At 71.7% G+C, this 104,148-nt stretch carries 68 protein-coding genes and 1 pseudogene; 32 read left to right on the top strand and 37 right to left on the bottom strand.

What is annotated here, in order from left to right:
* Window positions 1–124: 124 nt before the first annotated feature.
* Window positions 125–1,462, bottom strand: a complete 1,338-nt coding sequence (locus tag ABZT47_RS36650; protein ID WP_354852548.1) for a sugar ABC transporter substrate-binding protein — start codon at window positions 1,460–1,462, stop codon at window positions 125–127.
* Between the two features lie 213 nt (window positions 1,463–1,675).
* Here ABZT47_RS36650 and ABZT47_RS36645 point away from each other — a divergent pair, with 213 nt between their 5' ends.
* From ABZT47_RS36645 to ABZT47_RS36630, 4 genes are all read left to right on the top strand, one after another.
* On the top strand, window positions 1,676–2,686 hold the full coding sequence (locus tag ABZT47_RS36645) for a LacI family DNA-binding transcriptional regulator (protein WP_354852546.1): 1,011 nt from the start codon (window positions 1,676–1,678) through the stop codon (window positions 2,684–2,686).
* Window positions 2,687–2,892: 206 nt separating this feature from the next.
* Window positions 2,893–4,422, top strand: coding sequence for an alpha-L-arabinofuranosidase C-terminal domain-containing protein (locus ABZT47_RS36640; protein WP_354852544.1), 1,530 nt, complete (start codon window positions 2,893–2,895; stop codon window positions 4,420–4,422).
* A 147-nt stretch (window positions 4,423–4,569) separates the two neighbouring features.
* A complete protein-coding gene (locus ABZT47_RS36635) occupies window positions 4,570–5,676 on the top strand; it encodes a LacI family DNA-binding transcriptional regulator (RefSeq protein ID WP_354852540.1) in 1,107 nt (368 codons plus the stop codon).
* 233 nt (window positions 5,677–5,909) lie between these two features.
* Window positions 5,910–7,385, top strand: a complete 1,476-nt coding sequence (locus ABZT47_RS36630; protein ID WP_354852538.1) for a cellulose binding domain-containing protein — start codon at window positions 5,910–5,912, stop codon at window positions 7,383–7,385.
* 39 nt (window positions 7,386–7,424) lie between these two features.
* On the opposite strand, the gene ABZT47_RS36625 is transcribed toward ABZT47_RS36630, so the two are convergent.
* From ABZT47_RS36625 to ABZT47_RS36555, 15 genes are all read right to left on the bottom strand, one after another.
* Window positions 7,425–8,450, bottom strand: coding sequence for a hypothetical protein (locus ABZT47_RS36625; protein ID WP_354852536.1), 1,026 nt, complete (start codon window positions 8,448–8,450; stop codon window positions 7,425–7,427).
* A gap of 190 nt (window positions 8,451–8,640) precedes the next feature.
* On the bottom strand, window positions 8,641–9,543 hold the full coding sequence (locus ABZT47_RS36620) for an NAD(P)H-binding protein (protein WP_354852534.1): 903 nt from the start codon (window positions 9,541–9,543) through the stop codon (window positions 8,641–8,643).
* Window positions 9,544–10,138: 595 nt separating this feature from the next.
* Entirely contained in the window at window positions 10,139–11,878 is a 1,740-nt protein-coding gene (locus ABZT47_RS36615; RefSeq protein WP_354852533.1) for an ABC transporter ATP-binding protein, read from the bottom strand.
* Window positions 11,875–12,675, bottom strand: a complete 801-nt coding sequence (locus ABZT47_RS36610) for an ABC transporter permease (protein WP_354852532.1) — start codon at window positions 12,673–12,675, stop codon at window positions 11,875–11,877. Before ABZT47_RS36610 ends, ABZT47_RS36615 begins: the two co-directional genes overlap by 4 nt.
* Window positions 12,672–13,592, bottom strand: coding sequence for an ABC transporter permease (locus ABZT47_RS36605; protein ID WP_354852530.1), 921 nt, complete (start codon window positions 13,590–13,592; stop codon window positions 12,672–12,674). The genes ABZT47_RS36610 and ABZT47_RS36605 overlap by 4 nt, the downstream gene beginning before the upstream one ends.
* Entirely contained in the window at window positions 13,589–15,253 is a 1,665-nt protein-coding gene (locus ABZT47_RS36600) for an ABC transporter substrate-binding protein (RefSeq protein WP_354852528.1), read from the bottom strand. The genes ABZT47_RS36605 and ABZT47_RS36600 overlap by 4 nt, the downstream gene beginning before the upstream one ends.
* A gap of 97 nt (window positions 15,254–15,350) precedes the next feature.
* Window positions 15,351–15,737: a nuclear transport factor 2 family protein gene (locus ABZT47_RS36595; protein WP_354852526.1), complete on the bottom strand. Its 387-nt coding sequence runs from the start codon at window positions 15,735–15,737 to the stop codon at window positions 15,351–15,353.
* 16 nt (window positions 15,738–15,753) lie between these two features.
* Complete coding sequence (locus ABZT47_RS36590; RefSeq protein WP_354852524.1) at window positions 15,754–16,215, bottom strand: ester cyclase; 462 nt, start codon at window positions 16,213–16,215, stop codon at window positions 15,754–15,756.
* 8 nt (window positions 16,216–16,223) lie between these two features.
* Window positions 16,224–16,997 carry an SDR family oxidoreductase gene (locus ABZT47_RS36585; RefSeq protein WP_354852522.1) on the bottom strand — a complete coding sequence of 258 codons (774 nt, stop codon included), beginning with the start codon at window positions 16,995–16,997 and terminating at the stop codon, window positions 16,224–16,226.
* The gene (locus ABZT47_RS36580) at window positions 16,994–22,987 is read right to left on the bottom strand and encodes a type I polyketide synthase (RefSeq protein ID WP_354852520.1); all 5,994 of its coding nucleotides are present in this window, start codon (window positions 22,985–22,987) and stop codon (window positions 16,994–16,996) included. Before ABZT47_RS36580 ends, ABZT47_RS36585 begins: the two co-directional genes overlap by 4 nt.
* A gap of 12 nt (window positions 22,988–22,999) precedes the next feature.
* On the bottom strand, window positions 23,000–31,225 hold the full coding sequence (locus tag ABZT47_RS36575; protein WP_354852518.1) for a type I polyketide synthase: 8,226 nt from the start codon (window positions 31,223–31,225) through the stop codon (window positions 23,000–23,002).
* A gap of 18 nt (window positions 31,226–31,243) precedes the next feature.
* Window positions 31,244–35,923, bottom strand: coding sequence for a type I polyketide synthase (locus tag ABZT47_RS36570; protein WP_354852516.1), 4,680 nt, complete (start codon window positions 35,921–35,923; stop codon window positions 31,244–31,246).
* A gap of 14 nt (window positions 35,924–35,937) precedes the next feature.
* The gene (locus tag ABZT47_RS36565; protein ID WP_354852514.1) at window positions 35,938–42,378 is read right to left on the bottom strand and encodes a beta-ketoacyl synthase N-terminal-like domain-containing protein; all 6,441 of its coding nucleotides are present in this window, start codon (window positions 42,376–42,378) and stop codon (window positions 35,938–35,940) included.
* 90 nt (window positions 42,379–42,468) lie between these two features.
* Window positions 42,469–43,902: a LuxR C-terminal-related transcriptional regulator gene (locus tag ABZT47_RS36560; RefSeq protein WP_354852512.1), complete on the bottom strand. Its 1,434-nt coding sequence runs from the start codon at window positions 43,900–43,902 to the stop codon at window positions 42,469–42,471.
* A 384-nt stretch (window positions 43,903–44,286) separates the two neighbouring features.
* Window positions 44,287–45,741 carry a family 43 glycosylhydrolase gene (locus tag ABZT47_RS36555; RefSeq protein WP_354852510.1) on the bottom strand — a complete coding sequence of 485 codons (1,455 nt, stop codon included), beginning with the start codon at window positions 45,739–45,741 and terminating at the stop codon, window positions 44,287–44,289.
* Between the two features lie 726 nt (window positions 45,742–46,467).
* Here ABZT47_RS36555 and ABZT47_RS36550 point away from each other — a divergent pair.
* On the top strand, window positions 46,468–47,850 hold the full coding sequence (locus ABZT47_RS36550) for a ricin-type beta-trefoil lectin domain protein (RefSeq protein ID WP_354852508.1): 1,383 nt from the start codon (window positions 46,468–46,470) through the stop codon (window positions 47,848–47,850).
* A 147-nt stretch (window positions 47,851–47,997) separates the two neighbouring features.
* Here the strand turns inward: ABZT47_RS36550 and ABZT47_RS36545 are convergent, their stop codons facing one another.
* The 4 genes from ABZT47_RS36545 to ABZT47_RS36530 all read right to left on the bottom strand — a co-directional run bounded on the left by ABZT47_RS36545 (window position 47,998) and on the right by ABZT47_RS36530 (window position 52,156).
* The gene (locus tag ABZT47_RS36545; RefSeq protein ID WP_354852506.1) at window positions 47,998–48,828 is read right to left on the bottom strand and encodes a ChbG/HpnK family deacetylase; all 831 of its coding nucleotides are present in this window, start codon (window positions 48,826–48,828) and stop codon (window positions 47,998–48,000) included.
* Window positions 48,825–50,195, bottom strand: a complete 1,371-nt coding sequence (locus ABZT47_RS36540) for an MFS transporter (RefSeq protein WP_354852505.1) — start codon at window positions 50,193–50,195, stop codon at window positions 48,825–48,827. Before ABZT47_RS36540 ends, ABZT47_RS36545 begins: the two co-directional genes overlap by 4 nt.
* Window positions 50,196–50,435: 240 nt before the next feature.
* Window positions 50,436–51,173: a GNAT family N-acetyltransferase gene (locus tag ABZT47_RS36535; protein WP_354852503.1), complete on the bottom strand. Its 738-nt coding sequence runs from the start codon at window positions 51,171–51,173 to the stop codon at window positions 50,436–50,438.
* Window positions 51,174–51,853: 680 nt separating this feature from the next.
* Window positions 51,854–52,156 carry a hypothetical protein gene (locus ABZT47_RS36530; RefSeq protein ID WP_354852501.1) on the bottom strand — a complete coding sequence of 101 codons (303 nt, stop codon included), beginning with the start codon at window positions 52,154–52,156 and terminating at the stop codon, window positions 51,854–51,856.
* A 307-nt stretch (window positions 52,157–52,463) separates the two neighbouring features.
* Here ABZT47_RS36530 and ABZT47_RS36525 point away from each other — a divergent pair, with 307 nt between their 5' ends.
* The 16 genes from ABZT47_RS36525 (at window position 52,464) to ABZT47_RS36450 (ending at window position 71,495) form a co-directional block, all read left to right on the top strand.
* Window positions 52,464–53,426 carry a membrane dipeptidase gene (locus ABZT47_RS36525; protein ID WP_354852499.1) on the top strand — a complete coding sequence of 321 codons (963 nt, stop codon included), beginning with the start codon at window positions 52,464–52,466 and terminating at the stop codon, window positions 53,424–53,426.
* Window positions 53,427–53,514: 88 nt separating this feature from the next.
* Window positions 53,515–54,894, top strand: coding sequence for a serine hydrolase domain-containing protein (locus ABZT47_RS36520; RefSeq protein WP_354852497.1), 1,380 nt, complete (start codon window positions 53,515–53,517; stop codon window positions 54,892–54,894).
* A gap of 62 nt (window positions 54,895–54,956) precedes the next feature.
* The gene (locus tag ABZT47_RS36515; RefSeq protein WP_354852496.1) at window positions 54,957–56,555 is read left to right on the top strand and encodes an ABC transporter substrate-binding protein; all 1,599 of its coding nucleotides are present in this window, start codon (window positions 54,957–54,959) and stop codon (window positions 56,553–56,555) included.
* A 2-nt stretch (window positions 56,556–56,557) separates the two neighbouring features.
* Window positions 56,558–57,574 (top strand): ABC transporter permease, encoded by a 1,017-nt coding sequence (locus tag ABZT47_RS36510; RefSeq protein ID WP_354852494.1) that lies wholly within the window; start codon window positions 56,558–56,560, stop codon window positions 57,572–57,574.
* A gap of 1 nt (window position 57,575) precedes the next feature.
* Window positions 57,576–59,480: a dipeptide/oligopeptide/nickel ABC transporter permease/ATP-binding protein gene (locus tag ABZT47_RS36505; RefSeq protein ID WP_354852492.1), complete on the top strand. Its 1,905-nt coding sequence runs from the start codon at window positions 57,576–57,578 to the stop codon at window positions 59,478–59,480.
* The gene (locus tag ABZT47_RS36500; protein ID WP_354852490.1) at window positions 59,477–60,265 is read left to right on the top strand and encodes an ABC transporter ATP-binding protein; all 789 of its coding nucleotides are present in this window, start codon (window positions 59,477–59,479) and stop codon (window positions 60,263–60,265) included. The genes ABZT47_RS36505 and ABZT47_RS36500 overlap by 4 nt, the downstream gene beginning before the upstream one ends.
* Complete coding sequence (locus ABZT47_RS36495; protein WP_354852488.1) at window positions 60,262–61,653, top strand: serine hydrolase domain-containing protein; 1,392 nt, start codon at window positions 60,262–60,264, stop codon at window positions 61,651–61,653. The genes ABZT47_RS36500 and ABZT47_RS36495 overlap by 4 nt, the downstream gene beginning before the upstream one ends.
* A gap of 2 nt (window positions 61,654–61,655) precedes the next feature.
* Window positions 61,656–62,780 (top strand): M20 family metallopeptidase, encoded by a 1,125-nt coding sequence (locus ABZT47_RS36490; protein WP_354852486.1) that lies wholly within the window; start codon window positions 61,656–61,658, stop codon window positions 62,778–62,780.
* A complete protein-coding gene (locus tag ABZT47_RS36485) occupies window positions 62,777–63,568 on the top strand; it encodes a GNAT family N-acetyltransferase (protein WP_354852484.1) in 792 nt (263 codons plus the stop codon). Before ABZT47_RS36490 ends, ABZT47_RS36485 begins: the two co-directional genes overlap by 4 nt.
* A gap of 26 nt (window positions 63,569–63,594) precedes the next feature.
* Window positions 63,595–64,719, top strand: a complete 1,125-nt coding sequence (gene menC / locus ABZT47_RS36480; protein WP_354852482.1) for an o-succinylbenzoate synthase — start codon at window positions 63,595–63,597, stop codon at window positions 64,717–64,719.
* A gap of 160 nt (window positions 64,720–64,879) precedes the next feature.
* On the top strand, window positions 64,880–66,514 hold the full coding sequence (locus ABZT47_RS36475) for a helix-turn-helix domain-containing protein (RefSeq protein WP_354852481.1): 1,635 nt from the start codon (window positions 64,880–64,882) through the stop codon (window positions 66,512–66,514).
* Window positions 66,515–66,754: 240 nt separating this feature from the next.
* The gene (locus ABZT47_RS36470; RefSeq protein WP_354852479.1) at window positions 66,755–67,201 is read left to right on the top strand and encodes a hypothetical protein; all 447 of its coding nucleotides are present in this window, start codon (window positions 66,755–66,757) and stop codon (window positions 67,199–67,201) included.
* Window positions 67,202–67,213: 12 nt separating this feature from the next.
* Complete coding sequence (locus tag ABZT47_RS36465; RefSeq protein WP_354852478.1) at window positions 67,214–68,464, top strand: hypothetical protein; 1,251 nt, start codon at window positions 67,214–67,216, stop codon at window positions 68,462–68,464.
* Window positions 68,465–68,543: 79 nt separating this feature from the next.
* Window positions 68,544–69,086 (top strand): hypothetical protein, encoded by a 543-nt coding sequence (locus ABZT47_RS36460; RefSeq protein WP_354852476.1) that lies wholly within the window; start codon window positions 68,544–68,546, stop codon window positions 69,084–69,086.
* Between the two features lie 196 nt (window positions 69,087–69,282).
* Window positions 69,283–70,656 carry a PepSY domain-containing protein gene (locus ABZT47_RS36455; RefSeq protein WP_354852474.1) on the top strand — a complete coding sequence of 458 codons (1,374 nt, stop codon included), beginning with the start codon at window positions 69,283–69,285 and terminating at the stop codon, window positions 70,654–70,656.
* Window positions 70,657–71,018: 362 nt separating this feature from the next.
* Complete coding sequence (locus ABZT47_RS36450; protein ID WP_354852472.1) at window positions 71,019–71,495, top strand: GNAT family N-acetyltransferase; 477 nt, start codon at window positions 71,019–71,021, stop codon at window positions 71,493–71,495.
* A gap of 78 nt (window positions 71,496–71,573) precedes the next feature.
* Here ABZT47_RS36450 and ABZT47_RS36445 read toward each other — a convergent pair whose 3' ends face one another.
* Window positions 71,574–71,900 carry a hypothetical protein gene (locus ABZT47_RS36445; protein ID WP_354852470.1) on the bottom strand — a complete coding sequence of 109 codons (327 nt, stop codon included), beginning with the start codon at window positions 71,898–71,900 and terminating at the stop codon, window positions 71,574–71,576.
* A gap of 187 nt (window positions 71,901–72,087) precedes the next feature.
* Here ABZT47_RS36445 and ABZT47_RS36440 point away from each other — a divergent pair, with 187 nt between their 5' ends.
* Complete coding sequence (locus ABZT47_RS36440) at window positions 72,088–72,270, top strand: hypothetical protein (RefSeq protein ID WP_354852468.1); 183 nt, start codon at window positions 72,088–72,090, stop codon at window positions 72,268–72,270.
* A 54-nt stretch (window positions 72,271–72,324) separates the two neighbouring features.
* On the opposite strand, the gene ABZT47_RS36435 is transcribed toward ABZT47_RS36440, so the two are convergent.
* Window positions 72,325–72,855 carry a helix-turn-helix domain-containing protein gene (locus tag ABZT47_RS36435; protein ID WP_354852466.1) on the bottom strand — a complete coding sequence of 177 codons (531 nt, stop codon included), beginning with the start codon at window positions 72,853–72,855 and terminating at the stop codon, window positions 72,325–72,327.
* A gap of 103 nt (window positions 72,856–72,958) precedes the next feature.
* On the opposite strand from ABZT47_RS36435, the gene ABZT47_RS36430 reads away from it, so the two are divergent.
* Complete coding sequence (locus ABZT47_RS36430; RefSeq protein WP_354852464.1) at window positions 72,959–73,654, top strand: SDR family NAD(P)-dependent oxidoreductase; 696 nt, start codon at window positions 72,959–72,961, stop codon at window positions 73,652–73,654.
* Window positions 73,655–73,908: 254 nt separating this feature from the next.
* Here ABZT47_RS36430 and ABZT47_RS36425 read toward each other — a convergent pair whose 3' ends face one another.
* The gene (locus ABZT47_RS36425; RefSeq protein ID WP_354852462.1) at window positions 73,909–74,304 is read right to left on the bottom strand and encodes a hypothetical protein; all 396 of its coding nucleotides are present in this window, start codon (window positions 74,302–74,304) and stop codon (window positions 73,909–73,911) included.
* A gap of 437 nt (window positions 74,305–74,741) precedes the next feature.
* Here ABZT47_RS36425 and ABZT47_RS36420 point away from each other — a divergent pair, with 437 nt between their 5' ends.
* From ABZT47_RS36420 to ABZT47_RS36410, 3 genes are all read left to right on the top strand, one after another.
* Window positions 74,742–75,344 carry a redoxin domain-containing protein gene (locus tag ABZT47_RS36420; RefSeq protein WP_354852460.1) on the top strand — a complete coding sequence of 201 codons (603 nt, stop codon included), beginning with the start codon at window positions 74,742–74,744 and terminating at the stop codon, window positions 75,342–75,344.
* Window positions 75,345–75,387: 43 nt separating this feature from the next.
* Complete coding sequence (locus ABZT47_RS36415; protein ID WP_354852459.1) at window positions 75,388–76,245, top strand: cytochrome c biogenesis protein CcdA; 858 nt, start codon at window positions 75,388–75,390, stop codon at window positions 76,243–76,245.
* A gap of 70 nt (window positions 76,246–76,315) precedes the next feature.
* Window positions 76,316–77,008 (top strand): haloacid dehalogenase type II, encoded by a 693-nt coding sequence (locus ABZT47_RS36410; protein WP_354852457.1) that lies wholly within the window; start codon window positions 76,316–76,318, stop codon window positions 77,006–77,008.
* A 10-nt stretch (window positions 77,009–77,018) separates the two neighbouring features.
* Here ABZT47_RS36410 and ABZT47_RS36405 read toward each other — a convergent pair whose 3' ends face one another.
* From ABZT47_RS36405 to ABZT47_RS36395, 3 genes are all read right to left on the bottom strand, one after another.
* Window positions 77,019–79,316: a SpoIIE family protein phosphatase gene (locus ABZT47_RS36405; protein WP_354852455.1), complete on the bottom strand. Its 2,298-nt coding sequence runs from the start codon at window positions 79,314–79,316 to the stop codon at window positions 77,019–77,021.
* 1,126 nt (window positions 79,317–80,442) lie between these two features.
* Window positions 80,443–82,482: an alpha-L-fucosidase gene (locus ABZT47_RS36400; protein ID WP_354852453.1), complete on the bottom strand. Its 2,040-nt coding sequence runs from the start codon at window positions 82,480–82,482 to the stop codon at window positions 80,443–80,445.
* A 383-nt stretch (window positions 82,483–82,865) separates the two neighbouring features.
* Window positions 82,866–83,933, bottom strand: a complete 1,068-nt coding sequence (locus tag ABZT47_RS36395; protein WP_354852451.1) for a LacI family DNA-binding transcriptional regulator — start codon at window positions 83,931–83,933, stop codon at window positions 82,866–82,868.
* Window positions 83,934–84,415: 482 nt separating this feature from the next.
* On the opposite strand from ABZT47_RS36395, the pseudogene ABZT47_RS36390 reads away from it, so the two are divergent.
* The 5 genes and pseudogenes from ABZT47_RS36390 to ABZT47_RS36370 all read left to right on the top strand — a co-directional run.
* Window positions 84,416–84,772: pseudogene (locus tag ABZT47_RS36390) on the top strand (cellulose binding domain-containing protein); the annotation flags it as partial.
* A 234-nt stretch (window positions 84,773–85,006) separates the two neighbouring features.
* A complete protein-coding gene (locus tag ABZT47_RS36385; RefSeq protein WP_354852552.1) occupies window positions 85,007–86,587 on the top strand; it encodes a cellulase family glycosylhydrolase in 1,581 nt (526 codons plus the stop codon).
* Between the two features lie 266 nt (window positions 86,588–86,853).
* The gene (locus ABZT47_RS36380; protein ID WP_354852449.1) at window positions 86,854–88,794 is read left to right on the top strand and encodes an alpha-L-fucosidase; all 1,941 of its coding nucleotides are present in this window, start codon (window positions 86,854–86,856) and stop codon (window positions 88,792–88,794) included.
* Window positions 88,763–88,960, top strand: coding sequence for an RICIN domain-containing protein (locus tag ABZT47_RS36375; protein WP_354852447.1), 198 nt, complete (start codon window positions 88,763–88,765; stop codon window positions 88,958–88,960). The genes ABZT47_RS36380 and ABZT47_RS36375 overlap by 32 nt, the downstream gene beginning before the upstream one ends.
* 465 nt (window positions 88,961–89,425) lie before the next feature.
* On the top strand, window positions 89,426–90,880 hold the full coding sequence (locus tag ABZT47_RS36370) for an endo-1,4-beta-xylanase (protein ID WP_354852445.1): 1,455 nt from the start codon (window positions 89,426–89,428) through the stop codon (window positions 90,878–90,880).
* A gap of 286 nt (window positions 90,881–91,166) precedes the next feature.
* Here ABZT47_RS36370 and ABZT47_RS36365 read toward each other — a convergent pair whose 3' ends face one another.
* Window positions 91,167–91,478, bottom strand: a complete 312-nt coding sequence (locus ABZT47_RS36365; protein ID WP_354852443.1) for a hypothetical protein — start codon at window positions 91,476–91,478, stop codon at window positions 91,167–91,169.
* Entirely contained in the window at window positions 91,475–92,290 is an 816-nt protein-coding gene (locus ABZT47_RS36360) for a phytanoyl-CoA dioxygenase family protein (RefSeq protein ID WP_354852441.1), read from the bottom strand. The genes ABZT47_RS36365 and ABZT47_RS36360 overlap by 4 nt, the downstream gene beginning before the upstream one ends.
* A gap of 60 nt (window positions 92,291–92,350) precedes the next feature.
* Between ABZT47_RS36360 and ABZT47_RS36355 the strand changes: the two genes are divergently transcribed.
* Window positions 92,351–93,196, top strand: coding sequence for a helix-turn-helix transcriptional regulator (locus ABZT47_RS36355; protein WP_354852439.1), 846 nt, complete (start codon window positions 92,351–92,353; stop codon window positions 93,194–93,196).
* 55 nt (window positions 93,197–93,251) lie between these two features.
* Here the strand turns inward: ABZT47_RS36355 and ABZT47_RS36350 are convergent, their stop codons facing one another.
* The 9 genes from ABZT47_RS36350 to ABZT47_RS36310 all read right to left on the bottom strand — a co-directional run.
* Entirely contained in the window at window positions 93,252–94,295 is a 1,044-nt protein-coding gene (locus ABZT47_RS36350) for a LacI family DNA-binding transcriptional regulator (protein ID WP_354852437.1), read from the bottom strand.
* A 388-nt stretch (window positions 94,296–94,683) separates the two neighbouring features.
* Window positions 94,684–95,496 carry a family 43 glycosylhydrolase gene (locus tag ABZT47_RS36345; protein WP_354852550.1) on the bottom strand — a complete coding sequence of 271 codons (813 nt, stop codon included), beginning with the start codon at window positions 95,494–95,496 and terminating at the stop codon, window positions 94,684–94,686.
* Complete coding sequence (locus tag ABZT47_RS36340; protein WP_354852435.1) at window positions 95,493–96,152, bottom strand: glycoside hydrolase family 43 protein; 660 nt, start codon at window positions 96,150–96,152, stop codon at window positions 95,493–95,495. The genes ABZT47_RS36345 and ABZT47_RS36340 overlap by 4 nt, the downstream gene beginning before the upstream one ends.
* A 56-nt stretch (window positions 96,153–96,208) precedes the next feature.
* Window positions 96,209–98,218: a beta-galactosidase gene (locus ABZT47_RS36335; protein WP_354852433.1), complete on the bottom strand. Its 2,010-nt coding sequence runs from the start codon at window positions 98,216–98,218 to the stop codon at window positions 96,209–96,211.
* 113 nt (window positions 98,219–98,331) lie between these two features.
* Window positions 98,332–99,363, bottom strand: a complete 1,032-nt coding sequence (locus ABZT47_RS36330) for a LacI family DNA-binding transcriptional regulator (protein ID WP_354852431.1) — start codon at window positions 99,361–99,363, stop codon at window positions 98,332–98,334.
* Between the two features lie 8 nt (window positions 99,364–99,371).
* Window positions 99,372–100,334, bottom strand: a complete 963-nt coding sequence (locus ABZT47_RS36325) for a carbohydrate ABC transporter permease (protein ID WP_354852429.1) — start codon at window positions 100,332–100,334, stop codon at window positions 99,372–99,374.
* On the bottom strand, window positions 100,331–101,191 hold the full coding sequence (locus ABZT47_RS36320) for an ABC transporter permease subunit (protein ID WP_354852428.1): 861 nt from the start codon (window positions 101,189–101,191) through the stop codon (window positions 100,331–100,333). The genes ABZT47_RS36325 and ABZT47_RS36320 overlap by 4 nt, the downstream gene beginning before the upstream one ends.
* A gap of 71 nt (window positions 101,192–101,262) precedes the next feature.
* Entirely contained in the window at window positions 101,263–102,870 is a 1,608-nt protein-coding gene (locus tag ABZT47_RS36315) for a hypothetical protein (RefSeq protein ID WP_354852426.1), read from the bottom strand.
* An 896-nt stretch (window positions 102,871–103,766) separates the two neighbouring features.
* Window positions 103,767–104,148: ricin-type beta-trefoil lectin domain protein (locus ABZT47_RS36310; protein ID WP_354852424.1), on the bottom strand; the 382-nt coding region annotated here is incomplete at its 5' end.

The raw sequence follows: 104,148 nt of genomic DNA, 5'->3' as shown, positions 1-104,148 counted from the left end.
GTGCGTGTGGCACAGTCGAGAACCGACAGGCGGGAGCCGGCGATGAACGAGGGCAGCGAGCCGACGACGGGCACAGGGGGGCCGCCGCCGCACACCGGGCCCCCGTCCGTGCGGTGAGGATCCGCTAGTCCACCTGGAAGCCCTGCTCGTTGCCGTACTGGACGCAGCGCTGCTTCCACTGCTGGAGGATCTCGACGAGCGAGCCCTTGCCGGTGGTGTAGTAGGGCGATGCGATGTCGCCGTAGATCGAGCGCGCCCACTCGAAGAACGGCGGGTACTGCCAGCCGGTCCCGACGATCTCCGACGCCTCCGACAGCACGGCGCCGACCTTCTGGTCGCCGAAGTACTTGTTGGCCTTGCCCTTGAACGCGTCGCTGTTCAGCACCGAGGTGTTGGGCACGAAGGCGCCCGCGTCGACGCGGGTGGACAGACCGCCGCCGTGGGTGAAGTACTCCAGGAACTTGAAGGCCGCTTCCTTGTGCTCGGCCGCCGCCGGGATGCCGAAGGAGCTTCCGCCGTTCTCCGCTCCGGCCTTGTCCCCCTGCTTCCACTGCGGCATCAGCGCGACCCTGAAGTCACCGGCGCTCTTCGGCGCGCGCTCGGGCAGCGTCGAGGTGAGCCAGCCGCCCATGGTCTGGGTGGCGAGGGTGCCCTCGTTGAGCGCCCGGTTCCAGTCGTCGGACCACCCGGTGATCTTCTTGTTGAGCAGCCCCTCGTCGAGCATCTTCTGCCAGAAGGAGACGGCCCTGGTCGTGCCCGGGTCGGTGAAGTCGATGTGCACCTTCTCGCCGTTCACCGTGAACGGGTGGCCGCCGGCCTGCCAGATCAGCGAGAGCAGGAAGAACAGGTCTCCGGTGTCCTGGGCGATGTAGTAGTCGCGGCCGAGCGCGCGGACCTTCTTGGCATCCTCGTAGTACTCGTCCCACGTGGCCGGGGGCTCGTCGATGCCGGCCTTCTTGAGCGTGGCCATGTTGTAGAACATCGCCGACGGGCCGTAGTCGGACGGCAGGGCGTAGACCTTGCCGTTGACCGTCACGTCGTTCCACGCGGCCTGGACGTAGTCCTTCTGGAAGTTCGCGACGCCGAACTCGGCGAGGTCGGCCAGCTTGCCGGGGATGGCGAAGTAGGGCACCGCGAAGTACTCGAACATCGCGAGGTCGGGTACGCCGGAATTGGCCTGGATGGCGTTGTCGAGCGCCTTGTACTCGTCCGTGGACGAGCCCGCGTTGACGACCTTGACCTTGATGTTCGGGTTCGCGGCCTGGAAGCCGGGAACAGCCTGCTCGACCGTGCCGTCCCAGCTCCAGACCGTGAGGTTCACCTGTTCGCCGCCGGCGGCGCCGCCACCGTCCGCGCCGCCGCCCGTGCCACCCGTGCCACCCGCGCCGCCTGAGCACGCGGCCAGCGCGACCATCGGCACGAGGACCGCGGAGAGCAGCCCGACCTTCTGGGAGAGCCGCATCGGCCTCTCCTCTCGTTCTGGAGACGTTCCGAAAAGATTTCGCAACATGTTCGGTGTTGGTAGGACAGTAGGTTGGCGCCTAACGCCTGTCAACGGTCAAAGGTGAGAAAACACGTGGCAGGTACCGCGAGCCGATTCATGGTAGATTCGAAATAGTTTCGTAGACCGAAGGGAGCCGCGATGCCACGGCGAGGCCGTTCCGAGCGAGCCACCTTGGCGGATGTCGCCCGATTGGCCGGCGTCTCGCCGGGGACCGCCTCGAAGGTCCTCAACGGCCGCACCGACGTGGGGGCGAAAACGCGCGAGCTCGTCCTCGGCGTCATGGCCGAGATCGGTTACATGCCGACGGCGGCGCGGCACGAGCGGACACGGGACCGGGCCCTGGTCACCATGCTGGACATCGTGGAGTCCCGCTACGCCGGGACGGTGCTCCAGGGGATCCTTCTGGCGGCGACCTCCGCCCAGGCCGAACTCCTGCTCCGCTTACCGGCCCACAAGCCGATCAGCACGAGCCGTGCGGCGGCCCGCACCTGGATGGCGGAGCAGAAGGCGTCCGGCGTCGCCGGCATCATCGCGCTCGCCATCGCCGTGCCCGGCTCGGTGCTCGTCGCCGCGGAGGACCTGGAGATGCCCGTCGTCGCGATCGACCCGATCGACACCACGGAATCCCGGGTCGTCAGCATCGGCTCCACCAACTGGGCGGGCGGCCGCTCGGCGACCGAGCACGTCATCAGGCTCGGCCACCGCAGGATCGCCTGGATCGGCGGCCCGCCCGGCTCCGCCCCCTCGGTGGAACGCTTCCACGGGTACCAGGCCGCGCTCGACTCGGCCGGCATCACGCCGGACCGCGCGCTGATCCGCCACGAGGCGTTCTCCGTCGAGGCGGGATTCCGGCACGGCCGCGAGGTCCTCTCGCTCGGCGAGCGGCCGACCGCGGTCGTCGCGGGCAACGACGAGATCGCCGTCGGGATCCTCGCCGCCGCCAAGGAGCTGCGCATCACCGTCCCGGGCGAACTCTCGGTCACCGGGTTCGACGACACGCCGCAGACCCAGTGGATCACGCCCCGGCTCACCTCCGTCCGGCAGCCGCTCGTCGGCATGGGACGGATGGCCGTCGAGACCGTCCTGGCCATGGCCGACGGCGTCCAGCCCGCCTCCCGGCACCTCCAGCTGGCGACCACTCTCAGCGTCCGCGACTCGACGGGCCCCGCCCCGTCGTCCTAATCCGGGCGCCGGCCGCCTCTGCCGGGACCGCGCCGGCCGGGGTCTTGACACCGCGAGACGGCTCGATACTGTTGCCTCACTTTACCGATCCATGGATCGGTAAAGTGAGGTACGCCTCACCCCCTCTCCCATCGGCCGCGCCGAGCGGGAACCGTCCCATCCCGCGGCCTCCACCCGACCTCCCCCAAGCGCAAGGGTGCCCATCGATGACCGACCAGGTCGTGACCGCCATCATCAACCTCGACGTCCCCGGCCCGGTGATCAACCGGCACCTGTACGGGCACTTCGCCGAGCACCTGGGCCGCTGCATCTACGGCGGCTTCTACGTGGGCGAACAGAGCGACATTCCCCACGCGGGCGGGATCCGCCTGGACGTGGTGGAGGCGCTGCGCGCCCTGAGCATCCCGAACCTGCGCTGGCCGGGCGGCTGCTTCGCCGACGAGTACCACTGGATGGACGGCGTCGGCCCCAAGGACCGGCGTCCGGCGATGGTCAACACCCACTGGGGCAACGTCGAGGAGAACAACCACTTCGGGACGCACGAGTTCATGGCCCTGTGCGAACTGCTGGGCGCCGAGCCGTACATCAGCGGCAACGTCGGCTCGGGCACGGTCAGGGAGATGAGCGACTGGGTGGAGTACATCACCCGCGAAGGCGACTCGCCGATGGTGCGCCTCCGCAAGGCCAACGGCCGTGAGGAGCCCTGGCGGGTGCGCTTCTGGGGGCTCGGCAACGAGGCATGGGGCTGCGGCGGGCACATGTCGGCCGAGCAGTACGCGGCAGAGGCCCGCCGGTTCGGCACCTACTGCCGCGACCACGGCGACAACAAGCTGTACCGCATCGCCGCGGGCGCGAACTCCGACGACTACACCTGGACCGAGACGCTGATGAAGCAGCTCGGCGACCTGGGCTGCGCCTACCGCCCCGCCGCCTTCATGCAGGCGCTGTCGCTGCACTACTACACGATCCCCGGCACCTGGGAGGACAAGGGCGACGCCACGGTGTTCGACGCCGACGACCACTACCGCACCATGGTCAAGGCGGCGCACGTCGAGGAGCTCATCGCCCGCCACTCCTCCATCATGGACTGCTACGACCCCGGCAAGAACGTGGGCCTGGCGCTGGACGAGTGGGGCACCTGGTGGAACGTCGAGCCGGGCACCAACCCCGGCTTCCTGTACCAGCAGAACACCCTCCGCGACGCGCTGGTCGCGAGCGTGCACTTCGACATCTTCCACCGGCACGCCGACCGCCTGGTGATGGCCAACATCGCCCAGACCGTGAACGTGCTCCAGGCCATGGTCCTCACCGACCCCGACTCCGGCGCGCTCGTCCTGACGCCCACCTACCACGTGTTCGAGATGAACAAGGGCCACCAGGACGCCGCCTCGCTGCGGGTCGACCTGCCGGGCGGAGTCCCCGTCCGCGAGGTCGACTCGGCGCCGCTCGCGACCGTCTCGATGTCGGCCAGCCGTAAGGACGGCCGGGTGCTCATCTCGCTGTCCAACCTTGACATGGCCGAGACGGCCGACGTCGAACTCGACCTGCGCGGCGCCGCGCTGACCGAGGTCCGCTCCCGCATCCTGACCTCCGGCAGGCCGCAGGACCACAACACCCCCGAGGCGCCGGGCACCATCGCACCGCGCGTCCACGAGCAGGTCACCGCCACGGCCTCCGGGCTGCGCGTGCACCTGCCGGCCCATTCCTTCGTCACGGTGGAGGGACGGACGGCGTGACCTGCCGCGGGCGCGCCGCCGCCGGCCCTCCCCCGCCCTCACGGCGCCCGGAGCCGAAGGACGATCCGCGATAAACTGAGGCGACGACGGCCTCGACCGAGCACGGCAGCCGGAGTCCACCCTCACCGGCAGAACGCGGGGCACGGCATGGTGACCATGGAAGACGTCGCCCGGCTGGCCGGGGTGTCGAAGATGACCGTCTCCAACGTGGTCAACAACCGTGACGGAGTCAGCGATCCGGTCCGTGAGCGGGTGCTGGAGGCCATCCACCGGTCGGGCTACCGCGTCAACGTCTCCGCCCGCACCCTCCGGTCCGGGCGGACCGGCGTCATCGGCCTGGCCGTCCCCGAGATCGGGCTCCCCTACTTCGGCCACCTGGCCGCCCACGTGATCGGCGCGGCCAGGCGGCGGGGGTTCCACGTGTCGATCGAACAGACCGGCGCGGCGGCGGCCGGCGAGGCCGACGCGATAGCCCATTCCCGCACCCTGCACTTCGACGGCCTGATCCTCAGCGCGGTCGCGCTCGGCCGCGTGGACCAGCAACTGGCCGACGCCGGCTACCCCCTGGTCATGCTCGGCGAGCAGGACTTCGGCGGCCGCTTCGACCACGTCGCCATGCCCAACGAGGAAGGCACGAAGGCCGCGACCGCCCACCTGGCCGACCAGGGATGCCGCCGCATCGCCCTCGTCACCGGCAGCGTCCTGGACGACCTGAACGGCCGGAACGACCTGAACGCCGTGGACGCCGTGGACGCCGTAGACGAGGTGAACGGCCAGAACGACCTGAACGCCGGGAACGCCGGGAACGGTGGGAACGCCGTGAACATGGCGACGCGCCGCTACCGCGGCTATCGCGCCGCGCTCGCCGAACGGGGCCTGGACGTCCACCCGCCCCTGGTCTTCCCGTTGGACGACGCGAGCATGGAAGCCGGCCGCGACGCGGCCCATCGCCTGGCCGGCTCCGGCCGGGCGATCGACGGGGTGGTGGCGGTGACCGACACCGTCGCCCTCGGCGTCCTGCGCGGCCTGGCCGACCGCGGTCTGCGGGTCCCCGGCGACGTGCGCCTCATCGGGTTCGACGACATCCCCGAATCCCGGTTCGCCGTGCCGTCGCTGTCCACCGTGGCACCCGACCACCGGTGGATGGCCGAGCGGGCCGTCGAGCTGCTGGCTCAGCGCATCCGCTCCCCCCTCCGCCCGACCGGCCAGTACGTCGCCCCCTTCGAGCTGGTGATCCGCGAGTCGACACGCTGAACGCCCGCCCCGGCCGTCCCCCCGGCCGTCCGCCGCCGGGCGGCCCCGACGGCGTGACGCGCGGGCCGGGCGCGGCGAGCCGGGACGAAGGAGCCTCGTGAAGCTTTCATCCCGGCCCCCGCGGGCCGGGCGCTCTACCTCCGCGTTCCGCGTCCGCGCGGGCGGGCGGCGTTGACAGGCCACGGCGAGGTTCCGATGCTGCGACGGCAGGACCATCCCCGTCAGGAGCCGTGATGCCCACCTCGCGCGAGCGCTTCATCCGTCCGGTGACGATCCTCCTCACCGTCGCGGCGGTCCTGTCTGCTCTGTTCGGGGGCGCGCCCACGGCGTCGGCGGCCACCGGATGCCGCGTCGCGTACGCGGTGTCCGACCAGTGGTCGGGCGGCTTCGGCGCCTCGGTCACCGTCACCAACCTGGGTGACCCGATCAGCGGGTGGACGCTCACCTGGGCCTTCACCGCCGGGCAGACGGTCACCCAGTCGTGGAACACCACGCTCACCCAGTCCGGCGCCCAGGTCAGGGCGGCCGACGCCGGATACAACGCGGCGCTGGCCACCGGCGCGAGCGTCGCGTTCGGCTTCAACGGCTCGTGGAACAACACGGCCAACCCGGTCCCGCAGTCCTTCGCCCTGAACGGCGTGACCTGCACCGGCGCCCCGGCGACCCCGACGCCGACCCCCACCCCTTCCGCGACCCCGACCCCTCCGGCGACCCCGACCCCGACCCCGTCGCCCAGCCCGTCCCCCAGCCCGTCGCCCAGCCCGTCGCCCACGCCCTCAGGAGTGGTCACCGGTGACGGCCAGCCGGGCGACCCCAACATCACCTACGTCGGCCGCTGGGACTCGGCCCACGTCCCCCAGTGGGCCGGCGCCTACATCCGGACGTCCTTCACCGGCACCACCGTCAAGATCAAGCAGCGGTCCGCGGTCAACATCTACGTGAGCATCGACGGCGGCGCCGATGTCTTCTACGCGGGCGTCTCCGGCACCGTCAACCTGACCCCGACGCCCCTGCGGGCGGGCACGCACACCCTCTGGGTGTCCTACCGCTCCGGCGACGTCGTCTTCCAGGGACTCGTCCTGGACAGCGGCGCCTCCACCGTGAACACCCCGGCACCGCCGGGCAAGCTGGTGGAGTTCGTCGGCGACTCCATCACCGCGGGCTACCTGTCCTCCAAGCTCGCCGTCAGCGCCTACGGCTGGGTCCTGGGCGAACGCCTCGGCGTCCGGCACACCCAGATCGCCCGCTCCGGCTACTGCCTGGTCGCCCAGGAGGGCTGCGTCGGGCTCGCCTCCCAGTTCTTCGACCTCGGCAGCACCGGCACGACCGCGTGGGACTTCAGCCGGTACCAGGCCAGCGCCGTCGTGATCAACCTGGGCACCAACGACATCGGGCACCACGTCACCAACGCCGCCTTCCAGGCCGCGTACACGACCTTCCTGCGGAACATCCGCGCCAAGTACCCCGCCGCCGCGCTGTTCGCCATGGAGACCTTCAAGAAGCGGTACGTCACCGAGACCAAGGCCGCCGTGGCCGCGCTCAACAACTCCGGCGACGCCAACGTCTACTACATCCCCACAGAGGGCTGGCTGACGACCGGCACCGACTACGCCGACGGCGACGGCCACCCCAACGACGCCGGCCACCTCAAGGTCGCCGCCCGCCTCGCCCCCATCATCGCCCCCAAGATCGGCGTAGCCACCCCCTGACGCTCTGGCGACCGACGAGCGCATCGGTTCCCTCCTTGCTCATCCGGCCGTCACCAGGGGCTCGGCCGCGACGGTGCTCACTCTCACGCGGCGGACGGTCGTCCACTGCCGCAGGAGCACCAGGCCGAGGCCCGCGGCGAACCAGAGTGCGAGGACGGCGAGCGCGGACCCCGCGTGCGATCCGCCGAAGTAGCCGAAGTCGTTGATGGCGCGCACGGCCGCGCCGGGGGGCAGCTTCGCGGAGACCGCCTGGGCCCATCCGGGCAGCAGGTCGAACCCGATGGTCGCTCCGCTGGTCGCGTTGCCGATCGTCGTGAGGGTGAGGACGGCCAGGCCGATTCCGGCCGGGCCCAGCCATGCCCCGAGCGCCTTGGTCGCGAACGCGCTCGCGGCCGACAGCAGGATGAGAGAAGCGGCCAGGAGCGGGAACGACGGCGTCAGCGAGCCGCAGATGGGGCCCGCGATCGTGGCCGCCACGACACCGATCGCCACCGCGAAGCCGGCCATCGCGGAGAGCCTGTGACGGAGGCGAACGGTCGCGACGGCACCGGTGAGGCCCTGCGCCAGGACGAACGACGAGAGCGTCACGCCGAAGACCACGTAGAAAGCGGACAGCCCGCGCGAGTCGTAGGCGGCCAGAGGGACGATGTCGGCCTCCTGAACGGTGAGCCCGGCCCCGCGGGCGAGACCGGCGACGACCTGCCGGGCCGCCCCGCTCTCACTGAGCCCGCTCGCGCCGGCGTACTCCAACCGCAGTGTGGTCGGGGAGGTCGCGCCCACCACGGCGACCGCGTCGCCGTTTCGCACCAGGGCGGCGCCCTCGTCGATGCTGGAAACCTGCGTGACCTTCAGCGAGTCACCCAGCTTGGCCTGTGCCGCGCTCACCAGCCGCCCGCCGACCGCGGCCACGGGAAGCCCGTGGGGCGTGGGTGATCGCTGGAGGCCGACATAGACCGCGATGAACGCGGCGCCGATGATGAGCCCGGTGACGACGAGGGGGATCCAGGTGCGGTGCTGGGTGACCACGGGCCCGGCCTTGCCCGGCCGTGGAACGGATGATGACATGACGATCTCCTCAGCTTCTGCAGTTCGAGCATCGAACTGGACGAACACCATGCGCGGCATGGCTTGGGAACCGACGAAAACGCGAGCATCCGACTGCGACGACGTCGGAGTGACGCCGGCCGGCGCCGGGGGCCGGGAGGATCTGCGAGGGACGGCCGGCGACGGCCAGCGACGGATCGGCGGAGATGAACTACTGGAACATCGTGCGGTTGTTCTCGGCGAAGTCCCGGACGTCGAGGGGCGGCCTGCCGAGGATGGTCTCGATATCGGTGGAGACCCGGTCGTAGCGGTTCTCGCGATGCAGCCTCGTCATGGTCGCGATGTGCTCGAAGAGATGTTCCGGAAGCCTCGCCGCCGCCAGACCTTCGGCCCACTCGCCGAAAGGCGTGTCGACGTAGGTGACGGGCCGGCCCACCACCTTGGCGAACTCCTCCGCGACACCGTCCATGGTCCTGGAGACCGGTCCGGTGAGTTCGTACACCCGGCCCAGGTGAGGGCCGGGCTCGGCGAGAACGGCGGACACCACGTCGGCGACGTCGTCCGTGGCGACCGGCGATGTGCGCCCGGAGCCGAACGGCAACCGGACGGCGATCCCGTCCGCCGCGGAGTGGACCGCGAACCGGAACAGCGGATTCTCCATGAAGATGGTGGGCCTGACCTGGACGACGGGTAGGCCCGACCACGAGAGGATCAGCTCGCTCAGCAGGTGGAGGCGCTGCTGGCGTGACTCAGAACCACTCGTGATCGTCATCTGCGAGACGGTCATCTGCGAGATGTTGACGAAGGCCTCCAGGGCCCCGTGCTCGCGTGCGGCGGCGGCGACCGCCGTCGTGGCTTCCAGGTAGGAACTCGACACGCTCATCCCGAAGTAGAGCCGGTGGCACCCCTCAAGGGCACGGGCGACGTCCGCCGGCCGGGTGAGGTCGCCGACGACCACTTCGGCTCCGGTCGCGCGGAGGGTCTCGGCGCGTTCGTCGTCCTGCCTGACCAGCGCACGGGTCGGCAGTCCGCGGCCTCGCAGGCGCTCGACGACCTTCCTCCCCACCGATCCGGCGTTTCCCGCCCCGGTCACCAGGATCGTCTTCTCCGGCATTCCACTTCCTCCTCATTGGTCGCATTGGTCGCACCGATGTGTCGCCGCCTGTCAGCCGTGGCGGGGGGCGTCCGCGATCAGGTCGGTGACGTCTCCGGGCCCGGCGACCATGGACAGGCGGGCATCGCCGCGACGATGCGCGAGCGGTGATCACGGTCCGAACGGTTTGATTTCCAGACCGTGGCGTCACGCTATCGCTCGACGGTTTGAATAGCAAACCGTGGCTTGGTAGCCTTGATCATGGCCGAGTCCCCGGTGGCGCCAGGAAGACCCTGTTCGATGGCGGCCACGCTTCAGGTGGCCGGCGACCGCTGGTCGTTACCGGCCATGCGAGAGATCCTTTTCGGGAACCCGCGGTTCAGCCAGATCGCCGGCAACACCGGGGCGCATCCGGCCGGCCATGGTGTGCCGCACCTGCGGGCAGGCGATCAGCGATGACGACCTGCACCTGGTGTCCCACGCGCCCGGCTGGACGATCAGCGGCCCCGACGCCCGGAAGGACGGCGTCCAGCCGTCCTGACGCGCCGGTACCTCCCGGGGGGCGGTCGCGGTCATCGAGTCGTTCGCAGGCCGGGCGCGATCCTGGGGACGGCGGTCACCGCGGGGTCGGCTCCGAGGTGAGGGCGGGGACGGCGGCGAGCAGGTCCTTGGTGTAGGAGTCCTTGGGCGAGCCGAACACCTCGGCCACCGGGCCGCTCTCGACGATCCGGCCGTCCTTCATGACCGCGATCCGGTCGCTGACGTGGTGGATGACCCCGAGGTCGTGCGAGATGAACAGCATGGCCACCGCCAGGTCCCGCTGCAGGGTGGCGAGCAGGTCGAGGATCTGCGCCTGGATCGACACGTCCAGCGCCGACACGGGCTCGTCGCAGACCAGGATGTCGGGGCCGGTGGCCAGCGCGCGCGCGATGGCGACCCGCTGCCGCTGTCCTCCCGACATCTGCGACGGCCGTCGCCGCAGCAGGGTGGCCGGCAGGCCGACCATGTCGAGCAGTTCGAGCACCCTCGTCGCGCGCCGGTTCCTGGGCAGGCCGGTGATCGCGACGGCCTCGCCGACGATGCGTCCGACGGAGTGCCGGGGGTCGAAGGAGCCGAGCGGGTCCTGGTAGACGGCCTGGATGCGGCGGCGTCCGGGCCTGCGCTCCTTCTCCCGCACGCCGCTCCAGGGGCGGCCGCCGAGCATCACCGTCCCCTCGTCGGGGGCGAGCAGGCCGAGGGCGATGCGGGCCACGGTCGTCTTGCCGGAGCCGGACTCGCCCACCAGGCCGAGGGTCTCCCCCGCTCGCAGTTCGAAGGAGACCTCGTCGACCGCCGTCCGGCCCCTGAACCGTTTGACGAGGCCTTCGGCCGACAGCAGGACGGGGCCCGGGTCCCGGTCGCCACCGAGGCCGACCGGGGGGAGGTCCGGGAGCCGGGTGAACGGGCGGTGGCAGCGGGCCCGGCGGGCGGGGGCGACATCGGCGTCGGGTGGGTCTTCCTCGCGGCAGCGGTCCTCGGCCAGGGCGCACCGGGCGGCGTAGGCGCAGGCGCCCGAGGGCCCCTCGTGCAGGACCGACAGCAGGGCGCCCTTGGCGTGGGCGGCGGGGACCGCCGCCATCAGAGCCCTGGTGTACGGGTGCGCGGGCTCGGCCAGCACGTCGGCGGCAGGCCCCTCCTCGACGATGCGCCCGGCGTACATGACCGCGACGCGGTCGGCGAGGCGCGAGACCACGGCCAGGTCGTGGCTGATCAACAGGAGCGCGGAGCCGGCGTCCTTGAGACGGCCCAGCAGGTCGAGGATCTGCACCTGCACGGTCGCGTCGAGCGCGGTGGTGGGTTCGTCGGCGACCAGCAGCGAGGGACCGGCCGCCACCACCGACGCGATCAGGGCTCGCTGACGCAGGCCCCCGGAGAGTTCGTGCGGGTGCTGGCCGGCGCGGTGCTCAGGGTCGGGGATGCCGGCCTCGGCCAGCAGGCGGAGCACGTGCTCGCGCCGCGTCCTGGCCGGCACCACGTCATGGGTGCGCAGCGTCTCGGCCACCTCGGCGCCGACCGTGCGAAGCGGGTCGAGGGAGACCAGCGCGTCCTGGAGGATCAGCCCGATGCGCCGCCCCCGCACCCCGCGCCACCCGGCCTCCGACAGCCGCGACAGGTCCTGCCCGTCGAAGGTGAAGCCGCGCGAGGAGACCTTCGCCCGGTCACCCGCCAGCCCGACCAGGGCGCGGGCGGTCACGCTCTTGCCCGAGCCGGACTCGCCCACGATCGCCAGGCACTCGCCCGGCGTGACCTGGAACGACACGTCCCGCACGACCGGCGGCCCGTCGAACGACACGGTCAGCCCGTCGACGTCGATCATGATGTCCTCCGGGTGTAGCGGCGCTGGGCCGCGCGGCCGAGCACGTTGACGCCGATCACCGTGAGGGTGATGGCGGCGCCGGGGAACAGTCCGAGCCACCAGGCGTCGGCCAGGAAGTCGCGGCCTTCGGCGAGCATCGACCCCCATTCGGGGTCGGGCGGCTTCACGCCGAACCCGAGGAAGCTCAGCCCCGACCCGGCGATCAGCGCGGTGCCGAACCCGACCGTGGCCAGCACCAGCACCGGCCCGACCGCGTTGGGCAGCACGTGCCGGGCCACCAGGACCACCGGCCGCAGGCCGAGGCCGTGCGCGGCCTCCACGTAGCCCGACCGCCGCACGACCAGCGCCTCGGTCCTGACCATCCGGGCGTACCCGGGGGTGAAGGCCAGCGCGATGGCCGCCACGACGTTGGCCAGGCCGCCGCCGAGCACGGTGATCACCAGCAGGGCGAGCAGGAGCTGCGGCAGCGACAGCAGCACGTCGAGCAGCCGCATGGTCGCCTGGTCGACGGCCCGGCCGCCGAGCGCCGCCACGACGCCGACCAGCGCCCCGGCGGCGACCGCGAGCACGGTCGCGCCGAGCCCGAGCAGCAGGGATGGACGGGTGCCGTACACCACCCGGGTGAACAGGTCACGCCCGAGCTGGTCGGTGCCGAACCAGTGGCCGGCGCCGGGCGGCAGCAGCGCGTGCACCGGGTCGATGGTGATCGGCGAGACGGAGGTCAGCAGACCGGGCACGGCGGCGGCGGCCAGCAGCGGTGCGAGCGCCAGCCCCGCGATGATCGTCGATCTTCTCATGCGGGACGCAGCCTCGGGTCGATGACCGCGTGCAGCAGGTCGAGGACTGCGGAGATGACCACGAAGACCAGGGCCGACAGCAGCACCACCCCCATCACGACCGGCATGTCCTTGTCGCCGACCGCCTGGAGGGTGAGGGCCCCGATGCCCGACCGGCCGAACACCGTCTCGACCAGGACGGCCCCGCCGAGCAGGGTGCCCACCAGCCACCCGGTGAGGGTGGCCAGCGACGCCGCGGCGTGGCGCAGGGCGTGGCGGAGCCTTACGGCGAGTTGGGAGAGCCCGCGCGCCCGCGCGGTGACCGCGAACGGCTCGGCCAGCGCGGCCTCCAGCCCCTCGCGCAGCACCTGGGCGAGCAGGCCCGCGATCGGCAGCGCCAGGGTCAGCGCGGGCAGCACCAGCGCGGCGAGGTCCTGGGTGCCGATCACCGGGAAGATCCGAAGCTGGAAGGAGAACGCGGTCAGCAGCAGGATTCCCAGCCAGTACGACGGCAGCGACACCGCCGCCAGCTCCCACGCCCCGGCCACCGCGCGAACCCGGCGGTCCCGGCCCGCCGTCGCGACGGCGCTGATGAGAGCGATCACCACGGCCACGACCACCGCGGCGACGGCCAGTTGCGCGGTCGGCCCGAGCTGGTCGGTGATCAGACCCCAGACCGGGCGCTGGAGCTGGTAAGACGAGCCGAGGTCGCCGGTCACCAGCTTCCTCAGGTAGGCGAAGTACTGCACCAGGACGGGCCGGTCGAAGCCGTAGTCGGCGCGGATCCGGTCGCGGACCTCGGCCGAGGCCATGGTGGCCGGGCCGAGGAGGGTGGCCACCGGGTCGCCCGGCAGGAGCATGAGGGCGGCGAAGGCGAGGGTCGCGGCGCCCCAGAGCACCGCGATCCCCGCTCCCGCCCTTTTCAGGGCCGTCCTCATCGGGACGGCTTGCCGAGCCAGGCGTCGTAGAACAGCGGCCAGGCGTTGGCGTCCAGGCTGAGGCCCTGGACCTGCCTGCCGAGGCCGAGCACCTGCGACTGGGTGTAGACCGGGATGACGATGGCCAGGTCGATCGCGCGCCGCTGGGTCCGGCCGTACACGTCCTTGCGCACGGTCTCGTCCAGAGTGGCCCTGCCCTGGTCGGTCCACTTGGTCAGGTCGGGGTCGTTGAGGAAGGTGGCGTTCTGGCCGCCTTTCTGCGGCCGGCTGGCGCCGTTGAGCAGCAGCCACAGCACGTCGGGTTCGGCGCGCGACCAGCTGTAGTCGGCCATGTCGGCCTTCCCGCCGTAGACGCGCTCCAGGTAGGTGCCGATGTCGGCCTGCGGGCGGATCACCTGGACGCCGATCTTCTTCAGGTCGGCCTGGAAGGCCTGGCCGAGGATGTCCCGCTGGTCGCGGACGTACTGGGCGGGCAGCAGCGGCCAGTCGACGACCAGGCGCTCGCCGTTCTTGGTGCGGTAGCCCTCGGCGTCCTTGGCGGTCCAGCCCGCGTCGTCGAGCAGCTTGTTCGCCAGCGCCGGGTCGTACGGCCAGGAGTTCTCCAGGGAGGCGTCGTAGCCCGGCGTGGTCGGCGCGAGCGGGCTCCAGGCGCGCTTGAACTGGCCGAAGTAGAGCGCCTTGATGTCGGTGTCGATGTCGATGCCACGCTGGATCGCCTTGCGGACCTTCTCGTCGTCGAGCGGTCGCTTGGAGGTGTTGAGGTAGATGCTGTAGTTGCCGCCCGGGTAGTCGGCGCTCAGCATCGTCAGGGCGGCGTTGCCCTTGAGCCTGGCGCTCTGGGCGGGCGGAACGGCCGCGGCGACGTCGATCTGCCCGCTCGACAGCGACCCGACGCGCACCGAGGCCTCGGGCAGGAAGCGCACGGTCAGCTTGTCGAGGTAGGCGGGTCCGGTGTGCGCGGCCGTCTCGGGCGCCCACTTGTAGGCGTCGTTGCGGGTGAAGACGGCCTGCCGGCCCTTGGCGTACTGGCTGAACACGAACGGCCCGGTGCCGGCCTCGACCGTCCCGCCGGAGGCGAGCGCCGCGGAGTTGGCCGCGATCGTCTTGGGCGAGTAGAAGCCCAGGTAGGCGGTGCTGGCGGCCTGCAGGAACGGCGCGAACGGCTGGGAGAACTCCACGGTCACCGTGTGGGAGTCGACGACCTTCGTGCCGGTGTAGGGCCCGAGCAGGCTCGCCGCGAGCTGTGACTTGGTGGCCGGGTCGTGGATCCGGTCGAAGTTGATCTTCACGGCTTCGGCGTCGAAGGGAGTGCCGTCGTGGAAGACGACGTCCTTGCGCAGCTTGAAGGTGTAGCTCTTCAGGTCGGGCGCGGCCTTCCACGACTCGGCCAGCCACGGATGGAATTTGCCGGAGGCGTCCAGGGAGATGAGCGAGTCGAAGACATTGCGCATGATCGCGCCGGTGATGTCCTGGGAGCTCTGGTGGACGTCGAAGGAGACCGGTTCGGTGTCGGCCGCGAACGTCAGCGAGCCGCCCTTGACCGGCGCGGCCGGCGCCGCCGGGGCACCGGTGGAGGAGGCCGGGGAGCCGCCGCAGGCGGCCAGGAACAGCGCCAGCGCCGCGACGGCTCCGCACCATCGGGTTTTTAGGAGAATGTGCATTTTCACCGATCCGGCAAGCGTGAATAATTAGCCGATATTTCAGTCCGAAGGCTAATTCGCGGCCCACCTTCCCGGTACCCCTAATACCCCCTAAGGGCTATTCCCGGGGAAATCGCGGAATGGAAACTCGGCGGCTGATCCGCCAGCCGTCCGGAGTGCGTTCCAGCAGATCGAGGTACTCCCCGTTGTGCACGCTCCCGTCCTGAAGGATCGCCAGGTAACGGCTGCGCGCCCGCACCGCTCCCGCCTCGTCCACGAACACGTGGCTGTCGAGAGTCTGGTGGTCAGGCCCGTCAGGGCCGAGCACGAGCGAGAATTCGGCGATGGCGGGCAGGCCCTGGACGACCCGCCCGGCGCCCCGGGTCATCTCGATCGCCGCGTCCTCGGTGAACACGCGGTGGAGTTCGCCGACCTCCTGGTTGTCGAAGACGTGAGAGAACAGGGCGAGTGTGCCCCGGATGTCCGAAACGTCCTCTAATGACAATTCATCCATTTGCGCCTCAGGAAATCTGCTGGAGAATACCCAGCCGGTCGGGCAGGACGGTGTATCGCACGATCTTCCCGTCCCGGAAGGTGATGGTGCTGATGCTGTGGCCGGTGAAATGACGGCCACTCGCGGGGGCGCCGAAGAGCGGCGCCCGCTGGACGCCCTCGATGCGCCAGAACACCACAACCCGGTCGCCCTCGGCGACCAGGTCGGTGACGGTCGCTTTGACGCCCTCGACCGTCGCCCAGACCGAATCGACGTGCCGGCGGAAGTCCTCCCGGCCGCCGCCGGACCTGATGGTCTCGTCGACGGCGTCCTCGGCGATCAGCTCCTCCAGCAGCCCGGGCCGGTGCAGCGTGATCAGCTCCTCGTAGAGCCGCCGCGCCGTCTCCTTGTTCCTCTCGACGTTCCGATCGACGTTCCCGTCGACGTTCCTCTCGGTGCCGTTGCCGGAGGTGCCGTTCTCGGTGCTCATAGACGCTCCTATCGGGGTGAGTCGCCCGGGCGGGCGGGGGGCAGCAGGATGCCGTTGTTGGCGCTCAGGCCACCGTCGACGGGAAGGGTGACGCCCGTGATGTACGAGGCGGCGGGCGAGGTCAGGAACCAGATGGCCTCGGCCTGCTCTCGGGCCAGCGACCAGCGGTGCTGCGGAATCCGCGCGAGGATGGCCGGGCCGAGCACGGGATGGGCGGCGGCGCCGGCGTTGAGCCCCACCGACACCCCGCCGGGCGCGATGGCGTTGATCCGGACGTTCTCGACCGCGTAGTCGACGGCCAGCCCGCGCACGAGGTTGACCAGCGCCGCCTTCGTCGCGTTGTACGCCCAGGTACCCGGATCGCCACCGAGACCGGAGATCGAGGAGGTGACCACGATCGAACCGCCTCCCGAGACCCGCAGCGCGGGCAGCGCCGCCTTCACGCCGAGCACGACGCCGCGCACGTTGATCGCCCAGATGCGGTCGAACCGCTCGATCGCACCAGGTGACTCCAGCGGCCCGGCGCCGCCGACGCCCGCGTTCAGGACGACCGCGTCGAGCCGGCCGAACCGGCTCAGAGCCAGCTCGGCGAAAGCGTCGTTGGTCTCCTCGGCGGAGACGTCCCCGGCCAGGGTGGCGATGCCGTCACCGGCCAGTTCGTCCAGGCCGCGCTTGTCGGCGTCGACGGCGACCACGCGGGCGCCCCGCTCCGCGAACAGCCCCACGATGGCTCGGCCGATCCCACCGGCGGCACCGGTGACGGCCACGACCTGTGTGCTCATACGCTCCTCTTCTCGATGGTCTCGATCCAGTCCCGCACGGCGGCCACCGTGGTGCCGGAGTGCTCCTCCAGCACGGTGAAGTGGTCGCCGGGCACGTCGGTGGTCTCGTGCGGCAGCGGCCAGGAGGGCCGCCAGTCCAGCCGGCCCGTCGGGTCGACGATGGTGCCGCGCAGCGGCTCGGCGGCGCGGACCATGAGGGTGGGGGCCGAGATCGGCTTGGGCCGCCAGCCGGCCAGCACGACGCCGTAGCCGCCCATGGTGGTGAGGCTCGCGTCGCTCCACACCATGCGATAGCGCTCGATGCGTTCGAGCATCCCGGTGAGCATCGCCTTCAGCCACCACTCGCTCAGGCCCTCCTGGGTGGGGCTGTCGATCGGGTAGGAGTCGATCAGCACCAGCCCGGACGCCGGCAGCCCCCGGTTCTCCAGTTCCTCCGCGACCGAGTGGGCCACGCAGCCGCCCATCGACCGGCCGACGATGACGTAGGGCCTCCCGCCGACCAGCTTCGCCACCGTGTCGGCGTGCATCCGGACGTAGGTCTCCTCGGTGTCGGGGAGCAGGTCCCGCGGGTCGTAACCGGGCGACGGGAGCACGTGCACGTCCCGCAGGCCGTTCAGCGCCTGGCCGAAGCGGGCGTACTCGTGCGGGCCGGAGATGGCGCTGACGGCGGGGAAACAGATGACGGCGACCGGCGCCGGGCCCTCGGCGAGGCGGATCGGGGGCAGCACGTGGCCGGGGGTCTGCTCGGCGGTGAAGGCGCCGCGCAGCCGGGAGGCGACGCCGATCAGCTCGGCCGCCGCCGCGTACTGCCCCTTGGCGTACAGGGCGCGGTACAGCTCCGACAGCGGGCCCTGGCGGACCGGCTCCGGGTCCGGTTCAGGCCCGGCCGTATCGAGCCTGGTCAGCAGATAACCGGTGAGGGCCTCGGCGGTGCCGTGGTCGAAGGTGACCGTGGCGGGCAGCCGCAGCCCGGCCAGGGCGTCGAGGCGGTTGCGCAGTTCCACGGCGGTCAGGGAGTCCAGGCCGAGTTCGCTGAACGGGCGGCCGGGGGCGATCGAGGCCGCGTTCGCGCCGAGCACGGCGGCGACCTCGGCGGTGACCGCCTCCAGCGCGGCCTCCTCGCGCCGCTCTCCGGGCAGCCGGGCGAGACGGTGGGCGAGCGCCGGCCCGGCCGCCGCGCGCGGCGCGGCGGTGCGCCGGCCCGGGCGGACCAGGCCCCGCAGCAGGGCGGGCGGCTGCTCGTCCCGGGGCCGCAGATCGAAGCGGGCCGGGACCAGGAGCGGCTGGTCCCGTTCGAGGGCCGCGTCGAACAGCGCCAGCCCCTCCTGTGTGGTCAGCGCGCGGAGCCCGGCGCGCGCCGCCCTGGCCCGGTCGGCGCCGGTGAGGTGGGCGGTCGTCCCGGTCGGGCGCTCCCACAGGCCCCAAGCCAGCGAGAGGCCCGGCAGGCCGAGGGCACGGCGGTGCGCGGCCAGCGCGTCCAGGAAACCGTTGGCGGCGGCGTAGGAGGCCTGCCCCGGGCCGCCGAGCAGCCCGGCCACCGACGAGTACAGCACGAAGGCGGCCAGGTCGTGGCCGCGCGTGAGTTCGTGCAGCACCCACGCGCCGCCGGCCTTGGCGCGCAGCACCCGCTCCACCCGTTCGCCGGTGAGCGACTCCACCAGGCCGTCGTCGACGACGGCCGCCGCGTGCACCACCGCGGTCAGCGGCCGGTCCGGAGGGATCGCGGACAGCACCGCCGCGACCGCCGTGCGGTCGGCCACATCGGCGGCGGCGACGGTCACGTGCGCGCCGAGCCCGGTGAGCTCCTCCTCCAGGCCGGGTTCCAGGCGCCCGCCACGGCCCAGCAGGACCAGGTGGCGGGTGCGCCCGGTCCGCACCAGGTGCCGGGCGAGTTCCCCCGCGAGCGCCCCCGTACCGCCGGTGATCAGCACCGTGCCGTCCTTGTCCCACTCCCGCGCCGCCGCGCCGTCGTGCGCGGACGCGCGCGCCAGCCTCGGCGCCAGGAGCCTGTCCTGCCGCACCGCCAGCTGCGGCTCTCCCGAACCGAGCACGGCGGCGACCGCCCGGCGCGCCGCCACCGGCGCGCCGTCGTCGGCGTCCACCAGGAAGACCCGCCCGGGATGTTCCGCCTGTACGGATCTGACCAGCCCCCAGACCGGCGCGACGACCGGGTCCGGGTTCTCCTGCGGGGTGACGGCGACGGCATGCCGGGTGAGGACGACCAGCGGCTTCTCGCTCTCCTCCGCGAGCCACCGCCGCACCTGGCCGAGCACCCGGTTCACGTGCCCGTGGACGGCGTCCGGCGTGTCCAGGTCGCCGAACTCGGCGCCGGTGACCTGGACGACCCGGGGCTCCGCGCCGGGTTCCGCGACGCCGGGCTCCTCGCCGGAGGGCCGCGGGGTCACCTCGGTCCAGGTGAGCGTGTACAGGGAGTCGTGGCCCGCCGGGCGCAGCCGGTCGGCCGAGACCAAGCGGGCCCGCAGCGAGGCGACCGACACGACCGGCGCGCCGGTGTCGTCGGCGGCGTGCAGGGACAGCTCGTCGGGACCGTGCAGGACCAGCCGGACCCGCAGCCCGGCGGCGCCGGAGGCGTGCAGCCGGACCCCGCCGTAGGCGAAGGGCAGGCGGTTCCGCCCCTGCGGCACGTCCTTGAGCCCGTGGTGCGCGGCGATGTGCAGGGCGGCGTCGAGCAGCGCCGGGTGCACGCCGAACCGGTCCGCCTCGCCCCGTTCGGCCTCCGGCAGCGCGATCTCGGCGAACAGCTCCTCGCCGTCCCGCCAGGCGGCGCGCAGCCCTTGGAAGGCGGGCCCGTAGGTGAGGCCCGCGTCGGCGAGCTCCTGGTAGAGGTGCTCGATGTCGACGGGTACGGCGCCCGGCGGGGGCCACCGGTCGATGCTCTCCGGGGCCGGGCCCGATTCGGCGAGGGTTCCCGCCGCGTTCCGGGTCCAGCCCTCGCCGCTGCTGGAGTGGATGGTGACGGGACGGCGGCCCTCGTCGTCGAGCGCGCCGACGTGGACCTGGACGTCGACCGCACCGTCGGCCGGGACGACGAGCGGGGCCTCGACGACGAGCTCGTCGAGGGCGGGCAGGCCGACCTCGTCCCCGGCTCTCACGGCCAGCTCGACCAGGGCGGTGCCGGGGACGATGACGGTGCCCATGACGGTGTGCCCGGCCAGCCAGGGATGGGTGCGCAGCGACAGCCTCCCCGACAGCAGCACGCCGCCGGCGTCGGCGAGCACGGCCGTCGCGCCCAGCAGCGGATGCCCGGCCGCGGTGAGGCCGAGCGCCGCCGGGTCGCCGGAGCCCAGCGTGGGGGGTTCGAGCCAGTAGCGGTCGTGCTGGAAGGCGTAGGTCGGCAGGTCGACCCGGCGCGCCTGCGGGAGCACGGCCTCCCAGTCGACCGGCCGGCCGTGGATGTGCGCCCGGCCCAGGGCGAGCAGCGCGGTGTGCTCCTCGGACCGGTCGCGGCGCAGCACCGGGACCAGGGACCGGTCGGCGGGCAGCGATTCCCTGGCCATGCCGGACAGGACGGCGTCCGGGCCCAGTTCCAGGAACGTCGTGACCCCCGCCGCGTCGAGGGTCACGATGGCGTCGGCGAACCTGACGGGTTCGCGCACCTGACGAACCCAGTAGTCCGGTGTGCCGACCTCTCCGACCTGACCGGTCAGCGTGGACACCAGCGGAACGCGCGGCTGGTGGAACGCCACCGATTCGAGCACCTCGCGGAACCCGTCCAGCATCGGTTCGAGCCGCGCGGAGTGGAAGGCGTGACTCACCTCCAGCCGCCGGGTGCGGCGGCCACGCGCGGCGAACCCGGCCACCACCGACTCGACCGCGTCCAGGTCACCGGTCACCACCACCGACGACGGGCCGTTGATCGCGGCGATCTCCACGGTGCCCGGGATCTCCTGCTCGGTGGCCTCGACGGCCGCCATCGCGCCACCCGCCGGCAGCGCCTGCATCAACCGCCCCCGGGCCGCGACCACCCGCGCCGCGTCCGCCAGCGACCACACCCCGGCCACATGCGCCGCCGCGAGCTCCCCGATCGAATGCCCGGCCACATGATCGGGCCGCACACCCCACGACTCCAGCAACCGGAACAATCCCACCTGCAACGCGAACAGCCCGGTCTGCGTGTAGACGGTCTGATCGAGGAGGCCGTCGGACCCGAAGACCACATCCCTGACCGAAGCCCCGTCAAGGTGCCGGTCCACCTCGGCCACGGCCGCGTCGAACGCCTCGGCGAACGCCGGGAACCGGTCGTACAGCTCCCTGCCCATCCCCTCCCGCTGACTCCCCTGCCCGGTGAACAGATAGGCCAGGTGCCCGCCCGCCCGGCCGGTGACCACCGAGGCCGACGGCTCGCCCGCCGCCAGCGCCCGCAGCGCCTCCGCCAGCTCGGCCGGGGTCGCCCCCACGACCACGGCCCGTTCGTCGAGCCGCGCCCGGGTGCGGGCCAGCGACCACGCCACGTCCGCCGGGTCCTGACCCGAGGCCGCGAAGTCGGCCAGCCGGGCCGCCTGGGCGCGCAGCGCGCCGGGCGTGCGGGCGGAGACCGCCCAGGGCACCCGGCCCGTCCTGGCGGGCCTGCCCGGCTCGGTGGCGGCCGTGGCCGGGGCCTCCTCGATGATCACGTGGGCGTTGGTGCCGCTCACGCCGAACGCCGACACCCCGGCCCTGCGCGGCCCCTCCGACGGCCAGTCGCGGGCCTCGGTGAGCAGCTCCACCTCGCCCGACGACCAGTTCACATACGGAGAGGGCTCATCGACGTGCAGGGTCCGCGGCAGCAGCCCGTGCCGGATCGCCTGCACCACCTTGATCACCCCGCCGAGGCCGGCCGCCGCCTGGGAGTGCCCGATGTTGGACTTCAGCGAGCCCAGCCACAGCGGACGGCCCGGCGCGCGGCCCTGGCCGTAGGTGGCCAGGATGGCCGCGGCCTCGATCGGGTCACCCAGGCTGGTGCCGGTGCCATGGGCCTCCACGAGGTCGATGTCGGCCGCCGACAGGCGGGCCGCGGCCAGGGCGGCCTGGATGACGCGCTGCTGCGACGGGCCGCTCGGCGCGGTCAGGCCGTTGGAAGTGCCGTCCTGGTTCACCGCCGAACCGCGCACCACCGCCAGGATCGGGTGGCCGAGCCGCTGCGCGTCCGACAGCCGCTCGACCAGCAGGAACCCGGCCCCCTCCGCCCAGCCGGTGCCGTCGGCGGAGGCGGCGAACGCCTTGCAGCGGCCGTCGGCCGACAGGCCGCGCTGGCGGGAGAACTCGACGAAACCCTGTGGGGTCGCCATCACCGACACGCCTCCGGCCAGGGCCAGGTCCGACTCTCCCGACCGCAGCGACAGCGCCGCCAGGTGCAGCGCGACCAGCGACGACGAGCAGGCCGTGTCGACCGTCACGGCCGGGCCCTCGAAGTCGAAGGCGTAGGCGATGCGACCGGAGGCGACGCTGCGCAGCGTCCCGATTCCGATCTGCCCCTCCAGCTCCACGGGATGACCGGCCCCGACGCCGTAGTCGCCGCCGGCCAGCCCCGCGAACACGGCGGTACGACTGCCGCGCAGCGTCCCGGGGTCGATCCCGGCCTGTTCGAACGCCTCCCACGCCGTCTCCAGCAGCAGCCGGTGCTGCGGGTCGATGGCGAGGGCCTCGCGGGGGGAGATGCCGAAGAACCCGGCGTCGAACCCGGCCACGTCGTCGATGAACCCGCCGTGGCGGGTGGTGGAGGTGCCCTGGTGGTCGGGGTCGGGGTCGTACAGCGAGCCGAGGTCCCAGCCGCGGTCGGCGGGGAACTCGCTCACCGCGTCGCGCCCGGAGGCGACCAGCTCCCACAGGTCCTGCGGCGAGCTGACCCCGCCGGGGAACCGGCAGGCCATGCCCACGATCGCGACCGGTTCCCGCCGCGCCGACTCCACCTCGTGGAGCCGGGACCGCAAGGTATGGACGTCGGCGATGGCGCGCTTCAGATAGTCGCGAAGCTGTGCGTCGTCAGCCATGGGAGAACGCTCCTAAAGCGGGTCGTGGTCGAGGAGGCGGAACAGCTCCTCATCGGTGGCGGAGTCGAGGTCGACCGTCGTGCCGGGGCCGGTGTCCCATTGGTCGAGCAGCCGCCGCATCCGGCCGAGCAGCTCGGGTTCGGCGCCGGCGGACAGCGCCGTCTCCAGGTAGTCCAGGGAGGCCGCCGCGTTGGGGAACCGGACGGCCGTGCCGGACAGCTCGTCGCGCAGGTAGGCCGCGATGGCCGCCGGGGTCGGGTGGTCGAAGACCAGCGTGGGCGGCAGTTCCAACCCGGTCGCCGTGCTCAGCCGGTTGCGCAGGTCGACGGCGGTCAGCGAGTCGAGCCCGACGTCGCGGTAGGGCCGTCCGAGTTCCACCGCCCCGGCGTCGTCGTGGCCGAGCACGATCGCCGACTCGGTCCGCACCACCGCCAGCACGGCGGCTTCGAGGTCGGCGCCGGTGAGCGTGGCCAGTGACGGCGCCTGCGCCGGTTCCGCGGTGACGACGTCGGCGGCGCGCGGCCCGGCGGGGGCGTGGTCGAGCCAGTAGCGGCGGCGGTGGAAGGCGTAGGTGGGCAACGGCACCCGGCGGGCGCCGGGGAAGACCGGCAGCCAGTCCACCGCGACACCGCGCACATGCACCTCGGCCAGCGAGGTGAGCAGGCGCTCGCGTCCGCCCTGGTCGCGGCGCAGGGTGCCCGCCACCACGACCGGCCGGCCCGCCAGCGTCTCCTGGACGCCCGAGGTCAGCACCGGATGCGGGCTGACCTCGATGAACACGCCGTAGTCCTGGTCGGCGAGGCCGCGCACGGCCTCCTCGAACCGGACCCGCTCCCGCAGGTTCGCATACCAGTAGCCGGCGTCCGCCGGGGTGTCGCCGAGCCAGTCACCGGTGACCGTGGAGAACAGCGGCACCCGGCCCCGTCGCGGTCTGGTCGGCGCGAGGGTGTCGCGGACGGCGGTCTCGACGCGCTCGATGTGGTGGGAGTGCGAGGCGTAGTCGACGGCGATCTCCCGGGCCCGCGCGCCCTCCGCCTTCACCGCCTCGACCAGCGCCGCCACCGCCTCCGGATCGCCGGACACGACGACCTGCGCGGGGCTGTTGACCACCGCGATCGACACGCCCGGTCCGAGCCGGGGTTCGACCTGGTCAGGCGGCAGTGCGATGGAGGCCATGGCCCCGGTGCCGGCCAGCGCGACGATCGCCCTGCTGCGCAGCGCCACGACGCGGGCGGCGTCCTCGATGGTGAGCAGGCCCGCCACGGCGGCGGCCGCGATCTCGCCCTGGCTGTGCCCGACGACGGCGTCGGGCCGGACGCCGTGGTGCTCCCACACGGCGGCCAGCGACACCATGACGGCCCAGAGCAGGGGCTGGACGACCTCCACACGGTCGGAGCCGTCTCGCAGGGCGCGTTCGGGGCTCCAGTCGATGTACGGCGAAAGGGCCCGCGCGCACTCGGCGAACCTGGCGGCGAAGACGGGCGAGCCTTCGAGCAGTTCGACCGCCATGCCGGCCCACTGCGACCCCTGCCCGGGGAAGACGAACACGACCTTGCCCTCGGCGTCGGCGGTGCCGCGGAGGAGTTGCCTCGCGGAGGTCCCGGCGGCCAGCGCACGGGCTCCCTCGGCGAAGCCCTCCCGGTCGCCGGCCACGATGACGGCGCGCTGCTCGAACGCGGCCCGGGTGGTGACCAGGGAGAAGCCGACGTCGACCGGATCGGCGGCGACCTCGGCGAGCCGGGCCGCCTGGCCCGCCAGCGCCTCGGACGTCCGGGCGGAGATCGGCCAGACCGTAAGCGGATCCGGCCGCCGCGCCGTTTCGGGGCCTGTTTCAGTGGCCGTTCGGGGGGCCGTCTGAGGGGCCGTTCCGGGGGCCGGCGCCTGTGCCGGTTCCGCCGCCGGGGCGTCGGACGGCTGCTCGATGATGACGTGGGCGTTGGTGCCGCTGACGCCGAAGGAGGAGATCCCCGCCCGGCGGGGCCGCTCCGCGGTCCATTCGCGGGGTTCGGTGAGCAGCCGGACCGCGCCCTGCGACCAGTCGACGTGCGGAGTCGGCTCGTCGACGTGCAGGGTCCTCGGCAGCACGCCGTGCCGCATCGCCTGGATCATCTTGATCACCCCAGCCGCGCCGGCGGCGGCCTGGGTGTGGCCGATGTTCGACTTCAGCGAGCCGAGCCAGAGCGGGTCGCCGGGCCGGTCCTGCCCGTAGACGGCTATCAGGGCCTGGGCCTCGATCGGGTCGCCGAGCGTCGTCCCGGTCCCATGACCCTCGACCACGTCCACCTCGTCCGGGGCGAGCCCGGCGGTGGCCAGGGCCTGCCGGATCACCCGCTGCTGGGACGGCCCGTTGGGGGCGGTCAGCCCGTTGGAGGCGCCGTCCTGGTTGACGGCGGTGCCGCGGACCACGGCGAGCACGGGATGGCCCAGCCGGCGGGCGTCGGACAGCCGCTCGACCAGCAGCAGAGACACCCCTTCGGCCCAGCCCGTGCCGTCGGCCGCCGCCGCGTACGCCTTGCACCGGCCGTCGGCGGCCAGGCCGCGCTGCCGGGAGAACTCGACGAACACCGACGGCGTGGCCATCACCGCGACTCCGCCCGCCAGCGCCAGATCCGACTCTCCGGTGCGCAGTGACTGCACGGCCAGGTGCAGCGCCACCAGCGACGACGAGCAGGCCGTGTCGACGGTGACCGCGGGCCCCTCGAACCCGAAGGAGTAGGCGATCCGGCCGGAGGCGACGCTGCCCGCGTTGCCGTTGGCCAGGAAGCCTTCCAGGGCGACCGGCGCGGTCCCCGCGGGGGGCGCGTAGTCGTGGTACATGACCCCGGCGAACACCCCGGTACGGCTGCCGCGTAGCGTCTCCGGGTCGATCCCGGCCTGCTCGAAGGCCTCCCACGCCGTCTCCAGCAGCAGGCGGTGCTGCGGGTCGGTGGCCAGCGCCTCGCGGGGCGAGATGCCGAAGAACGCCGCGTCGAACTCGGCGGCGTCGTGCAGGAACCCGCCGTGCCGGGTGTAGGAGGTGCCGGGACGGCCGGGGTCGGGGTCGGGGTCGTACAGCGTGTCGAGGTCCCAGCCCCGGTTCTGCGGGAACCCGGAGATCGCGTCGCCGCCCGACTCGACCAGCCGCCACAGGTCGTCGGGGCCGGCCACGCCGCCGGGCAGTCGGCAGGCCATGCCGACGATGACGATCGGGTCCTCACCGGTCCGGGCGCGCCTGGTCACGGCGGCGGGGGCGGGGGCGGCGGGGGCCTCCGGTTCGAGCAGGGTCTCGATGAAGGCGGCGACGGCGGTGGGCGTGGGGTGGTCGAAGGTCAGCGTGGCGGGCAGCCGCAGCCCGGTGGCGGCGGTGAGCCGGTTGCGCAGCTCGACCGACATCAGCGAGTCGAGCCCGAGGTCACCGAAGGGCCGCTTGGCGCCGACCGCGCTCGTGCCCAGTACCGCTCCGGTCTCCGCGCGGACCAGGGCGAGCACGGCCTCGCCGCGGGCCTCCCCGGCCAGACCGGCGAGCGCGCGGGCCGGCAGGTCGTCCTGGGGGGCGGACACGCGTACCGGCCTCGCGACGCCGCGCAGCAGCGGCACGGCGGCCGGATCGAGCGCGGCCGGGATCACGACGGGGGCCCGCACGCCGAGCGCGGCGTCGAACAGCTCCAGGCCGGTGGCGGTCGCCAGCGGCCGGACCCCGCTCCTGGCCACCCTGGTCAGGTCGGCCTCGCTGAGGTGGCCGCTGATCCCCGTGCTCTCCGCCCACAGGCCCCAGGCCAGAGACACGGCGGGCAGGCCGAGCGCGCGGCGGTGCGCGGCCAGGCCGTCGAGGTAGGCGTTGGCGGCGGCGTAGGAGGCCTGACCGGCGCTGCCGAGCGTGGCCGCGATCGACGAGTACAGCACGAACCACGCCGGCGGCCGGTCCATGGTCAGCTCGTGCAGATGGCGGGCGGCGTCGGCCTTGGGCCGCAGCACGGCCGACACCCGCTCGGGGGTGAGCGAGCCGAGCACTCCGTCGTCGACGACTCCGGCCGCGTGCACCACGGCGGTCAACGGGTGCTCCCGCGGCACGGTGGCCAGCACGCCTTCCAGGAAGGTCCGGTCGGCCACGTCACCGGCGAGGATGTCGACCCGGGCGCCGAGCGCGGCCAGTTCCTCCCGCAACTCGATCGCTCCCGGCGCGCCCGCGCCGCGGCGGCTGGTCAGGATGAGCCGCCGGGCGCCGTGGCGGGTGACCAGATGCCGGGCCAGCAGAGCCCCGAGGCCGCCGGTGCCGCCGGTGACCAGCACGGTCCCCGCGGGGGCGAGCGGCGCGCCCGCCTCTCCCGTGGTCCTGGTGAGGCGGGGCACGAGAACTCGCCCGTCCCGCACCGCGAACTGCGGCTCTCCAGCGGGGATCGACGACGGAACGTTCCCGTCGATCAGGACGATGCGGCCCGGGTGCTCGGTCTGGGCCGACCGCACCAGCCCCCAGACGGCGGCGGCCGTGGGGTCGACGGTCTCGCCCGGCAGGGCCGCCACCGCGCCGGACGTGCGCACCACGATCGTGCCGGGCTCGTCGAGCCGGTCGCGCAACTCGGCGAGCAGGCCGTTCACCACGTCATGGAGACCGGGCCCGTCCTGCGCCGCCTCGGTGGCGGCGGCCACCCCGCCGGTCGCGGCCAGGTCTGTCGTGGCCACGTCGATCGTGGTGGCGGTCCGCGCGGGCGGCCCGGCCGGGGCGTCGATCCATTCGACCGCGTAGAGGGCGGCCGGCCGGAGGGCGCCGGGGTCGATCGGGCGGGAGCGCAGGCCCTCGACCGACACGATCGGGGCGCCCGCGGCGTCGGCCAGCTCCACCGTCCACTCGTCGGTGCCGGCCGGGACCAGCCGGACGCGGGCGCCGGCGGCTCCCGGGCGGTGGACGCGGACTCCCCGCCAGGCGAACGGGACCAGCAGGCGGCCCGGGTCGGCGGCCAGGTGGAGGGCCGCGTCCAGCAGGGCCGGGTGCACGGTGAACCGCCCGGCGTCCTCGCCGTCCTGGAGGGACACCTCGCCGTAGATCGTCTCACCGTCACGCCAGGCCGCGGTCACGCCCTGGAAGGCGGGGCCGTAGTCGAGCCCGGCCAGAGCGAGCGTCTCGTACAGGTCCTCGACGCCGAGCGGCTCGGCGTGCTCGGGCGGCCATACGCCCGTGCCGGGTTCCCGTTCGCCGTGGGCGGTCACCAGGCGGCCGGTGGCGTTCCTGACCCAGTCGCCCTGGCCGGATCGGGAGTGGACGACGAGGTCGCCGCCGTCCAAGGCGAGCTGGAGGTCGGTCTCCCCGTCGCCCGGGATGACCACCGGGCTCTCGATGACCAGCTCGGAAAGGACGGGCAGCCCCGCCTCCGCGCCGGCGCGCAGCGCGAGGTCGACCAGGGCGGTGCCGGGCAGGACCGTGGTGCCGGCGATGGCGTGGTCGGCGAGCCACGGGCGGGTGCGCGTGGAGAGCCGGCCGGTGAGCAGCACGCCTCCGCCGGCGAGGTGGACGACGGCGTTCAGCAGCGGATGGTCGTGTGTTCCCGCGGCAGCCCCGTCCGGCGCGTCGAGCCAGTAGCGGGAGCGCTGGAACGGGTAGGTGGGCAGGCCGGCGCCGCCCACGCCGGGAAGAAGGGCGTCCCAGTCGATTCGCCTGCCGTGAATGTGGGCGTGCCCGAGGGCGAGGAGCGCGGTGAGGTCCTCAGGCCGGTTCTTGCGCAGGACCGAGGTGACCACCCGGTCGGCGGGCAGCGATTCGCGGGCCATGCCGGACAGGACGGCGTCCGGGCCCAGTTCCAGGTAGGTCGTGACGCCGGCCGCGTCCAGGGTGGTGACGGCGTCGGCGAACCTGACCGGTCGCCGTACCTGATCGACCCAGTGGTCCGGCGTGCCGACCTCACCGGTCCCTCCGGTGAGCGTGGAAACCAGGGAGATGCGCGGCGGGTGGTAGGTCACCGATTCCAGAACCCGCCGGTAGTCGGCCAGCATCGGGTCCAACCGGGCGGAGTGGAAGGCGTGGCCGACGGTGAGCCGCCGGGTCCGCCGGCCCCTGCCGGACAGGTCCGCGACGACGGCCTCGACCGCGTCCTGGTCACCGGTCACCACGACCGAGGACGGGCCGTTGACCGCGGCGATCTCCACGGTGCCCGGGATGTCGTCCTCGGTGGCCTCGACGGCCGCCATCGCGCCACCGGCCGGCAGCGCCTGCATCAACCGGCCGCGGGCCGCCACCACGCGCGCCGCGTCGGCCAGCGTCCACACCCCCGCGACATGCGCCGCCGCCAGCTCCCCGATCGAATGCCCGGCGACGTGGTCCGGCCGCACCCCCCACGACTCCAGCAACCGGAACAACCCGACCTGCAACGCGAACAGCCCCGTCTGGGTGTAGACGGTCTGGTCGATCAGACCGCCGGACCCGAACACCGCCTGACGTACCGAGACACCTTCGAGGTGCCGGTCGAGTTCGGCCACGGCCGCGTCGAACGCCTCGGCGAACACCGGGAACCGCTCGTGGAGCTCCCGCCCCATCCCCTCCCGCTGACTTCCCTGCCCGGTGAACAGATAGGCGAGCTCGCCCCCCTCGGCACCGGTCACGACCTGCGGCGAGGACTTCCCCGCCGCCAGGGCGCGCAGCCCGGCCACCAGTTCGGCGCCGTCCGACCCGACCACGACCGCGCGTTCGTCCAGCCGGGCCCTGCCGGTGGCGAGGGACCGGGCGACCGCCGCCACGTCGGACGGCTCCGCCAGGTGCGCGGCCAGCGAGGCGGCCTGGGCCCGGAGCGCCTCGGGCGTCCGCGCCGACACCACCCACGGCACCGGCCCCTCGCTCGTCCCCGCCGGCCGCGCCGCCTGCGCCGTCTGCGCCGTCTGCGCCGGAGGGGACGCGGGGGCCTGTTCGATGATGACGTGCGCGTTGGTGCCGCTCACGCCGAACGCCGACACCCCCGCCCTCCGGATGCCTTCCGCGGGCCACCGTCCGGCCTCGGTGAGCAGGCGGATCGTCCCCGCGCTCCAGTCGACGTGCGGCGTGGGCTCCCGCACGTGCAACGTCCTCGGCAGCACGCCGCGCCGGATCGACTCGATGACCTTGATGACTCCGGCCACGCCGGCCGCCGCCTGGGTGTGCCCGATGTTCGACTTCACCGAGCCCAGCCAGAGCGGCCGCCGGGGGTCGCGGTCCTTGCCGTAGGTCGCCAGCAGCGCCCCCGCCTCGATCGGGTCACCGAGGGTCGTCCCCGTGCCGTGGGCCTCCAGCAGGTCGACCTCACCCGCGGACAGCCCGGCCGCCGAAAGGGCGCTTTGGATGACCCGCTGCTGTGACGGGCCGTTGGGCGCGGTGAGGCCGTTGGAGGCGCCGTCCTGGTTGACCGCCGAACCGGTCAGCACGGCCAGCACCTCGTGGCCGTGGCGCCGGGCGTCGGAGAGGCGTTCGAGGAGCAGGAACGCCGCGCCTTCGGCCCAGCCGGTCCCGTCGGCGGAGGCCGCGAAGGCCTTGACGCGCCCGTCGGGGGCCAGGCCGCGTTGCCGGGAGAACTCCACGAACCCCACCGGAGACGTCATCACGGTCACGCCCCCGGCCAGCGCCAGCTCCGACTCCCCCGACCGCAGCGACCGGGCCGCGAGGTGCAGCGCCACCAGCGACGAGGAGCACGCGGTGTCCACGGTCACCGCCGGGCCCTCGAAGCCGAAGGTGTAGGCCACCCGCCCCGACGCGACGCTCATGGCCGTGCCGATCGACAGGTGGCCCTCCACGGCCGCCGGGACGGACGGCAGCCGCGCCGCGTAGTCCTGGCCGTTCATCCCGGCGAACACGCCCGTGCGCCCGCCGCGCCACGCGGTGACGTCGAGGCCGGCCCGTTCGAAGGCCTCCCAGGCCAGCTCCAGCAGCAGGCGGTGCTGCGGGTCGGTGGCCAGCGCCTCTCTCGGGGCGATGCCGAAGAAGCCGGCGTCGAAGTCGGCCACACCGTCCAGGAAGCCGCCGTGGCGGGTATAGGTGGTGCCGGGCCGGTCCGGGTCCTCGTCGTACAGGGCGTCGAGGTCCCAGCCCCGGTCGGAGGGGAAGGCGGTGACGGCGTCGGTGCCGTCCTCCAGCAGCCGCCACAGGTCCTCGGGTGACCGGACGCCGCCGGGGAACCTGCAGGCCATGCCGATGACGGCGATCGGCTCGGTCTGTTCTCGCTGGACCCGGTCGAGCCGTCGCCGGGTGTCGTGCAGTTCGGTGGAGACCCGCTTGAGCAGGTGCCTGATCTGGTCGTCGCTCATGTGTCGTCTGTCCAAAGGTCAGGAGATGCCGAGGGTTCGGGTGATGAAGTCGACCAGTTCGTCGTCGCCCGCCGGCGCGAGGTCGGGCCCGCCGTCCCAGGCGGCGGCCAGGGAGCGCAGCCGGGCGGCGGCGGCCTCCCGCTCGCGCGGGGTCGCCTCGGCCGTGGCCAGCTCCTCGATGCGGTCCAGCAGGCCGGTCGCGGCGGGCGCGGCGGGCGCGAGTTCGGTCAGCAGGTAGGCGGCCAGCGCCTCGGGGGTCGGGTGGTCGTACACCATGGACGGCGGCAGCCGCAGGCCCGTCGCGGCGCCGAGCCGGTTGCGCAGCTCGACCGAGGTGAGCGAGTCGAAGCCCTGGTCGCGGAAGTTCGCCCGGGGGTCGACGGCGTCGGCCGAGGAGCGTCCCTGCACGGCGGCGACCTGCGTGCGGACCAGCCGCAGCACCGTCCGGTGGCGGTCGGCGCCGCCGAGCCCGGCCAGCCGGGCGGCCAGGTCCTCCTCCACGACGGCCTGCGGGGCGCCGGCGTGGGCCTCCTGGAGTTCGCTGACCAGGGAACGGGGACGGGTGGCGAAGAGGGTTGCCCAGTCGGCGTCGGCGATGACGACGTCGACCTCGCCGCGGTCCAGCGCCCGGCCGAGAGCGGTGATCGCGGTCTGCGGATCCATGCCGCGCAGGCCGTAACGGGCGAGCGCACGGCCGGCCTCGGAGCCGGCGATGCCCGCGCCGGCCCAGTGGCCCCAGGCGATGGAGGTGGCGGGCAGGCCCTGGGCGTGGCGGCGGGCGGCCAGCGCGTCCAGGTAGGCGTTGCCGGGCGCGTAGTTGGCCTGCCCCGGCACGCCGCACACGCCGGCCAGCGAGGAGAACAGGACGAACGCGGTCAGATCGAGGTGGCGGGTCAGTTCGTCCAGGTGGCGGGCGCCGCCCGCCTTGACCCGCAGCACGTGTTCGGCCCGGCCCGGGGTGAGGTCGGTGATCACGCCGTCGTCCAGGACGGCGGCGGCGTGGAAGACGGCGGTCAGCGGCCGGTCGTCCGGGATCGCGTCCAGCACCCGCTGGAGCGCGGCCCGGTCGCCGACGTCGGCGGCGGCGAAGGTGACCTCGGCGCCCTGCGCCGCGAGACGGTCGCGGAGCTCGGCCGCGCCGGGGGCGTCAGCGCCGCGCCTGCCGACCAGCAGCAGGTGCCGCACGCCGCGTCCGGCCAGCAGCCCCGCGAGGTGCCCGCCGAGCGCGCCGGTGCCGCCGGTCACCAGCACCGTCCCGGTCGTCGTCCACGGATTGCCCTCCGGTGGCTCGGGTGGCGGGGTGGTCCGGGCCAGGCGGCGGGCGTACCGGCCGAAGTCGCGGATCGCGATCTCGTGCTCGGGGCCGCCGAGGGCGTCGGCGAGGCGGTCCCAGTGGGCCGGTCCCGCGTCGGCGGGCAGGTCGGCGAGGCCGCCCCAGTTCTCCGGGCTCTCGGCGGCGGCGATCGCGCCGAGGCCCCACAGCAGCGCCTGCGCCGGCTCGGGCGGCGTGTCGCCGGGGCCGGTCGACACGGCGTTCCTGGTCACGTACCAGACGGGCGCGGCCAGGCCCGCGTCGTGTGCGGCCTGCAGAAGAGCCAGATTCGTCTTGTACGCCCATGGCAGGTCTTCGCGGGCGTCCACGCCGGAGTCGGCGAGCAGGGACAGCACCCCGGTGACCGGCCCGGCCGCGGCCAGTCGCGCGGCCAGTTCCTCCCGGCCCTCGTGGGTGACGGTCAGCCTGACGGTCTCGCCTCCCCGGCGCTCCAGCGCCCGTTCGGCGGCGTCCCCAGTGGCGTCCCCAGCGGTGTCCCCGGCGCCCTCCGGGACGACCACCAGCCATCTGCCCAGTCCCGTGGCGGCGGGGAGGTCGGGCAGGTGCCGCCACACGACCTGGAGCCGCCAGGCGTCGGCGCCGTGGGGTTGTCCGGCCTGGGCAGGCCTGGTGGCGTCGAGCCAGAAGCGCTCGCGCTGGAAGGCGTACAAGGGGAGCTCGACCCGGCCGGCGCCGGGCAAGACCGCCTCCCAGTCGATCCGCCGGCCGTGGACGTGGGCGTGACCGAGCGCCAGCAGCGCGGTCGTCTCCTCGGGCCGGTCCTTGCGCAGGACGGGGACGACGACCCGGTCGGCCGGCAGCGATTCGCGGGCCATGCCGGACAGGACCGCGTCGGGCCCGAGTTCGATGAACGTCGTGACGTTCGCCGCGTCGAGGGTGATGACCGCGTCGGCGAACCTGACGGGTTCCCGTACCTGACGGACCCAGTGGTCCGGCACGGTGACATCGCCGGCCTGGCCGGTGAGGGTGGACACCAGCGGCATCCGCGGCTCGTGGAAGGCCACCGATTCCAGAACCTGGCGGAACTCCGCGAGGATCGGGTCCAGCATCCTGGAGTGGAAGGCATGGCTGACCGTCAGCCGCCGCGCGCGCCGGCCCCGCTCGGTGAACTCCGCGACGAGGTCGCCGATCACGCCCTCGTCGCCGGTGATCACGACGGAGGACGGGCCGTTGACCGCGGCGATCTCCACGTCGTACGGGACCTCGCTCTCGGTGATCTCGACGGCGGCCATCGCACCCCCCGCCGGCAGCGACTGCATCAGCCGGCCGCGTGCCGCGACGACCCGCGCCGCGTCCGGCAGCGTCCACACCCCCGCGACATGCGCCGCCGCCAGCTCCCCGATCGAATGCCCGGCGACGTGGTCCGGCCGCACCCCCCACGACTCCAGCAACCGGAACAGAGCGACCTGCAACGCGAACAACCCGGTCTGGGTGTAGAGGGTCTGATGCAACAACCCCCCGGAACCGAACACCACGTCTTTCAACCGCACCCCGCCGAGATGACGATCCAGCTCGGCGACGGCCGCGTCGAACGCCTCGGCGAACACCGGGAACCGGTCGTACAGCTCCCTGCCCATGCCCTCCCGCTGGCTGCCCTGCCCGGTGAACAGGTACGCGAGGCCCCTGCCCGCCCGGCCGGTGACCACCGAGGCCGACGGCTCCCCCGCCGCCAGCGCCCGCAGCCCCGCCACCAGGTCGTCGCGATCTCCGACGACCACCGCGCGTTCGTCCAGCACCGCGCGGTGGCGGGCCAGGGAGTGGGCGGCGTCGGCGAGGTCGAGATCGGGCGTGAGGAACTCGGCCAGCCGGCCGGCCTGCGCCCGCAGCCCGGTGAGGGTCCGGCCCGAGACCACCCACGGGACGGCCCCGGCCGGTCGTCCGGGCGAGGTGGCGGAGCCCGGCGCAGGGGCGTGCCCGAGAACGACGGGGGCGCCGGAGCCCGGCGCGGCCGGGTCCTGCGTGGCCGTGGGCGTCGCGGCGGCCGGGGCCTGTTCGACGATCACGTGGGCGTTGGTGCCGCTCACGCCGAAGCTCGACACGGCCGCGCGGCGGACCACCTCCGCCGGCCAGGGGCGGGCCTCGGTCAGCAGTTCCACCTCGCCCGCCGACCAGTCGACGTGCGGAGACGGTTCGTCCACGTGCAGCGTGCGCGGGAGCAGTCCGTACCGGATCGCCTGCACGGCCTTGATCACGCCGCCCACGCCGGCGGCGGCCTGGGAGTGGCCGATGTTGGACTTCAGTGAGCCCAGCCACAACGGGCGGCCCGGCTCGCGGCCCTGACCGTAGGTGGCCAGCAGCGCGCCCGCCTCGATCGGGTCGCCGAGGGTGGTGCCGGTGCCGTGCGCCTCCATCAGGTCGACCTCGTGCGCCGCCAGCCCCGCCGCGTCCAGCGCGCGGCGGATGACGCGCTGCTGGGCGGGGCCGTTGGGGGCGGTGAGCTGGCTGCTGCGGCCGTCCTGGTTGACGGCGCTGCCCCGCAGCAGGGCCAGCACCCGGTGGCCGTGCCGCCGGGCGTCGGAGAGGCGTTCGAGCGCCAGCAGCCCGGCGCCCTCGGCCCAGGCCGTGCCGTCGGCGGCGCGCGCGAAGGCCTTGATCCGGCCGTCGGCGGCCAGGCCGCGCTGGCGGGAGAACTCGATGAACATCCCGGGCGCCGCCAGCACGGTCGCGCCGCCGGCCAGGGCGAAGGAGCACTCCCCCAGCCGTAGCGACTGCGCGGCCAGGTGCAACGCCACCAGGGACGACGAGCACGCCGTGTCGACGGTCACCGCCGGGCCTCCGAAGCCGAAGGTGTAGGCGAGCCGTCCCGAGGCCACGCTCGTGGTGTTACCGGTCAGCACGTAACCGTCGGTGCCGCGGGCGGGCGGATGGTGCAGGCTGGGGCCGTACTCCTGGGAGATGACCCCGGCGAACACGCCGGTGTCGCCGCCGCGCAGCGCGGCCGGGTCGATCCCGGCGTCCTCCAGGGCCTGCCACGCCGTCTCCAGCAGCAGCCGCTGTTGCGGATCGATCGCCAGCGCCTCCCTCGGCGGGATGCCGAAGAACTCCGCGTCGAAGTCGCCGGCGTCGTACAGGAAGCCGCCGTCCCTGACGTAGGAGGTGCCGCGATGCCCGGGGTCGGGGTGGTAGAGGCCGTCGAGGTCCCAGCCCCGGTCGGCGGGGAACGGCCCGATGGCGTCCCGCTCCTCGACCACCACCCGCCACAGGTCGCCGGGCGAGGCGATCCCGCCGGGGAACCGGCACGCCATGCCGACGATCGCGATCGGCTCCCTGGCGGCCGACTCGACGGCCTCCAGCTTCTGCCGGGTCTGGCGCAGCTGGTGGGTCACCCGGTTGAGGTAGGTGCGGAGTTTCTCTTCGTCGGACATGTGCGGGGTGCCCTTCACGAAAGACGCAGTTCGTTCTCGATGAGCTCGAAGAGCTCGTCGTTCGTCGCCCCGTCGATCTCACCGTCGAACTCGGGGCCGGTGTCTGGTCGAAAGTCCTGCTCGGTGCGCGGATCCGGGTCCGCCGGCTGCTCGGGGAAGATCCGTTCCCCGAGGTACGCGGCCACGGCCAGTGGGGTCGGAAAGTCGAAGACGAGCGTCGACGGCAGCCGCAGCCCGGTCGCCCGCTCCAGCCGGACGCGCAGCTCGACGCTACTGAGCGAGTCGAACTCGCCGTCCAGGAAGCCCCTGTCCGGCGGCACGGCCGAGAGGTCGGTGTGGCCGAGCACGGCCGCTCCCGTCGTCTGGACCAGCTCGATCAGCCGGTCGAGCCGTCCGGGTTCGGAGCGGCCGAGCAGCTCGGTCACCAGCGCGTGGTGCGCCGGGTCCGGCGTCTCGGGTGCGGTCGCCGTCTCACAGGGCCCGGGGACGAGGGTCCCGCTCGCGTGCCGCACCCAGGGGTCGGCGGCGGACCGGCGGGAGTGCACGGTCACCGTGCGGTGTCCCTCACCGCCGTCCGCGCCCACCAGCACCTGCACCTGTGCCGCCGCCGGCAGGGGCGTCTCCACGGTGAGCTCCCTGAGGAGCAGGCGGCCCGCCCGGCGCGCGGCGTGCGCGGCCAGGCCGGCGGCGTCCGCGTCGGGCTCTGATTCGGGCAGCCGGCCGGTGTGGACGGTGGAGCCGTCCGCCAGGTCGATCTCGGTGGTCAGCACCGGGTGGCCGGTGGCGCCCGTCCCGGCGGAGGGGGCGGGGGTCAGCCAGAAGCGGCTGCGCTGGAAGGCATAGGTGGGCAGGCCGGCGGGAGGCGCGCCCGTGTCCGCCACGCCGGCGCGCCAGTCGACGCGCACTCCGGCGGTGTGCAGCTCGGCCAGGGCGGTGCGGAAGGCGAGCGGTTCCGGCCGGCCGCCCCGGGACGCCGCCGTGACCAGGAGGTTCTCGTCGGAGCCGAGGATGTCCAGGGCGAGGGAGGTGAGCGCCCCGCCGGGACCCGCCTCCAGGTAGTCGGTGACGCCGAGCGAGCGGAGCGTCTCCACGCCGTCGCGGAACCGGACCGCCCGCCGGATGTGCCCGGCCCAGTAGCCGGGGTCGCGTACCTCGTCCCCGGCCAGGCCGCCGGACACGTTGGAGACGAGCGGCAGGCGCGGCGCGGCGAAGCTCACCCGCTCGGCGACCTTCAGGAACTCCGCGAGGACCGGGTCCATGTGGGAGGAGTGGAAGGCGTGGCTGACCTGGAGCGGCGTGGCCTGGCGGCCCCGCTCGCGCCACCGGGCCACCAGTTCGGCGACGGCGTCGCGGTCGCCGGACACCACGACCGAGTCCGGGCCGTTGACGGCGGCGAGGTCCACGGTGCCGCCGATCTCGTCCTCGGTGCCGCGCAGGGCGGCCATCGCGCCGCCGGCGCGTGCCGACTGCATGAGCCGGCCCCGGGCGGTGACCAGCGCCGCGGCGTCGGCCAGGGAGAACACCCCGGCGAGGTGGGCGGCGGTCAGCTCGCCGATCGAGTGCCCGATCAGATGGGTCGGCCGCAGCCCGAACGACTCCGCGAGCCGGAACAGCGCGACCTCGAAGGCGAACAGCGCGGGCTGGGTGTACTCGGTGGTGTCCAGCGCCCCCTGCCCGCCGGTGAACATGACCTCCCGGATCGGCAGGCCGAGATGGGGGTCGAGGTGCCCGGCGACCTCGGCGAGCGCGTCGGCGAAGACGGGGAACGCGGCGGCCAGCTCCCGGCCCATCCCGGCTCGCTGGCTGCCCTGACCGGTGAACATGACCGCGAGCCCGCCCCGGCGGGTGGCGGTCCCGCGCACCAGGCCCGGCAGGTCGGCCCCCTCCGCCAGCGCCGCCAGCGCCGCCAGCGCGGCCGGCCCGTCCTCGTGCGGGTCGCCGAGCAGCACCGCCCGGTGCTCGAAGAGCGCACGGCCGGTGACCAGGGTCCGGGCGAGCCCGGTGGTGTCGGGGTCGCCGGCCAGCCACTCGCTCAGCCGGGCCGCCTGGGCGCGCAGCGCCCGCTCCGACTTGGCGGAGAGCACCAGCGGCCCGCCGGGGCCGGTGATGTCGCGAGGCTCCGGTTCCGGGGCCTGCTCCAGGATCAGGTGGGCGTTGGTGCCGCTGATGCCGAAGGAGGAGACGGCGGCGCGGCGCGGGCGACCGGTCCGCGGCCAGGGGGTCGGCTCGGTGAGCAGCGCCACCTCGCCCGAGGCCCAGTCGACGTGGGGTGAGGGCCGGTCCACGTGCAGGGTCGCCGGAAGGGCGGCGTGCCGGATGGCCTGCACCATCGCCACCAGGCCGGTGACTCCGGCCGCCGCCTGGGTGTGACCGAGGTGGGATTTGGTCGAGCCGAGCAGCAGGGCCTTCTCGCGGTCCTGCCCGTAGGTCGTCAGGATCGCCCCCGCCTCGATCGGGTCGCCGAGGGTGGTTCCGGTTCCGTGGGCCTCGACCGCGTCGACGTCGCCGGGACCAAGCCCGGCCGAGGCGAGCGCGGCCCTGATCACCCGCTCCTGCGACGGGCCGCTCGGCGCGGTCAGGCCGTTGGAGGCGCCGTCCTGGTTGATCGCGCTTCCCCGGACCACCGCCAGCACGGGATGACCCGCACGCCGCGCCGCCGACAGTGGCTCCAGCAGGACCAGCCCCACCGCCTCGGCCCACGCGGTGCCGTCGGCGGCGGCGGCGAACGGCTTGCACCGGCCGTCCGGGGCCAGCCCGCCCTGGCGGCTGAACTCGGTGAACATGCCCGGCGTGGACATGACCGCCGCGCCGCCGGCGACCGCCCGGTCGCACTCGCCGCGCCGCAGCGCCTGCACCGCCAGGTGGACGGCCACCAGCGACGACGAGCACGCCGTGTCGATGGTGATCGCCGGTCCCTCAAGCCCGAGGGTGTAGGAGATGCGGCCCGACGCCACGCTGGTCAGGGTGCCGGTGAGAGCATGGCCCTGGTAGTCGTCGGGGGTCTCGTGCAGACGGGGGCCGTACTCCTGCGGGGTGACGCCGACGAACACCCCGGTACGGCTGCCGCGCTGCGCCGAGGGGTCCATCCCGGCCCGTTCGTACAGCTCCCACGCCGCTTCCAGCAGCAGCCGCTGCTGCGGGTCCATGACCGCGGCCTCCCGGGGGCTGAGCCCGAAGAAGGCGGCGTCGAACCGGTCGGCGTCGTGCAGGAATCCGCCGGAGCCGGTGACCGAGCCACCGGCGCCGCGCAGCCGGGCCAGGTCCCAGCCCCGGTCGCCGGGGAATCCCGTGATGACGGCCTGGTCGGCGGACAGGACCCGCCACAGCTCCTCGGGGGTGTGCGCGCCGCCGGGCCAGCGCCCGCTCATGGCGACGACGGCGATCGGCTCCTCGCTCGCCGTGACGACGGCCTCCTCCCGCCGTGCGGCGCCGGACAGGTGGGCGGCGACGGCCCGGACCGTCGGGTGGTCGTAGACGAGGGAGGAGGACGGCCTGCGGCCGGTGGCGTCGGCGAGACGCTGCGCGAACTCCACGGCCGCCGCCGAGTCGAACCCGAGGTCCTTGAAGGTCACGTCGGGGTCGACCTCATCGCCCGACGCGTACCCGAGGACGAGCGCCGCGCCGGCGGCCACGATCTCAAGGAGCGCTTCCGGCCCGGCCTCGGCGGCGGTGTCCGCCACGGCTTCGGCCGCGGCTTCGACGGTTTCAACGGCTGCGGCGGCTGCGGCGGAGATCTGGGCTTCGTGCCCGGCGGCGGGCGCGTGGGGCGTGATCCACAGACGGCGGCGCTGGAAGGGGTAGGTGGGCAGGTCGACGAGGCGGGCGTCCGGGCCGATCAGCCCGGGCCAGCCGACGGCGCCACCCGCGCAGTGGAGGCGCCCGGCGGACAGCAGGAACTGCCGCAGCCCGCCGTGGTCGCGGCGGAGGGTCCCGACGGCGACCACGTTCTCGGCGCTCTCACGCACCCCGTCCACCAGCAGGGGATGCGGACTGCTCTCCACGAAGACGTCGTGCCCGTCGGCGACGGCGCTCCGCACGGCCCGATCGAACTCGACCGGCTCACGGAGGTTGCGGTACCAGTACTCGGCGGTGAGCCCCGCCGTGTCGAGGGGCCCACCGGTGACGGTGGAGTAGAAGGCCACCTCAGCGGCGCGCGGGGTGATCCCGGCGAGCTCCTCCAGGAGTCGATTCCGCAGGGGTTCGACGTGCGCCGAATGCGAGGCGTAGTCGACCGGCACGGCCCGCGCCCGCACCCCCTCCGCCTGGTAGAGGGCGACCAGCTCGGCGACCGCGTCGGCGTCCCCCGACACGACGGTCGAGGCGGCCCCGTTGACGGCCGCCACCGCCAGCCTGCCCCCATGACCGGCCAGCCGCTCGCGCACGGCGTCCACCGGCAGGAGCACCGAGGCCATGCCGCCGCGGCCGGCGATCGCGGTGATGACCCGGCTGCGCAGCGCCACCACGGTGGCGGCCTGCTCCAGCGACAGGGCGCCCGCGATGTGCGCCGCCGCGATCTCTCCCTGCGAGTGCCCGATGACCGCGTCGGGGCGCACCCCGGCGGCCTCCCAGAGCCGGGCCAGCGCCACCATGACGGCGAACAGCGTCGGCTGCACCACCTCCGCCCGGTCGGCGGAAGGCGCGCCCGGACGGCCGGTCAGCAGGTCGGGCAGCCACCAGCCGGTGTGCGGGGCCAGCGCCCGCGCGCTCTCCTCGATCGACCGGGCGAAGACCGGGGACTCGCGCAGCAGCGCGACGGCCATCCCCGTCCACTGCGACCCCTGCCCGGGGAACACCAGCACGGTCCGGCCGCGCGGCCGCGCCACGTCCCGCACCAGCGCGGCCGCCTGTGCGCCCCTCGCCAGCGCACGCAGACCGTCTCTGACCTCGGCCTGGTCCCCGGCCAGCACCGCCCGGTACCGGAACGCCGTCCGCGTCACCGCCAGAGACAGGGCGACATCCGCGTCGGCAGGAGCGCCGGGCCCGTCCAGCGTCTTCAGGACACCGGCCGCCTGGTCCCGCAGGGCCCCCTCACCGGCGCCGGACAGCACCCACGGCAGCACGCCGGATGCCGAGGCGCCGCGCTCCGCGACGGGTCCCCCGGTCCGCCCCGTCTCCCCGGTCTTCCAGGTCTGTCCGGCCTCCCCGGTCTGCCCCGCCCGCCGTGTCTCAGCGGGAGCCTCGGGCGCTCCTGGCGCCTCGGTCACCACCACGTGGCAGTTGGTGCCGCCCATGCCGAACGAGCTCACCCCCGCCACCAGCGGGCGGTCCGGGCGGGGCCAGTCCCCGCCCGACGTGCGAACCCGCAGGTGGAGTTCGTCGAAGGGGATGGCGGGGTTCGGGGTCTGGTAGTTCAGGCTGGCGGGCAGGTGCCGGTGGGAGACGCTGAGGACCGCCTTGAGCAGGCCGGTGATGCCCGCCGCGCCCTCCAGGTGGCCGACGTTGGTCTTGACCGAGCCGACGTGCAGCGGCTCGGCCCTACCGGCCCCCAGGGCGGCGCCGAGCGCGGCGGCCTCCACCGGGTCGCCGACCTTGGTGCCGGTGCCGTGGAGCTCGACGTACTGCACGTCGGAGGGGTCGGCGCCCGCGCGCGTGACGGCCTGCCGGACGACCTCCGCCTGCGCCTGCGGGTCGGGCACGGTCAGGCCGGAGGTGTGGCCGTCGTGGTTCACCGCCGACCCCGCGATCAGGGCGTGCACGCGGTCGCCGTCTTCCCGGGCCTGGTCGAGCGTCTTGAGGACCAGCGCGACCCCGCCCTCGCCCCGCACATATCCGTTCGCCCGGGCGTCGAAGGTGTGGCACCGCCCGTCCGGCGACAGCGCGCCGAACCGGCCGGCGGCCACGGCGCCGTCGGTGCCGATGTTGAGGTGGACGCCCGCCGCGATGGCCACCGCCGACTCCCCCGACCTCAGGCTCTCCGCGGCCAGGTGCACCGCCACCAGCGACGACGACTGCGCCGAGTCGACCGTCAGGCTCGGCCCGCGCAGCCCCAGCAGGTGCGAGACCCGGTTGGCCATCAGCCCCCGGTTGAGCCCGGTCAGGGTGTGCCGGGTCACGGCGGCCGGGCCGCCGCGGGCGACGAGGGCGGCGTAGTCGGCCGCGATGGCCCCGACGTAGACACCGGCCGAGGTCGCGGCGAGGCGGGCCGGCGGGATCCTGGCGTCCTCCAGCGCCTCCCAGGCCAGTTCCAGGACGAGCCGCTGTTGCGGATCCATCTCCGCCGCCTCACGCGGGGAGATGCCGAAGAACTCGGGGTCGAACCCGTCGAGCCCGTCGAGGAACCCGCCGAACCGGGGCGCGTCCGGCGCCTCCTCCCACCGCCCCTCAGGAGGCGCGGTGATCGCGGAGCGCGCGTCTCGCAGCAGCTCCCATAACGCCGCCGGATCGGGCGCCTGCGGCAACCGGCAGGCGATCCCGACGACGGCGACGGCGACCGATCTGGAACGGCCCACACTCATTTTCGCTCCACATTGAGAACCGGCGGCAAGCTCTTAAAAGATTCGCCAACCGACCCCTAATGCAGTACCCCTAAAAACCCCTAAGTGAGGTCAGTCCAAAAACACCGGAAGATCGGCCCGGCGCGACACGCCGAGCTTTCGGTATATGCGGGTTAGATGCTGTTCGACGGTACTCACCGTGACGAAAAGCACCCCGGAGATCTGCCGGTTGGTCTGCCCCCGCGCGGCCAGCGTGGCCACCCGCCGTTCGGCCTCGCTCAGGTCGGCCCCCGGCGACGGCGGCGGGACGGGCCGCTCCTGTGGTGAGGCACCGCACGACCGCAGAAGCTGCCGCGACCGCCGCTCCGCCGCACGGGCCCTCGGCCCGTCCTCCAGCTGGGAGTACGCCCATCCCGCGTCGGCCAGGGCGTGTGCCAGTTCGAGCGTGTCCTGGACGAGCTGGAGCGTCTCCACCGCCTGCTCCAGCGCCTCCGGCCGTTCCCTCAGGGGCAACGTGAGGGCCCGCAGGCGCAGGGCGATCCCCCATGTACGGGTGTGTTCCGCGCCGGCCGATCGGCCCTCGGCCAGTTGCTCCTCGGCCAGTCGCCGCGCCTCACCTGTGCGGCCGAGCTGGAGCAGCGCGCGCACGGCGCCGAGCCGCCAGGCGACGACGCCCGGGAGGTCGATCCCCCAGCCACGCATCAGATCGCCGCAGGCCAGGAAGTCGGCCAGGGCGTCCTCGGCCGCGCCCGCGGCCAGCCGGTAGGTGCCTCGCGCGCTCAGGTAGTGCAGCCCGACCGGCGTCTGGAACATGGCGTCCAGAACCGGCACGGCCAGGTAGCGCGCGGCGTCCTCGAGCTTGCCGAGGGCGGTCTTGGCCATCGTCATGGCCGCCAGCGGCGTCCCGAGCGCCACCCCCCACGCCTCCATCGGCAGGTGGGAGAAGGCGTTGCGGGCGCACCGCTCGGCGTCCTTGACCCTGCCCTGCCGTATCGCCGTCTCGGCCCTGATGGCGGCGAAGGCCCCCTGCCAGTAGGGATCGCAGTGGCTGGTGGTCTGCTCCAGCAGTGGTTCGCACCAGCGGGCGGCCAGGTCGGCGCGGTCGGCGTACACGAGCGTGGCCAGCGCGGAGACCAGCGACTCCAGCCCGGGCTCTCCCATCGGGCACGCTCGAAGCACCTGATCGGCCCGCGCGACCGCCGCGGCCGAGTCGTGCCCGGCGAAGAAGGCCGCCAGCACGCTCAGCCCTTCCAGGCCGGTGCCGACCTCGAACGAGGCGGCCGGGGGCGGCGCGGACACCAGCCCGGACAGCCCCGGATACCAGCAGCGCACCCAGTCGGCCAGTTCCGGGAACGATCCAGCGTCGCGGAACTCTCGCAGATGGCGCTCGGCCTCGTGGGTGCGCCCGCGTAACAGCATCAGCCGTACTGACGACGCGGTGACGACCTCCGGACGCGACCGGCCGAGAAATTCGTCGATGATCGTGGCGATTTCCGCCGACATCTGCTCGTCCCCGGACGCGTCCGCGAATAACTCACGGATCAATTCGAGCGGTTCCGCACGCCGATCTATTTCGAATCGATGGTCCACAGATTTCATTTGAGGCTCCGCCGGAAGATGCAGCAGCGGTCGACCGGCCACAAAGGTCAACGCCCTTCTCCGGCCGCCGTCCCCGTCGTCCGCGAGCCGAGATCAGCGCCGGCCGTCAAGCCGCGCCAATTACCTGCATTTCCTACTAGGTAACCATAAAACTGGACCATCGTCAAGGACGGCCCACCACCGGCTGCCGCCCCGGTTCGGGACCGGGCGGCAGGCAGGCGGCAGCGCCGGGAAGACGACCGTTTCCATGTCGGCACCATCTCCACCCCCACCCCAGGACACCCCCCACTCCGAGCGGTGCCGGCGGGTGTGGATGTGGGGCGCGGGGAGTCAGGGAGCGACGGGGGCGATGCCCGTGAGGGTGGGGCGGATCCTGTTGACGGAGCCGTCGGAGGCGAAGGTCATCGCGTCGATGCACACCTCCCGGTGGGTGCCGTCGCCGCCGGGGATGCGGAAGCGGTGGTAGGCGATGTACCACTCGTCACGGCCGGGGACCTTGACCACCGAACTGTGGCCTGTGCCGAGAATGCCCGCGCCGGTGTCCTTGGACAGCACGGGGCTGCCGGCCGCCTTGGTGAAGGGACCCAGCGGGGACGCCGAGGTGGCGTAGTCGACGCGGTAGTCCTCGCTGCGGGTGTCGTTCTCCGAGTACATGAGGTAGTAGGTGCCGTTGCGCTTGAACACGTTGGACGCCTCGCGGAAGCTCGCCGGAGTGATCCGCGCGGGAGCGGTCGCGAACGCCGTCATGCTCGCGCTCAGCCTGGCCACCTCGGCGTTGCCCGAGCCGAAGTACAGGTAAGCGGTCCCGTCGTCGTCGGTGAAGACGTCCGGGTCGATCTCCTGCTCGCCGTACTGACCGGTGCTGACCAGCGGGCGGTCGAGCGCGTCGGTGAACGGCCCCGACGGGCTCGTGGACCTGGCCACGCCGATCTGCTGGCAGGCGCTGAAGTACAGCCAGTACGTGCCGTCGCGGTAGGCGATGGTGGGCGCCCACGCCCTGGCGTGGCACCAGCTCACATTCGCCAGGTCCAGCACCACGCCGTGGTCGGTCCAGTTCACCAGGTCGGGAGAGGAGTACGCCGTGAACTTCGTGGAGCCCCAGTCGGCGTAGCCGTCGCTCGTGGGATAGATCCAGTACTGCCCGGCGAGGTAGCGCACCTGCGGGTCGGCGTTGTAGCCGGGCAGCGCGGGGTTGTGCGCGGAGGAAGCGTCGACGCGCATCAGGCGCCACTGCTGGTTGGCGCCGTTGTTGTCGGTGTACTGGGAGATCACCGCGCCCTCGGCGGTGGACCGGCCGTAGACGTCCAGCACCTTGCCGCTGTTGCGGTTGACGAGCTTGACGTAGCCGGAATCGGTGTCGACCGGCTTGAACTGCTGGTTGGCGCCGTTGTTGTCGGTGTACTGCACGACCTTCGCCCCGTCGGCGGTCGAGCGGGCCGCGACGTCGACGACCTTTCCGCTGTGACGGGCCCGCAGCCGGTAGTACCCGCCGCCGGAGTCGACGAACTGCCACTGCTGGCTGGTCGCGGTCCCTGTGGTGTACTGCACGATCTGGGCCTGGTCGGCGGTCGAGCCGTCCTGTACCGCGAGCGCCTTGCCGCTGGACCGCGACACCACCTGGTAGTACGCCGTGGTGTCGATCGTCGCGGCGTCCGCCGGCACCGGCAGGACCACGGCCGTGCCGAGCGCCATCGCGACCGCGACGAGAAGCCGCCACCATCCTGTCGCTCTGCTCGCGGTGTCGCGGCGCCGGCGCGAGACGACACGAGCTGGGAACCCGGTCACGGGCGCTCCTCTCCGTGCTTGGGCACCAATTACGGTCCGCACGGCGAGGGTCGTCAAGACCTTAAGAACGCTTATTTCCACACGTTCACTTCGGCCACCGGCCATTGTGGGCGGCACCACTCCGCTGATCAGCGGAAATTTCCGTCCTGTCTCGCCGACGACGTTGCCGTCTCCGCGTGATGAAGGCCGAATGTTTCATACTCATGAACCGATCTCCCGGAATTCTTTCCTGAGGCCGGGAGGCGAGGTGTCCTGGTGCGCACGGCGTCGTCGGCGCGGACGGTCGACGGCGAACCGATTCGACGCCGGGCGGTGAAAGTTTCATGCCGACGCGCCGGCGGTGGCCGGGGTCGCTCGCCCTGGCCACGTGCGCGAGCGGCGGGTCATCCCCCCGCGAGGGCCCGTGACGCCGGAAGGGCCCGTCCTTGACAGGCGTCGTCACGGTCATATTTGCTCCGCTGCACCGTCGCCTCCGGCCACCAGAAAGAAGGGAGAAGCGATCGCGCGGCGTTGGTGAGCAGGACACCTCAGAACCTGGTGAGAGGTCTTATGCGTCGCCGGGCCGGTCGATTTCCGGCCGGCAGGACACGGCGCGCGGCGTCGGTTCGGTATTCACCGAGTCGGAGACGAACTCCGATCGGCCGGCGCCCCCACCACCGGAAAGGTGGAGGAAATCACTTCCCCTGTTCCGTGTGCCACCATGACAACGGCAAAGGAATTCGCGTGATGTCGAGGAAACGGTCACTCCTCACCGCCTTCGCGGCCGCGGCACTGCTCGTCCTGACCACGTCGGCGCAGATGGCGCTGGGTGACAGCGCCTCCACACCGGCCACAGGACAGAGCGTTCTCGCCGCCACCGCGGGATGCGGAAAGACTCCGACGCTGAGAAGCGGCAGCCAGTCGATCACCTCCAGCGGGAAGAACCGCAGCTTCATCCTGCGGATTCCCGACAACTACAACAACAACAATCCCTACCGGCTGGTCTTCGGGTTCCACTGGAACGGCGGAACCGCCAATGACGTCGACTCGGGTGGAACCAGCGGCTATCCCTGGTCGTACTACGGGACCAGGGCGCTGTCGAACAACACCGCCATTTTCGTCGCGCCCCAGGGCATCAACAATGGCTGGGCCAATTCCGGCGGCGAGGACACCACCTTCGTCGACGACATGATCCGGCGCATCGAGTCGGACCTGTGCGTCGACACCTCCCAGCGCTTCGCCATGGGCTTCAGCTACGGCGGCGGCATGAGCTACTCGCTCGCCTGCAACCGGGCGACGGTCTTCCGCGCGGTGGCGGTGTACTCCGGCGGGCAGCTCAGCGGGTGCAGCGGCGGCACCGAGCCCATCGCCTACATCGGGCTGCACGGCCTGCGGGACCCGGTGCTCAACATCTCCAACGGCCGGTCGCTGCGCGACAGGTTCGTCAGGAACAACGGCTGCACGGCGCAGAACCCGCCCGAGCCGGCGCAGGGCAGCCTGACGCACATCGTCACGTACTACTCGGGGTGCCGGGCCGGGTATCCGGTCGCGTGGGCGGCGTTCGACGCCGGTCACACCCCCAACCCCGTGGACGGCAAGTCCGGCGACCTCGAGCCCGGCGAGAACTCCTGGACCAGGCCGGTGGTGTGGAACTTCTTCACCCAGTTCGGAAGCGGCACCAACCCCACGCCGACGCCGACCCCCACCCCCACCCCCACCGTCACCCCCACGGGCAACCCGCCGGCGACGGGCGCGCTCAAGGGTGTGGCGTCGGGCCGGTGCCTGGACGTCAACGGCGCCTCCCAGGCCAACGGCGCGCAGGCGCAGATCTGGGACTGCAACGGCGGCGCCAACCAGAATTGGGCCTCCACCAGCGCGAGTGAGCTGCGGGTGTACGGCAACAAGTGCCTGGACGTCAACGGCGCCGGCACCGCAGACGGGACCAGTGTGATCATCTGGGACTGCAACGGGCAGAACAACCAGAAGTGGCGCCTCAACTCCGACGGCACCATCACCGCCGTCGGCGCCGGCAAGTGCCTGGACGTCTCCGGCTCCGGCACCGCCAACGGCACCAAGGCCCAGATCAGATCCTGCAACGGCCAAAGCAGCCAGAAGTGGAGCAGGGCCTGACCTCATCGGACCGACGTGCCGGTCCTCCGCCGGCGGCATCCGATTGAGGGTGCCGCCGGCGGCCGGTGACGGCTCGCGCGACCGCCGACCCGGGAGCGCGCCCTCGAGCCGAGCTTCGCCCATCGTGAAGCGGGGACGCGCTCCCGGTCAGGTCCACCAGTTCCCGGCGACCTCGACGCCCTCGCCGTCGATGGCGTCGTGCCACACCGGGTCGCGCAGCAGCCGCGCCTCCCAGGCCCGCACGATGCCGTCGGGTCCCGTGACCGCGTCCTGCCGGGACGGATGCAGGAACAACTCGCTCGTGCCCTCGGGGAGGGCCGCGAGCCGGCGGAGGTAGTCGTCCCGAAGCCGCGCGTAGGAACCGAGTTCGTGTGCCGTGCGCCGGTTGGTCGCGATCGTCTGCGGGATGGACACGCCCAGCGCGTCGGCCAGGGCGACGGCGCGCTCGTGCTCGGCCGCGAGCGGCGGCGGGAGCGGCCCGCCGACGTACGGCTCCGGGTCGCGGGGCAGCCGGAAGGCCAGGCCGTGGCGCGCGCACCACTCCAGCGTCTCGGCCAGCCACGATCGGCCGTGCAGGCCGTAGAGGGTGCCGGCATGGGAGTCGGCCCCTTCGGGCGGCAGCCCCCGCTCGCGCATCCACCGCAGCTGCGCGTCCGCCTCCGCGATGACGTCGCCGGTCTCGCCGCGGGCCCCGAGCACGAACGGGTCGTCACTGAGCGTCCCGTCCGCATCGGCCAGGCTCGCCGCGCCGGCGAGCGACCGCCAGCGCGGGACCCCCCGCTCGCTGGTGAGCGTCACGTGCACCCGCGGCACGACGCCGAGCCGGCGGGCCTCGCTCGCCGCCCGTTCGGCGGCGGGCGAGCAGCAGATGAGCGTCGTCGCGCTGACATGCCCCTCGGCCAGCAGCGCGGCGATGACCTCCGTGGTCCCGGGCTCACGGCCGAGGTCGTCCGCCGTGATCACGACGCGGCGGGTCATCGGGTCCCCTCCGCGGCGGACTCGTCCACCGGACCGGCGGCCGCCGTGGGCGGCGGCTCGATCGGCACCGAGATGAACCGCGCCGCGACCGCGCCGGCCGCCGTCAGCGCGAACGGGTACACGCACAGGTACACCCGGAACGCCATCCCGGTGCTGGTGCCGGGATCATCGCCGGAGTTGTAGCCGAAGAACACTCCCAGCGACGTGAGCGCCAGTCCGGTCACGATCCCGTTGAGCCGGGTGAAGAAGCCGAACGCGGACAGGAACAGCCCCTCGCGATGCTGCCCGTTGCGTCCGGCGTCGGCGTCCAGCACGCGCGCGACGATGAGGTCGTTGGTGGCGAGCATCCCCGACCACCCGGCCCCGACGAGCACGCCCGCGGCGATCGCCGTGAGCAGGCCGGTGGCGAAGAACAGCGCCGCGAAGCCGGCGGCGAGGACGGCGAAGGCGAGCCGCCAGGTCCACAGGGCGCCGCGGCGTGCCACGACGCGCGTCCACACCGCGAGGCCCCCCGCCGAGACCAGGATGACGGCCCCCTGGAGGAACAGGGCGTAGCCGACCGGGAGCCCGAGTGAGTACCGCACGTACAACTGGACGCCCGACAGGACCAGGGCCATGGCGATCCCGTAGCAGGCGCCGGTGAGCCCGACCGTCCAGAACATCGGGTCGCGGACGATCGACCACAGGCTCCGCAGCAGCAGCGGCCGCTCGCGCGTGGAGTAGCGCGGATTCTCCCGCGCGCCGAGCGCCATGAACACGATCACGGCGAGCGCCACCACGCCGTAGATGACCGCCGTGGTCTGGAACCCCTCGGTGGAGTCCTCGGTGCCGAACACCTGCGTGGTGAGCACCGGGGTGACCGCGAGCGAGATCACCAGAGCCAGGAGCTGGAAACCCTGGCGCAGGGAGTTGGCGACGGCGCGATCGCGCTCCTGGGGGTACAACTCGGGCAGCAGCGCGCCGTAGTTGGCGTTGAGCATCGAGTCGAAGGCCTCGCACAAGATCGCGAACACCGCGAACCAGAGCACGAGACCGGCCCCTCGCAGAGAGGCCGGCGCGGAGAAGAACGCGATCATGCACGCCGCGAGCATCGGCGCGCCGACGAGCAACCACGGCCGGCGCCGGCCGAACCGGCTTCGCGTACGGTCCGACAGGTGCCCGAGCAGCGGGTTGTCGAAGGCGTCGATGACCGCGTAGACCACCATGACCACGCCGTAGGCGCGGACGTCCAGCCCCAGGATGTCGACGTAGTAGAGGATCATCGACCCCTTGATCATGCTGATCGGGATCGAGGTGCCGAACATCCCGACGGCGTACCGCCACGCGGGCGTCCGCCCCAGGCCGAGGCCCGTACCGGAACCGGTCACACCGATCGCCCTCCTTGCCGTTCCGGCGCCGCGCGCGCGGCATCACCCTCGCACCCGAAGCAGAACGCTAGGTGAAGCCGGCCGCCCGCGACACCCCCTCAGCCCCGGCCCCACACCAGACGCTCCGCGGGATCGCGAGTCGCCGGCTCCCTCCCCCACGACCGCCGAGACCCCTCCCACACGGCCACCAACGTCCATGAGGACGCATCCATGGACGCGGGCAGCCGGCTCAGCCCGAGGTCAGAAAGACAGGAGTTGGAAGGTGTCCAAGGTGCTGAAGCCCATGTGGCGGTAGATCGGTTCTCCCGCGGCGCTCGAGACGAGGGCGGCCGTCCGGATGCCCCGCTCACGCGCCAGGGCGAGCGCGGCTCCGCTCATGGCGGTTCCGATGCCGCGTCGGCGGTGCTCGGGCTGGGTGCCGACGAAGTACAAGGTGAGCAGGTCGTGGCTCAGCCAGGCGACGGCGGTGCCGGCGATCCGGCCGTCGTCGAGGCGGCCGGCCAGTCTGATCACCGAGCCGTCTCCGGAGAACGCCTTCTCGCGGTCCACGGCGGCGGCGACGCCGTCCGGGCGGATTCCCGAGACCCTGGCGTAGGCCGCTACGAATTCCGGCAGGTCGTGGGTCTCCGCGATGCGCAGCCCGGCCGGCGGGGGTGCGATGGCCGCCCGGTCGATCGTCACCGTCATGATCGGCATACGGGCCACCTGAACCGCGCCGAGGGACACCAGGGCGTCACCCATGCCTTCGTCGCCGTCCGGCCCGGCCCACCAGATCCGAGGGACGCCCTCGAGGCGGTCGCGGGCTTCGGCGAGAGCATCCCGCGGGGCGCGTCCACGCGCGCGCAGCACGCCGTTGAGGGGCGCGTGCGGCACCTCGCTCCGGTAGGTCAGCAGGTCAGGACTCCCCGGCATGCCGATGTCCCAGCCGAGGAGGTACGCACGGTGCGCGGAGAGCACCGTGTCGAGCAGCGGTTCCACGCCCACGAGGGTAGTCGGACCGGCATCGCGGCCCGCGGCCCCCTGACCGGACCCGGCGGAGCACGAACGCCTCCCGGCACAGGACCGGCGGATCGGGCCGGCGCGGCGCACCCCGACCCGCTGCGACCGCGCGGTCCACGGGAGGGCGGCGGCCGGTCGGTCCTCGCCGGCCACGAGCGGCCGTCCCGTCGCCGGCCGACGCCACGGCGATCATGCACGCGATGGTGAGCCTGTGATTCATCGTTCGCGGGTTGACAGCGGTGACGTGAGATGTGAGATCGTCGACTCACCAATCTGGACGCTGGGATCTGTTTTGTGGGCGCGCGGTCTCGTGCGCGATGCATTGCAGGCTCTAGCGACAGCACCGGTTTCGAGAGGTGATCTGTCGTGCCCTTTGTTCTCGCTGCCGTGATCACGGTTCTCCCCTGGCTTGTGCTCGGGCTCGTCGCGCTCGTGCGTGCCCGCCAGGAGGACATCCCCAGTGTCGTTCGGGCTCTGGCCCGATGGGGCCGTCGTTAGGCCGGAAACGCCGGAGGGGACGGCACTTCGTAGTGGGTGGCGATCGCGGCGTCGTGCGGTCGCGCGGGGATGTGCGACCACTGCGGGCCGAGGCTTCCGCGTCGATGGTCCGGGACCTGGGTTCCCCGGTCCCGGACCTTCGATCGCCCGCGCGGGTTCTGTCAGTCTTCGCCGCGGTAGGCGCGCAGTTCGCGGCGCGCCTCGCGGCGGCTGCGGCGGCGCTCCTCGCGGCGGAAGTAGGCCCACTCCCGGCTACCGTCGTAGCCGCCGTAGCAGACCCAGAAGAAGAAGGCGGCGCGCCAGTGACAGCCGCCCGTACGGTGGTCCAGGTCGACGCTGTCGGCGGTGATCTCGTCGGGCAGCGTGCACGGCCCGAACCGATGATCATGAACGGCACGACAGGTCACCATCGGCGCGTCGGCGATGCGGACCCACCAGGGCCGCGTCTTGTCGGTCTTGCTCATACGGTCACCTTTCGGCTCCGTGACGCCCCGGGATGGGGCCGTCATGGGACCGGATGCACCGTGATCACCTCCGACGTCGCGCCCGACATATCAGGACCGTGAGCGCCATCGCCGCTCGACGTACCTGATCTCCACGCTACCGCGCCCCGCGGAAGCGCGCGTGATCACGACAGGATCGACGGGGCGCGGCCTCGCCGGGCGGTCTGGGACGAGATCGCACGCCCGCCGGGGGCATCGCCAGGCGGGCTGGGACAGGAACGCGCGCCCGCCGGGGGCGTCGCCGGGCGGGCTGGGACAGGATGTGGCCATGACTCCAGCCCGCCGCGCCTTCTGGGAGCAGCACGCCTGCCTGCCCCTCACCCTCGACGCCGACGTCAGCGACATCCTGCGGTACCGCCGTCCGGGGGGTGCGTACGTATGCGTCAACGTCGGCTACGCGCCGCACTCCCGCGAGGATTCGCTGTCGTACATCGACCACTTCACCCGCTCGATCGAGGCCCACCCCGCCCTGGAGATCGCGACGACCATCGGGGAGATCGACGCCGCGGTCTCCGGCGACCGCATCGTGGTGGCGTTCGACCTGGAGGACTCGGGCCCCCTCGCCGGCGACCTGGACATGGTGCGGACGTTCTACGACCTCGGTGTGAAGTCGCTGCTGCCCAGCTACAACAACGGCAACGCCGCCGGCGGCGGCTGCCTGGACAAGACCGACACCGGCCTGACGGCGTACGGCCGTGACCTGGTCAGGCGGATGAACGAGGTCGGCATGCTGGTCGACGGCTCGCACTGCGGCGCCCGGACCGGGCTCGACCTCTCCGCGGTCTCCGAGCAGCCGATGATCTACTCCCATTCCGCGATGCGCGGGCTGTGGGACCACGCCCGCAACATCACCGACGAGCAGGCCCGCGAGTGCGCCGCGACCGGCGGCGTCATCGGCATCCCCGGCGTCGGCATCTTCCTGGGTCCCAACACCGCGACCCTCGACGCCTTCATCGCCCACATCGACTACGCCGTCGAACTGGTCGGGCCCGAGCACGTCGGCATCGGCAGCGACTTCTCCTTCGACGCCGACGACGTGCAGGCGGACCTGGAGGCCAACCCCGATCTCTTCCCGGAGGAGTACACCCGCTGGGGCGTGATCGAGTTCGTCGAGCCGGAGGTCACGCTGCTGATCGAGCACGAGCTCGTCAAGCGCGGCTACCCGGAGGAGACCGTGCGAGGCATCTTGGGCGGCAACTTCCGGCGGGTGGCCGCCCAGGTCTGGAAATAGCGAGGTTGTCCGATCGGACAACCTCGGCGGCGAGGGGTTGTCCGATCGAACGAGTACGGCGACAGTTTTGCCCCCTAGCCTCAGCTGCATGATGTCGCCGGAGAGCGTCCAGAGTTGGCTCGACGAGCACTTCGCCCGGATCGTCGGCGAGCGAGGAGTACCAGGCGCCTCGGTCGCCGTTCTCACCCAGGGCCGGGTGCTCGCCGCCGCCGGCGGGGTCCTCAGCGTGACCACCGGTGTCGAGGCGACCACCGACTCGGTCTTCCAGATCGGGTCGATCACCAAGCTGTGGACCAGCGCCCTGGTCATGCAGCTGGTGGACGACGGGCTGGTCGACCTCGACGCGCCGCTGCGCGCCTACCTGCCGGAGTTCGCCGTCGGCGACGAGGCCGCGGCCGCGGCGATCACCACCCGCCAGCTGCTGTGCCACGTCGCCGGCTTCGAGGGCGACATCTTCACCGACACCGGCCGCGGCGACGACGCCATCGAGAGGTACCTCGCCTCGATCCACGACATCCCGCAGCTCTTCGAGCCGGGCGAGGTCTTCTCCTACAACAACACCGGCTTCGTGGTGCTCGGCCGCCTGGTCGAGGTGCTGCGCGGCAAGCCCTTCGACGAGGTCCTGGTCGAGCGCCTGGCCAGCCCGCTCGGTCTCACCCACGTCTCTCCGAGCCCCTACGAGGCGATCCTGCACCGGACCGCCGTCGGCCACGTGCCCGGCGAGGACGGCGCGCCGGTGGCCGCGCCGACCTGGGCGCTCGCGAGGTCCAACGCCCCCGCCGGCTCGATGCTCGCCATGACGGCTCGCGACCTGCTCGGCTTCGTCGCCATGCACCTGGCGGACGGCACGGCGCCCGACGGCTCGGTCGTGCTCAGGCCGGAGACCGTGACCGCGATGCGGCAGCCGCAGGTGAAGCTGCCCCGGCTCAGCGGCATGGGCGGCTCGTGGGGCCTGGGCTGGGAGATGGACGAACACGACGGCCACACCGTGATCGGCCACGACGGCGGGACCATCGGCCAGGCGGCCTTCCTGCGGTTCGTGCCTGAGCACGGTGTCGCGATCGCGCTGCTGACCAACGGCGGTGACTTCTTCGGCGTCTGCAACGACGTGCTCGCGTACCTGCTCGGCGAGCTCACCGGCATCACGCTGCCGGGCCGTCCGGTGCCGCCGGCCGATCCGGAGCCGATCGACCCGGCGCCCTACTTGGGCCGCTACGCGGACACGATCTACGACATCACCGTCGGTCAGGACGCCGACGGCGCGATCTGGCTCGACCGGGTGCCCAAGGACGTCATCGCCCAGATCGGCGGAAAGCCCGAGCGCAGCCGGCTCGTGCACTTCGAAGGCGATTCGCTGATCTCGCTGGAGCCGAGCCACGGCATCCACCTCGTCTTCGCCTTCATCGGACGCGACGCGGCGGGTCTGGCGAAGTACATCCACTACGGCCGTGTGGTCGCCCGCGCCTGAGAACGCCTGAGAACGCTTGATAACGCCGACGGCTCCCGCTCGCCCCCCAGAAAAGGAACCGCATGACCCCCACACGTACGAGGGCCCTCGCGGCGCTCGCTCTGGCACTGACCGGTCCGGTCGGTCTGGCCGCCTGCGGCGGCGGCACCTCCGGCTCCGCCTCGCCCACCGCCGGCGCCGGCGTCAACGGCAAGACCTTCACCCTCGACCTCGCGGGGGACCCGGGCGCGCTCGACCCGCAGGGTTCGGCGGTGAGCGCCCTGTTCGGCATGACGCAGTTCGCCTACGACAACCTGGTGGCCGTCGCGGAGGACGGCACGATCCGCCCGCAGCTCGCCAAGTCGTGGACCGTCGACGGCACCACGCTCACCTTCACGATCATGGACGGCGTGACGTGCTCCGACGGCACGCCGTTCACGGCTCGGACCGTGGTCGACAACATCGCCTACGTGGAGGACCCGGCCAACAAGAGCCCGTTCCTGGGGGTCTTCGTCCCCGCCGGCGCGAAGGCCTCCGCCTCGGGCTCGACGGTCACCGTCAAGTTGGCCGCACCGGCTCCGTTCGCGCTGAACTCCTTCTCGAACCTGCCGATGGTCTGCGACGCCGGCATGAAGAACCGCGCCACCCTCAAGGCCGGCACGAACGGCACCGGCCCCTACGTCCTCACCGAGGCGGTCCCGTCGGACCACTACTCCTACGAGCTCCGCAAGGGCTACACGTGGGGGCCCGGCGGCGCGACCACGGCGGAGCAGGGAATGCCGGCCAAGGTGGTCGTCAAGATCGTCGCGAACGAGACCACCGCCGCCAACGAACTGCTCGGGGGCACCATCAACGCCGTCATGATCACCGGCCCCGACGCCGCCCGCCTCGCCAAGGCGGGCCTGACCTCGGTGGGCACGCAGGCGATCATCGGTGAGCAGTGGTACAACCACGGGGACGGGCACGTCACCGCCGACGCGGCGGTGCGCATGGCGCTGACCCAGGCGCTCGATCTCAAGCAGCTTCAGGTCGCGCTGACCTCCGGCAAGGGCGTGCCCGCGACCCAGTTGGCCGCCCTCGCGCCGTCGGGCTGCGTCGGCGACGCCGTGACCGGCAACGTGCCGTCCTTCGACGCCGCCGCCGCGGGCGCCGCCCTGGACGCCGCCGGTTGGACGAAGGGATCGGACGGCATCCGCGCCAAGAACGGCAAGAAGCTCTCGGTCTCCCTCATCTACGACAACTCCCTCGGAAGCGGTGGAAGCGCCGCCGCGGAGCTCGCCGTGGCGGCCTGGAAGGCGGTGGGAATCGACGCCAAGGCCACCCAGCAGAACCAGACCCAGCTCTCCGGCGCGCTCTTCGGCACCGGTGACTGGGACATCGCCTGGGCGCCCGTCAACGTCAGCGCCCCCGACCAGATCATGCCGTTCGTCTCCGGCGCCAAGGCCCCGAAGGGCACGAACTTCGCCGCCATCGACAACGCCGACTACCTCACCCTCGCCACCAAGGCGATGGGCGCGAACGGCGCCGACGGGTGCAAGGACTGGTTCGCGGCCGAGCGGGCGCTCTACAAGGCCGCGGACCTGGTGCCGTTCGCCAACAACGTGATCCCGACCTTCCTCAAGGGCGCGAAGCTCTCCATCATCGGCAGCATCGTCCCGACCAGCATCCGGATGCTCGGTTGACGATGCAGAGGTCGACGCCGGCAGCCGTCCCGCCCGCGACCGGCCTCCGAAGCAGGGTGGGCGGTCTGTGGTCGCACAGGTGGCTCCGCTTCGCGCTGCGGCGGACGGGACGCCTGTTGACCTCGCTCTGGGTCCTGGTGACCGCCGCGTTCCTGATGATCCACCTGGTCCCGGGTGATCCGGTGCGCGCCGCACTCGGACCGACCGCTCCCGCGGAACTGGTGCTGGCGCGCAAGCAGGAGCTCGGGCTGCTCGACCCGCTCTGGCGGCAGTACGCCGACTTCCTCGTGCACCTGCTCCAGGGGAACCTGGGCATCTCGATCTCGACCCGGCTTCCCGTGGGCGAGATGATCGCCCAGCGCCTGCCCGCGACGGCCGAGCTGGCGGTGGCGGCGTTCCTGGTGTCGATGGTCGTCGCCGTGCCCGTGGGCGTCGTGATGGCGGTGATCACCCGCCGCGGGAAGGGGCGGCGTACGGAGCTGGCGTTCACGGGGACCAACGTCGTGCTCGGCGCGATCCCCGACTTCCTGCTCGGCGTCGGGCTGGTCTATCTGCTGGCGGTGCAGAGCAATCTCTTCCCGGTGGCGGGCCGGGCCGGCTTCGACTCCTATGTGCTGCCGGTGCTCGCGCTGGCGATCGGTCCCTCCGCGGTGCTGTCGCGCATCGTCCGCGTGGAGATGCTCGCCGTGATGGAGGCCGACTACATCCGCACGGCGCGGGCCAAGCGGCTCACGCCGTCGCGGGTCCATCTGGTGCACGCCCTGCCCAACGCCGTGACGGCGACCCTGACGCTCGGGGGCCTGCTGCTCAGCTCGCTGGTGGCCGGAACGGTCCTGGTGGAGAACGTCTTCGCCTGGCCCGGCCTCGGCGGAGCGATCGTCTCCTCGATCGTCGCCAAGGACTATCCGCTGGTCCAGGGCACCGTCCTGGTCTACGGGATCGGAGTCCTGCTGATCAACACCCTGGTCGACGTGGCACTCGCGCTGCTCGACCCGCGTTCGACGATCGGAGACGGCTGAGATGCGCGCGGCACGCGTCCTGCTCAGGCCCGTCGGCGTCGCCGGATTCGGCCTGCTCGCCATCGTCTTGCTGGTCGCCGTGTTCGCCCCGGTCCTGTGGGAGGGCCGTGCCACGGCCATCGACACCGGCAACCTGCTCGCCGGCCCCTCGGCCGAGCACTGGATCGGCACCGACAACCTCGGCCGGGACCTGTTGTTCCGGGTGCTGGTGGCCACCAGGCTCTCGATCGTGCTGGCCCTCGCGGCGACGGCGATCGGCATGGTGCTGGGCGTCGTCCTGGGCGCCGCGCCGATGCTGGCCGGGCGGCGGGTGGGCCGCTTCGTCACCTCGTCCGTCAACGTGCTGGTGGCCTTCCCCGGCCTGCTGCTCGTCCTGTTCTTCGCCGTCGTCTTCGGCGTCGGCGCGCGAGGGGCGGCACTGGCGGTGGGCCTCGCCGGGGCGCCCGCGTTCGCCCGGCTGTGTCACACACTCCTCGCGGGCGTCTCGGAGCGGGACTACATCGCCGCCGCCCGTATCGCGGGCGTGAGCCGGCTCCGCGTCCTTCTCCGCCATGCGCTGCCGAACATCGCCGAACCGCTCATCGTCAACGCGACGATGGCCGCAGGCGGGGTATTGCTCACCTTCTCCGGGCTCTCGTTCCTGGGGCTCGGAGTGCAGGCTCCGTCCTACGACTGGGGCAAGCTCATGCAGGACGGGCTCAACGGCATCTACGTCCACCCCCTGGCCGCGCTCGGGCCGGGCATCGCCGTCATCCTCGCCGGACTCGCGTTCAACCTCACGGGTGAGGCGTTCGCGGCCGCGTTCGGCATCGACGTGGTCCCCGGCATGGCGCGCGTACGCGCCGTCCGGAAGGCCGCCGGCAAGGACCCCGAGCGCACGGTCGCGGCGCCGGACCCTGTGGCCGGCTCGATCCTGTCGGTGGACGACCTGCGGGTGACGATTCCCGGCGCCCGGCGCCCGATCCAGGCGGTGCGCGGCGTCACGTTCGCCATCCGGGACGGCGAGGCCGTCGGGGTCGTCGGCGAGTCCGGCTCGGGCAAGTCGGTGACGGCGCTGGCGGTGGCCCGGCTCCTCGAGCGGCCGACGCGCGTCGAGGCGAACCACCTGGTCTTCGCGGGAGAGGACCTCATGGCCGCCGGCGATCCCCGCTCGTTGCGCGAACGCCTCGGCACGTCGATGGTCGTCGTCTTCCAGGACCCCATGACGTCCTTCAACCCGGCTCACCGGGTCGGACCGCAACTGGCCGAGGTGGGCCGCTTCCACCAGGGGCTGGGGCGCAAGGCGGCCTTCGCCCGTGCGGTCGACCGCCTCCGCGCGGTCAGGCTCCGCGAGCCCGAACGGCGCGCGAGGCAGTACCCCTTCGAGTTCTCCGGGGGAATGCGCCAGCGGGCGATGATCGGCATGGGCCTGATGGGGACACCGCGGCTCATCATCGCCGACGAGCCGACCACCGCCCTCGACGTCACGGTGCAGCGGCAGGTCCTCGGACTCCTCGCCGAGGTGCGCCGCGACACCGGCGCCGCCCTCCTGCTCATCAGTCACGACGTCTCGGTCGTGACCGAGGTGTGCGACCGGGTGCTGGTGATGTACGCCGGCCTCATCGTCGAGGAACTGCCGGCCCGCGACCTGCGGACCCTCGCCCGGCACCCGTACACGCGGGCGCTCGTCGCGGCCGTGCCGGACATGGAGACCGACCTGACGCGGCCGCTCGCCGTCATCCCCGGGTCGCCGGTCGACCCTTCCGACGTTCCGGCCGGCTGTGCCTTCGCGTCCCGCTGCCCGCTCGCGGACGACCACTGCCGCGCCGTCGAACCCCCGCTCCAGGCCGACGCGGCGGGCAACCGCGTGGCGTGCCACAAGGCCGGGCGGCCGCTTCCCGCCGAGACCGCGGAGGTCACCGCATGAGTCTCCTCAGCTTTCGCGACGTCTCCGTGCGTTACGGCGCGCACACCGTGCTGAAGGGCGTCAGCCTCGACGTCGCCGACGGCCAGGTCGTGGGCCTGGTCGGCGAGTCGGGCTCGGGAAAGTCGACGATGGCGCGGGCCGCCGTCGGCCTGGCGCCCGTGACGAGCGGCCGGATCCTGCTGGACGAACGGCCGGTCCCCCATCGGGGCCGGGTGCGCCCGGTGCAGATGGTCTTCCAGGATCCGTACTCCTCGCTCGACCCGCGGATGACCGTGGGCGAGAGCATCGCGGAGGCCATGCCGGAACGCCTCGGCAAGCAGGCCCGGCAGGCGGAGATCGCGCGCCTGCTCGCGCTGGTCCACCTGGACTCCGCACGCGCCGGCGACCTTCCCGTCCGGCTCTCCGGCGGCCAGCGTCAGCGCGTCGCGCTGGCCCGCGCGCTCGCCGCCCGGCCCAAGGTGATCCTCGCCGACGAGATCACCTCCGCGCTCGACGTCTCCGTCCAGGGCGCCGTGCTCAACCTCGTGCGCGACATGCGACGCGAGCTGGGGCTGTCCATGCTGTTCATCTCACACAACCTGGCGGTCGTCCGGTACGTCGCCGACCACGTGGCCGTGCTGTACGCCGGAGAGATCGTCGAGTACGGCCCCACCGCGCGGGTGCTCGGTGCGCCGCGGCACGACTACACCCGCCACCTCCTCGACGCTGTGCCCGGAGCCGTGCGCCGAACCTCATCGGGAAACGGGCGACACGCCCCCACCTCGCCCCTGAAGGAGCAGACGTGACCACCACCATCGACCAGGCCCACTGGCAGGACCGTCTCGACGAGCTCGCCGCGAAGCATGGCATTCCCGGCGCCCAGCTGGGCATCCTCCGGCTCGGCGCCGACGGCGCGGACGACGAACTGGTCACCGCGGCGACGGGCGTGCTGCACGCCGGAACCGGTCAGCCCGCGAGCACGGACTCGGTCTGGCAGATCGGCTCGATCTCCAAGGTGTGGACCGCGACCGTCATCATGCAGCTCGTCGACGAGGGAAGGTTCGCCCTCCGCACCCCGGTCACGGAGATCCTGCCGGAGTTCCGGCTGCGCGATCCGGAGGCGACCGCGGGCGTGGTCGTCTGGCACCTGCTGACCCATACCAGCGGCATCGACGGCGACCTGTTCACCGACACCGGCCGCGGTGACGACGCGCTGGAGAAGTACGTCGCGCTGCTGGCCGACTCCGCGCAGAACCATCCGATCGGCGCCACCTGGTCCTACTGCAACGCGGGCTATTCGGTGCTCGGCCGGATCATCGAGGTCGTCACCGGCCGAACCTGGGATCAGGCGATCAAGGAGAGGCTCTTCTCTCCGCTCGGCCTGACCCACACCTCGACCCTGCCCGAGGAGGCCATGGTCTTCGCCCACGCGATGGGCCACGTCAAGGGGGGCGAGGAGCCGGTGGTCGCGCCCGTGTGGGGCCTGCCCCGCGCGGTCGGCCCGGCCGGCCTGATCACGGCGACCGTCACCGACGTGCTCGCCTTCGCCCGGATGCACCTGGTGGGCGGGCTCGCCGCCGACGGCACACGTGTGCTGTCGGAGGAGAGCACCGCGGCGATGTCGGCCTACCAGACCGAATGCCCCGAGGAGCACCTGCTCGGCGATTCGTGGGGCCTGGGCTGGTTCCGCTGCGACTGGCACGGCCACCGGGCCTACGGGCACGACGGCAACACGATCGGGCAGGCGGCGTTCCTGCGCGTCCTGCCGGAGGCCGGCGTCGCGGTCGCGCTCAACACCAACGGCGGCAACACCCACGACCTCTATGTCGACCTCTATGAGGAGATCTTCACCGAGCTCACCGGCGTGCGGATGCCCGAGCCGTTCGAGCCGCCCGCCGAGCCGGTGACGGCCGACGTGGCGCCGTACGTCGGCACGTACGAGCGCGAGTCGGTGCGCATGGAGGTGTTCCAGGACGACGGCAAGCCGACCCTGCGCACCACTCTGATGGGCCCCTTGGCCGAACTCGACGACACTCCCGTCGAGACCTACGAGATGATCCCCGTCTCGCAGGGCGTATACGGCGTCCGGCTCAGCGGCATGGAGTCGTGGGCGCCGGTGAGGTTCTACTCGCTGCCCACGGGCGAGGAGTACGTCCACTACGGCGCCCGCGCGACCCCGAAGAAGCTCGGCTGACCATGCCCGGTACCTCGCGTGGCGCGCTCGGCCTGGAGATGTTCCTCGCCGACCTCAGGGAACTCGTCGAGTGCGAGTCGCCCTCATCCGATCAGGCCGCGGTCGCCAGGTCGGCCGACCTGGTCGCCCGCATCGGCGCGCGACGACTCGGCGCCGAGCCGGAGCGGATCACCATCGACGGGTGCTCGCACCTGCGGTGGCGATTCGGTGACGGCGAGCGCCAGGTGCTGCTGCTGGCCCACCACGACACGGTCTGGCCGCTCGGCACCCTGGCGACCCATCCGTACGAGATCACCGGCGGCGTGCTGCGCGGCCCCGGCTGCCTGGACATGCTCGCCGGCCTGGTCATGGCGATCCACGCCCTCGCCGATCTGCCCGAGCGCACCGGCGTCACCCTGCTGGTCACCGGGGACGAGGAGCTCGGGTCGCCCACCTCGCGCGCGCTGATCGAGCAGGAGGCCCGTCGCGCCACGGCGGCGCTCGTGCTGGAGGCGTCGGCCGACGGCGGCGCGCTCAAGGTGGGCCGCAAAGGCGTGTCACGGTACGAGGTCCACGTCATCGGTCGCGCCGCCCACGCCGGGCTGGAACCGGAGAAGGGCGTCAACACCACGATCGAGCTGGCCCACCTCGTGATCGCGGCGAACGCTCTGGGTGACCCGGCGGCCGGCACGACGGTCACCCCCACCGTGATCGCCGCGGGCACCACGTCGAACACGGTGCCCGCGTCCGGCTCGTTCGCCCTGGACGTGCGCGCGTGGAGCCACGACGAGCAACTCCGGGTCGATCGCGCGCTGCGCTCCCTGGCGCCGAACCTCCCCGGCGCGGCGATCGAGATCAGGGGCGGCGTCAACCGGCCACCGCTGGAGGAGCCGGCGAGCCGCTCGCTGTTCGAGCGGGCCGTCGCCGTGGCGGAACGGCTCGGTCTGCCGCCCGTGTCCGGCGCGACCGTGGGCGGCGCCTCGGACGGCAACTTCACCGCGGGGGTCGGGACGCCGACGCTCGACGGTCTGGGAGCGGTGGGCGGCGGCGCCCACGCCGACCACGAACACGTCGTCGTCGCCAGATTGCTCGACCGCACCGTGCTGGTGCGCGAGCTGGTCGCCGAACTCCGGGAGGACGGCGCGTGAGCATCGAGGCTTCTTCCCTCGACCTGGCGGCCGAGGACGCGGCGAGGTGGGCCGCGAAGGCGGCGGTGGTGGTCCGGGAGCTCCGGGACCTCGACGAGGCCCACGCCGTGATCGGCCTGCTCGTCGGGATCTGGGGCCGGCCGGACAACCCGCTGATCACGGTCGAGTTCCTGCGCGCCCTGACGAAGGCGGGCAACTACGTCGCCGGCGCCTACGCCGGCGACCGGCTCATCGGCGTCTGCATCGGCTTCCACGCGGAGCCGGCGGCACGCACCCTGCACAGCCATATCGCCGGGGTGACGCCGGGGCTGGCCGGTCGCGGTGTCGGAAGGGCGCTCAAGCTCCACCAGCGCGCGTGGGCGCTCGCCCGCGGCATCGTCACGATCGAGTGGACCTTCGATCCGCTGGTCAGCCGCAACGCCTACTTCAACATCGTCAAGCTGGGGGCGCTCCCCGTGGAGTACCTCACCAACTTCTACGGCGTGATGCACGACGCGATCAACGGCGGCGACGACACCGACCGGCTGCTGGTGCGCTGGGAACTGCTCTCACCGCGGGCCCGCGCCGCCTGCTCCGGCATGCCTTTCGGGCGTCCGGTCGCCGGCGCGTCGAGCAGGAGGGTCGCGGCTCCGGCCGACATCGCCGCCCTGCGCGCCGGCGACGGGGCGGCCGCCGCGGCCTGGCGCCTCCGGCTCCGCGGCGAGCTGGAGCCGCTGATGGCCTCCGGTGGCCGCGTCGTCGACTTCGACCTCGACCTCGGCTATCTCGTCGAGCTCGCCCGCCACTGACACGGCACAGGACCTGGAGAATCGCCATGAAGTTGCGCGGAATCGAGATGCGCCGTATCTCCATGCCGCTCGTGTCACCGTTCCGGACCTCGTTCGGCACGCAGACCGGGCGCGACATCCTCCTTCTCAAGGCCGTGACCGACGACGCCGAGGGCTGGGGCGAATGCGTCGCGCTCGCCGACCCGCTCTACTCCAGTGAGTACGCCGACTCGCAGGCGGACGTGCTGCGGCGCTGGCTGTTTCCGAAGCTGGCCTCGCCCGAGGGGCGAGAGGCGATCGCGCGCTCGGGTGCGGCCGCCGTCGCCGGCCTGCTCCACCCGTTCAAGGGGCATCGCATGGCCAAGGCCGCCGTGGAGATGGCGATCCTCGACGCGGAGCTGCGCGCGATCGGCCGCTCGTTCGGCCGTGAACTCGGCGCGGTCACCGACCGGGTTCCGAGCGGCGTGTCGGTCGGCATCCACGACACGGTCCCGCAGTTGCTGGCGGTCGTCGGGGAATACCTGGACGCGGGGTACGCGCGGATCAAGCTGAAGATCGAACCGGGGTGGGACCTGGTCCCGGTGGCCGCCGTACGCGAGCGCTTCGGCGCGGAGGTTCCGCTCCAGGTCGACGCCAACACCGCCTACACGCTCCGCGACGCGCGCCACCTCGCCAAGCTGGACGAGTTCGACCTGCTGCTGATCGAGCAGCCGCTGGAGGAGGAGGACGTCCTCGGGCACGCCGCGCTGGCACGGCGGCTGGCGACGCCGATCTGTCTCGACGAGTCCATCGTCTCCGCGCAGACCGCCGCCGCGGCGATCGCGCTCGGCGCCTGCCAGATCATCAACATCAAGCCCGGTCGCGTCGGCGGCTACCTCGAGGCCCGCAAAATCCACGACCTGGCCACGGCCCACGGAGTCGCGGTGTGGTGCGGGGGGATGCTGGAGACGGGCATCGGCCGCGCGGCCAACGCCGCCCTGGCCGCCCTGCCCGGATTCACGCTGCCGGGCGACATCTCCGCCTCCGGCCGCTTCTACCGCACGGACATCACCGAGCCGTTCGTCATCGAGGACGGCCACATCGCCGTACCGACCGGCCCGGGGCTGGGCGTCACGCCCATCCCCGAACTGCTCGACACGGTGACGACCTCGACCGAGTGGATCGCCTTCTGAGACCGGCGACCCGATCCGCGCGGCGCGCACCCCTCACGGCCGTCCCCGACCCGAACCGCGCGGTGCGCACACCGTCCCCGACCCGAACCGCGCGGCGCGCACGTCCTTCGATCCCCGCCGGCCCGGTCGCGTGGGAGCGTGGCCGCCTATACTGCCGGGCGTGAGCCAGCGTCCACGCGCCGGCCTCGGGCGGGTGCTGGACGACCTGGGGACCACGCTGCTCGAACCGGTCGCCGGTGACGCCGGCCGGCCGGGCGAGATCAGCGGGCTGGTCATCTTCGACCCGCTCGACGAACCCGTGCTGCCGCCGCGCTCGCTCGTGCTCGGGGTCGGCGTCGACCCGGCCGGCGGCACGCTGGCCGCCCTGCTCCGCTCACTCGGTGACCATGAGGCGGTGGGGCTCGTCGTCCGGGCTCCGGTCGCGCTGACGGCCGAGGTGCGGGATGCGGTCCAGGCGAGCGGCGTGGCCCTGATCGGCCTGCGCCGCGGTGCCACGTGGGCGCAGCTCACCGCCCTCATCCGCGCCATGCTCGCCGAAGGGGACATCGGTGTCACCGAGCACGAGTCGCTCGGCGGTCTCCCGTCCGGTGACCTGTTCGCGGTGGCCAACGCCGTGGCCGCGCTCCTCGACGCCCCCATCACCATCGAGGACCGCAACTCCCGGGTGCTCGCCTTCTCCGGCCGCCAGGAAGAGGCGGACCCCTCCCGCGTGGAGACGGTCATCGGCCGGCAGGTGCCCGAGCGGTACGCCACGCGGCTGACGGAACTGGGCGTCTTCCGCGACCTCTACCGCTACCAGCGGCCCGTCGTCGTCACGCCGGAGGCTCTGGGATACGAGGGGATGACGGTCCAGCGCGTCGCCATCGCGGTTCGCGCCGGCGACGAGATCCTCGGCTCGATCTGGGCCGCCATGGACGGCGACCTCGACGCCGAGCGCACGGGGGCGCTGCTCGACGCCTCGAAACTCGTCGCGCTGCACCTGCTGCGGATCCGCGCCGGCGCCGACGTCCAGCGAAGGCTGCGCACCGACCTGATCGGGACGGTCCTCGAAGGGGGTGCCGGCGCGCGGGACGCGCTCGTGCGGCTCGGCCTGGCCGGCCGCCGCCTCGTCATCGTGAGCGCGGGCCTGCTGGCCGACGACGATCACATCCGCGCCGACCAGAGCAGAGCGGCCGATCTGGAGCGGCTCGCGGACGCGCTGTCGGTCCACCTGTCGGCGACGGTGCCGTCGTCGGCGATGGGGACCGTCGGCGGCACGGTGTACGGCCTGCTGCCCGTGGTCGTCCCGACGGGCAGCCCCGAACAGCGGGCCGTCCGGCTGGCGTCCGACTTCGTGGACCGGGTCGGCGGCGGCCTGCGCGCGATCGTGGCGGTCGCCCCCGCGGGATCGGAGATCAGCGGCATCGTCCGGGGAAAGGCCCAGGCCGACCGGGTGCTCCGGGTGATGCGGGAGGGCCACACCACCCTGCGGGTGGCCCGGCTCGACGATGTGCAGACGCTCGCGCTGATCCTGGAACTGCGCGACCTCGCGGCCGCGCGCGACGAGCGGCCGGGCGGCGCGATCGCCCGCCTGATGGAGTACGACGAGCGGAACAACGCGGGCCTCGTCGAATCCCTGGAGGCCTGGCTGGACGCCCACGGCGACGTGGCGAAGGCGGCCGGCGCCCTGTTCATCCACGCCAACACCCTGCGCTACCGGCTCAGGCGCGTCACCGAGGTCGGCGAGATCGACCTGGACGACCCGGAGCAGCGGTTCGCGGCGATGCTGCACCTGCGCATCCTGGCGCCGCGCTAGCGTCCCGCGTCGGGACGACCCGGTGAACGTTCGTCGGACAGCACACCCAGAGCACCGTCCGGCCGCTGGACCTTCACGGAGATCGGCCGATCGCCGCCGGCACATCGACACTCCACAGATGCGAGTAAGTCGCAATAGCGATTGGAGTGCAGTTCTGTCAGACTGCCTCATAGGGGATGTCGTCACGCACGCTCGGCGACAGGTCGCCATGAACGCTCTCATCATGCGAAAGGCGGGCGGATGAACGGCCCACAGGTCACGGTGGAAGTGATCCTGCTCCGGTTCGGCGACCGCGGCTGGGCCTACCGGCGCTCCACGGCACCGCTCGACGGCGCCACCGTCCCCTGCGACCTGGCCAGAACCCTCGCCGGGCATCCCACCCTGCTGCACTCCACCAGCTGGCGCCACACCCCCGGGCACGGGCTGGTCCTCACCTACGCCGCCTACCCCGATCCCGCGGCCGGCGCGTCCGCCACCCCGCTCGACGAGCTCAGCATCGCCTTCGGCGACCGCCCCGACGCCCCCCGCCCCAGCGAGGTGACCACCGACCACGTCGCCGCCCACGCCATCAGGCACCTCGCCCACCTCGCCGGCGGCGACCCCGTGGCCGGCACCGCGATCGCCGGCGACGAGCCCCTGGCCGCCATGCTCAGCCTGGTGCCCGCGGAACTCGCCGGCGAGATCTGACGGGAGGGCCGGGTGACCATCGCCGTACTGGAAGCGCTGACCTTCGGTTTGAGTCGCATGGTGGCGGCGGCCGGCAAGGCCGGGGAACGTCTGTGCCTCCTGACGGGAGACCGGGACATCTACCGTCACGAACTCCAGCGCCTGCCGACGGACGCGCTGGAGATCGTCGATGTCGACACGCGTGCCCTCACCAGGTGTTCGGCGGTGCTGGCATCGCTGCCGGAACTCCGCGGCCTGATCTGCTCGACCGACACCTGGATGGTGCCCGGAGCCGAGCTGGCCGCCCGGTTCGGCCTGCCGGGTCCGAACCGCGAAACGGCGCGCGTGCTCCGCGACAAGCTCGCGGTGCGCCGCCTCCTGCACGAGCGGAACCCGTCCCTGAACGCGGCCGTCCCGGTCTCGCCCGGCGCGACGGCGACCATGGTGGAGAAGGCGGTCGGACTGCCGGCCGTCCTGAAGGACTCCGCGGGCACGGGCTCGCGCAACGTATGGCTCGCCCGTACCACCGGGCAACTGGAGCTCGCGCTCGCCGAGGCGGCCGGACGGTCCTTCATGGGCGGCCTGTTCGCCGAGCCGTACATCACCGGACCGCTCTACAGCGCCGAGACGCTGACCTGGGAGGGCCGTACCCGGCTGCTCGGCGTCTCCGGGCGGCTGACGTCGGCGCGCTGGTTCGGCCGTGAGGAACTGCTGTCGTTCCCCGCGATGCTGCCCGAGCCCGATCTGGCCGGCGTCGAACAGTGGGTGGCGCAGGTACTCGCCCTGGTGGGGCACACGCGCGGGTTCGCGCACGTCGAGTTCGTCTGGACGGTGAAAGGGCCCGAACTGGTCGAGATCAACGGCCGGATCGGCGGGTGCCTCGCGGGCGAGGCGATGTGCCGCTCCCTCGGGGTCAACGTCTATGAGGCGATGGTCGACATGGCCTTGGGCCGTGCACCCGCGCTGCTCGACGCCGTTCCGGACCTGGGCGCCATCTCGGCGCGGGGAGGCGGAACGGGGGCGACGGCGACCGTGCTCGTCTACCCCGACCGGCCCGGAACCTTGCGGAGGGTGGACGGACTGGAGGAGCTGGCCTCGCATCCCGGCTCACCGGAGTGGTATCCGACCATGACGATCGGGACGAGAGTGACGGATCTCGGCGACCAGGGGGCGTGCACGGGTCTGCTGCTGGCGGAGGGGCCGACGACCGAGCTGGCGGTGTACAACGCGATCAGCGCCGCCCACGCCGTCCGGCCGGTCATGGCGTCCGCCGGCCCGCCATGACCGGGTCTCTACCGGATGCGGCGGTGACAAAGGCTTCCGCCACTCGGCAGGATCATGGATTTCTGTCACGATGAGGGGCATGCCCGTTCTGCGCCTGTTGCGCGCCACCGTGTTCGCGGTGGTGTGCGTGGCGGTGTCGCTGGGCATGCACGCGCTGGCCGGCGGCGCCACCATCGACGTGGCGGTCTTCGTCGGGGCGACGGCGCTGGTGACGGGTGGCGCCTACGTGCTCTCCCGGCGGCAGCGGGGCCTGGGAGCCCTGCTCGCCGCGGCGTTCGTCACCCAGTACGGCCTGCACCACCTGTTCTCCGCGGCGATGCGGCCGCCACCGGTTCACGGTCACGGGCACGGCGGGCTGGCCGTGGGTGTGGCGATGCTGCTGGCGCACACGGTGACCGCGCTGCTGTCGGCTCACTGGCTGGAACGCGGGGAGACGGCGCTGGCCACGCTGCTGCGCCTGCTCGTCGCGGCCGTGGTGACCCTGCTGGTGCGGGTGGCCACGCCGTCCGCACCACGCCTCGTGCCACGGCGCCACGGGGACGGCGCGTCTTTGTTCCTCACCCGGCTGCTCGCCTCGGCCGTCTCCAGGCGCGGGCCGCCGGCGGGGGTCGTCGTCATCTGATCCGGGCCACGTGCCCGTGAGACCTTCACCGGCGCGGGCCGTCCCGGCCGGTCTCCGGTCGTCGCCTGCTCCGCGCCGCGCGCCGGCCGCCACCACGGCGGCCGTGCTCGCGGGCCAGGGCACCGCGACGTCCCCATGACGAACCCCGCCGAGGCGCGCGTCCACCTGTGCGCGCCTCCGTGAACGGAGACCTTTCATGACCTCTGACGTGCGCGAGCTTCAGCCTGCTCCCGAACGCTCCCGTTCCACCGCCTGGCCGGCCACGCGAGCGCTGCTGCTGCGCCTGCACTTCTACGCCGGCATCCTCGTGGCGCCCTTCCTGCTGGTGGCCGCCACCACCGGCCTGCTGTACGCCTCCTCCTTCCAGCTGGAGAAGGTCGTCCACGCCCACGAACTCACCGCTCCGCTTCCGCCCGCCGACCAGGCGCCGCTCCCCCTGGCGCGGCAGATCGCCGCCGCCCGGCAGATCGCCGCCGCCCGGCAGGCGCATCCGCAGGGGGCGATCGGCGCCGTGCGGCCCGCCTCCGAACCGGGAGAGACCACCCGCGTCCTGCTCAACGCGGAGGGCCTGCCGGAGAGCACCCAACTGGCGGTCTTCGTCGACCCGTACACCGGCCAGGTCCGCGGCGCGCTGCCGAGCTACGGCAGTTCGGGCGCGCTGCCCGTGCGCGCCTGGATCTCGAGCCTGCACCGCCATCTGCACCTGGGCGAGCCCGGACGCGTGTACAGCGAACTGGCGGCGAGCTGGCTGTGGGTCGTCGCGCTCGGCGGTGTCGTGCTGTGGCTGACCCACCGTCGCCGCACCCTGCGGCCCGACCGCAAGGCGAAGGGTCTGCGGCGCACCCTGTCCTGGCACGGCTCGGTGGGCCTGTGGATCACCGTCGGCCTGCTGTTCCTGTCCGCGACCGGCCTGACCTGGTCGAAGTACGCGGGAGCGAACGTCGACAAGCTCCAGACCGCGCTCAGCTGGTCCACCCCGTCCCTGCCCGCCACCGCTCCGGGGCACTCCGGCCACTCCGGGCACGGCGACGGGCCCACCACCGAGGACGACGCCGACCGCATCGTGCGAGCCGCGGCGGGCGCCGGACTGTCCGGGCCGCTGGAGATCGCCTGGCCCGCCAAGGCGGGCGGCGCCTTCACGGTCAAGGAGATGGACCGCCAGTGGCCTCAGCGCAACGACCAGGTCGCGGTCGACCCGGCGAGCGGCCAGGTGACCGGCGAACTGCGTTTCGCCGACTACCCCTTGGCCGCCAAGCTGACCCGCTGGGGCATCGACGGGCACATGGGCGTGCTGTTCGGCCTGGCCAACCAGATCGTCCTGGCCGCACTCGCCCTCGCGCTGATCTCCATGATCATCCTGGGATACCGGATGTGGTGGCAACGGCGGCCCACCCGAGGCTTCGCCGCCCCCTACGCGCGCGGCGGCTGGCGCGCGGCGCCCGTGCCCGTACTGCTGTCCATAGGAGTGGTCGCGATCGCGGTGGGCGTGTTCATCCCCCTGCTCGGCATCTCACTACTGGCCTTCCTGGCCATCGACGTCGTACTCGGCCTGGTCAAGCGCTCCACCTGACCCACGCACCGCGACCATCCACGGGATGGTGGCGGGCGACCCGGCTGTGCCCTGCGGACATCTCCGGCACCATCTCACACGCGGCGTCGGCCCGGGTGCGGCGGGGCCGGAAGGCGCACCCTCGCGGCAGATTGGTGAGCTCGACAGTGGGGACGACGAGCTCGGATCACAAGAGCGCGTTCCCCGCAGGTGACGGCGGTCGAAGGAGATCAGCGAGGCTCTCCTTCGGCTGCGAAATAGATGCAATAGCGAGTTCTTCGCACCTGTGGGAGACTGCATGTGTGACCGCGGCGCCCGATGAAGCTTCCTTGCAGCGCTATCCGGCCGGGCGGTCGGGCGCCGCGCCTCCGCATATCCGCCTGGTGAGCGGGTCGCAAGCCGCGACCTACCAGTCGATGGTGGCCGAAGTGGGCGGCCGGGTGTTCACCGGACCACCTTGGTGTGAACCGCACGGCTTCGCCCGCAGCGTAGCGGTCCGCATGCTGGTCGACCTGCACCAACCGGGCTTCGTGCTCGCCCTCGCCATGGACGGCGAACAGGTGTGCGGCTTCGCCTACGGGCATCTGGCCTCCCGCCTCGCGGCCCTGGCGGGGCATCCGAGCGCGGACGACTTCACCCTCAAGGAGCTGGCCGTACTGCCCGAGACGCGAGGACAGGGAATCGGCACCCGCCTGCACGACTCCCTGCTGGCGGTCGCGTGCGGCGGACCACGCTGGCTGGCCACCCATCCGGCCGCCACGGCGGCCCTCGGCCTCGGCCGGAAAAGGGGATGGCGAGAGGTGGCCTACCTCCCCGAGCGCGCCATGACCCCGCTCATCATGCGGAAGGCACGCGAGTGAGCGCCCCGCGTGACGGCGTCGCGGCCGTAAGGGGGCCGGCGGGGTGCTCGGCCGGAGCAAGGGTCGTGCGGCCGGAGGTCATCGCAGCAGCGGAATGACCTCGGCGAACGTCCGCATGTGATCCTCCATGACGCTGATGTAACCGATGCCGTACTCCTCGCGGTACCGCAGCAGAGTGTCGGCGATCTCCTGCGGCGAGCCGATCAGGACGCTGGGCAGTTCCGCGAGGGTCTCGGGCGGCACGCCCATGGCCGTGCCGAGCGGCGACAGGTCGATGTCGGCCACTGTGACGCCGACGCCGGCCACGAAGAGGTTCAGCGTGATGTCGGCGATCCGCTCGCCCGCCGCTTCCCGGACCCGCTCCACCCGGGACGCCAGAGCCTCCTCCGGGGTGCCCGCGCTCATGACAACCTTTCGGAGAAGGGCTCGAGGGTGTGCCGCCGCGCCGCGTCCGCCGCGGAACCGTGGGCGGCACGCGACAGGCTCTCCCACTTCTGCCGGCCGTCGAGGCGGCGCGCGTACTCCTCGCGCACCTCGTCCAAGCCTCCGACGCCGAACAGAACCCGCAGGGGTCCTCGGACGGTGATCGGTCATGACGTGCTCCCGGCGCAAACGCATCCGGCACCCCGAGACGGGTCTGCTCGAATTCGACTGCCAAGCGCTCCTGGAAGAAGACCGGTCACAGATCCTGGCGCTCTTCGTTCCCGCGCCCGGCACGGACACCGCCGACCGCCTCGCGCTGCTCGGCGTCCTACGCGCCGGTCAGCACCACTGACACCCCGCCTCCGCCGAGGTGGGAGACGGTCCCGGGATGACGCGCGGCCGCGTGTCAGGTAGGGCGCCGGCTCGTCATCCGCTGGGTCCCGACCACGTTCAGTAGCTCGAACTGCGCGGCGGTCGTGGTGCCGGGCGGCGCGGAGTAGACGACGATGCGCAGATCGGACCCCGGCACGGTGAGGACATCGCAGTCCACGGTCACCGCACCCACGTCCGGGTGGTGCACGACCTTGGTGTCCCCGATGCCGTACCTGCCGACCGCGTGCGCGGCCCACAGCTCACCGAAGCGCCGGCTGTCGAGCAGGTACAGGTGATCGCGTTCGGACACCGACAGGCGCAGTGCGCGGGACAGAGCAGTGAGCACCTGGGCAGACGGGGACGTGGCCCGTCCGCGTTCGAGGCGGACCACGTAGTCGACGGACAGCCCGGCCAGCTGGGCCAGTTCCTCGCGGCGCAGACCCGGCGCGCGCCGCACCCCGCCCGACGGCAGCCCGACCTCCCCGGGCGGCAGCCGGTCCCTCCAGTGGCGCAGGGCCGCGCCCAGGTCGGCACGGTCCGCGGGTCCGGTGGGTGCGCTGCTCATACCGCCTATTGTCCGCCATCATCCGAAAGACAGCCTGGTACAGGCAGTCCCCCCGTCGACGGGTACTCTGTCTGTCCCGGCGTCACTGGGCCATGGTGGCCGCATGACCATCACAGTGATCACCGGCGCCAACAAGGGCCTCGGCCGCGAAACCGCCAGGCGGCTCGTCGAACTGGGACACACCGTCTACGTGAGTGGCCGGGACGCGGAGCGGACCGAGCGGGCCGCCGCCGACCTCGGCGCACGCCCCCTGCTCCTCGACGTCACCGAGGAGGCGTCGGTGCGTGCCGCGGCCGCGACCGTACGTGAGGAGGCCGGCCGGGTCGACGTCCTCGTCAACAACGCGGGCGTCTCCGTGCCGCGCGCCACGGCACAGGACCTGACAGCGGATGCGCTGCGGGCGGTATACGAGCCGAACGTCTTCGGACCTGTACGAGTGACCAACGCGTTCCTGCCGCTGCTCGCAGCCGCGTCGCACCCGGTCGTCGTCAACGTGAGCAGCGGGCTCGGCTCACTCGCCATCAACGAAGACCCTTCGCTCGCGCCCGACTACGTGCCGGCGCCTGCGTACGCGTCGTCGAAGGCGGCGCTGAACATGCTCACCATCCACTACGCCAAGGCCCTGCCCGGAATCAGGTTCAACGCCGTGGACCCCGGCTACACGGCCACCGACCTGAACGGTCACCGCGGGCGGCAGACGGTGGAGGAGGGGGCGCGAGCCATCGTCGCGGCGGCGACCGCGCCCCCGGGAACCCCCACGGGCACCTTCACGAACACGGCCGGCAGGGTGCCATGGTAGACCTGCAGCACCGCCGGCCGGTCGATCGCGCCCGGAGATACGCACCCGGCGCTCTGCCACGTTAGCGCCGACAGTTTCCGGATACCTGGTGCGCTCCCCCGGCTGAACCGTCGCCGACCGCCGCAGGCCGCGGGTGCGGCCGTCGTCGCGCCGGCACCATGCCCGTGATCGGCGCACACGTCCGTGATCGGCCGCGGCAGGAACCGGGAGGACCGTTGAACGATCAAGATCCAACGGACACTTCCTGGCCGCTCTCAGAGCTTGATCGTGCGGGTGGTGATGCCGGCGACGTACTTGTGGTCCTGGTAGAAGCTGCACTTGGCCTTGTAGCGGTCGCCGTTGGTGCCCTTGATCCAACCGGACTTCCCGGAGACGCCGCTGCCGCTTCTGGCCACGTTGACGCGTATGCCGTGGGTGTGCCACTTGAGGCTGTGCCGGTGGATCGGCCAGCACTTGATCTGAAGGTAGCCGCGGCATCCGGTGATCTCCCCGGATATCCCGTACTGCGTGTTGTTGCGGCGGGCGATGAAGGCGTTCGCGCTGCAGTAGTACCTGGAAGCGGACGCAGGTGTGCCGGCCCTCGTCCCGGTGGCGGCCGATGCCGTTCCGGAGAGGGCGGGCGCGGACGAGAGGGTCACTACCGCGGTCACGATGAGAATTCCGGCGTTGGAAGTCATGTCCGTCCCGTTTCTTGTGGGGGCCGCCAAGGGTCACTGATCTTGGCGTTCCCCTCCTTAGATGCGCCCGTGTGCGGAGATGTTCACTCCGACGTCCGCCGGCATGTCAGGGCCTCAGGCTGAAGGATCCGGCCGGGCGAGGGGCCGACCTGCCCGGACGTGCAGCGGGGGCGCGCCCACCTAACAGCCTGTCCACACATCCGGGGCGACTTCACCTTGTCCGCCTCACCTTGTCCGTCCAACGCGCTCACGCGGAGGCGGGTGATCCGCCCTCGGCCAGCCAGCCGCTTGTCTCAGCGAAGGCGCGTCAATGCACTGGACCGGCTTCCGGATGGCGTCGCAGGCGCTGCCGCCGGTGTCGTCATCGGCTCGTAAGGTTTCGGCGCTGTTCCTGTACCTAATCTGGTCGCATGATCCCAGTTCGCGGAGCCCGCGTGGCGGTCGTCGCCCTGTCAGCGGCGTTGCTGGTGTCCGCGTGTGGCGGCCTCAACGGCAGTCGGGCAGCCGATCCGGTCGGCGGCGCCTCTCCACCGTCTGCCGCCCTGCCGCCTGCCACGTCGGCATCGGCGTCGGCATCGGCGGCGTCGTCGGCGTCGGGCCGGGTCGCCGTGCCCGACGCGCTGCGGTTCAGCGCGACGACCCTGAAGGGTGAGAGGTTCGAGGGGGCGAGCCTGGCGGGCAAGCCGGTCGTCTTCTGGTTCTGGGCGCCGTGGTGTCCCAACTGCCTGTCCGAGGCGCCCGCGGTCAAGGCCACCGCGGCCAGGTTCACCCGGGTGAGGTTCGTCGGGGTCGCCGGTCTGGACACCGAGGCGGCGATGAAGGAGTTCGTCCAGCGCACCGGCACCGGCACCATCGTGCACCTGTCGGATGAGAAGGGCACGGTGTGGACCAAGCTCGGCATCAGCCGGCAGTCCACGTACGTGTTCATGAGACCCGACGGGGTGACGGCCAAGGTGTCGGGCCCGCTCGACTCCGCCGAACTGGCCGACCTCGTCCAGCGCCTGGCCGGATGAGACCCCTCATGCCGCCGGACACCCGTAGCGGGGCAGGCCGCCGATGATCGCCGGCCTGCCGCTCGCGCTGGCGCTGACGGCGGGTCTGGTGGCCGCCTTCAACCCGTGTGGGTTCGCGATGCTGCCGGCCTACCTCACCTTGCTCATCACCGGCGACACATCCTCCCCCCGCCGCCCGGTAAGCCGGGCGCTGGTCCTGTCGGCGGCGATGAGCGCCGGGTTCGTCACCGTCTTCGGCCTGTTCGGGCTGGCCGTGACCCCGCTGGCCCTCTCGGTCGGCCGCTACCTGCCCTGGGTGACGATCATCATCGGCGTTCTCCTGCTGGGCCTGGGCGGATGGCTGCTGGCCGGTCGCGAGCTGCTGCTGCGCGTGCCCCGGCTGGCCACCGGCCGTCCTACCACCACCTCGGTCGTGTCGTTGTACGGCTACGGCCTGTCGTACGCGGTGGCGTCGCTGTCCTGCACGATCGGGCCGTTCCTCGCGGTCGTCTCCGCCTCCGTGGCGAGCGGCGGCCTGCCCGGCGGGCTGGCGATCTTCGTGGCCTACGCGCTCGGCATGGCACTGGTCATCGCGCTGCTGTCGCTGACCGTCGCGCTGGCCCACGCCGCCGCGGTGGCGCGCCTGCGACGGCTGCTGCCCTACCTGTCCCGGATCAGCGGCGTCCTGCTCCTGCCCGCCGGACTGTACGTCATCTACTACGGCTGGTACGAGCTGCGCATCTACTCCGGCGCCCCCAGCGGGGACCCGCTCGTGCACGCCGCCGTCACCGTCCAGGGCACGCTCTCCTCCTGGGTGGAGACCCTCGGCGCGGGCGGCATCGCCCTCATGCTCACCGCACTCATCCTCGGCGCGTCCGCACTCCGACGCATACGACGCAGGAAGATCACACGTATCAGGTGACAAGCTCATCGTCACCAGGTGATCGTGCTGCGCGCGTGACCACGTTGCCTTCGACCTTCGAGGAGAGATCATGACCGAGCCGTCCGTGACCAGGCCACAGGCAGTGATCTTCGATGTGAACGAGACCCTCACCGACATGGAGCCGCTGCGCGACCGGTTCGAGGAGGCCGGCCTTCCCCGTGATTCGATGGACACCTGGTTCGCGAGCGTGCTGCGCGACGGATTCGCGCTCACCGTGGCCGGGGGATACGCCGACTTCGCCGACATCGCCGCCGAGGTGTTAAAGGAACTGCTCGTGAGCAGGGGTGCCACGGACGGCGACGTCGACCCCGGCACGGCGGTCGATCACGTGCTGGGCGCGTTCAGACGGTTGCGGGTGCATCCCGACATCCCTGAGGGGATGCGCCTGCTGCACCAGAGCGGCATCCGGCTGTTCACCATGACCAACGGCGCCGCGGCGATGACCGAGGGCATCCTCGCCCGCGAGGGGCTGCTCGACCTGGTGGAGGCGCGGCTGGACGTCAGCGCTCCCCGCGCCTGGAAGCCGGCCCGGGCCGCCTACGAGTACGCGCTCGGCGCGACCGGCGTCCGGCCGGACCAGGCGGCCCTGGTCGCCGTGCACCCCTGGGACATCGACGGCGCCCAGCGCGCCGGCCTGACCGGGGCCTGGCTGAACCGGCGCGGTCTGCCCTATCCGGGCACGATGACCGTCCCGCGGGTGACCGCGCCCGACCTCGTGACCCTCGCGGGCCGGTGGGCTTAGGATCCGCCCGTCACGAGGCCGGGATGGCGATCTCCAGCCAGACCGTCTTACCGCGCCCGCTCGGCGAGCTGTTCCACGCGCTGGCCAGTGCCTCCACCAGGAACAGGCCGCGTCCGTGCTCCGCCTCAGCGCTGCCTTCCTCGGACAGGGAGAAGGGGGAAGGCACCGGCGGATCGCTGTCGGAGTCCCGTACTTCGAGGCGGACGCGATCGGCGAACGCGCGCAGCCGCACGTCGACGTCGGTGCCCGCGTGGATGAGCGCGTTGGTGACGACCTCGGAGGTGACGAGCTGCAGGTCCTCCGACACCTCCGTCAGGCCCCACTGGCACAGCAGGTCATGCACCAGGCCCCGGACCTCCTTGGCCCCCCGCAAGTCGCGTGCCTCGATGTGCAGGTGCCCCGTGCGGGGCACGTCTTCGGCGCCTTCGTAGCGGGCCAGGAGCAGCGCCACGTCGTCGCGGCGGCGCCGCGGATCGGGTGCCTCGGTGAGGAGGCGGTCGGCCAGCTTCTCGAGATCGGCGCCCGCCTCGAGGGCGGCGGAACGGAAGATCGCGGCTGCACCATCACCGGGGTCCTCGACGCGCGGGTCGACCAGCCCGTCCGAGTACAGCATGAGCACCGACCCCGCCGTCAGCGTGTGCTCCCGCGCACGGTAGGGAGTCGGCGCGGCCACTCCGAGCGGCACGTTGGCCGGGGCCTCCAGGGTACGGAGGACGCCGTCGGAGCATCGCAGGAGCGGTGCCGGATGGCCGGCGAGCGCCACCTCGGCGTGGCCGTCCGCCGTGTCCAGGGCGACGACGCAGCACGTGGCGAGCAGGTCGGTGCCAAGCCGGGAGAGAAGCGCGCCGGTCCGCTCGAGGAGCGCCGCCGGCCCATGGCCCTCCGTCGCGTACGCCGCCACCGCGCTGCGCAGCTGGCCCATGACCGCGGCGCTCTCCAAGGTGTGGCCCTCCACGTCACCGATGACCAGCACGACGCGCTCGTCCGGCGATTCGATCAGGTCGTACCAGTCGCCACCCACCTCGTAGGTGGCGGCGGCGGGCTGGTAGCGGGCCGTGGTGGTGAGTCTCGGCACGTCCGGCAGTACGGGCGGGAGCAGCCTCTTCTGCAGGCATTCGGCGTACGCCTGCCGCTTCCTGGTCAGTTCGATGCGTTCGACGGCCGAACCCAGCCACCCGGCCATCATGGTGAGGACGGCCCTCTCCTCGGGGGCGAAGCGCCGAGGTCCGCCGAAGGACAGGCAGCAGACGCCGACCACGTGGTCGCTCCCGGTGAACGGCACGTCGATGACATGTCTGCTTCCGATGAGCGGAAGGTAGGCGGCGGCGTACATCTCATGATCGAGGCCCTCGGCGGCCGGCCGGTCCGGGTCACCCGAGACGAAGAGCGCACGTCCCGCGACCGCCTGGGCGGCGGGCGTGTGGGCGTGCAGCCCTGAGCCGTGGAGCTCGTGCACGAGGTCGGAGGAGTCACCGCTGTGCCCGATGACCCACAGGCGCCCGTCGCCCACCGAGGCCAGCACCATTGCCCGGGCGTGGAACGGCGACATGACGCAGAACCGTGCCGCTCCGACGACGTGATCCATGGTGGTCGCCCGGTTCAGCATGTCGGCCAGCCGCTGCAGCGGATACATGAGGCTCAGGCCGGCCGATCCGGGGACCCCCGGCACTCCCCAGACGGCGAGGCCGGCCGATCCGGCCGGCGACTCGGCGCCCGGGGCGGCCTCACCGGCGTTCGCCGGATACGGCTGGGCCTTCGCCGCGTCGAACACGGGGACGAGCACGGGCAGATGCCCGGGTGTGATCGGCCCGCGACGGGCGGCGAGGGCGTCGAGGACGACGGCGAGCCGGTCGCCGATCGTCTTGAGCACCGCGCGATCTTCGTCGGCATAGCCGCCTCTGTCCTCGGGCCGGAGGACCGTCAGGGCGCCGAAGCGGTGCTCTCCTGCCCAGAGGGGGGCCGCTGCCACGGTGTACGGATAGGGCGTGCCCCCCGGACGGTCGTCGGCCCGCGGATCCGGATCGGCCAGGACCGCCACCGTCCCGTCCAACACGGCTCGTGCGGAGGCGTAAGGAGCGTCGAGCGCCATGCGGCCCGGGAGCGTGAAGACCGACGGTGGGCTGCCGCCGATCATCGCGGCCTTGAGTTCGGCGCCGTCGGCCGTCAGGAGGTAGACGGCCGCCGCGACGGCGTTCAGCCGGTCAGCGGCCTCACACACGGCAGGATGCAGTGCCGCCGCGAGATCGCCCGGGATCTCAACGGGCCCGTCCTCGCGGGCGTCTCGCACGACCATCCCGCTGCCCGTCACGGAGGCGCTTCCCGTCCCGTCGAAATGGGCGAACGCCCGGCATCCGCGTGCCTTCCAAAGACAGATCGCCGTCGAGCCGCCTCCGCCCGCCCGCCCCACGCCGTGCTGCCCCGGCCCCAGGCAGCGGCGACCCGGCCGCCCCACGCCGCAGTGACCCGGCCGCCGCACACCGCAGCGACCCGGCCGCCGCACACCGCAGCGACCCGGCCGCCGCACACCGCAGCGACCCGGCCGCCGCACACCGCGATGACGGCTTGGCCGCCCCACGCCGACGAGGACCGCAGCTCCGTCCCTCGATACGGGCTCATCCGAAGGCCTCCGTCACGTCCTGTCGGCGTCTCTGATAACGGCGATCGTGTGCTTTCCTCCAGGCACCCCGGAGACGCCTGTCGTCGCGCCCACTCGCGGTCGGCCGACCCCGTGCGCATTCCGAACTCCGCCAGGGGCTCTCACACCGGCTTCCGCCTCGACGGCGGGACGCGCGTCCGGCGAGGTCAGGCGCCTGCGGGCCGTACTCCTGTACGCCCCATCCTACGACGCGCCCCACCGGCGGCCCGGAGGAGATGTCCGGTATACAGTCCGCTCGGCACGGCACCCACCGACACCTGGACGGCCACGTCCACCACGCTTCATCTCCCGATGCCCGAAACCCTTGGTCACCCACGCCCCGGTTCTGCGATCAGCAGCGGGGCGTTTCGGCTGCTGGCGGCCAACTGGGCAGCGTTGCGCGCAGAATCGGCTTTCCCGGGCTGCACTTCCATGATCTCCGGCGTACTTGAAAGGAGCGCGGAGGCGCTTGGAGCGCATTGATCTGATGCCACGGGCGGGCAGATCCGGTCAGCGGCGAGCCGACGGATAGCCGACCTTAGCTCGGCTCGGCCAGGGGTCAGTCCCGTGGACACAGAGACCGGGCCGAAGTTCGCGCCCATTGGCGCACGTGCCAATAAATGCGGACATAGCAACCTTAGGCGACTGCGCCATCACGCGTCCGGTGACACGCGGCATCGCCGGAGGTGGATGGCCGACGTCGCGTCGCAGGAGACGTTGATGACGGCGACTGCGTGCCGCCGATGGCCGGCGAGACCTACCCGGCCGCGGTGACCGGGTAGAACCGCCGGTCACGTGATCAGGGTCGTGTCCACTTCTGGTTGTTCTGGCCGGTGCACGACCAGATCTGGACCTTGGTGCCGTTGGCGGTGCCGGAACCGGAGACGTCCAGGCACTTGTTCGCGCCGACGGCGATGATGGTGCCGTCGGAGTTGAGGCGCCACTTCTGGTTGTTCTGCCCGTTGCAGTCCCAGATGATCACGGGCGTGCCGTCGGCGGTGCCGGCGCCGTTGACGTCCAGGCACTTGTTGCCGTAGACCCGCAGCTCGTTCGCGTTGGTGGCCGCCCATTGCTGGTTGGCGCCGCTGTTGCAGTCCCAGATCTGCAGCTGGACGCCGTTGGTCTGGGAGGCGCCGTTGACGTCCAGGCATCGGCCCGAGGCCACGCCCCGGATCGTGGAGCCGGGCGATGTGCTGCCGGCGGGCCGAAGGTGCAGGCCGAACTCGGCGATGCCGGGGGCGGCCCGGGAGCCGGTGATGCGCAGCCTGACCCGGCTGGTGGTGACCGGGGCCGGCAGGCGGATCAGCTTCTTGTGGCCGATCGTGGTATCGGCCGCGATCTGGGTCCAGGCGGTGCCGTTCCAGGAGTCCACGGCGAACGACCTCGTGCGCTGGCCGATGCGCAGGTCCTCCTGGGTGGAGATGACATCGAAGGTCCGCGAGGAGGGCAGGGTCAGCACCAGCGCGCCGGTGGTCCCGGTCGGCTGCCAGGAGGTGTCGAGGTCGCCGTTCACCGCCAGGTCGGGGGTGTGCCCGGTGGTGGCGGAGGTGCCGCTGTCGTTGGCCGCGCCGGCGCCGCTCGCGAGATTGGTGGCGAAGGTCGAGGACACGATGGCGCCGAACTGGGTCAGGGTGTCCACCGCCGTCTGGTCCAGCAGCCCCTGCCGATTCGGGGAGAGGTTCAGCAGCATGTTGCAGTTGCGTCCCACCGACGCGTAGTACATCTCGAGCAGCTCGCTCGGGGGTCTCCAGGTCTCGCCGGGCTGCCAGAACCAGTTGTGGCGGGCCGACAGGGTGCCGTTGCACTCTCCGGGGAACCATCGCAGCATGTTCCACGCGCTGGTCCCGTCGGCTTTGCGCTGGGACAGCACGCCGTCGCTGCCGAGATCACTGGCGCCGTTGCCGCCGGGCACGCCCAGCACCGAGTCGGCGCCGGTCGCGGGATCGCCGGTGGCTGGCACGACCGACCATTCCGAGGTGCGCGCGTAGCCGTTCTCGTTGCCGACCCAGCGCACGTCCGGCCCGCCGTCGTTCTCCATGACCGCGTTGGGCTGCAGCGTGCGGACCATGGTGGCCCAGTCCTTGAAGTTGTAGGGCTGGGTGCGGCCGGTCGGGTTGGCGCCGTCCCACCACAGTTCGTCGATGCCGCCGTAGCGGGTCAGCAGCTCGTACAGGGTGTTCTCGAAATAGGCGTTGTAGTCGTCGGAACTGAAGCGGAACGTCACTCCGTTGACGACCTCCGAGGAGTCGGCGGGGATCGTCACCTGCCTGGAGGCGCTGCCGTTGGCGAACCGCCCGCCGGACAGGTTCTCGTGCAGGTCGGCGGGCGACACGTACAGACCGGCCTTCAGCCCGTACTTGTGCATGGAATCGGTGAAGCTCTTGACCACATCACCCTGTCGGCCGGACCAGGAGGACGACGCCACGCCGAAGTTGCTGTACTTGGAGGGGAAGAGCAGAAAACCGTCGTGGTGCTTGGCGGTGAGGATGGCCCCCTTGAACCCGGCGTTCTTGATCGAGGCGGCCCACTGGTCGGTGTTGAGACCGGTGGGCTGGAAGGCGTTCGGGTCCTCGGTGCCGGTGCCCCACTCTCTGCCGGTGAAGGTGTTGATGCCGAAGTGGAGGAAGTTGTACTGCTCCAGCCGCTGCCAGGCCAGCTGGCGCGGCGCCGGCACGACATCGGCGGCCTTCGCGATGATCGTCGCGGGTGAGTCCGACGCCGACACCGGCGCGACCTGCACCGTGGCGGCGTAGGAGGCGTCGGCCGGTGCCAGGGCGACCGCGACCAGGCCGAGAACCGACATCACACTGAGCGCTCTTCTGACAAGAGTGCGCATCATCGGCGCGAACGTACGCCGATCCGCAGTCCACATGTGTGGTCCTTTCTTCGACGCGCGGATGTTCGGTGGGCCCGGGAGGTGAGCCCTGGGAGGTGAGCCGAGGAGAGGCCTGCGGTACGGCAGGCACGGACGGTCATGGACGCAAGCGCGCCTCACGGAATCGATTCGATGGCGTCGGCGCCACGATCACCGTGGACCGCCATGGTGTCAAGGAGTCCCGCTGCGGTGAGGTCGTCGCCCGGTGCGGCCGAAATAGCGCGCCACAGCGGCGCTTCACGGCTCAGGGACGGTCGGAGCTCTCCGATTCGAACGAAATTTTCTCGGTCAACGATCTGAAAGTTTCAGCTCGATGCGCCCTGAGCCCGGTGAAGCCGGCCCGCCGGTCACTGATCGGCCGGCGAGGAGGTGCTCTCCCGAACCGTCAGGGTCGTGGCCAGCTCGAGGCCGGTCTGCGGCGTCTCCTCACCACGCCCCAGGGCGAGCGCCAACTCGGTGGCGGCGGCGGCCATCTCGGCGAGCGGCTGGTGGACGGTGGTCAGTGGAGGATCGACGAGCGCGGCGACGGGCAGGTCGTCGAAGCCCACCACGCTCACGTCCGCCGGTATCCGCAGCCCCAGCTCACGGGCGGCCTGGTAGACGCCGAGCGCCTGCAGGTCATTGCAGGCGAAGATCGCAGTGGGTCGCTCAGGTCCGCTCAGCAGGCCGAGCGCGGCCACACGTCCGCCCTGTGTGGTCAGCTCGGCGCGTACGACGAGGTCGGTGTCCACGGTCAGGCCCGCGGCCTCAAGGGCCGAGCGATAGCCGTCCAGCCGGGCACGGCAACACAGGATCCGGTCATGTCCGGCGATCATCGCTATGCGGCGGTGTCCCAGTTGTACGAGATGGCGGGTCGCCGACCGGCCTCCCGCCCAGTTGGTCGCGCCGACGTACGGGACGCCGTCCGGCAGTTCGATCGTGGGGTCGAAGACCACGAACGGGATGTCCTTGGCCCGCAACTCGTCACGCTGCTCCTGCGACAGTTGGGCGACCGTGACGACGCAGGCCGGGCGGCGGGCCAGCGTGTCGCCGATCGGATGTCCCGCCGGATCCTGCGGCGGCCCGAACTCGGTCAGCACGACTCCGACGCGCTGTTCACGGGCCACCCGCTCGACGCCGCGGATGATCTCCATGCCCCACATGTCCTCGAGCTCACCGAAGACGAGCTCCATCACGTTCCTGCGGTTGGTCTTGCGGTAGCCGTACTCGCTGATCAGCGCCTCGACACGGGCGCGGGTGTCGGCGGCCACGCCGGGACGGCCGTTGATGACCTTGGACACGGTCGGGATCGAGACTCCGGCCGTCTCCGCGATGTAGGAGATGGTCACGGGGCGGGTCGGGTCGCCTTTCTGGTGCTCCGGGTCGCTGACGGGTCCGCCCGACTCGGCGTAGGACAACCTGGCCCCTTTCGTCATCGCCCCCGCGGTGAGCACCGCGCGAAGGCCCGTTCACGGCGCAAGGATAACCCGTCGCCCACGACGGCGACTTGCGCGTTCAGGTCGAGGATCGACCCCGGCCGGCCGGCCTGGGGCGGGATGGGACGCGGGGCGGCCGTCATGCGCACAGTGGCTTTGAAACATTCAGGGAGACGCGGCGCACAACTTTCTGCACATCCAACGGCGCCAAGCCGGCATCGACCACAAAGGCAATGGTCATCGAGTCATCCGACCGCTTGACGGTCGGGCGAGGTGGAGGGTTCAGGTTTCCGGGCCGCCCGTGTAGGTCGGCGGCGCCGATGGCGGGTGGACGGAGACATGGTCGACCCCTACTTTATGTTTCTGGATATTCGGCCAAGAACTTTCCACACTCAAGGTGGTTCGGCGGTTGGAGCCGACCGCTCCTCATCGAGCGACCGCCGATCGGCGCCGTTGAAGGCTGACGCCATCGAGGGAGAGCAATGAAACTGCACAGCTTGCGGGGGGTCCGCCTGCGGATCGGGGCGGTCCTCGCCGCGCTGACCGCGCTCGTGCCGACGGGGATGATGACGGCCGTGAGCGCGAACGCCGCCGCGGGCTGCGGCGTCACCTACACCGTCTCATCACAGTGGCCAGGCGGATTCACCGCGAATGTGAGCGTTAACAACCTGGGTGATCCCATCAACGGCTGGAAGCTCGCGTGGACCTTCCCCTCGGGCCAGCAGGTCACCCAGGCGTGGAACGCGACGGTCACCTCCTCCGGAGCGCAGGTCACCGCGGCGAACGTCAGCTGGAACGCGGCCATCGCCACCAACGCGACGGTCTCGTTCGGCTTCAACGGGTCGTGGTCCAGCGCCAACACCGCGCCGACGTCCTTCACGCTGAACGGGGTCAAGTGCACCGGCGGAGTGGCCAGCCCCTCACCGTCGCCCTCGCCCAGTCCGTCACCGTCGGCTTCGCCGTCGCCCAGTCCGTCGCCATCGCCGTCACCTTCGCCCAGTCCGTCGCCATCGCCATCGCCATCGCCATCGCCATCGCCGAGTCCATCACCCTCGCCGCAGCCGGGTGACGCGATGGCCACCGTGGCCGCCATGCAGCCCGGCTGGAATCTGGGCAATACCTTCGACGCCATCCCCGACGAGACCTCGTGGGGCAACCCGCTCACCACGCAGGCCATGCTCCACCAGGTGCGCTCCCAGGGGTACAAGAGCATCCGGATCCCGATCACGTGGAGCAACCACCACGGCGCGGCGCCCGACTACACCATCGACTCGGCGTGGCTGAGCCGCGTCCGTCAGGTCGTCGACTGGTCTCTGGCCGAGGGCCTCTACGTGCTGATCAACCTGCACCACGACTCCTGGCAGTGGATCAACACCTACCCCACCGACTCCACGACGGTGATGAACCGCTACTCCGCCCTGTGGCGCCAGATCGCCGGCACCTTCCGCGACTACTCCCCGAAGCTGCTGTTCGAGAGCATCAACGAACCGCAGTTCGCCGGCACGTCCGACGACGCCCAGGGCGATCAGCTGACCAACACGCTCAACACCGCGTTCGTCCGCCTCGTACGCCAGACCGGCGGAGCCAACGCCACCCGTGTCCTGGTGCTGCCCACGCTGCACACCAGCAGCGAACAGCCCCGCCTGGACGCGCTGAGCTCCACCTTCACCGCTCTGCATGATCCCAACCTCGCCGCGACGGTCCACTTCTACGGCTGGTGGCCGTTCAGCGTGAACATCGCCGGCGGCACCAAGTACGACAGCAACGTCGAGCAGGACCTGACCGCTTCGTTCGACCGGGTCCGCACCACGTTCGTCTCCCGCGGCATCCCGGTGATCATCGGGGAGTGGGCACTGCTCAGCTATGACTACACCCGCCCGGGCATCATCGAGCGCGGCGAGTTCCTGAAGTACATCGAGGCCGTGGGGTACAACGCCCGCGCCCGCAACCTCACCACCATGCTCTGGGACGCGGGCTCGTTCCTGGACAGGAACCAGTTGCGATGGCGGGACCAGGGCGTGTTCGACATGATGAAGGCGAGCTGGACCACCCGCTCCGGCACCGCCTCCTCCGACCAGGTGTACGTGCCCCACACCGGCACGATCCCGAGCCGGACGCTCACGCTCAACCTCAACGGCACCACGTTCCAGGGGTTGCGGCAGGGCAGCACCGCTCTGACCCAGGGCACCGACTACACCGTGTCGGGCACGACGTTGACGCTCACGTCGGCGGCGCTCACCCGGCTCGCCGGCAACCGGGCGTACGGGGTGAACGCCACGATCGAGGCCCGTTTCTCCCAGGGCGCGCCGTGGCAGATCAGCATCATCTCCTCCGACACCCCCACGCAGACCGCCGCCACCGGAACAACGTCGTCCTTCGCGATTCCCACCCAGTTCCGCGGTGACCAGCTCGCCACCATGGAGGCCAAGTACGCCGACGGCAGCGGGGCCGGACCGGCCAACTGGACGTCGTACAAGGAGTTCTGGAGCTCTTTCCAGCCCGACTACAGCGCCGGCACCATCCTTCTCAAGCCCGAGTTCTTCGCCGAGGTCAACGACGGCCGCGTCACCCTCACCTTCCACTTCTGGAGTGGAAAGCAGCTCACGTACTACATCACCAAATCCGGCACCACCGTGACCGGCGGCACCAGCTGACGATCCGCACGAGCGGGTGCCGTGGCCATGCGGGCACGGCACCCGCCGAACCCTGTCGGGATTCCCCGCCGGCACGGGACGGCTCTTGCGAGCGAGTTCTCCGGCTGTCACCTCGCCGTCGGGCTGAAGCCAGAGCACTGACCGCCTGAGCGATCGGGCGCGGAACGCCGTCCGGTGCACCGCCCGTCCATGCGGTGCACCGGCCGCGAGCGTGTGATCGCGGCACCAATCGAATCGATACGACAACTCTGTCACGAGGAGCCGACATGTCCCCCGTCAGACTGTCGCGGCTTCGCAGACGGGCCGCTCTGGCCGGTACCGCTCTGCTCGCCGGGGCCCTGCTCACGATTCCCTCCGCGACGGGCACGGCCGAGGCCGCTCCCGCCGTCTACGAGCCCACATGGGCGTCAGTGGACCAGCATCCGGCCGCTCCGGAATGGTTCCAGGACGCGAAGTTCGGCATCTACTGGCATTGGGGTGCCTTCGCCACGCCTGAGTACGGCACCGAGTGGTACCCCCGCACCATGTACATCAACGGCTCGAACGAGAACAACCACCACAAGAGCGTCTACGGTGACCCCTCGGCGTGGCCGTACAACAACTTCATCGACGGCGCGCGTGACAAAGCCGGCAACTGGGTGCAGTTCGCGCCGAAGCTCACGTCACAGGGCGGCAACTTCGACCCCGGCGAGTGGGCGCAGCTGGTGGCCGACTCCGGGGCCAAGTTCGCCGGGCCGGTCGCCGAGCACCACGACGGCTTCTCCATGTGGAACAGCCAGGTCAACGAGTGGAACTCGGTCGCCCGGGGGCCCAAGCTGGACCTGGTGCAGCTGTTCGCCGACGCGATCCGCGCCAAGAACCTGAAGTTCCTGGTCACGTTGCACCATCTGTACAACTTCACCGGCTACTACGACCACGTGCCCACGCAGCCGACCACCACGTTGAAGAAACTGTACGGGCAGCTCGGCTCGGCCGCGGAGCAGCAGCTGTGGTACGACAAGCTGAAGGAGGTCGTCGACAAGTACCGGCCGGACATGATCTGGCAGGACGGCGGCCTCTATCTCGTCGACGAGTCCAAGCGGCTCAATTTCCTTTCGTACTACTACAACCAGGCCAACGCGTGGGGCAAAGAGGTCGTCGCCGCCTACAAGGACGGCTTCAACACCAATGGCGAGATGTTCGACTACGAGCGCGGCGGCCCCGCCGACATCCGTAATCCCTACTGGCTGACCGACGACGCCGTCAGCAACCCGTCCTGGTCCTACACCAACGGGATCTCGTACTACAGCTCGGCCGCGCTGCTCCATGCGCTGATCGACCGGGTGAGCAAGAACGGCAACATGCTGCTCAACATCTCCCCCAGGGCCGACGGTTCGATCCCGCAGACACAGAAGGACCTGCTGAACGCCATCGGAACCTACCTGCGGCGCAACGGCGAGTCGGTCTACTCCACGCGCGCCTGGACCACCTACGGCGAAGGGCCGACCAAGATGGGCGGCGGCAGTTTCGTGGAGCCACGGGCCGGCACGGCACAGGACATCCGCTACACCCGTAGCAAGGACAACACCGTGCTGTACGCCACCGTACTCGGCTGGCCGGGCTCCGCCCTCAACCTCGCCTCGCTGGCCGGTGGGCGGATGGATCTGTCGAACCTGAGCAAGGCCGAACTGATCGGCAACACCGCCGGCACCTACATCAACCTGCCCAACCGCACCCAGGACGCCGCCGGCCTGCACATCGGCATGCCGAGCCAGCCGTACTCGGCGCCGGCGTACGTGGTGAAGCTGACCTTCAACGGGCCGATGAAGACCCCTTCCGTCACGGCCGGTCCATTGCGCAACGTCAACGCCGCCAGATGCCTGGACGTCGCCGGCGCCTCTCAGGTCAACGGCGCGCAGGGGCAATTGTGGGATTGCAACGGCCAACCCAACCAGCAGTGGACGCCGACCTCCGCCAAGGAGCTCAGGGTCTACGGCAACAAGTGCCTGGACGCCAACGGCCAGGGGACGGCGGACGGCACCCAGATCGTCATCTGGGACTGCAACGGCGGGACCAACCAGCAGTGGACCCTCAACACCGACGGCAGCATCACCGGCGTGCAGTCCGGCAAATGCCTGGACGCCAACGCCGCCGGCACCGCCAACGGCACCAAGGTGATCCTCTGGAGCTGCCACGGTGGCAACAACCAGAAGTGGACCCGCAGCTGATCTTGTTGCCAGGGCCGACGACACCGGCGACGGCCGCTACCAGAGCATCAACCGCGGCACCGGCACCGCTCTGGACGGCATGGGCAACACCTCCGCCGGCTCCACCGCCGGCATGTGGACCCCCAACACCAGCACCAACAACCTCTGGACCATCACCGCCACCTGACGCCCGGTGAGGGGGCACGGCGATCACCGGCGTCTCGGCCGGCCCACGATACAGTTCCCCCCTGGTCGGACGCTCCAAGAACTATTTCAAAGCCCCGGCGCCGGGAGGTGGCCGACGCACATGGTGAAAATTTCACGCCTTGTGGGCGGACATGTACGAGCAGATATCCGGCGTATCTCCCGGCTGAGGTACGGAGCCGGGTCGCTCGGCTGAACTTCCTCGGCATCGGCAATAGAGGGGGACGTTGACGCTCGCGATCCGCCCCTCTTAGCATCTGACGGCTCACGCCTGACCTCTTCAGCCCGGTGGCAGGCGTCTTTCACCGGCCGAAAGAATGGAGTGCTCGACACCCGTTTGTTAGCGCTAACAGCATTCAGTCGAGAATCGGGGCCGCCCCGGCGAAGGCTTCTGTAACGAGTCGGTCGCCGGAGGTTCGGCGGTTCGAGAATGGAAAGGCCTGACATCTTGAGCAGATTCTCTTTTCTCCGGCCCGGCTCTCGCCGCCTGGCCGGCGCGTCGGTCGCCGCCGCGACCGCCGTCGTGATGATCGGCGCGGTCGTGCCCGCCGAGGCGGCGACGACATTGAAGGCGGCGGCCGAAGCGAAGGGCCGGTACTTCGGCACCGCGCTGACGCGGGGAGACCTCGGCATCAGCAGCGAGATCGCTCTTGCGGCGGCGCAGTTCGACATGGTCACGCCGGGCAACGAGATGAAGTGGGACGCCACCGAACCCTCCCGCGGCTCGTTCAACTTCGGCGCCGGCGACCAGATCGTGTCCTTCGCCCAGTCGCACGGCATGCGGGTGCGCGGGCACACGCTGGTGTGGCACGCCCAGCTCCCCGCCTGGGTGAGCGGCCTGGCGACGAACCAGGTGCAGGGTGCGATGGAGAATCACATCACCAACGAGGCCACCCACTACAAGGGCAAGGTGTACTCCTGGGACGTGGTCAACGAACCGTTCAACGAGGACGGCACCCTGCGCCAGGACGTCTTCACCAGGGCCATGGGCAACGGCTACATCGCCGACGCGCTGCGCACCGCGCACGCGGCCGACCCCAACGCCAAGCTGTACATCAACGACTACAACATCGAGGGCATGAACGCGAAGAGCAACGGCATGTACTCGCTCGCGCAGTCGCTGCTGGCCCAGGGCGTGCCGCTGAACGGCATCGGGTTCGAGAGCCACTTCATCGAGGGCCAGGTCCCCTCGTCCCTGCTGGCGAACATGCAGCGCTTCGCCGCCCTGGGCCTCGACGTCGCCGTCACCGAGCTCGACGACCGCATCCAGATGCCGGCCGACAACTCCGAACTGCAGCAACAGGGCACCGACTACGGCACGGTCGTGAACGCCTGCCTGGCGGTCCCCCGCTGCGTGGGCGTCTCCCAGTGGGGCGTGGACGACGGCCACACCTGGATTCCCGGCACGTTCCCCGGCTATGGCGCACCCATGATGTGGGACGCCAGCTACCAGCCCAAACCCGCCTATAACGCCGCCCTCAACGCCCTCAACAGCGCCCCCACCCCCACCCCCACGCCGACTCCGACCCCCACTCCTACCCCGACGCCAACTCCCACCCCGACGCCCACGCCCACGCCCACGCCGACTCCCACTCCCACGCCGGTTCCGGGGGCGTGTTCGGCGACGGTCGAGACCACCAACAGCTGGCCGGGCGGGTTCCAGTCCACGGTGACCGTCCGTGCGGGCGGTTCGCCGGTCAACGGCTGGACCGTGAAGTGGACCTGGCCCGGCGGACAGACCATCAGCAGCCTGTGGAACGGCACCCAGACCGTATCGGGCTCCACCGTGACGGTCCGCAACACCTCCTACAACGGCACCATCGCGGCGGGATCCTCCACCACCTTCGGCTTCACCGCCAACGGCACGGCCGCCACCCCCACCGCTACGTGCACCAGCCCCTGACACCGATCGGCGACATCACTCATCGACGTCGGAAGCACCCCGCGCCATGCGGATCAGGAACCACCGAACCACCTGACGATCACCATGACGGGTGCCGCGTCCGAAGGGCGCGGCACCCGATCGCTCGCCGGGCGAGGACCGCCGATCACCTCGGCGCCCGGCCCCGCCCACGAGCCGGGACACCTCGGCTCTGGGACGGACGGGCCGTAACTCTCAAGCCGTTTCCGTCGACCGGCGCGAGGCGGACCGACCCGCTCCGGCGGCGGAAAGCGCGCGGCGGGGCCGGTCAGACCGGAAGCGGGTGGACGTCGACGATCCGTTCGAAGAAGAACTCGTGCTTGAGGAAGGAGACATCGTATTCGTGGCCTGGGTAGGGCGGGATCAGCTGGGCGGCCTGGATGAGCCGCCAGCCGTCCAGCAGAGCCGCGATCCCCGACTCGTACGGCGGCTCGTCGCTGTCGCCTGTGGTCGGAGAGGTACGGCCGGTGCCGTCGTACCGCGCCCAGCCGACGACATGGGAGTCCAGGGCGGAGTTGGCCAGATACAGCACCAGCACCTGCTGCCGGAGCACCGGGGTGCGAGTCGGCGTGTCCGTCATGCCGTGACCTCTTCCGGGCGGTTGGAGACCCTGGTCACCCAGTAGTCGATGTCAAAACGGTCGTCGCCGGTCAGCGCCCGCCAGAGCAGGACGCGGTTGTACCGCTCCAGCCGGCCCGTCGCCGGCTCGTACCAGGGGAACGTCGCGTCCAGTTCCGCGACCACCCGCGGATCGTCCAGGTCCGAGGTGTCCCACAGGCGCCGCTGACGCACCGTCGGGTTGAAGCGGATCTTGAGCATGTAGCGGGCGATGCCGCTGGAGTTGCGCCGGCCGCCGTGCCACAGCCCGTGGTGCAGAAACACCACCGTGCCGGCGGGGCAGACCAGCCGGTCCTGGCCGCGCAGGTTCTGATAGCGGCCGGTGTCGGATTCGTTGATCCGGCGCAGGTGACTGCCGGGCACGCTGAGGGTTCCGCCCATCTCCAGCGTCACCGCCTGCGGGTAGTACATGAGCTGCACGTCGAAGGCGTCCGGCCGGACGTCGATGATGGCGTCGCCGTGCAGCGGCTGCGCGTCCCCGCCGCCGGGTTCGCGGACGTGCACGAAGTGGTGGTCCACCGTCGGCTCAGGGCCCACCAGGCTGCGCAGTGCCCCCGCGACCTGCGGAATCCTCAGCAGTCGGCGGACGAACGAACCTTCCGCGTAAGCCTCGGACAGGGGTGTGCCGAAGGGCACCTGCGGCACGCCGTCCGCCAGCACCGCCAGCCCCTCGGCGTTCATCTCCGCCGGCACCACCGCGTCCAGGCGCAGTGACCCGCGCGCCACGAAGCGCGCCATCTCGACCGAGCTGAGCAGGGCTTGCCTGTTCCTCATGGCCGCCACTCTAGGCGCGAACCACGGCCCATCAGGTGGGCCCCGTTCACCCTCAAGTGGTTGATTCTCACCATCTGCGGCTTGTGGTACAACATGCCGGTGCACTCCGTCCTCGCGCATCTCGACGAGCCCCCCGCTCTCGCCGCCGTCGGCATCGGCGTACACGGCCCGGCGGGCCACGTGGACGTGTTCTCGCTGCCGGACCTGTGGCAGTTGCACCTTTACAGCTATGAAGCGGACCTGACGCTGAACGGCACCGCACACCTGATCCGCCCCGGCCGGGTCAGCCTCATTCCGCCCGGCACGCAGGTGCGTTATCACTACCGGGGGCGCTCCGAGCACCTCTACGTGCATCTGTGCCTGAAGCCGGCCGGCTCGCCGGCCCGCATTCCGGTGATCCAGGACGCGGGTGCCGAGCTTGCCGCTCTCACGGCGCAGCTTCGTCAGGCGTTGGCCGCCTGGCCGCACACTCCGGCACGAGCGGCCGCCGAGGTGTGGGCCGCCCTGTGGCGGGTCGCCCATCTGGCCCCGCCGAAGGCCCGGAGCACGCAGACGGTTCACCCCGCGGTCGCGACGGCGCTGTCGCTGATAGAGACCCGGATGGCGGAGCCGCTGACGGTTGCGGAGATCGCGAAGGCCGCGGGCGTCTCGCACAACCACCTGACCCGGCTGTTCCGCGCCACCACGGGGGAGACCGTGGTCGGATACCTCCGTGTCCGCCGCATGGAACGGGCACGCCATTTCCTGCGTGCCACGACTCTGTCCATCCCCGCGGTCGCGCTCTCCGTCGGCATCCCCGACCTGCAGGCGTTCAACAAGGCGTGCCGCCGCGAACTCGGGGCCGGTCCGCGCAGCATCCGCGCCGCCCAGCCTGTCATCGGCGGTACCCCGATCAATTCTGGCTAGACCGACTTGGCCATCTCGCGGCAGGCCGTGCCGCGCCGAACTCCCGCTCGGCCGCTCAGTCCTTCGGCGGCGCCGTGCTCTCGCGGATCGTAAGGGTGGTCGCGATCTCCAGGCCGACCTGCTGAGTCGGCTCCCCGCGGCCAAGAGCCAGGGCCAGCTCCGTGGCCGCGGCCGCCATCTCGCTGAGGGGCTGGTGGACCGTGGTCAGCGGAGGGTCCACCCATCCCACGACCGGGAGATCGTCGAAGCCCACCACGCTCAGGTCCCCGGGGATGGACAGTCCCAGCTCGCGAGCCGCCTGGTAGACGCCGAGCGCCTGCAGGTCGTTCGCGGCGAAGATCGCGGTCGGCCGGTCGGGCCTGGAAAGGAGCTCACGCGCCGCCGCACCCCCATGTTCGCGCGTGAGAAGGGTGCGGACCAAGAGCCCGGGATCGGCGGGGACGTCGGCCGTGGCCAGTGCGGAGAGATAGCCGGCCGTTCGGGCCCGGCAGAACGTATGATCCGGGCCGCTGATCATCGCGATGCGGCGATGTCCCAGTTCGAGCAGATGGCGGGTGGCCGCCTGGCCGCCTCGCCAGTTGGTGGTGCCCACGAAGGGCACATCGTCCGGCAGTTCGTCGATCGGATCGAAGACGACGAACGGGATCCCTTTCGTCTTCAGCTTCTCGCGTTCGGACGGCGACAACTGCGCCACCGACAGGACGCAGCGAGGGCGGCGGCCGACCGTGTCGTCGATGGACATCGCTGGCGTGTCATGGAGGCCGAGCTTCGAGATCATGACTCCGACGCGATTCTTGCGGGCCACCTGCTCGACGCCGCGGATGATCTCCACGGCCCACATGTTCTCCAGCTCGCGGAACACGAGCTCCACGACGTTGCCCCGGCTGCCCGAGGGTCTGCGGTAGCCGTACCGGTTGATCAGTTCCTCGACACGGGCACGGGTCTGCCCCGAGACTCCCGACCGTCCATTCAGGACTTTGGACACCGTGGGGATCGAGACACCCGCGGACTCGGCGATGTAGGCGATGGTGACCGAACCGGGGGCCTCGCCTCGTTCGTCCTGCTCGTCCGCCGGCTCGCCCGTTCGGTTGTCCGTCACGTTAACCCTTCCTCATCCACGGTGGGCCGCGAGAACCGTACCGTCGGCGACGTGCCCAGATGGACGACGGGCCCAGAAAGACGAGGGGCGGCAGGCTCACAGCCAGCACCTCAAGGGAACTATAGAGCAAGCCTGGAAAAGTTTCTTGCCTGATCCCAGGCCCGCGCCCGTCCTCCGGCACCGGCCCGAGTCGCCCGCGAGCACCGACGCGGACAGGGGAAGCTGCGTGTTCGGCGGAACGGCACGGCCGCTCGGCGCCGGTACGACACGGCTTCCCGCAACGGAGTTCGATAGCACGGTTTCGCGAGAAACTTTCACCCGGGTTTCTGAGGAGCATGGCCCCGCTACTTCGGCTGACCGACGCCAGACCGGCCGGTGAAGGCGCTGTTCACGGCCTGCCCTCGTAGGCGAACCAGTCGAAATGGACCTCGCCGGTCGCGGCGTACATACCGATCACCCGGCCGGTGAAGCCGCCCGCCACCTCGGTGGACAGGTAACGGCCGTCTAGAGCGGCGAGCACCGTGAACGCGCCGTCCTCGGTCTCGATGCCGAACGAGAGCGTGTCCGGCCCGGAGCGGGCGTCCTTGGGCGGCAGGTCGTCCGCGTGAACGCCCAGTGCCAGCGGCCCGGCGGGCACCGCCCGCTCGGCCGCCACGGTGCGCAGCGAGCCGATGCGGGCGATGACGCGCACCCGCCCGTCGGCCGCCTCGATCTCGTAGTGGTGTCGCTCGTCGAGCCGGACGGCGAGGCCGCCGCTCCCCCGCGTGGGGTCGATCAGCGTGCGTGCGCGCCATCTCAGGTGCTGGACGCGGCGGCCGAGGAAGGCCACGTCGGCGTCGTCCAGGGATGCGCCTCGTGCACGGAGGGTCAGCCAGCCGGGCCGTTCCTTTGTGGTGCAGGAGTCCGCCGACCGGCTTCGCACGGAGATCCAGTACGGCCGAAGCTCGGCGAGGTCGAAGTCGTCCCTGCTCACCGCACCGGATCCGGCCGGTGCGCCGGAGACGAACTCGCCGACGACGGGCCAGGCGTCCACCCAGGTCACCGGGGCGAGGAAGGTCTCGCGGCCGAGGACGTGCCAGCCGGGAGTCCCCCCGCGTGGCCGTACTCCGAGCAGGACCATCCACCACGATCCATCACGGGCCTGGACGAGATCGGCATGGCCGGTGTTCTGGATCGGGTGGCCGGTGCTGCGGTGCGTCAGAATCGGGTTGGCCGGGCACGGCTCGAACGGCCCGCCCGGGCGGGACCGCGGGCGACCGACACGCCATGGCCGCGCTCGGTGCCGCCCTCCGCGATGAGCAGGTACCAGTACTCGCCGATCCGGTAGAGGTGCGGCGCCTCCGGGGCGGCGGCGCCAGGGGTGCCGGACCACAGCTTTCGCGGCTCCTCGGCCGTCCGTCCCGTCCACGGGTCGATACGGACCTGGCCGATCCCGGCGAAGGTGCACCAGCAGGCGCCGTCCTCGTCCCAGGCCAGATCGGGGTCGATGCCGGGCACGCCGGACAGCCGGATCGGGTCGGACCACGGTCCGGCGGGGTCCGTGGCGGTGAACAGCAGGTTGCCTTCGCCGTCGCTCACGTTGGTGACGGCCAGCCAGAACCGGCCGTCGTGGTGGCGGAGCGTGGGCGCGTAGACCCCGCCCGAGGAGGACGTGCCGGCAGGCAGGCGCAGCTGGCCGGGCCGCTCCAGCGCGTTGCCGATCTGCGTCCAGTGCACCAGGTCACGGCTGTGGAAGATGGGCACGCCGGGGAAGTACTCGAAACTGGAGCAGGCGAGGTAGTAGTCGTCGCCGACGCGGCAGACGCTGGGATCGGGATGAAATCCGGCGATGACCGGATTGGGGGTATGGTCTGACACCCCGTGGGTCCTTTCATCGGAGGCGAAGCGACACTGCCGACAGAGCGGTGACAGGGTCACGGTGAGCTGCCGGTCCCATCCGGCTCTTGCCTCAACACGGCACAGCCGCCCGGTGGCAGTTCGTCCACCGGTCCGTCCGTCAGCAGGTCGTGGCCGGGCCAGGGCAGGGCTACGGCCTGAGCCGTGTGGTTGATCAGGAACCGCCAGCGGCGGCCGTCGGCGGCGTGGCGGGTGACGGCTTCGACGCCGCGCGGCAGGCCGGGCGTCTCAGGGGCGACGCCGGCCTCGCCGAGCAGCCGGGTGATCAGTTCGGCGTAGCCGGTGTCGTCGAGGCGGGTGGAAAGATACCAACCCTGGCCGCCGCCGAAGCGGTGCCGGGTGAGGGCGGGCGCGCCGGCGAGCATGCCGTGGGTGTAGGCCGCGATCAGCTCGGCGCCTTCGGCGCGCAGCGCCTCGCTCCACACGCTCGCGCGGGCGCCGTCGGACAGGACGATCTGCTCGTCCCGCCGCAGTGGCCGGTACTCCTCGACACGGATGCCCAGCGCCTCGCGCAGCGGCGGCGCGGGGTAGCCGCCGAGGCGGGCGTGCGGGCGCTCGTCGACGGCACCGCTGAAGTGCTGGACGAGCAGCGTCCCGCCGCCCTGGACGTAGCGGCGCAGGTTCGCGGCGCCCGCGTCGGAGAGCAGGTACAGGGCGGGGGCGATGACGAGCCGGTAGCGGCCCAGATCGTGTGCGGGGTGGGCGAGGTCGGCGGTGACGCCGTTCTCCCACAGAGCCTGATGCGCGCGGCGCAGTGCGTCATGGTAGTCGAGATCCGGCGAGGGCAGGCCGTCGCCGTCCATGGCCCACCAGGCGTCGGCGTCGTGGAGGACGGCCGCCTGAGCGGTGACGGTCGAGCCCGCGAGCTCGCCCAGGCGGGCGACCGCTTCGCCGAGGGCCCGGACCTCACGGAAGATCCGGCTGTCGGCTCCCGCGTGCGGGACCATCGCCGAGTGCCACTGCTCGGCTCCCGCGCGGGACTGGCGCCACTGGAAGAACAGGGCGCCCTCCGAGCCGCGGGCGATGTGGCCGAGGGTGTGCCGCAGCATGTCCCCCGGCTCCTTGGTCAGGACCCGGTCGGTGTCGTACACGGTGCTGGTGCCCTGTTCCATCAGCAGCCACGGGCGGCCCCCCGCCAGGGACCGGGCCCTGTCGGCGCCGAAGGCGGTGTCGGCGGCGGCCCCCATGCCGGGCGCGCTGGGGTAATGGTCGATGGCGACCAGATCGACCTCGCGACCGAAGGCCCACAGATCCAGGTTCTGATACGCGGGGAGCATCAGATTGGTGGTCACCGGCCGGTCGCTGTGCGCGCGGATGGCGTCGCGCTGCTCCCTGTAGGCGGCCACGACCTCGTCGGACCAGAAGCGGTGGTAGTCCAGGCACTGGCCGGGATTGCGATGCCACTGGGTGGCCCGCGGCGGCAGCACCTGCTCCCAGGAGGTGTAGTGCTGACTCCAGAACGCCGTCCCCCACGCCTCGTTGAGGGCTTCGAGCGAGCCGTGCCGGGCGCGCAGCCATCTGCGGAAGGCGGCGGCGGCGTGGTCGCACCAGCAGAACGTGACGTACTCGTTGTGCACGTGCCACAGGACGACCGCCGGGTGGTCACCGAAACGCTGCGCGAGCGCGGCGGCGATGCGGCGGGAGGCCTTCCGGTAGGCCGGAGCGGCCAGGCAGTAGGTGTCACGACTGCCGTGGGTGAGGCGGGCGCCGTCCGGTCCCACCGGCAGGGCGTCGGGGTGGGCCAAGGTGAACCAGGGCGGCGGGGAAGCCGTGGGCGTGGCCAGGTCGACGGCGACTCCGTTGGCATGCAGGCGCTGGATGTGGGCGTCGAGCCAGGCGACATCGTAGTGTCCCTCCTCCGGCTCCAGTAGCGCCCACGAGAAGACCCCCACCGTGGCCAGGTTGACTCTGGCCACGCGCATCAGATCGTCGTCCTGCTTCCAGACGGGCTCATCCCACTGTTCGGGGTTGTAGTCGCCGCCGAAGGCGAGGCCGCCGAGCCGGGCGGTCAGCCTGTCTGCGGTCATGCCTGCTCCTGGAGGGTGCGAAGCCGCGCGCCGTCGCGGGGGAAGAGCGGGACGCGCTCGGCAGGCGGGGGCACCGGCCTGGGAAAACGGAAATGCGGCATGCGGAGGTGCTCCTAAGAGGGGTCGCTGAGACGGACGGGACCGGTGCTCTCGCGGACGGTCAGGGTGGGGGCGAGCAGCACGAGTTCGTCGTCCGGTCGCCGGCCGCGCACGGAGGCGAAGATGCGTGAAATGACCTGTTCGACGGCGATGCGGCCGAGCTCTTTCGCGGCACCGGTGACCGCCGTGAGGGCCGGCGCATACTGATCGGCCAGGCGCTCGGGGCACAGAGCGATCACCGACGCCTTGTCGGGAACGATTCGCCCGCGGGTCCGCAGCAGGTGGAGCAGCGGCCCGAGCGCTCGTTCGTTCTGCACCACGAAACCGGTGGTGCCGGGCCGGTCGCACAGGATGTGGCCCAGCGCGCCCGCGGTGCTCTCGTAGGTCCCCTCGCAGGAACTGTGCAGAAACCGCATTCGGAGCTCTTCGGCACGCGCGCGGAACCCCGCGAGCGTGCGCTCGGCGTATCCCGCGCGCCGCCGGTAGATGCCGGTACCGTAGCCGATGAAAGCGATCTCCCGATGGCCCAGCCCGGCCAGGTGATCCACGCACAGGGCGCCCGCGGCGGAGAAGTCGTGGTCGACGCACGACAGCCCGGCCGGGTCGTCGGGCAGGCCGATGAGCACCGTCTGGGTGCGCAGCTCGCCCAAGGTGGAGATGCGTTCGTCGCCCAGCTCCACGTCCATGAGGATGACGCCGTCGGCCAGGCCGCTCGCGGCCAGCCGGCGGATCCCGTCAGGACCCTCGTCGTTGGTGATCAGCAAGACGTCGTAGCCGTGCTTGCGGGCCGTCATGGTGACGTAGGTGGCTATCTCCATCATCACCGGCACATACACGTCGGTGCGCAATGGCACCACCAGCGCAATGATGTGCGAGCGTTTACTGGCCAGCGCCCGGGCGCCGGCGTGGGGGTGATATCCGAGCTCGGCCACGAAATGCTCGACGCGGCGCCTGGTCTCGGCGGACACCGGGCGCTTGCCGCTGAGCACGTAACTGACCGTGCTCGTGGAGACGCCCGCCACCCTGGCCACATCGCGTATGGTCACCGTACGGTTCATCCCTTGATGGCGCCCGTCAGCACACCGGTGCGGAAATGCTTCTGCATGAAGGGGTAGACGATCAGGAGCGGCACCAAGGTAAGCACCACCACCGCCATCTGCAGCGACAGAGGAGCGGTCTGCGCGTGTGCCATGCCGAAGCCGGAGTTGACCGTGCCAGGCAGGCCGACGCCACGATTGACGTAGGTCAGCAGCACGTACTGCAGCGGCCACTTCTCGCTCTCCGTCGGCATGTAGAGCATGACGTTGAAGAAGGAGTTCCAGTAGCCGACGGCGTAGAACAACGCGATCACTGCGGTCACCGCCCGCGAGGTGGGCAGCACGACGGACCGGAGAATGCGCCAGTCTCCCGCCCCGTCCATCCTGGCCGCGTCGATCAGGTCGCCGGAGGTCTCGGCGTAGAAGGAGCGGAGCACCAGGATGTTGAAGACCGAGACCGCACCCGGCAGGATCAGCGCCCACCACTGGCCGTAGCCGCCCAACCCGGTCACGACCAGGAAGGTGGGGATCAGGCCACCGCCGACGAACATCGTGACGATCAGCAGCACCAGGACGAAGCGGTGCCCGAGGGAGTGCGGCCGGGACAGGCCGTAGGCGCACAGGATGGACACGACCATGGACAGCGCCGTGCCGATCACGGTGATGCCGAGGCTCACCACCAGTGCGGTGCGCACGGTGGGGTCGGTCAGCATCTCCCGGTAGGCCTGAAGGCTCAGGCCGTCCGGCCAGACCACCAAGCCGCCGGCCCGGTTGATGGCGCCGGGTGTGGACAGGCTGGTCACCACGATGATCCACAGGGGGCCCAGCACGAGCGCCAGGACACCACCGAGGGTGACGCCCTTGGCGGATCGACCGGTGATGGTCGGGGGTTCCTGCCAGGGCGGGCGTGAGGTCCTCCGCGCCCGGGGAGTCGCCGCTGCGGCGGTCCTGCCTCTTTCGATGGTGAACACCTTGGTCATTTCCGGTACAACCCGTCCTCGCCGAAGAAATGCGCCAGCTTGTTGGCGCCCCAGATGAGCAGGAGGGAGATCACGCTTTTGAAGAGACCGGCCGCCGCGCCGAAGCTGTAGTTGCCCGTGGAGATGCCGTAGTAGAAGGAATAGGTGTCGAGCACCTCCGCGGCCTCATGGCCGACCGCCGCGCGCTGGATGAGGAACTGTTCGAAGCCGACCGAGAGCGCTCCACCGAGCCTGAGCACCAGCATCAGCACGATCACTCCACGCAGGCCGGGCAAGGTGATGTGCCACATCCGCCGGAAGGGCCCGGCGCCGTCCACGGCCGACGCCTCGTAGAGGCCGGGGTCGATGGCGGCCAGCGCGGCCAGGAAGACGATGATCCCCCAGCCGGCCTCCTTCCACACGCCCTGGAAGGTGACCAGCAGCGCGAAGGTGTCCGCGTTGGTCATCACGTCCCAGGTCTGCAGGTCGTGCGAGCGCAGGAACTGGTTGAGCGCGCCGGCGCCGCCCAGCATCTGCTGGAAGACCGTGATGACCAGCACCCATGAGAAGAAGTGCGGCAGATAGACGACGGACTGGATGAAGTTGCGCACCCGCTCGCTGAGAACCGAGTTGAGCAGGATCGCCAGCACGATCGGGACGGGGAAGAACAGGACCAGAGAGACGAAGCTCAGGTACAGCGTGTTGTTCAGCGCGCCCCAGAACAACGGGTCTGCGAAGATCGCACGGAACTGCTCGAAGCCGGCCCAGTCGCTGCTCCAGATCCCGATCAGCGGGTCGTAGTACTGGAAGGCGGTGACGACCCCGACCATCGGGACATAGTTGAAGATCAGCAGTAGGACGACCGCGGGTATAACCATGATCAGCACGGTCCGGTCGCGCCGCAGCTTCTCCCGCAATGTCAGAGACGCTCTCAGCGGGCCGGGCGTGCTCACTGACCCGTGCCGTACTTGTTCAGCACGTTGTCGGTCATCCACTGCTTGAGCCGGTCACCGCCGCCGGCCTTCCAGGTGGCGATGGCGGCCTGCACGTCGGAGGGCTTCTTCTTGCCGTGGTAGCAGTCCTTGATGGTGTCCTCGACCGCCTGCGCGGCACTGGCCGACGCCAGTTGCTGAGGCATGCTGATGTTCATGTTCCAGAAGACCGGCTTGTACAGAGCGTTGACATTGGCGGCCTCCCAGGCGGCGTAGTCCCTGGTGATGGAGTCGACGCCGGGGTTGCTGAGCACCGAGGGCGGCGAGGCCAGGAAAGGGAAGGTCTGCGCCTGGACGAACTTCTTGCCGTCCTCGGTCGCGGTCGGCACCCCGTCCTTCATCGTGTGATGGACGCCTTCGACACCGTAGTTGACCAGCGTGTACTCAATAGAGCCGAACGGAGCGGCCAGGTAGTTGGCGACCGCCAGCAACTCCTCGATCTGCGCCGGCTTGAGGTTGATGTTGAGGTAGCTGATCATGCTCGTGGAGGCGCCCATGAACATGCGGGGCCGGCTCGTGCCGTCGGCGGCGATGTAGTCGAAGGTGCCGCGGCGGTAGTTCTTGTCGGCGGCGGTGCCCGACTGATGGTCGGTCAGGTTCCACGTGCCGAGACCGCCACCGTGCATCAGCACCTTTCCCGCATAGAAGCGGGTGGCGTCCTCCCGGCCGGCGATCGCGTCCGGGTGGAGGTAGCCGGCCTTCGCCAGCCTGTAGTGCCAGTCGAGTGCCTCGAGGAACTGCGGCAGCTCGTACTTGTGGACCAGCTTGCCGCCTTGGACGTCCCAGCCCGAGGGGATGTTCCAGGCGATGGAGAGGTAGGTCCACACATCGTCGAAGGCCCACACGCCGCGCTTGGCGTCGGTCAGCTCCTTGCCCAGGTTCATCAGGTCGTCGGCGGACTTGACCTGGTCGGCGGTGATGCCCTTCGCGTCGAAGACGTCGCGCCGGTAGAAGATGGCGCCGGGGACGGCGAAACCCGTGGAGAAGCCGGGGATGCCGTAAAGCTTGTCGCCCCACGCGCCGGCCTGCCACGCGCCGGTGGGAAGGGCGGCGAGGTTGGGATACTTCTTGATCTTGTCGCCGGCCAGGTAGGGCGTCAGGTCGGCGAGCTGGGTTCCGGCCAGTCCGCCGAGGTTGAAGTTGGAGTTCCACCAGTTCGGCAGCTGGATCCAGTCGGGTAGCCGCTTGGCGGCCGTCATCGTCGGGATGATGGTGGCGTAGTTGTTGCCGTCAGCGGGCTTCATGTTGAGCGTGACGCCCAGGGCCTTGTTGACGGCCTCGTAGAAGGAGTTCCCCGCCGGCGGCACCGTTCCCCAGAGCGGGGTGACGGCGGTGTAGACACTGCCCTTACCCGGAACTCCGCTGACAGTGGCGATCCGGTTGGACGGGTACTTCAGAAAGCCGGGATCGGTCGCGGCTCCCGCGCCCCCCGTCACTGACGGAATGTCCGGCGTGACGGCGGTGCTGGGCACATGGGCCGGAAGCGCCGCCTGCAGTCCCGTCTTGGTGTTCGTTCCGGTCTTCTGCCGGGGTGCGCCGCTGCAGGCGGCGAGCAGCGGAGCCATAGCCGCGGCACCGATGAAGGCTCTGCGATTCAACTCGAGTCGCATGGGGGGATCTACCCTTCGAGGTCGTCGAAGCGCTTCTATGTTGCCGCGAGACTAATGACATGTTTCAAGGCGACACAAGGGCAACTTTGTGCGAAAGTTTCTCTCCGCTGATCGTTGACACCCCAGCGGGCTCGTGACAGCGTCGACGCGCTTCGCCAACCCCCTCCACCGAGCCTTCAGAGGTCGGACACATGAGCTCAACATCTCCACCCGCCGCTGATCTGCGGACATGTCCCGCAGAAGGTAGGACGTAAGGTCCTTGCCGAAGTCCGTCCACTGCTCGAACATGTGATCCATGGGGCGCGACCGCGCGACCTGGCGTGTTCTTGAAAGTTTCAGTGGGCCGGCGTGGCAATGACCGTTGACGGAGGCTGCCGGCCATTCCGGGCTCAAGAGCGACCACGACACTACAAATCAGCCCTGTAGGGCGGTGACCTACGAAACGCGACAGGTGCAGACACGGCGCCCGTGCGAAACGCCGCGTCGAACCGATTCACAGATCCCGGTACGGCTCTGGCAGCGCGGATCCGCGCCGGGATTGATGGAGGCTCTGATGTGCCTCGGGTTCCGTGGGGTCGGCTTGGTCGGCTGTCCTGCCGGCCAGGTATTTTCGGAGGGCGGCGGGATCGACATCACCGAGGCGCATGGGCTCGGTGGGGTGCTGTGCGCAGCGCCGCCGCCACCGGCTATGCGACCAAGCAGGGCCGACGACGGCCAGGGCGGCGGCCGGCGTGGCGGCCGATGGGACGCCGCGCCGGCCGCCACGCGTGAATCCGAGCGTCAGGTGCCTGTGCGAGAGTGATACCTGGTGAACGCCGCGTTCGGCCGCTCGGCGGATCAGGTGGTCCTGATCAGTTGCGCAGGCTCCATTGCTGGTTGGATCCGCCGTTGCAGGCCCAGAGGATGAGTTTGATGCCGTTGGCGGTGCCGGCCGCGTTGGCGTCGAGGCACAGGCCGGACTGCACTCCGGTGATGGTGCCGTTGGAGTTGACATTCCACTGCTGGTTGGTCTGGTTGTTGCAGTTCCAGGTGATCACCTGGGTGCCGTTGGCGGTGCCCTGCCCGTTGGCGTCCAGGCACTTGTTGCCGTACACCTGCAACTGCTTGCCCGAGGTGGAGGTCCAGCGCTGGTTGGTGGCGCTCCCGCAGTCCCAGATCTGCACCTGGGTGCCGTTGGTGGTGCTGGAGTTCGGCACGTCGACGCACCGGCCCGACTGGCCGCCCACGATCTGG

The sequence above is a fragment of the Sphaerisporangium sp. NPDC005289 genome (genome assembly GCF_040607455.1).
Classification (GTDB): Bacteria; Actinomycetota; Actinomycetes; order Streptosporangiales; family Streptosporangiaceae; genus Sphaerisporangium; species Sphaerisporangium rhizosphaerae.
Note: the sequence above shows the minus strand (reverse complement) of the source record. Positions and strands in the feature narration are given on the sequence as shown.

Coding starts and splice junctions, on each gene's coding strand:
- ABZT47_RS36620 (WP_354852534.1), bottom strand. CDS start 9,543: ATGCCGGAGAAGACGATCCTGGTGACCGGGGCGGGAAACGCCGGATCG.
- ABZT47_RS36315 (WP_354852426.1), bottom strand. CDS start 102,870: ATGGCTCCGCTGCTCGCCGCCTGCAGCGGCGCACCCCGGCAGAAGACC.
- ABZT47_RS36600 (WP_354852528.1), bottom strand. CDS start 15,253: ATGCACATTCTCCTAAAAACCCGATGGTGCGGAGCCGTCGCGGCGCTG.
- ABZT47_RS36590 (WP_354852524.1), bottom strand. CDS start 16,215: ATGAGCACCGAGAACGGCACCTCCGGCAACGGCACCGAGAGGAACGTC.
- ABZT47_RS36320 (WP_354852428.1), bottom strand. CDS start 101,191: ATGGTTATACCCGCGGTCGTCCTACTGCTGATCTTCAACTATGTCCCG.
- ABZT47_RS36610 (WP_354852532.1), bottom strand. CDS start 12,675: ATGAGAAGATCGACGATCATCGCGGGGCTGGCGCTCGCACCGCTGCTG.
- ABZT47_RS36435 (WP_354852466.1), bottom strand. CDS start 72,855: ATGAGCAGCGCACCCACCGGACCCGCGGACCGTGCCGACCTGGGCGCG.
- ABZT47_RS36490 (WP_354852486.1), top strand. CDS start 61,656: ATGCCCGGTACCTCGCGTGGCGCGCTCGGCCTGGAGATGTTCCTCGCC.
- ABZT47_RS36420 (WP_354852460.1), top strand. CDS start 74,742: ATGATCCCAGTTCGCGGAGCCCGCGTGGCGGTCGTCGCCCTGTCAGCG.
- ABZT47_RS36440 (WP_354852468.1), top strand. CDS start 72,088: ATGACGTGCTCCCGGCGCAAACGCATCCGGCACCCCGAGACGGGTCTG.
- ABZT47_RS36575 (WP_354852518.1), bottom strand. CDS start 31,225: ATGAGCGACGACCAGATCAGGCACCTGCTCAAGCGGGTCTCCACCGAA.
- ABZT47_RS36550 (WP_354852508.1), top strand. CDS start 46,468: ATGTCGAGGAAACGGTCACTCCTCACCGCCTTCGCGGCCGCGGCACTG.
- ABZT47_RS36325 (WP_354852429.1), bottom strand. CDS start 100,334: ATGACCAAGGTGTTCACCATCGAAAGAGGCAGGACCGCCGCAGCGGCG.
- menC (WP_354852482.1), top strand. CDS start 63,595: ATGAAGTTGCGCGGAATCGAGATGCGCCGTATCTCCATGCCGCTCGTG.
- ABZT47_RS36430 (WP_354852464.1), top strand. CDS start 72,959: ATGACCATCACAGTGATCACCGGCGCCAACAAGGGCCTCGGCCGCGAA.
- ABZT47_RS36605 (WP_354852530.1), bottom strand. CDS start 13,592: ATGAGGACGGCCCTGAAAAGGGCGGGAGCGGGGATCGCGGTGCTCTGG.
- ABZT47_RS36380 (WP_354852449.1), top strand. CDS start 86,854: ATGTCCCCCGTCAGACTGTCGCGGCTTCGCAGACGGGCCGCTCTGGCC.
- ABZT47_RS36500 (WP_354852490.1), top strand. CDS start 59,477: ATGAGTCTCCTCAGCTTTCGCGACGTCTCCGTGCGTTACGGCGCGCAC.
- ABZT47_RS36520 (WP_354852497.1), top strand. CDS start 53,515: ATGATGTCGCCGGAGAGCGTCCAGAGTTGGCTCGACGAGCACTTCGCC.
- ABZT47_RS36515 (WP_354852496.1), top strand. CDS start 54,957: ATGACCCCCACACGTACGAGGGCCCTCGCGGCGCTCGCTCTGGCACTG.
- ABZT47_RS36565 (WP_354852514.1), bottom strand. CDS start 42,378: ATGAGTGTGGGCCGTTCCAGATCGGTCGCCGTCGCCGTCGTCGGGATC.
- ABZT47_RS36615 (WP_354852533.1), bottom strand. CDS start 11,878: ATGATCGACGTCGACGGGCTGACCGTGTCGTTCGACGGGCCGCCGGTC.
- ABZT47_RS36335 (WP_354852433.1), bottom strand. CDS start 98,218: ATGACCGCAGACAGGCTGACCGCCCGGCTCGGCGGCCTCGCCTTCGGC.
- ABZT47_RS36400 (WP_354852453.1), bottom strand. CDS start 82,482: ATGATGCGCACTCTTGTCAGAAGAGCGCTCAGTGTGATGTCGGTTCTC.
- ABZT47_RS36395 (WP_354852451.1), bottom strand. CDS start 83,933: ATGACGAAAGGGGCCAGGTTGTCCTACGCCGAGTCGGGCGGACCCGTC.
- ABZT47_RS36445 (WP_354852470.1), bottom strand. CDS start 71,900: ATGAGCGCGGGCACCCCGGAGGAGGCTCTGGCGTCCCGGGTGGAGCGG.
- ABZT47_RS36360 (WP_354852441.1), bottom strand. CDS start 92,290: ATGAGGAACAGGCAAGCCCTGCTCAGCTCGGTCGAGATGGCGCGCTTC.
- ABZT47_RS36530 (WP_354852501.1), bottom strand. CDS start 52,156: ATGAGCAAGACCGACAAGACGCGGCCCTGGTGGGTCCGCATCGCCGAC.
- ABZT47_RS36635 (WP_354852540.1), top strand. CDS start 4,570: ATGGTGACCATGGAAGACGTCGCCCGGCTGGCCGGGGTGTCGAAGATG.
- ABZT47_RS36525 (WP_354852499.1), top strand. CDS start 52,464: ATGACTCCAGCCCGCCGCGCCTTCTGGGAGCAGCACGCCTGCCTGCCC.
- ABZT47_RS36570 (WP_354852516.1), bottom strand. CDS start 35,923: ATGTCCGACGAAGAGAAACTCCGCACCTACCTCAACCGGGTGACCCAC.
- ABZT47_RS36650 (WP_354852548.1), bottom strand. CDS start 1,462: ATGCGGCTCTCCCAGAAGGTCGGGCTGCTCTCCGCGGTCCTCGTGCCG.
- ABZT47_RS36470 (WP_354852479.1), top strand. CDS start 66,755: ATGAACGGCCCACAGGTCACGGTGGAAGTGATCCTGCTCCGGTTCGGC.
- ABZT47_RS36455 (WP_354852474.1), top strand. CDS start 69,283: ATGACCTCTGACGTGCGCGAGCTTCAGCCTGCTCCCGAACGCTCCCGT.
- ABZT47_RS36585 (WP_354852522.1), bottom strand. CDS start 16,997: ATGAGCACACAGGTCGTGGCCGTCACCGGTGCCGCCGGTGGGATCGGC.
- ABZT47_RS36510 (WP_354852494.1), top strand. CDS start 56,558: ATGCAGAGGTCGACGCCGGCAGCCGTCCCGCCCGCGACCGGCCTCCGA.
- ABZT47_RS36460 (WP_354852476.1), top strand. CDS start 68,544: ATGCCCGTTCTGCGCCTGTTGCGCGCCACCGTGTTCGCGGTGGTGTGC.
- ABZT47_RS36385 (WP_354852552.1), top strand. CDS start 85,007: ATGGCCACCGTGGCCGCCATGCAGCCCGGCTGGAATCTGGGCAATACC.
- ABZT47_RS36365 (WP_354852443.1), bottom strand. CDS start 91,478: ATGACGGACACGCCGACTCGCACCCCGGTGCTCCGGCAGCAGGTGCTG.
- ABZT47_RS36580 (WP_354852520.1), bottom strand. CDS start 22,987: ATGGCTGACGACGCACAGCTTCGCGACTATCTGAAGCGCGCCATCGCC.
- ABZT47_RS36410 (WP_354852457.1), top strand. CDS start 76,316: ATGACCGAGCCGTCCGTGACCAGGCCACAGGCAGTGATCTTCGATGTG.
- ABZT47_RS36640 (WP_354852544.1), top strand. CDS start 2,893: ATGACCGACCAGGTCGTGACCGCCATCATCAACCTCGACGTCCCCGGC.
- ABZT47_RS36505 (WP_354852492.1), top strand. CDS start 57,576: ATGCGCGCGGCACGCGTCCTGCTCAGGCCCGTCGGCGTCGCCGGATTC.
- ABZT47_RS36545 (WP_354852506.1), bottom strand. CDS start 48,828: ATGACCCGCCGCGTCGTGATCACGGCGGACGACCTCGGCCGTGAGCCC.
- ABZT47_RS36415 (WP_354852459.1), top strand. CDS start 75,388: ATGATCGCCGGCCTGCCGCTCGCGCTGGCGCTGACGGCGGGTCTGGTG.
- ABZT47_RS36630 (WP_354852538.1), top strand. CDS start 5,910: ATGCCCACCTCGCGCGAGCGCTTCATCCGTCCGGTGACGATCCTCCTC.
- ABZT47_RS36625 (WP_354852536.1), bottom strand. CDS start 8,450: ATGTCATCATCCGTTCCACGGCCGGGCAAGGCCGGGCCCGTGGTCACC.